Annotated in this window: 79 protein-coding genes (1 of these 79 cut by a window edge); 40 read left to right on the top strand and 39 right to left on the bottom strand. The window is 64.2% G+C overall.

The features are described from left to right. The first annotated feature begins 374 nt into the window (after positions 1-374). Entirely contained in the window at positions 375-821 is a 447-nt protein-coding gene (locus tag ABWP89_RS04155; protein WP_353227439.1) for a hypothetical protein, read from the top strand. 340 nt (positions 822-1,161) lie between these two features. On the opposite strand, the gene ABWP89_RS04150 is transcribed toward ABWP89_RS04155, so the two are convergent. Beyond that, the gene (locus tag ABWP89_RS04150; protein WP_353227438.1) at positions 1,162-1,638 is read right to left on the bottom strand and encodes a hypothetical protein; all 477 of its coding nucleotides are present in this window, start codon (positions 1,636-1,638) and stop codon (positions 1,162-1,164) included. Between the two features lie 405 nt (positions 1,639-2,043). Further along, entirely contained in the window at positions 2,044-2,808 is a 765-nt protein-coding gene (gene radC / locus ABWP89_RS04145; protein WP_353227443.1) for a RadC family protein, read from the bottom strand. 48 nt (positions 2,809-2,856) lie between these two features. On the opposite strand from radC, the gene ABWP89_RS04140 reads away from it, so the two are divergent. From ABWP89_RS04140 to ABWP89_RS04105, 8 genes are all read left to right on the top strand, one after another. Continuing rightward, a complete protein-coding gene (locus tag ABWP89_RS04140; protein ID WP_353227436.1) occupies positions 2,857-6,159 on the top strand; it encodes an intermembrane phospholipid transport protein YdbH family protein in 3,303 nt (1,100 codons plus the stop codon). After that, positions 6,156-6,413 carry a YnbE family lipoprotein gene (locus ABWP89_RS04135; protein WP_353227434.1) on the top strand — a complete coding sequence of 86 codons (258 nt, stop codon included), beginning with the start codon at positions 6,156-6,158 and terminating at the stop codon, positions 6,411-6,413. The genes ABWP89_RS04140 and ABWP89_RS04135 overlap by 4 nt, the downstream gene beginning before the upstream one ends. A 68-nt stretch (positions 6,414-6,481) precedes the next feature. Beyond that, positions 6,482-6,823: a YdbL family probable chaperone protein gene (locus ABWP89_RS04130; protein ID WP_502915226.1), complete on the top strand. Its 342-nt coding sequence runs from the start codon at positions 6,482-6,484 to the stop codon at positions 6,821-6,823. 268 nt (positions 6,824-7,091) lie between these two features. Then, positions 7,092-7,427 (top strand): AtpZ/AtpI family protein, encoded by a 336-nt coding sequence (locus ABWP89_RS04125; protein ID WP_353227431.1) that lies wholly within the window; start codon positions 7,092-7,094, stop codon positions 7,425-7,427. 82 nt (positions 7,428-7,509) lie between these two features. Beyond that, positions 7,510-8,295: a F0F1 ATP synthase subunit A gene (locus tag ABWP89_RS04120; protein ID WP_353227430.1), complete on the top strand. Its 786-nt coding sequence runs from the start codon at positions 7,510-7,512 to the stop codon at positions 8,293-8,295. Between the two features lie 38 nt (positions 8,296-8,333). Then, complete coding sequence (locus ABWP89_RS04115) at positions 8,334-8,564, top strand: F0F1 ATP synthase subunit C (protein ID WP_353227429.1); 231 nt, start codon at positions 8,334-8,336, stop codon at positions 8,562-8,564. A gap of 138 nt (positions 8,565-8,702) precedes the next feature. Further along, the gene (locus ABWP89_RS04110; RefSeq protein WP_353227427.1) at positions 8,703-9,197 is read left to right on the top strand and encodes a F0F1 ATP synthase subunit B; all 495 of its coding nucleotides are present in this window, start codon (positions 8,703-8,705) and stop codon (positions 9,195-9,197) included. Further along, positions 9,190-9,705, top strand: a complete 516-nt coding sequence (locus ABWP89_RS04105; protein ID WP_353227426.1) for a F0F1 ATP synthase subunit B family protein — start codon at positions 9,190-9,192, stop codon at positions 9,703-9,705. The genes ABWP89_RS04110 and ABWP89_RS04105 overlap by 8 nt, the downstream gene beginning before the upstream one ends. Positions 9,706-9,982: 277 nt before the next feature. On the opposite strand, the gene ABWP89_RS04100 is transcribed toward ABWP89_RS04105, so the two are convergent. The 3 genes from ABWP89_RS04100 to rpsA form a co-directional block, all read right to left on the bottom strand. After that, positions 9,983-11,008: a LacI family DNA-binding transcriptional regulator gene (locus tag ABWP89_RS04100; protein WP_353227425.1), complete on the bottom strand. Its 1,026-nt coding sequence runs from the start codon at positions 11,006-11,008 to the stop codon at positions 9,983-9,985. 83 nt (positions 11,009-11,091) lie between these two features. After that, positions 11,092-11,859: a hydroxyacylglutathione hydrolase gene (gene gloB, locus ABWP89_RS04095; protein WP_353227423.1), complete on the bottom strand. Its 768-nt coding sequence runs from the start codon at positions 11,857-11,859 to the stop codon at positions 11,092-11,094. A 132-nt stretch (positions 11,860-11,991) separates the two neighbouring features. Next, positions 11,992-13,812 carry a 30S ribosomal protein S1 gene (rpsA, locus tag ABWP89_RS04090; RefSeq protein WP_353227422.1) on the bottom strand — a complete coding sequence of 607 codons (1,821 nt, stop codon included), beginning with the start codon at positions 13,810-13,812 and terminating at the stop codon, positions 11,992-11,994. A gap of 304 nt (positions 13,813-14,116) precedes the next feature. Between rpsA and ABWP89_RS04085 the strand changes: the two genes are divergently transcribed. Continuing rightward, on the top strand, positions 14,117-14,635 hold the full coding sequence (locus ABWP89_RS04085) for a GNAT family N-acetyltransferase (protein WP_353227421.1): 519 nt from the start codon (positions 14,117-14,119) through the stop codon (positions 14,633-14,635). Positions 14,636-14,707: 72 nt separating this feature from the next. Then, on the top strand, positions 14,708-15,346 hold the full coding sequence (locus ABWP89_RS04080; protein WP_353227419.1) for a glutathione S-transferase family protein: 639 nt from the start codon (positions 14,708-14,710) through the stop codon (positions 15,344-15,346). On the opposite strand, the gene ABWP89_RS04075 is transcribed toward ABWP89_RS04080, so the two are convergent. Then, the gene (locus ABWP89_RS04075; protein WP_353227418.1) at positions 15,343-16,773 is read right to left on the bottom strand and encodes a glutamate ligase domain-containing protein; all 1,431 of its coding nucleotides are present in this window, start codon (positions 16,771-16,773) and stop codon (positions 15,343-15,345) included. The two genes, ABWP89_RS04080 and ABWP89_RS04075, sit on opposite strands and share 4 nt — an antisense overlap. A gap of 76 nt (positions 16,774-16,849) precedes the next feature. Between ABWP89_RS04075 and ABWP89_RS04070 the strand changes: the two genes are divergently transcribed. From ABWP89_RS04070 to ABWP89_RS04045, 6 genes are all read left to right on the top strand, one after another. After that, a complete protein-coding gene (locus ABWP89_RS04070; protein ID WP_353227442.1) occupies positions 16,850-17,677 on the top strand; it encodes an LD-carboxypeptidase in 828 nt (275 codons plus the stop codon). A 35-nt stretch (positions 17,678-17,712) separates the two neighbouring features. Beyond that, positions 17,713-18,660 carry an ACP S-malonyltransferase gene (gene fabD / locus ABWP89_RS04065; protein ID WP_353227416.1) on the top strand — a complete coding sequence of 316 codons (948 nt, stop codon included), beginning with the start codon at positions 17,713-17,715 and terminating at the stop codon, positions 18,658-18,660. A gap of 2 nt (positions 18,661-18,662) precedes the next feature. After that, entirely contained in the window at positions 18,663-19,442 is a 780-nt protein-coding gene (fabG, locus tag ABWP89_RS04060) for a 3-oxoacyl-ACP reductase FabG (RefSeq protein WP_353227415.1), read from the top strand. 32 nt (positions 19,443-19,474) lie between these two features. After that, on the top strand, positions 19,475-20,011 hold the full coding sequence (locus ABWP89_RS04055; protein ID WP_353227414.1) for a hypothetical protein: 537 nt from the start codon (positions 19,475-19,477) through the stop codon (positions 20,009-20,011). Positions 20,012-20,254: 243 nt separating this feature from the next. After that, complete coding sequence (gene dnaN, locus ABWP89_RS04050) at positions 20,255-21,373, top strand: DNA polymerase III subunit beta (RefSeq protein ID WP_353227413.1); 1,119 nt, start codon at positions 20,255-20,257, stop codon at positions 21,371-21,373. A gap of 102 nt (positions 21,374-21,475) precedes the next feature. Then, positions 21,476-22,906: a methyl-accepting chemotaxis protein gene (locus ABWP89_RS04045; protein WP_353227411.1), complete on the top strand. Its 1,431-nt coding sequence runs from the start codon at positions 21,476-21,478 to the stop codon at positions 22,904-22,906. Between the two features lie 8 nt (positions 22,907-22,914). Here ABWP89_RS04045 and ABWP89_RS04040 read toward each other — a convergent pair whose 3' ends face one another. Together ABWP89_RS04040 and ABWP89_RS04035 are read right to left on the bottom strand one after the other, a co-directional pair. Then, the gene (locus ABWP89_RS04040; RefSeq protein WP_353227410.1) at positions 22,915-24,663 is read right to left on the bottom strand and encodes an N-acyl-D-amino-acid deacylase family protein; all 1,749 of its coding nucleotides are present in this window, start codon (positions 24,661-24,663) and stop codon (positions 22,915-22,917) included. Positions 24,664-24,795: 132 nt separating this feature from the next. Continuing rightward, a complete protein-coding gene (locus ABWP89_RS04035) occupies positions 24,796-25,620 on the bottom strand; it encodes an alpha/beta fold hydrolase (protein ID WP_353227409.1) in 825 nt (274 codons plus the stop codon). Positions 25,621-25,811: 191 nt separating this feature from the next. Here ABWP89_RS04035 and ABWP89_RS04030 point away from each other — a divergent pair, with 191 nt between their 5' ends. After that, entirely contained in the window at positions 25,812-28,568 is a 2,757-nt protein-coding gene (locus ABWP89_RS04030) for an EAL domain-containing protein (RefSeq protein ID WP_502915225.1), read from the top strand. Positions 28,569-28,645: 77 nt separating this feature from the next. Then, positions 28,646-30,448: a translation elongation factor 4 gene (gene lepA / locus ABWP89_RS04025; protein WP_353227406.1), complete on the top strand. Its 1,803-nt coding sequence runs from the start codon at positions 28,646-28,648 to the stop codon at positions 30,446-30,448. A 19-nt stretch (positions 30,449-30,467) separates the two neighbouring features. On the opposite strand, the gene ABWP89_RS04020 is transcribed toward lepA, so the two are convergent. Both ABWP89_RS04020 and ABWP89_RS04015 read right to left on the bottom strand, forming a co-directional pair. Continuing rightward, the gene (locus ABWP89_RS04020; protein WP_353227404.1) at positions 30,468-30,752 is read right to left on the bottom strand and encodes a helix-turn-helix domain-containing protein; all 285 of its coding nucleotides are present in this window, start codon (positions 30,750-30,752) and stop codon (positions 30,468-30,470) included. Continuing rightward, a complete protein-coding gene (locus tag ABWP89_RS04015; RefSeq protein WP_353227403.1) occupies positions 30,718-30,993 on the bottom strand; it encodes a BrnT family toxin in 276 nt (91 codons plus the stop codon). Before ABWP89_RS04015 ends, ABWP89_RS04020 begins: the two co-directional genes overlap by 35 nt. Positions 30,994-31,150: 157 nt before the next feature. On the opposite strand from ABWP89_RS04015, the gene ABWP89_RS04010 reads away from it, so the two are divergent. Beyond that, positions 31,151-31,858, top strand: a complete 708-nt coding sequence (locus tag ABWP89_RS04010) for a TonB-dependent receptor (protein WP_353227401.1) — start codon at positions 31,151-31,153, stop codon at positions 31,856-31,858. A 21-nt stretch (positions 31,859-31,879) separates the two neighbouring features. Here ABWP89_RS04010 and ABWP89_RS04005 read toward each other — a convergent pair whose 3' ends face one another. Both ABWP89_RS04005 and ABWP89_RS04000 read right to left on the bottom strand, forming a co-directional pair. Further along, positions 31,880-32,593, bottom strand: a complete 714-nt coding sequence (locus ABWP89_RS04005) for an anti-sigma factor (protein WP_353227400.1) — start codon at positions 32,591-32,593, stop codon at positions 31,880-31,882. Beyond that, a complete protein-coding gene (locus ABWP89_RS04000) occupies positions 32,590-33,144 on the bottom strand; it encodes a sigma-70 family RNA polymerase sigma factor (RefSeq protein WP_353227399.1) in 555 nt (184 codons plus the stop codon). The genes ABWP89_RS04005 and ABWP89_RS04000 overlap by 4 nt, the downstream gene beginning before the upstream one ends. A 420-nt stretch (positions 33,145-33,564) precedes the next feature. Between ABWP89_RS04000 and ABWP89_RS03995 the strand changes: the two genes are divergently transcribed. The 3 genes from ABWP89_RS03995 to ABWP89_RS03985 all read left to right on the top strand — a co-directional run bounded on the left by ABWP89_RS03995 (position 33,565) and on the right by ABWP89_RS03985 (position 36,395). Beyond that, positions 33,565-34,827, top strand: coding sequence for an MFS transporter (locus tag ABWP89_RS03995; protein WP_353227441.1), 1,263 nt, complete (start codon positions 33,565-33,567; stop codon positions 34,825-34,827). Positions 34,828-34,920: 93 nt separating this feature from the next. Beyond that, on the top strand, positions 34,921-35,406 hold the full coding sequence (locus ABWP89_RS03990; RefSeq protein ID WP_353227397.1) for a flavin reductase family protein: 486 nt from the start codon (positions 34,921-34,923) through the stop codon (positions 35,404-35,406). Between the two features lie 293 nt (positions 35,407-35,699). Further along, positions 35,700-36,395, top strand: coding sequence for a Crp/Fnr family transcriptional regulator (locus tag ABWP89_RS03985; RefSeq protein ID WP_353227396.1), 696 nt, complete (start codon positions 35,700-35,702; stop codon positions 36,393-36,395). 16 nt (positions 36,396-36,411) lie between these two features. Here ABWP89_RS03985 and ABWP89_RS03980 read toward each other — a convergent pair whose 3' ends face one another. Continuing rightward, on the bottom strand, positions 36,412-37,302 hold the full coding sequence (locus ABWP89_RS03980; protein ID WP_353227394.1) for a fatty acid desaturase family protein: 891 nt from the start codon (positions 37,300-37,302) through the stop codon (positions 36,412-36,414). A 143-nt stretch (positions 37,303-37,445) separates the two neighbouring features. After that, positions 37,446-39,485, bottom strand: coding sequence for a M13 family metallopeptidase (locus ABWP89_RS03975; protein WP_353227393.1), 2,040 nt, complete (start codon positions 39,483-39,485; stop codon positions 37,446-37,448). 228 nt (positions 39,486-39,713) lie between these two features. Between ABWP89_RS03975 and ABWP89_RS03970 the strand changes: the two genes are divergently transcribed. Beyond that, complete coding sequence (locus ABWP89_RS03970) at positions 39,714-40,007, top strand: hypothetical protein (RefSeq protein ID WP_353227391.1); 294 nt, start codon at positions 39,714-39,716, stop codon at positions 40,005-40,007. 22 nt (positions 40,008-40,029) lie between these two features. On the opposite strand, the gene ABWP89_RS03965 is transcribed toward ABWP89_RS03970, so the two are convergent. From ABWP89_RS03965 to ABWP89_RS03950, 4 genes are all read right to left on the bottom strand, one after another. Beyond that, positions 40,030-40,752, bottom strand: coding sequence for a cytochrome c biogenesis CcdA family protein (locus tag ABWP89_RS03965; protein ID WP_353227390.1), 723 nt, complete (start codon positions 40,750-40,752; stop codon positions 40,030-40,032). A 12-nt stretch (positions 40,753-40,764) separates the two neighbouring features. Then, positions 40,765-41,169, bottom strand: coding sequence for a thioredoxin family protein (locus ABWP89_RS03960; protein WP_353227388.1), 405 nt, complete (start codon positions 41,167-41,169; stop codon positions 40,765-40,767). A 135-nt stretch (positions 41,170-41,304) separates the two neighbouring features. Next, positions 41,305-41,709, bottom strand: coding sequence for a hypothetical protein (locus ABWP89_RS03955; RefSeq protein ID WP_353227387.1), 405 nt, complete (start codon positions 41,707-41,709; stop codon positions 41,305-41,307). Positions 41,710-41,736: 27 nt separating this feature from the next. Beyond that, entirely contained in the window at positions 41,737-42,387 is a 651-nt protein-coding gene (locus tag ABWP89_RS03950) for a BON domain-containing protein (protein ID WP_353227385.1), read from the bottom strand. Positions 42,388-42,652: 265 nt separating this feature from the next. On the opposite strand from ABWP89_RS03950, the gene ABWP89_RS03945 reads away from it, so the two are divergent. The 10 genes from ABWP89_RS03945 to ABWP89_RS03900 all read left to right on the top strand — a co-directional run bounded on the left by ABWP89_RS03945 (position 42,653) and on the right by ABWP89_RS03900 (position 58,062). Next, entirely contained in the window at positions 42,653-42,871 is a 219-nt protein-coding gene (locus ABWP89_RS03945; protein ID WP_353227384.1) for a hypothetical protein, read from the top strand. Continuing rightward, the gene (locus tag ABWP89_RS03940; RefSeq protein WP_353227383.1) at positions 42,868-43,587 is read left to right on the top strand and encodes an SOUL family heme-binding protein; all 720 of its coding nucleotides are present in this window, start codon (positions 42,868-42,870) and stop codon (positions 43,585-43,587) included. The genes ABWP89_RS03945 and ABWP89_RS03940 overlap by 4 nt, the downstream gene beginning before the upstream one ends. 116 nt (positions 43,588-43,703) lie before the next feature. Next, complete coding sequence (locus ABWP89_RS03935) at positions 43,704-45,425, top strand: oleate hydratase (protein ID WP_353227382.1); 1,722 nt, start codon at positions 43,704-43,706, stop codon at positions 45,423-45,425. 123 nt (positions 45,426-45,548) lie between these two features. After that, entirely contained in the window at positions 45,549-46,706 is a 1,158-nt protein-coding gene (locus ABWP89_RS03930; RefSeq protein ID WP_353227380.1) for an alkene reductase, read from the top strand. An 11-nt stretch (positions 46,707-46,717) separates the two neighbouring features. Further along, on the top strand, positions 46,718-47,431 hold the full coding sequence (locus ABWP89_RS03925; RefSeq protein WP_353227379.1) for a DUF6629 family protein: 714 nt from the start codon (positions 46,718-46,720) through the stop codon (positions 47,429-47,431). A 209-nt stretch (positions 47,432-47,640) separates the two neighbouring features. Next, positions 47,641-49,335, top strand: a complete 1,695-nt coding sequence (locus tag ABWP89_RS03920) for a class I adenylate-forming enzyme family protein (protein WP_353227378.1) — start codon at positions 47,641-47,643, stop codon at positions 49,333-49,335. A gap of 2 nt (positions 49,336-49,337) precedes the next feature. Further along, positions 49,338-50,207, top strand: coding sequence for an amidohydrolase family protein (locus ABWP89_RS03915; protein WP_353227377.1), 870 nt, complete (start codon positions 49,338-49,340; stop codon positions 50,205-50,207). Positions 50,208-50,244: 37 nt separating this feature from the next. Continuing rightward, on the top strand, positions 50,245-51,312 hold the full coding sequence (locus ABWP89_RS03910) for an aromatic ring-hydroxylating oxygenase subunit alpha (RefSeq protein ID WP_353227376.1): 1,068 nt from the start codon (positions 50,245-50,247) through the stop codon (positions 51,310-51,312). A 101-nt stretch (positions 51,313-51,413) separates the two neighbouring features. After that, complete coding sequence (locus ABWP89_RS03905) at positions 51,414-52,841, top strand: amidase (protein WP_353227374.1); 1,428 nt, start codon at positions 51,414-51,416, stop codon at positions 52,839-52,841. Between the two features lie 487 nt (positions 52,842-53,328). After that, positions 53,329-58,062 (top strand): hypothetical protein, encoded by a 4,734-nt coding sequence (locus ABWP89_RS03900; protein ID WP_353227373.1) that lies wholly within the window; start codon positions 53,329-53,331, stop codon positions 58,060-58,062. A 29-nt stretch (positions 58,063-58,091) separates the two neighbouring features. On the opposite strand, the gene ABWP89_RS03895 is transcribed toward ABWP89_RS03900, so the two are convergent. Beyond that, the gene (locus tag ABWP89_RS03895; RefSeq protein WP_353227371.1) at positions 58,092-58,880 is read right to left on the bottom strand and encodes an SDR family NAD(P)-dependent oxidoreductase; all 789 of its coding nucleotides are present in this window, start codon (positions 58,878-58,880) and stop codon (positions 58,092-58,094) included. 273 nt (positions 58,881-59,153) lie between these two features. On the opposite strand from ABWP89_RS03895, the gene ABWP89_RS03890 reads away from it, so the two are divergent. Further along, positions 59,154-60,266, top strand: coding sequence for an acyl-CoA dehydrogenase family protein (locus tag ABWP89_RS03890; protein WP_353227370.1), 1,113 nt, complete (start codon positions 59,154-59,156; stop codon positions 60,264-60,266). Positions 60,267-60,304: 38 nt separating this feature from the next. On the opposite strand, the gene ABWP89_RS03885 is transcribed toward ABWP89_RS03890, so the two are convergent. From ABWP89_RS03885 to ABWP89_RS03855, 7 genes are all read right to left on the bottom strand, one after another. Continuing rightward, positions 60,305-61,207 carry a TauD/TfdA dioxygenase family protein gene (locus ABWP89_RS03885; protein ID WP_353227369.1) on the bottom strand — a complete coding sequence of 301 codons (903 nt, stop codon included), beginning with the start codon at positions 61,205-61,207 and terminating at the stop codon, positions 60,305-60,307. A 14-nt stretch (positions 61,208-61,221) separates the two neighbouring features. Continuing rightward, complete coding sequence (locus ABWP89_RS03880) at positions 61,222-62,037, bottom strand: SDR family NAD(P)-dependent oxidoreductase (RefSeq protein WP_353227368.1); 816 nt, start codon at positions 62,035-62,037, stop codon at positions 61,222-61,224. After that, a complete protein-coding gene (locus tag ABWP89_RS03875) occupies positions 62,034-63,119 on the bottom strand; it encodes an alkene reductase (protein WP_353227367.1) in 1,086 nt (361 codons plus the stop codon). The genes ABWP89_RS03880 and ABWP89_RS03875 overlap by 4 nt, the downstream gene beginning before the upstream one ends. 6 nt (positions 63,120-63,125) lie before the next feature. After that, entirely contained in the window at positions 63,126-63,758 is a 633-nt protein-coding gene (locus ABWP89_RS03870; RefSeq protein WP_353227365.1) for a nuclear transport factor 2 family protein, read from the bottom strand. A 123-nt stretch (positions 63,759-63,881) separates the two neighbouring features. Next, positions 63,882-64,370: an Lrp/AsnC family transcriptional regulator gene (locus ABWP89_RS03865; protein ID WP_353227363.1), complete on the bottom strand. Its 489-nt coding sequence runs from the start codon at positions 64,368-64,370 to the stop codon at positions 63,882-63,884. Between the two features lie 5 nt (positions 64,371-64,375). Continuing rightward, positions 64,376-64,849 (bottom strand): Lrp/AsnC family transcriptional regulator, encoded by a 474-nt coding sequence (locus ABWP89_RS03860; RefSeq protein WP_353227362.1) that lies wholly within the window; start codon positions 64,847-64,849, stop codon positions 64,376-64,378. A 96-nt stretch (positions 64,850-64,945) separates the two neighbouring features. Then, positions 64,946-67,078 carry an oxidoreductase gene (locus ABWP89_RS03855; RefSeq protein WP_353227361.1) on the bottom strand — a complete coding sequence of 711 codons (2,133 nt, stop codon included), beginning with the start codon at positions 67,076-67,078 and terminating at the stop codon, positions 64,946-64,948. 155 nt (positions 67,079-67,233) lie between these two features. Between ABWP89_RS03855 and ABWP89_RS03850 the strand changes: the two genes are divergently transcribed. Together ABWP89_RS03850 and ABWP89_RS03845 are read left to right on the top strand one after the other, a co-directional pair. Continuing rightward, entirely contained in the window at positions 67,234-68,016 is a 783-nt protein-coding gene (locus ABWP89_RS03850; RefSeq protein WP_353227360.1) for an SDR family NAD(P)-dependent oxidoreductase, read from the top strand. A gap of 86 nt (positions 68,017-68,102) precedes the next feature. Next, the gene (locus tag ABWP89_RS03845) at positions 68,103-69,575 is read left to right on the top strand and encodes a flavin-containing monooxygenase (RefSeq protein ID WP_353227359.1); all 1,473 of its coding nucleotides are present in this window, start codon (positions 68,103-68,105) and stop codon (positions 69,573-69,575) included. 11 nt (positions 69,576-69,586) lie between these two features. On the opposite strand, the gene ABWP89_RS03840 is transcribed toward ABWP89_RS03845, so the two are convergent. The 5 genes from ABWP89_RS03840 to ABWP89_RS03820 all read right to left on the bottom strand — a co-directional run bounded on the left by ABWP89_RS03840 (position 69,587) and on the right by ABWP89_RS03820 (position 75,728). Next, positions 69,587-70,675, bottom strand: a complete 1,089-nt coding sequence (locus ABWP89_RS03840; RefSeq protein WP_353227358.1) for a helix-turn-helix transcriptional regulator — start codon at positions 70,673-70,675, stop codon at positions 69,587-69,589. 101 nt (positions 70,676-70,776) lie between these two features. Next, positions 70,777-71,595 (bottom strand): Coq4 family protein, encoded by an 819-nt coding sequence (locus ABWP89_RS03835; RefSeq protein ID WP_353227357.1) that lies wholly within the window; start codon positions 71,593-71,595, stop codon positions 70,777-70,779. Then, positions 71,592-73,439 carry an acyclic terpene utilization AtuA family protein gene (locus ABWP89_RS03830; protein WP_353227356.1) on the bottom strand — a complete coding sequence of 616 codons (1,848 nt, stop codon included), beginning with the start codon at positions 73,437-73,439 and terminating at the stop codon, positions 71,592-71,594. Before ABWP89_RS03830 ends, ABWP89_RS03835 begins: the two co-directional genes overlap by 4 nt. 104 nt (positions 73,440-73,543) lie before the next feature. After that, a complete protein-coding gene (locus tag ABWP89_RS03825; RefSeq protein ID WP_353227355.1) occupies positions 73,544-74,080 on the bottom strand; it encodes a VOC family protein in 537 nt (178 codons plus the stop codon). 40 nt (positions 74,081-74,120) lie between these two features. Beyond that, positions 74,121-75,728 (bottom strand): MFS transporter, encoded by a 1,608-nt coding sequence (locus tag ABWP89_RS03820; RefSeq protein ID WP_353227354.1) that lies wholly within the window; start codon positions 75,726-75,728, stop codon positions 74,121-74,123. 309 nt (positions 75,729-76,037) lie between these two features. Between ABWP89_RS03820 and ABWP89_RS03815 the strand changes: the two genes are divergently transcribed. Then, complete coding sequence (locus ABWP89_RS03815) at positions 76,038-76,808, top strand: SDR family NAD(P)-dependent oxidoreductase (RefSeq protein WP_353227352.1); 771 nt, start codon at positions 76,038-76,040, stop codon at positions 76,806-76,808. Then, on the top strand, positions 76,801-77,337 hold the full coding sequence (locus ABWP89_RS03810) for a nuclear transport factor 2 family protein (RefSeq protein WP_353227351.1): 537 nt from the start codon (positions 76,801-76,803) through the stop codon (positions 77,335-77,337). Before ABWP89_RS03815 ends, ABWP89_RS03810 begins: the two co-directional genes overlap by 8 nt. Here ABWP89_RS03810 and ABWP89_RS03805 read toward each other — a convergent pair. From ABWP89_RS03805 to ABWP89_RS03780, 6 genes are read right to left on the bottom strand one after another with little or no spacing between them, the layout of a single operon-like run. After that, the gene (locus ABWP89_RS03805) at positions 77,327-78,091 is read right to left on the bottom strand and encodes an SDR family NAD(P)-dependent oxidoreductase (protein ID WP_353227350.1); all 765 of its coding nucleotides are present in this window, start codon (positions 78,089-78,091) and stop codon (positions 77,327-77,329) included. The two genes, ABWP89_RS03810 and ABWP89_RS03805, sit on opposite strands and share 11 nt — an antisense overlap. Further along, positions 78,091-79,209 carry a Gfo/Idh/MocA family protein gene (locus ABWP89_RS03800; RefSeq protein WP_353227349.1) on the bottom strand — a complete coding sequence of 373 codons (1,119 nt, stop codon included), beginning with the start codon at positions 79,207-79,209 and terminating at the stop codon, positions 78,091-78,093. Before ABWP89_RS03800 ends, ABWP89_RS03805 begins: the two co-directional genes overlap by 1 nt. Continuing rightward, positions 79,206-80,057: a sugar phosphate isomerase/epimerase family protein gene (locus tag ABWP89_RS03795; RefSeq protein ID WP_353227348.1), complete on the bottom strand. Its 852-nt coding sequence runs from the start codon at positions 80,055-80,057 to the stop codon at positions 79,206-79,208. Before ABWP89_RS03795 ends, ABWP89_RS03800 begins: the two co-directional genes overlap by 4 nt. Before the next feature lie 5 nt (positions 80,058-80,062). Then, positions 80,063-81,280, bottom strand: coding sequence for a DUF1214 domain-containing protein (locus ABWP89_RS03790; protein ID WP_353227347.1), 1,218 nt, complete (start codon positions 81,278-81,280; stop codon positions 80,063-80,065). A 2-nt stretch (positions 81,281-81,282) separates the two neighbouring features. After that, positions 81,283-82,551 carry a sulfotransferase family protein gene (locus ABWP89_RS03785; RefSeq protein WP_353227346.1) on the bottom strand — a complete coding sequence of 423 codons (1,269 nt, stop codon included), beginning with the start codon at positions 82,549-82,551 and terminating at the stop codon, positions 81,283-81,285. Continuing rightward, a complete protein-coding gene (locus ABWP89_RS03780) occupies positions 82,548-83,627 on the bottom strand; it encodes a zinc-dependent alcohol dehydrogenase (protein WP_353227344.1) in 1,080 nt (359 codons plus the stop codon). Before ABWP89_RS03780 ends, ABWP89_RS03785 begins: the two co-directional genes overlap by 4 nt. Positions 83,628-83,819: 192 nt before the next feature. Here ABWP89_RS03780 and ABWP89_RS03775 point away from each other — a divergent pair, with 192 nt between their 5' ends. Continuing rightward, on the top strand, positions 83,820-84,323 hold the full coding sequence (locus ABWP89_RS03775; RefSeq protein WP_353227343.1) for a nuclear transport factor 2 family protein: 504 nt from the start codon (positions 83,820-83,822) through the stop codon (positions 84,321-84,323). A gap of 169 nt (positions 84,324-84,492) precedes the next feature. On the opposite strand, the gene ABWP89_RS03770 is transcribed toward ABWP89_RS03775, so the two are convergent. Both ABWP89_RS03770 and ABWP89_RS03765 read right to left on the bottom strand, forming a co-directional pair. Continuing rightward, a complete protein-coding gene (locus ABWP89_RS03770) occupies positions 84,493-86,232 on the bottom strand; it encodes an N-acyl-D-amino-acid deacylase family protein (RefSeq protein ID WP_353227342.1) in 1,740 nt (579 codons plus the stop codon). Further along, positions 86,229-86,836, bottom strand: partial view of a hypothetical protein gene (locus ABWP89_RS03765; protein WP_353227341.1) — the 3' portion only. Its footprint extends 238 nt past the window's final position; 608 of the gene's 846 nt are visible here — the last part of the coding sequence; the start codon falls outside the window, past its right edge — the gene reads right to left on this strand; the stop codon is at positions 86,229-86,231. The genes ABWP89_RS03770 and ABWP89_RS03765 overlap by 4 nt, the downstream gene beginning before the upstream one ends.

Raw genomic sequence — 86,836 nt, 5'->3', positions numbered from 1 at the left:
CCATCGGCCTCCGATATTGGGCGCATGGGTACTGATCAATGCACTTTGGTATTACAATCGTCATTCCTGCGAACGCAGGAATCCAGGTACCACGGCTCCGCGACAAAATCGTCTTGTACAATCAACAGGTTTTGCCATCCACTCTGGATTCCTGCGTTCGCAGGAATGACGAGGAGTGAGCTGCCGAGAGTCCGCTTTCCTCCAGTTCCTGCCATAGCCGAGCCGACGCGCATAGACCAATAGCCGCCGTTGGTTCAGGTCGGGCGCGAGGGGCCGCTTTCGGGCATTCTAGGCGAAAAGGTGCCGTGCCGGATTCGCCCCATTTCCAGACATTCAACAACCCTTAATCGGTGCCGTTATACCGTCAGCTAGTTATGCATGAAATTCGCACCTTTTTGACGATTGCAGCACGACATCTGTGTCACCCAGTTCGCAGTAAACCTGCCATCGAAGCCATCGAAAATGATGGGCAAACACTTCCTGAGCCAAAGCGTTCGTCGAGTACGTTCACAACCTTCGGTTGCCTAGCCTGCGATGCCATTTACTTTCGCGGCGAGTTACCACTAGAATCCGACCTCTTCGAGACTTACGTGAGAGATTTCGCTTGGGCTTCGCTGGAACCGGTCGGTTATGGCGAGGTCACGCATGTGATTATCCCGCGTCATTTCACAGAAGAACTTTATATAGGAGAAGGTAACAACGTGCGCTATTTTAACGGTTGGATGCATGAACAGGACATCGACGGACTGTCTGCGCTGCTTAATGACGTTGGGGTCAAACATAACCTTACCGCTCAGGTGCTTGAATTGAAGCGCTTCTAAAAGTGTGAGCCCAGATTCCACTCCCGGCTCGTTTTCGTTTCCGAGATTATCGAGAATGGCAGCCTCCTTCCATTTGCCGACATAGCGACGACTGCAGCCATTCCCTGAAAGCTGGCCATCGACTTTGGCTTGATCTGCACCAGGACCCGACATGCAGCAATCGCCCCAAAAATCCGACACTCCCGTGGATGCGAGTGTTCTGTCGACGTTGCTAAGTGAAGGCTATGCGATTCGCCCAACTGGGAGCTCTACGCAGCCCCGGCCTTTCCAACATCGCGACTTTTTTAACCTGGACTCCGAAAGACAATTCGATCGGCATCGAAAATGACACCACCTTGGGTCATTGTCTGGAATGCTGTAAAACAGACCAAACGGTCATACCCCCGACAGGGCCGCTGATGCCGATCAGCAGTTCGGCGAACCGAAAATCGCTGTCAATCAAGAAGTCGGCTGACAAGACGTGTGCCATCCAGACGAGTGCTGCCCCAGCGATCGCCACGAACAAGCCACCACCAACGTATTCGGCGACATTTGAGGAGCCTCGTTGGACCAAGAAACGGAATACAGGCAGGCCAACTAGGCAACCCAGCACCACCGTTACCGGCAATGCGGCCATTGCAGCCACGGTTCCAATATCTAATAAATTTCCCAAGCTGATGTCACCGTCCGAGGTTTGCGCCCCGGCGGTCGGATAAGGTGACATCCACACCATTACCGATGGGTAAAAACATCCTCCGAGGAAGGCAACGGCGATTGCGGACACGCCGCCAGCGGCGAGTGCGCTACCGAGTTGCTTCTGCTCTATTTTTCCGCGCACAGGTCAATGAATCCCAATCGGACTGCTCGACGTTCGTTGCACTGGCCAAATCGCAGGTCAGTTGCCACTTTCTATATCTTAATCTGTTAACGTCCGCTTTCCTCCAATTGCGGCCTTACAATCGTCATTCCTGCGAACGCAGGAATCCAGGTACCACGGCTCCGCGACAAAATCGTCTTGTACAATCAACAGGTTTTGCCATCCACTCTGGATTCCTGCGTTCGCAGGAATGACGAGGAGTGCGTTGCCGAGAGTCCGCTTTCCTCCATTCCCTGCCGTTCAATGCTGACGCAAGACATACTCAAAGCGGACACTCCTTCCGCGCAATTTGTCCATGCTGCTTAGGGAAAACAACGCGCTACGAGGTTAGCTCGGCGCCGATAGGAATAAGCCCCGGCGCGCCGTTCAAATCAGCCCCTTGGCCTTTAGCGACACGTGCCCTTCGCGGCCGATGATGACATGGTCGTGGACGGTGATGCCCAGATGACGCCCGGCCTCGATAATCTTTTGCGTGACCTGGATGTCGGCGCGGCTGGGCTGGGGTGATCCCGATGGGTGGTTGTGCACCAGGATCAGCGCGGCGGCGCCGATCGCCATCGCCTTGGCAATGATTTCGCGGGTGTAGATCGCGGATTCATCCAGCGTGCCATCACTGACCACCTGATCCAGCAGCAGCCGGTTTTGCACATTCAGGTACAGCACGCGCACGCGTTCGTGCGTCAGATGCGCCATATCGATATGCAGGTAATCGATCAGCGCCTGCCAGCTGGACAGCACCGATTCTTCGCGCATCGTCGTCAGCGCCAGCCGCCGCGCGGCAATGCCGGCGATTTTCAGCGCGGCGGCGGCGGTTTCCTTGATCCCCGATATCTGCATCAGCGCGCGCGGTTCGGCATTGAACACCCCGGCCAGCGATCCGAATGTCTGGATCAGCACGCGCGCCAGCGGTTTCACATCCTTTTGCGGGATTGCGGTCATCAACAGATATTCGATCACCTCGTGATCGGCGAGCGAGTCATCCCCGCCATCGAGCAACCGCTGGCGCAGCCGCGCGCGGTGGCCAGACGGGTCGTGCCCGGTTTCGCGCACGCGCTGGTTGTCTTGCTTGCGCGGCTTTGCGTCACGGCCGCGCTTTTCCGGCGGGGCAAACAGGTTCGGTTCATCTTCCATCGCCATCAGTGCATTGCCGAAGCGGGGCAACTGCGCAAGAAGGGGTTGATGGAGGACCATTCGGATTTGGCGGAGCCGGTGCCGCGCACCGGTGCGCGCTGGCGCACGGCGCGGCGTGGCGCGCTGGCCGGGGCCGGCGTGCTGGCGCTCGTGCTGGGCGGGGCGTGGGGATTGCGCGAACGGATCGCGTCCGACCTGATCGACCGGCAGCTGGCCGCGCTGCATCTGCCGATGCGGTACCACATCGATTCGATCGGGGTGGGCCGCGAAGTCATCAGCGCGGTGATTGTGGGTGACCCCGCGCATCCCGACCTGACCGTCGAACGCGTGGAAATCGCGCTGCGCTATGGGCTGGCCGGGCCGGTCATCGACCGTATCGTGCTGGTGCGCCCGCGCCTGTTCGGCACGCTGACCAACGGCCAGCTGCATTTCGGCGCGCTCGACCCGGTAATCAACGCGCCAACGACCGCGCCGCTGCGCCTGCCGCCATGGTCGCTGGCGCTGATCGACGCGCGCGGGCGGATTGACAGCAGCTATGGTCCCTTGGCCTTTGCGCTGGATGGCAGCGGCCCGCTGGCGAACGGCTTTGCCGCAAAGCTGGGCGTGGTGGTGCCGCAGGCACGTTCCGCACCTGGGCCCGATGCCTGTACCATTGCGCGCACCACGCTTTATGCCGATGTGACCACCCGCGACGGGCGTCCGTCGCTGACCGGGCCACTGCGGCTGGGCGCATCGCATTGCGGCACGACACGGGCCGCGCCCGGGTTGATCAACCTGACCGTCGCGGGCGACGCTGCGCTGGCGCAATGGACGGTGGGTGGCCGCATCGCGACGGGCCGCATCGACAGCGCCGGCCAGACCAGTCTGGCCGGGCTGGGCGGAGAGGCCGGGCTGCGCTGGGATGCCAGACAGGGTGCGCTGTCGGGCCGGATCACGCTGGATGGCCGCGGGCTGGCCGCGCCGTCGTTGCGGTTGGGGTCGGTGCGGCTGGATGGTGTGCTGCATGCCCGTCCTGCCACGTCGGCATTCGATCTGCGCGGCGACATTGCCGGGCAGGGGCTTGCGCGCGGGCCGGCAGTGCTGGCCGCGCTGCAGCGGCTGCAGACCGGGGCGGCGGGCACCCCGCTGGCGCCGCTGGCCCAGCGCGCGCTGGCAGCACTGGCGCGCGAAGAACCCGGCAGCCGGATCGATGGCACGATCGGCATCCACGCCGATGCTGCGGGCTGGCGGCTGGTGATGCCCGCGCTGGCCCTGCGCGGCGGGCGCGGCGGCGCCACGTTGGCGCGGGCCGACCACTTTGCGATTGTCGGCGGCGATGGGCACATCCCGCGCGTCGCAGGCAATTTTGCCACCCTTGGCGCCGATCTGCCGCAGATCAGCGGCACGATGACCGCAGGCGTGCTGGGGCGGGCACGGTTTCAGCTGGCACTCGCGCCCTATATGGCGGGCGGCGCAAGGCTGGCAGTTCCGGCGATGGCAGTCAGCCAGGCGGGCGACGGCGCGCTCGATTTTACCGGCACGGTCATGCTCGGCGGGCCGTTTGGCAGCCAGGATCATGGGGGGGCGACCGGTGGCAGCGGCAGCATCGACAATCTGATGCTGCCGGTCGAAGGCACGCTGGCCGGCAACGGGCAACTTGCCATGCTGCGCCGCTGTGTGCGCCCGACCTTTGACCGGCTGCGCGCGGGCACGCTTGATCTGGGCAAGACCACGCTGGCGCTGTGCCCCATCGGTGGCGCGGTGGTGCGGTCGGCCGGCAATGGCGTGGCGATAGGCGCCAGCCTGCCGGGGCTTGTGCTGCGCGGGCGGTCTGGCGATGCGGCCTTTGCGCTGACCACCGGCGCCGGGCGGCTGGTCTGGCCCGGCGCAAGCACGCTCAATGCGGTCGATGTCACGCTGGGCACCGGCGCCGATGCCACCCGCGCGCATCTGGCCGCGATCACGGTGGCGGACACGGTATCGGCCAGGGGCGCGCTGGGCGGCACGTTTGCGGGCGGCGCGCTGACCATGGCCGCCCTGCCGACCAGCGTCGATGCCGCGGCAGGCACATGGAAACTGGACGGCGGACACCTGACACTGGCGGGCGGCACGTTCACGCTGGCCGACCGCACCACGCCCGCGCGGTTCGCCCCGGTGGCGGTGCGCGATGCCACGGTCACGCTGGGCGATGGGGCGGTATCCGCACAGGCCCGGCTGGTCACGCCACAAAACGGGATCGACCTGGCGCGGGTGTCGCTGCGCCACGATCTGGGCAGCGGCAAAGGCCAGGCCGATGTGACGATCGACACGCTGACCTTTCGCGAATCCGGCAAAAAGGCAGCGGCGGGCGCGGCACTGGCCGCGCTGCAACCCAGCGATCTGTCGATTCTGGCCAAGGGCGTGATCGCCAATGCCAATGGCACGATCAAAGGCACCGCTCGGTTCGGCTGGGACACCAATGCGCCCAACGGGGGCGTGACCGGCAGCGGCCGGTTTGGCAGCGACGATTTCGATTTTGCCGCCGCGGTGGGCCCGGTCGAAGGCCTGTCGGGCACGATCGAATTCACCGATCTGATCCATCTGGTCACCGCGCCGCACCAGTTATTGAAGATTGCCAGCATCAATCCGGGGATCGAGGTCACCAACGGCACGATCGATCTGGAACTGCTCGCCAATCAGGTGGTGCGGCTCAACCGCGCGGAATGGCCGTTTGAGGGCGGTACCATAAGCCTTGCGCCGACCGAACTGCACATGGCTGTTGATGAACCGCGCAAGTTCAGCCTGGTGATCAACGGGCTTCAGGCCGGGCGCTTTTTGCAGAACATCAACATGTCGAACCTGTCGGCAACCGGCACTCTGGATGGGCGCCTGCCGCTGGTGTTCGATGCCACCGGCGGGCACATTGTGGCGGGCGAACTGGTCAGCCGCGCGCCAGGTGGCAATGTCAGCTATGTCGGCGCGCTGACCTACAAAGACCTGTCGCCCATGGCCAACTATGCTTTCCGCATGCTCCGTTCGATCGATTATACCGGCATGACCATCGGGCTGGAGGGCAATCTGGCGGGCGAAGTCATTACGCGCGTCAGTTTCAGCGGGATTCGCCAGGGCGAAGGGACCACCCGCAACCTGATCACGCGCCAGATCGCCGGGCTGCCGATCCGCTTCAATGTCAACGTGCGCGCGCAATTTTACGCGATGCTGGATTCCATCCGCCCGCTTTACGATCCGAAAGGCGTGCGCGATCCGCGCCTGATCGGTCTGATCGATGCGCAGGGTCATGCCATTCACCATCACGGCGCGGGCACAGCGGGTTCTGCCCTGCCACCAATCACCAATGTCATTCAGCCTCAAGCAAGCGGAACCATGCCATGACGACAACGCGCGTGAATGTCCCTGTCGCGTATTTAGCCAATCTCCGGGGGTCGGTCATGTCCCGATGCCGGCCGGTGGTGGCAAAATCGGCGGTGGGGATTGCGTTGGTCATGGGCAGCAGCGGCTGCATCACGGTCAAAACGCCGGAGAAACCGATCGTGATCGAGTTGAATATCAATATCAAGACAGAGGTACTCTATCGGCTGGCAAGCGATGCCAACCAGACGATCGACAAAAATGCGGAGATATTCTGATGGTGCACCATGCCCGACCGACCCGTCTGCCGATCCGAACTGCGCTGTGGCTTGCGCCGGTGGCGCTGATGCTGGTCGCCCCGCTGCCGTCCTTTGCCCAGGCGCGCGACCCGGTCTATGCCGCCGCGCGTTCGGCCGGCCAGGTCGGCGAAAAGGTCGATGGCTATCTGGGTTTTGTCACCCCGCCGGCGCCCGATCTGCGCAAGACGATCGAAGATATCAATATCAAGCGCCGCGCGGTCTATGCCGACAAGGCCAAGGGTGCAGGCGCGACGATCGAGGAATATGCGCTGACATCGGGCTGCCTGCTGATTTCGCATACCACGCCGGGCGAACGCTACCAGGCGCCCGACGGGTCGTGGCAGACGCGTGGGGCCGGGATGCCGATCCGCGATCCGCGCTGTCCGTGATTGTCTGACCCGACACTGTCGTGTCGGGATGTCGGCATCGGCCCGCTGCCACGCGGCGCATACGAATCGCCAACGCATTTCCAGCGGTCAGGCGGCCAGCCGGCACGGTGCTGCAATTGCGCAAAAGCGCGCTTTGGTCGGGTTGACTTGGGCCGGACCCCCGCCTAATGGGCAGGCGCTCTCGGCGGACTTGGTGTCGGTCGTGCGCCGCACCAGCGGGGGGCTGGCCGGGTTTTCCCGGCGCTGACCCCCGGCCAGGATGCGATGCATGGACGATGACAGGCCCGACTTGGCACCGATCAAAGGCGATCAACCCAACCGGGATGAACGCGCCCAATCGCTCGAAGCCCGGCTGAAAGCAGCCCGCGCGCGCGAAGCAGGCGAGTCCGTTCCGGAAAGCACAAAGCCCAGCGATGCCAGTTATCGCGCGGGCAACCGGGTTCTGGGTGATCTGATCGGTGGCATCACGGGGGGGCTGTTTCTGGGCTGGGTCATCGACCAGTTTGCCGGGACGCAGCCATGGGGCCTGTTGGGGATGATGTTCTTCGGAATTTTCGTCGCTTTCAGGAATATTATCCGCAATTCGCGTCCTGGCCAGGGCTGATCGCAGTGGCGATCGTGCCCGACCATGGTCCGGGTTACGGACGGTTTATTCGATACGCATGCAAGCAGGCAGGGACTTAAGCGTGGCAGCCGAAGCAAAAGTCGATCCGATGAACCAGTTTGCCATCGAACCGCTGTTCGGTTCGGACAACTGGGCGATTGCCGGTCACAACATTGCTTTTACCAATTCGGCGCTGTGGATGGCCATCGCGACCGGGTTACTGATGCTGTTCGTCAGCGGTGGCCTGCGGCGCGAACTGGTGCCCGGCCGCTGGCAGATGGCGGTAGAAAGCTTCACCGGGTTCATCGATGCCATGCTGGCCACCAACGTTGGCCCCAATGGCAAAAAATATGTGCCCTATATCTTTTCGCTGTTCATGTTCATCCTGTTCGCCAACTACATCGGCCTGGTGCCGCTGGGGCTGATCGGGCTGCACCCCTATACCTTTACCAGCCACTTTACCGCCACCGGCGTGCTGTCGGTCATGGCATTTTCGATCGTGCTGCTGGTCGGCTTTGCCAAGCACAAGCTGCACTTCTTTTCGCTGTTCGTGCCGCACGGCACGCCGGTGTTCATGATCCCGCTGATCTTTCTGGTCGAACTGATCTCGTTCCTGGTGCGCCCGTTCTCGCTGGGTCTGCGACTGTTCGTGGCGATGATGGCCGGTCATGTGCTGCTGGAAGTGTTGTCCAGCTTTGTGATCACCGGTGGCAATTCCGGACCGATGGCCTTTGCGATTGCGGCGGTGCCCAGCTTTATCCTGATGGTCGTGATCTGCGCGCTGGAAATTCTGGTCGCCGGGATCCAGGCCTATGTGTTTGCGCTGTTGACCTGCGTCTATTTGAACGACGCAGAAAACCTTCACTAAAATCCTTTTACCTCAGATTTTTACAGGGAGTTTTTGAAATGGACATGGAAGCTGCAAAGGTCCTCGGTGCGGGCTTCGCCGCGATTGGTTGTGGTCTGGCCGCGATCGGCGTTGGCGTCGTGTTCGGCAACTTTCTTGAAGGCGCGCTGCGCAACCCCGGTGCGGCCGATGGCCAGCAGGGCCGTCTGTTCATCGGTTTTGCTGCGGCAGAACTTTTGGGCCTGCTGTCGTTCGTGGTCGCGATGATCCTGATTTTCGTGGTCAAGTGAACAAATACCCCGGTTGACGGGGGTCCGGTTTGCGGCGGCCTGCCCTGCAGGCCGCCGCGCCTGCCTTTTGATCCGGGCGCGCCACCGCAACGTGGCGCAACACCATTCTGACGTATTTGCGCAAAAAAAGAGCCAGTCATGCCTCAGATCAGCCAGCTCGCCGGCACCTATTTCAGCCAGATCTTTTGGATGCTGGTGTTTTTCGGCCTGACGTTCTTTGTGGTTGGCCGGGGCATGGTGCCCAAGGTCATGACCACCATGACCGACCGCAACCAGCGCATCGCCGCCGATCTGGCTGCTGCCGAAGCTGCGCGCAGCGCGGCCGAGGCAGAACAGGAATCGTGGGGCGAAAATGAAGCTGCACAGCGCGCCAAGGCGCACGAACTGATCACTGCCGCCAAACACCAGGCCGCTGTTGCCACGCAAACCAGCCTGGCCGCCGCGTCTGCCCGGATCGAGGCGCAAGTGTCGTCTGCCGAAGGCCGCATCAACGCCGCGCGTGATGCGTCGCTGGGTGAAATCGAACATGTGGCCGCCGAAGTTGCACAGGATATTGCCCTGCGCGTCGCCGGCCTTTCCATCAGCGCTGAAGAAGCGCGTGGCGCCGTGAAGGGGGCCTTTGTCCATGGCTGATCTGCACGAAGCTGCCGAACCCCTGCTGTTCGGCTTTGCCCCCCCGGTGGCGATTGTCAGCGCTGCGATGGCGGTATTCATCGCCATTCTGGTCTGGAAAAAGGTGCCGGCGCTGTTGTCCGGGATGCTGGACAAACAGATCCGCACGATCCGCGAACAACTGGATGAGGCGCGCGCCCTGCGCGCAGAGGCGGAACAGCTGCGCGCCGACTATGCCGCACGCATCGCCAGCGCCGAAAAAAATGCCGAAGCGATGATCGAACACGCCCGGCAAGAGGCTGAGCTGATCGTTGCCCGCGCGGTTGAGGCAACCGCCGACATGATCACCCGGCGCGAAAAGATGGCGGCCGACAAGATCACCGCCGCCGAACACGCCGCCGTCGCCGATCTGCGCCAGCGCGCGGTGACCGCCGCCACCAATGCGGCCACCAGCCTGATCGCAACACGCCACGGCGCCGAAGCCGATCGTGCGCTGGTCGATCAGGCGATCAGCGGCCTGGCCAACTGATCGGGGCGAGCATGGTTTGACGATAGCGTTGCGTCAACCGGGTATCCTGCGCTGGTAAGGTGCCAGGCAGATCATAAAAAATTATTCCGCTCATGCTGAGCTTGTCGAAGCGTACGCGCAACACCTGATCTGGGCGCTGGACAAAACGTTTGGGTCAAAGGCAGCGCGTGTGCTTCGGCAGGCTCAGCACGAGCGGAAAATTCTGTGTTTCAATGGCAATTGTTGATTGGCAACCGGGCTAGGTTACCATTCCCTAGCGCACCATAGGATCAACCCATCACGTCCGCGTTGATCCGCGCACAACCAGCCGCACCGGCACCCGGCGGGGTGAGGGTGGCTCGCCGCCGATGGTGGCGATCAGGCGGTCGACCAGCAGTGATCCGGCGACTTCGAAATCGGATTCGACCGTTGTGAGTGGCGGAATCGACCAGGCGCCCGCACGCACGCCGTCAAACCCGACCACGCCCACGTCATCGGGCACGCGGTATCCGCGCTGGACCAGCTCTTTCAATCCGCCCAGCGCGATTTCGTCGCTGACGCCGAACACGGCATCGAATGGCCGCCCGCTGTCGATCAGCGCGGCGGCGGCGCGCTGCCCCTGTTCTTCGCGCGGCAACCCGCGCTCGATGCGTTGCAGGTGCGGCTCCAGCCCGGCAGCGCGCATCGCATCGGCATAGCCGTCATAGCGTTCCTTGAACTGCCGCTGTGGCGTGGTTTCCGACCCCAGGCAGACGATCTGGTGGTATCCTTGCGCCAGCAGGTGCCGCGTGGCCAGCATTGCGCCGGCGTGGTTATCGCTGCGCACCCAGGGAAACGCGTCGCTCGGTGCGCCCCAGCACACCCAGTGGCTGTTTTCCGGCAGCTGGCCGAAATAGTCCCACGCCGCGGTGTTTTCGGATGTGCCGATCACGATCATGCCATCGGCCTTGCGGCGTTCCTGGTAGTGCCCCCAGAAATTGGTTTCGCTGTCCTGAAACGCCACCAGCACTTCATAGCCGCGCGCGGCCGCCGCCGCGCAAGTGCTGCCCAGCAGCGCGAAATAGAACGGGTTCAGGTCTTTGCGATCCTGCCCGGGGCGGCAGATCATCACCAATGCCAGCGTGCCGGTGCGCCCGCGTCGCAGCCGCGCGGCGTTTTCATCCACCTGGTAATTCAGCCGTGCCGCGGCTTCGACCACGCGTTTGCGCGTGGGTTCGCTGATGGAAGTATCGCCCGCCAGCGCACGGCTGACCGTCGACTGGCTGACCCCGGCGGCCTCTGCCACGTCGAACGACGTCACCCTGAAAGTGCGTTTTTCAGCCATTGTTTTCAGCCATGATGCACGTCAACGCCTGCCCCCCAGTGCGCCCGGCCGTGGCGGCCCGGGTCTGTTCTGTTATCGTTTGATCAGCGAAAGCTGTCCTTGGCGCTGCGTAGTGCGGCAAAGGTTGCCACCGCATCGCCGTCATGGCCCCAGCGCGCCTCCATCGCGGGATCATCGGCGCGCAGAAACGGATTGGTCGCCAGCTCGCGTTCGAGCAGCGCGGGCACGGTGGGCAGGCCGTTGGCACGCCTGTCGGCGATTTCTGCGGCATAGGCCACCAGCGCGGCATTGTCGGGATCGGCATGCAGCGCAAACCGCGCGTTGCCGGCGGTATATTCGTGCGCGCAATAGAGCAGCGTGGCCGGTGGCAGCGCTTTCAGCCGTTGCAGGCTGGCCCAGAATTGCGGTGCGGTGCCTTCGAACATGCGCCCGCAGCCCAGCGCAAACAGGCTGTCGCCGACAAAGGCGATACTTGCGTCGGCCAGGTAATAGGCATTGTGACCCATGGTATGCCCGCCAACGTCGATCACGGTCGCGGCAAATTCGCCCAGCGCAACAGTGTCCCCGGCCACCACCGTGCGGTCGATCGCGGCAATGCGCGCGGCATCGCCTTCGGGTGCGACCACGATCGCGCCGGTCTGGGTCTTGATCGCCTCGTTCCCGCCGGCGTGGTCGGGGTGCCAGTGGGTGTTCCAGATCTGGGTGATCTGCCAGCCCTGCTTTTCCGCCTCGGCCAGATAGGCATCGGCATCGGGGGTGTCGATCGCCACGGTTTCGCCACTGGCGGGATCATGCACCAGATAGCCGTAATTGTCGGACAGGCAGGCGAATTGGTGAACGACGAGAGTCATGGTTACCCGTGCTGTTGGCGGTGTGCGTGGCAACCCTAGCCGAGGACGCCCGACAAAGCAAAAGCCCGCCTGTCACAAGGACAGACGGGCTTTTGTTGTGCGTTGCGGGCGGGCGCTAAGGCCCGACCCGGTTTAGCGCTGTGCTTTGAGCGCCGCGCCCAGGATGTCGCCCAGCGATGCGCCGGCATCCGACGAACCATACTGTTCCACGGCTTCTTTTTCTTCGGCCAGCTGACGCGCCTTGACCGAGAAGGTCGGCTTCTTCGAACGGTCAAAACCGGTGACCATGGCGTCCAGCTTTTGCCCGACCTGGAACCGGTCGGGGCGCTGTTCGTCGCGGTCGCGGCCAAGGTCGCTGCGCTTGATGAAGCCGGTTGCACCGTCTTCGCCGGCCTGGACTTCCAGCCCGCCGTCACGCACTTCCAGCACGGTCACGGTGGTCACTTCGCCACGGCGCAGTGCATTGCCCGATCCGCCACCGGTGGTGGTGGTGGCGCCAGTGCCCGTGGCGGTGCTCCCGCCAGCCTGTGCGGCCGCCGGAGCGCCCTTTTCCAGCTGCTTCATGCCCAGGCTGATGCGTTCCTTGTCCACATCGACATCGAGCACCACGGCCTTGACCGCTTCACCCTTGCGATGCAGCGCCAGCGCGTCTTCGCCCGAAATGCCCCATGCGATATCCGACATGTGGACCATGCCGTCGACATCGCCATCCAGCCCGATGAACAGGCCGAATTCGGTGGCATTCTTGACTTCGCCTTCGACCACCGAACCGACCGGGTGACGTTCGGCAAAGCCGTCCCAGGGGTTCTGCTGCGCCTGCTTCAGCCCCAGGCTGATGCGACGCTTGTCGCTGTCGACTTCCAGCACCATGACGTCGACTTCCTGGCTGGTCGAAACGATCTTGCCGGGGTGGACGTTCTTTTTGGTCCAGCTCATTTCCGAAACGTGGACCAGGCCTTCGATGCCGGCTTCGAGTTCGACGAACGCACCATATTCAGTGATGTTCGTAACCGTGCCCGACAGCTTGGCGCCGACCGGGTACTTGGCGGCAACGCCTTCCCATGGGTCGCTGTCGAGCTGCTTCATGCCCAGACTGATACGCTGGGTGTCCTGATTGATGCGGATGATCTGCACGCGCACGGTGTCGCCGATGGCAATCACTTCTGACGGGTGGTTGACACGCTTGTAGCTCATGTCGGTGACATGGAGCAGGCCGTCGATGCCGCCCAGATCAACGAACGCACCATAATCGGTGATGTTCTTGACCACGCCGTCGATGATCTGAGCCTCTTTCAGGTTCTGGATCAGGCCGGTGCGCTGTTCGGCACGGGTTTCTTCCAGCACCGCACGGCGCGACACGACGATGTTGCCACGGCGGCGATCCATCTTGAGGATCTGGAATGGCTGCGGAATATCCATCAGCGGCTGCACATCGCGCACCGGGCGGATATCGACCTGGCTGCCGGGCAGGAAGGCCACGGCGCCATCGAGATCGACGGTAAAGCCACCCTTCACGCGGCCAAAGATCACGCCTTCAACGCGCTTGCCTTCGCCAAATTCATTTTCCAGCTTGTCCCACGCGGCTTCGCGGCGGGCACGATCGCGGCTGAGCATCGCTTCGCCGTCGGCGTTTTCCACGCGGTCGACATAGACTTCGACTTCGTCACCAACGCTCAGGCCATGCGGCATGCCGGGGGCGGCGAATTCACGCAAAGGCACGCGGCCTTCGCTTTTCAGGCCAACGTCGATGACGGCCTTGTCGTTTTCGATCGCGGTAACAGTGCCTTTGACGACGCGGCCTTCAAAGCCACCATTGGCTTCGCTGCCGAGCGTTTCGTCAAGCATCGCGGCGAAATCGTCGCGCGTGGGGTTGGTTGCCATAAAGCGGGTATGTTCCTGTGGTACGATATTTCCGGCCTGGCGGTTGTCTCCGCCGGTCTTTCGTCCGCGCATGATCGGGTATCGATGGCGAAAAATTCGCCCGCGGGGTAAAAGGGCCGATCCACCCGCCGGGCCGGACGCCATGGCGGGTATTCCATCGGGGCCATCTGCGCGCATTGTGCACGCACAGCCACCGCCGGAATGACCGCGCCCCTAGTGGAAAGCTGGGGATAAGGCAAGCTGCACCGATCACTGCACCCACGATTGCACGAATCGCAACCGCCCGTTTGCGCCGGATCAAGGCCCCATCGGCTGTCTGCGCCCATAGCACTCCCATGCCCCGGCGTTGCGGGGCCCTTTTGCGAAAGATCCCGACATGACCACCACCGCCCCAATTACCGAATATGTGACCCGCGACGGCGTCATACTGGTCGTGCGACCAGCACAGGCCGACGACGCGCCTGCGCTCGAAGCGTTTTTTGACGCGGTCAGCGATGATGACCGCCGCTTTCGCTTTTTGACCGCGGTGCGTCACGTCGGGGCCGAACAGATCGACAATCTGACCGCAGTCGATCACTGGCGCACCGAAAGCTTTGTGGCGTTCGACAAGGCCAGTGGCGCGATGGTGGCGTCGGCGATGCTGGCCTGTGATGCGCAGATGGATTGCGGTGAAATCGCGATTTCCATCCACCGCGATTACCGCGCGCGCGGGCTGGGCTGGGCGCTGCTGGATATTCTGGCCGATGCAGCACGCGCACGCGGGCTGTCGCGCGTGATTTCGATCGAGGAACGCGCCAACCACGCCGCGATCGAGCTGGAACGCGAAAAGGGCTTTGTCGCCCACCCGGTCGAGGGCGATGCGCACCTGGTGATGCTGGAAAAACGCTTTGCGTGATCGCGCCGGTTGACAGGCGGCGGCCCGGCTGTTCCCCTGACCGCATAAAGTCAGGGGAACAGGCCGGAACCGATGATCACATTATACCATTGCGCTGACGCGCGGTCGTTTCGCGCGTTGTGGGCGCTGCACGAAATCGGGCTGGATTACGATCTGAAACTGCTGGCGTTTCCACCACGGTTTCAGGATCGCGGCTATCTCGACATCAATCCGCTGGGCACGGTGCCGTTCCTGATCGATGGCGCAGCCACGATGAGCGAAAGCGCGGCGATCGTCGAATACCTGATCGCGCGCCACGCGCCCGATCTGCTCGGGGTGGCAGTGGCCGACGCCGACTTTGCCGCCTATCTCAACTGGCTGCATTTTGGTGAGGCCACGCTGACTTTCCCGCAAACGCTGGTGCTGCGCTATACCCGGCTGGAACCGACGCGCGGGCTGGAGGTGGTGGCGCAGGATTACGCCCGCTGGTTCCTCGTACGGCTGCGCCATGTCGAACGCGCGTTAACCGATGGCCGCGCGTACTTGTTGGGTGACCGCTTTACCGGTGCCGATATTTCCGTGGGTTATGCGCTGTTGCTGGCAAGCCAGCTGAAACTGGATGACGGGTTCGAACCGCTGACCCGCGCATATTGGCAACGCCTGACCGATCGTCCAGCTTACCGCGCCGCGCGCGCCGCGCAAAAGGGCACGCCGGGGCCGACGGCGTTTTAACCGAGGCGGTGCAGCAGATCGGCGGCAAAGGTGGACAGCGTGTCGTCACGCGCGCCCATCACCACGATGCGGCTGCCCGGCTGTGCCATCGCGACAATCGCATCGGCGGCATCATCGCGCACCGCGATGTGGCGGGCATGGCCGCCGGCCGCGTTGATCAGCGCCACCACGCGTTCCGAACCCACTGTACGATCGACGGTTCCGCCAAAATAGACCGGGTCGGTCAGGATCACCGCGTCATCCGCACCCAGCCGTGTGGCCAGCACGCTGGCCAGTTCGGCGCCCATCTGGCGCAGCGGGCCATAGCCGTGCGGCTGAAACAGCGCGATGATCGGGCCCGGATGCGCGCGCAGTGTGGCCAGCGTCGCGGCGATCTTTTCGGGGTTGTGGCCAAAATCGTCGATCACGGTGATCCCGCCGGCGCTTGTCCCGACAATGTCGAACCGGCGCGATAGGCCCTTGAACTGCGCCAGCGCCGCCACCGCATCACCCAGCGGCACCCCGGCCAGATCGGCCGCCGCCAGCGCCGCCAGCGCATTCATCAGGTTGTGCCGGCCGGGTATTTGCAGCGCCAGCATATGGGTCGCACCACTGCGGCGGTCGATCACGGTCGCGCCGATGGTGGCCGCGCCTTCGTGGATGGATGCGGGATCGGCGGCGATGACTGCCTGCGCGCCCAGCCCGAACGGCAGCAGCCGTTGCGCGCGCGGGGCCAGCGCCATGCTTTCCGGATCATCGGCATTGATCGCCACGGCGTCGCAGCGCGCCAGAAAATCACCAAACAGCACACGCAGTTCGTCCAGACTCTTGTGGTCCAGGCTGACATTGCCCAGCACGCCGATGCGCGGGGTATAGAGCGCGATCGAACCATCGCTTTCATCGACTTCGGCCACGAACGCGTCGCCCGCACCCACCCGGGCAGAGGCAAACGGCGCATCGGGCGCGACAAAATTCTTCATCACCGCGCCGTTCATGATCGTCGGATCGCGGTGGCACGCGGTCAGGATCCAGCCGATCATGCCGGTCACGGTCGATTTGCCGCTGGTGCCGGCCACCGCAATCGGCTGCGCGGCGCGGTTGAACAATGCGGCCAGCAAATCGGCGCGCGACAGCCGCGCGGTGCGGAGCGCGCGTGCGGCAACCACTTCGGGTACGGTGTCCTCGATGGCGGCGGAGGCGACCAGGATCTGGTCGGCAGACACGACGCCGCTGCCATCCTGTGGGTGCAGCGTGATCCCCAGGCTTTCCAGCCAGGCGAATTTTTCCGTGCTGCGCCCCTGGTCGCGGCTGCGGTCAGACCCGGCGATGGTCGCGCCGCGCGCGTGCAGGATCAACGCCAGCGGCAGCATGCCTGAACCGCCGATTCCGCAGAAAAACCACGGGTGCGCACATGGGTCGGCGGCGAAAGCATCGGCAGGAAGGCTCATGACTTTCGCGTTCCTACAGCAATTGCCAGGGCAGTCCAGACTTGCGGCAGCAAACCAATTGCGTATTGCCGTGACCATGCGTGTCCGCCTGTGCGCCCCATCGACACCGTTTACCCGCGATGATGCCTTGCGCGTTGTTGCGCTGGCGGCCGATTATCCCGGCGTCACGCTCGATTTTCACCCGCAATGCTTTGCCGAACAGGGCCATTTTGCCGGTTCCGATCCCGTGCGATTGGCCGCGTTTGCCGAATGCGCTAACGATCCGGCGTGCGACGCGGTATGGTTTGCGCGCGGGGGATACGGCGCTGTGCGGATAGCGCAGGATGCGATTGCTGCGCTTGGCCCGGCCGCACACAGCAAACTCTATCTGGGTTATTCCGATGCCGGCACGATGCTGGGCGGGCTGTACCGCGCGGGCATCGGCCGCCCGGTGCATGCGCCGATGCCCGCCGACATCCGCCGCGACGGGGGTGAGGTGGCGGTACACCGCGTGCTGGCGTGGCTGGCGGGCGACCGGTCGGGCGAAGAACCGGGCATCGATCATCGCCCGGTGGTGGCGTTCAACCTGATGACGCTGGCGATGCTGGTGGGTACGCCGCTGCTGCCCGATCTGGCCGGGCATGTCGTGCTGCTGGAGGAAGTGGCGGAATACGATTACGCAGTGGATCGGTTGCTGTTCCACGTAACCACCGCGCTGGCGCCGGTGGGGATCGCCGGCATCCGGCTGGGCCGGGTCAGCCAGGTGCCCGAAAATGACCGACCGTTTGGCATGACGGTGGAGGCGATGGTGCGCGATTGGTGCGCGCGCCTGGGCATTGCCTGGCTCGGGTCGGCGGATATCGGCCATGACAGCGCCAACAGGATCGTCCCGTTCGGGCTTGCCGAGCCGCGGTCGGGTGAATAAGCGGCGCCACAACCGTTACAAAAGAAAGACACACGATGCGCGCATTCGTTTTCCCGGGGCAGGGCAGCCAGAAGGTCGGCATGGGGGTTGACCTCGCCGCCAGCAGCCCCGCCGCGCGCGAAGTTTTTCAGGAAGTGGATGAGGCGCTGGGGCAACACCTGTTCAAAATCATGGCCGAAGGGCCCGATGACGCGCTGACGCTGACCGAAAACGCGCAACCTGCGATCATGGCCCATGCCATCGCCGTGCTGCGCGTGCTGGAACGCGAAGGTGGCATCGCGATTGCCGACAAGGCCGATTTTGTCGCCGGGCACAGCCTGGGTGAATATACCGCGCTGTGTGCGGCGGGCGCGTTTTCGCTGTCGGATACCGCGCGGCTGCTGAAACTGCGTGGGACAGCGATGCAGGCCGCGGTGCCGGTCGATGTGGGGGCGATGGCCGCGCTGCTGGGCGCCGACATCGCGCGCGCGACCGCGCTGGCAGAGGCCGCGGCGCAGGGCGAAGTGTGCACCGTGGCCAACGACAACGATCCCGGGCAGGTCGTGCTGTCGGGCCATCGCGGCGCGATCGAACGCGCGGTGGCGATGGTAAAGGAACACGGCATCAAACGCGGCATGCTGTTGCCGGTTTCGGCGCCGTTCCATTGCCCGCTGATGCAACCGGCGGCCGATGCGATGGCGCGCGCGTTTGAAACCACGCCGCCGCGTTCGCTGTCGGTTACGCTGGTTGCCAATGTCACCGCTGCGCCGGTCACAGATCCTGTGGCAATCGCGCAATTGCTGGTAGAACAGGTCACCGGCCGGGTGCGCTGGCGCGAAAGCGTGGCGGCGATGGCGGCGGCCGGGGTTGACCATTTTGTCGAACTGGGTGGCAAAGTGCTGGGGCCGATGATCAACCGCACACTGGCCGGTGCCGGTGCCGAAGCGTCGATTGCCAGCGTGATCACGATGGCCGATATCGAAGCCCTGCTGAAGGAAATCTGACAATGGAACACCATTCGACCGGACACCGCCTTTTTGACCTGACCGGGCAGACCGCGCTGGTCACCGGCGCTGCTGGCGGCATCGGTTCGGCGATCTGCCATGCGCTGGCGCGGCAGGGCGCGCGACTGGCATTGTCGGGCACCAATGCGGCCAAATTGCGCAGCTTTCGCGAAGAGCTGAACGATACGTACGGCCACGACCATGTCGAAATCACCTGCGATCTGTCCAAGGCGGAATCGGTCGAACATCTGGTGCCGGCCACCATCGACACGCTGGGAAAGATCGACATTCTGGTCAACAACGCCGGGATCACACGCGATGGCCTGATCATGCGGATGAAGGATGACGACTGGGACCAGGTCATCCGCATCAATCTGGAAGCGGCGTTCCGCCTGATGCGCGCGGCGGCCCGCCCGATGATGAAGGCGCGCCACGGCCGGATCATTTCGATCACCAGCGTGGTGGGCGCGACCGGCAATCCGGGGCAGGCGAACTATGCCGCGGCCAAGGCCGGCCTGGTCGGCATGTCGAAATCGCTGGGGCAGGAACTGGCCAGCCGGGGCATTACCGTCAACTGCGTCGCCCCGGGTTTCATCCGCACGGCGATGACCGAGGTACTGCCCGATGCGCAAAAGGAGGCGCTGAATGCCCGCATCCCGATGGGGCGGATGGGCGAAGGGCAGGATATCGGCGCGGCGGTCGCCTATCTTGCCAGCCACGAGGCTGGCTATGTGACCGGCCAGACGCTGCATGTGAACGGCGGCATGGCGATGCTTTCTTGATGCCACGCCAGAGGCATGGCGATGCTTTCTTGATGCCACGCCTGCTGCGGTTCCTGATGATCGCGGCCTGGTGCATGGCGATCCCCGGCGCGCCGGCGCAGGCGCGCCCGCCAGAGGCGTTGGCCTGCGCACTGCAGGCCGCGCCCGCCGGGCTGGATGGCGCGGTGGCCGATGTGATCATCGCCAGCGATCCTGATCGCGGCCAGGCGACGCTTGATCGCGTGCGGGCGCTGACCGACAGTTGTGCGGCCGATCAGTTTCTGACCCCCAAACAGCGCGATGCCTATTACGAATATGTGCTGGGGCGGATGGGGCGCGATGTGATCGATGAACGGCTGGCCTTGGCCGGGCTGCCGTCGGGCGTGATCGACCAGGCGCTGGATATTGGCCCGGGCAATGCCAACAACCCCGCCGACAAGGTAACCCAGGGCGATTTGCGCCGGGTGACCGCCGCCATGGCCACGGCCGGGCATGATCCGGCACGGATCACCGTTACCGGCTGGGGGCTGATCACCGCGTGGATTGTTGCCACCGCACGGATGTTTGATGGCCTTCGCGAACTGGATTGAGTGCGGGGGACCGCCACGCGCCGCTACAGCCAGCAAATCTGCCGATTTATGCACAGCTTCGCAGCTGTGCGCGCGCTGCTTGCTTGCGCCGCTATCGCGCGCGGTTATGGAAGATGGTCCCAATCCGTATTACGCCTTGCGTGATTCCACGCGCACAGGCACTTTCGCGTTTAGGGTGGGGCAGGCCGGATTTTTTCGGCCCGGCACCGGCCCGGATGGCATGACCGAGGGATCGAGACGAGAATGAAGGCCACCATCGAACGCGCGACGCTGCTGCGCTGTTTGTCCCACGTGCAATCGGTCGTCGAACGGCGGAACACGATCCCGATCCTGTCCAACGTGCTGATCGATGCGGCGGCGGATGGCACGGTCAAACTAATGGCCACCGATCTTGATCTGCAGATCATCGAATCGATGCCGGCCGTCACGGTGGAATCGGCAGGCGCGATTACCGTGTCGGCGCATCTGCTGTTCGATATCGCGCGCAAATTGCAGGACGGATCGCAGGTCAGCCTGGAAACCGCCGACAACCGCATGGTGGTAAAGGCCGGGCGCAGCCGGTTTCAGCTGCCGACGCTGCCACGCGATGATTTTCCGGTCATCGTGGAGGGCGATCTGCCCACCAGTTTCGAAATTCCCGCACGCACGCTGGCCGAATTGATCGACCGCACGCGCTTTGCCATTTCGACCGAAGAAACCCGCTATTACCTCAACGGCATCTTCTTTCACGTCAGCGATGATGTGCTGAAGGCGGCGGCGACCGACGGCCATCGTCTGGCGCGCTATACGCTGGCCCGGCCCGAAGGCGCAGAGGGTATGCCCGACGTGATTATTCCGCGCAAATGCGTGGCCGAATTGCGCAAATTGCTGGATGACGTGCTCGATACCAATGTGCTGATCGATCTGTCGGCCAGCAAGGTGCGCTTCACGCTGGGTGGCGGTTACGGTGTGGTGCTGACCAGCAAGCTGATCGACGGCACCTTTCCCGATTACAGCCGCGTGATCCCCACCGGCAATGACAAACTGCTGCGGCTGGACCCGCGCGCGTTTTTCGAAGGCGTGGACCGCGTGGCGACAATCGCCACCGAAAAGACCCGCGCGGTGAAAATGGCGCTCGACAACGATCGCGTCACGCTGTCGGTCACCAGCCCCGACAACGGCACCGCCGCCGAGGAAGTACCCGCCGATTATCGCGCTGCCGGGTTCGAAATCGGCTTCAACGCCAATTACCTGAAAGACATTCTCAGCCAGATCGATGGTGATGTGGTGGAACTGCATCTGGCCGACGCCAGCGCACCGACGCTGATCCGCAAGGATGACAAATCGGCCGCGCTCTATGTCCTGATGCCGATGCGGGTGTAATCATGAAAGCGCGCCTACGCTGTCATGCGTAGGCGCACCAAAGGGCAGATTTCAAACCTTGGGTATAGCCAAACCAGCAACCTTTGACAGGATTGCTGGCCCATGGCGCACCCGAACATTGATGTGAAACTCGGCTTTTTCCGGCTGACAGCCAAAGATTTCGCACGATTCGGGCGCATCGCCACGGCGATGCGCCGGCATGGTGTCCGCGCGCTGGACGGATTGTACCAGCGCATTGCCGCCCGGCCCGAAACCGCCGCGATGTTTTCGTCGCGTGCATCCATGGACCATGCGCGCGCCAAACAGGTCGAACACTGGGACCGGATGTTTTCCGGCGCGCCCGATCAGCGCTATCTCGATTCCGCCGACCGCATCGGGCGGGTGCATGCGCGGATCGGGCTGGACCCGCTGTGGTATATCGGCGCCTATGCCGGGGTGCTGGATGACGTGGTGCAGGCGATGGCGCGTGCAGCGTTTGGGCCGTTGGGCGCACGGCTGGGTGAAACGATCGGCAGCACGGTCAAAATGGCGCTGTTCGACATGGAGGTCGCACTGGCGACCTATTTCGAGGTGGAGGCCGAACGCCGCAATGCGGTGATCGGCACGCTCAGCGCGGCGCTGCATGCGATGACCCAGGGCGATTATACCGCCCGGATCGACAACCTGCCGCCCGGATATGAGGCGCTGCAGCGGGATTTCGAAGCGATGCGCGCACAGGTCAGCAGCGTGTTGTCCAATGTCGCCGGCAACGCCGCGCAAGTTGACAGCGGTGCACGCGAAATCCGCCAGGCATCGGATGACCTGGCCATGCGCACCGAACACCAGGCTGCCAGTCTGGAAGAGGCCTCTGCCGCGATGACCGGGTTGGCCAGCAGCGTGGGGCAGACCGCCAGCGATGCGGCCGAAATGCACGCATCGGTGCAACAGGCGCACGGCGATGCGCAGGCCGGCGGGCACGTGGTGGGTGAGGCGGTCACCGCCATGCATGACATCCACCAGTCGGCGCAGGAAATCGGCAAGATCATCGCGGTGATCGACGGCATTGCGTTTCAGACCAATCTGCTGGCGCTCAACGCCGGGGTTGAGGCGGCACGCGCGGGTGATGCCGGGCGCGGTTTTGCCGTGGTCGCCACCGAAGTGCGTGCGCTGGCGCAACGTTCCGCCGATGCCGCGCTGGATATCAAGAAACTGATCAGCGCCAGTTCCGTCCAGGTTGAACGCGGGGTCGATCTGGTCGGGCAGAGCGGTGACACGTTTGCGCGCATTGTCAGCAAAGTGGGCGATATCGCCGGGCTGGCCAGCACGATCGCCACCACCGCCAAAGTGCAGGCCGACCAGATCAGCGAAGTGCGCGAAACGGTCAAGGAACTGGACCTGATGACACAGCAGAACGCCGCCATGGTCGAACAGGCAACCGCCGCCGCACGCAACCTGGCCACTGCCGCCGACCATCTGAAAGGGCAGGTCAGCCTGTTCCATCTGGACAGCACGGCAACGCAACCGGGCCGCACTGGCCTGGCCCGCGCGGCCTGAAAATTGCGCTATTCGGCGGCCTCCAGCAGTGCGGCGCGCTGTGGCCCGCGCAACACCCCGCCCGGGGTGGCGCCGGTCCAGGTCCCGTCCTGGAACGTGATCGCACCGGTCTTGATGGTGTAGCGGTACCCTTGCGCCCGTTGCAGCAGGCGTTTGCCCCCGGCGGGCAGGTCGAACGCCAGCCACGGCTGTTCCAGCCGCAGCCCGTCCAGATCGATCACGTTGATATCGGCGATAAACCCGGGCGCGATCACCCCGCGATCGTCCAGCCCGTACAGCCGCGCGGTGTCATGGCACTGGCGTTTGACCGCCACCTCCAGCGATAGCCGCCCGCCGCGCTTGCGGTCGCGCACCCAGTGCTGCAGCATGAAGGTCGGCGATGCGGCATCGCAGATCGTGCCGCAATGCGCGCCGCCATCGCTGAGTGAATTCACGCAATCGTCGCGCGCCTGCAATGCTTCCAGGAAATCGAGGTTGCCATCGGCGTAATTGAGGATCGGGAAATAGATGAACCCGTCGCCATCGCCCGCCGTCAACAGGTCATAGGCATATTCGGCCGGGCTGACCCCGGCGGCGGCGGCGCGCGCAGCGATGCTGGCCGGTCCCTGCGGTTCGTAATCGAAATCGGCGTCCATCTGGTACAGCCCGGCCCAGCCTTCGCCGATCGCACGATACAGGTGGATGATATCGGTTTCGGGATAGACGTTGTCCTGCGCCAGCAGCCGGGCGCGGAACGCCGGATCGCGCAAGGCGGCCAGCTGGTCGTCCCAGCCCAGGCCCTCGATTTCTGCCCACGCCGGGCGAAACCGGAACGGGTGGATGGTGCCGCGCCACCCCATGATCACGCCATTGCCGCGCAGCGCAATCGCTGCGACGATCCGTGCGCCGGTGGCGTTTTCGTGGTCCATCGCCGCGATCTGCTGGTCCAGCGTGGTATCGCGGCCGATCGATTGCAGCGCTGCAAACACCACCGGCAGGCCGGTTTCGCGGCTGATCGCGCCCATCCAGCCAAATTCGTTCCATTCCGGGCGCATGTCGCTGGCCAATTCAAACACGCCATGGCCGACCCGGCCCATCGCCCGCCCGATCGCCACCAGTTCCTCGGCCGTGGCGGTGGTGCCGGGCACGACCTCGCCCTCGATCGATTTGTGGATCACCGTGCGGCTGGTGGAAAAACCCAGCGCGCCGGCGTGCAGGCCCTGTTCGACGATCGTCGCCATGCGCGTGATATCGTCGGCGGTGGGCACCGCGCCAGGGCGTTCGCGGTCGCCCAGCACATAGGCGCGCACCGCACCATGCGGCACATGCGTGCCCACATCGATGCTGCGCGGGCGCCGTTCCAGCGCATCAAGGTATTCGGGAAAGGTTTCCCAATCCCACGTGATCCCTTCGGCCAGCGCGGTCCCGGGGATATCCTCCACCCCTTCCATCAGTCCGATCAGCCAGTTGTGGCGGTCTGGCGCCGCGGGGGCAAAGCCGACCCCGCAATTGCCCATGATCGCGGTGGTTACCCCGTGCCACGACGATGGCGCCATTTCCGCGTCCCAGGTCGCCTGGCCATCGTAATGCGTGTGAATATCCACCCAGCCCGGCGCCACGATCAGGCCGCGCGCGTCAATTTCCTGTGTCGCGCTGCCGTGAACGGTGCCGACTGCGCTGATCAGCCCATCGCGAATCGCGACATCGCCGGTAAAGCGCTGGCGCCCGGTGCCATCGACAATCGTGCCACCCCGGATGATCAGGTCATACTGTGCCATCGCCATCAACTCCCGCGCGCGACCGACTCCTTGCACGGGCGGTGCACGGGCGATCGTTGTTAACTGCGCGATTAAGGCACGAAAGCGCGGGTGTGGTCAAGTCTGCGCGATCATCATGACGCGCGCGCGGGATCAGGCCAAAAAGTCGTCCAGCAGTGCGGCGAAGCGGTCGGGCCACGACAGCATGAACAGGTGACCGCCGCCTTCGAACAGCTCCAGCCGGCTGCCGGGGATGGCATTGTGCAGGAAATGCGCATTGGCCACCGGCACCAGCTGGTCCTCGGTATCGGCCATGATCATCACCGGCAGCGACAGCAGCGGCAGGATCGGCGCAGAATTCCAGCAGGCCATGGCACCCAGCTGGCACATGTACCCCAGCGGCGATGGCGGTGTCGCGGCATTCAACGATACGCGCCCCGATCCGCCGCCGTTATACAGCGTGGCCAGGTTGCGCCGCAGCGCGGATTCAACGCTATAGGCCAGTGGGTCAAGCATCGGCGCGACGCTGGACGGATTGCCGGCGACCATCACATTGCCCGCCGTCGATGCGGCCAGCACCATCCGTCGCGCGCGCGCACGGTGCTGAAAGGCAAACTGTTGCGCCACCGCGCCGCCCCAGCTGATGCCCAGCATATCGACCACATCGATCTGCATGCGATCGAACAGCGCCGCCAGGGTCAGCGCGATCTGCGGGATGGTATAGGGAAAGATCGGGTCGGGCGATTGGCCGATGCCCGGCATATCGACCGCGATCAGCCAGCGGCCGGGGCATTCACGCGCGACCGGTTCCAGCATTTCGATGTTCATGCCGATACCGTTCAACACCACCAGCGGGATGCCGCCCGCATTCGCATGCCATTGTCCAACGCGAAAGCGCCGCCCGGCTGCGCCGATCATGGTGAATTGCGCGCTGCAGGCGGCGGCGGGGTCCGGTTTGGGGTGGCGGGTGCTGGTCATGGTGCCGGCGTTTACCCCGGCTTTGGCGCGCGCGCCAGCGTACCGTTTCGGGACGGGCGGCAGGGTCCTGTGCCCAAATCGCCATGAAACGGCATGGGGCTGGCACAATACGTCCGGTACTGAGCCATTTCTGACGTATTCCGCACGCCGGCTTAACCCTTTTTCAAAGCGGTAAGGGCCATGTCGAAGGAATGGACGTGGGCAAGGCAGTCGAAAGTGAAAAGGCACGCGGCGCGCGTGCGCAACCGTTTGCGCGCAGCCGCCCGCGCCGCGAACGCGGGGATACCACCGCGCAGGAACGCGCCGGCGCAGAATTCCTGTTTGGCGCATCGCATCACCGCAGCCTGGTTGCGCCCGAATGGTGGCAGATTGCCCTGCCGATGGCGCTGGGGCTGATCGTGCTGGCGCTGGCCAATATGGCCTTTGCCGATGGCGTGTCGCCGCTGGTGGCGGCGGGCGCTGTCGTGGTCGCGCTGGCGGCGCTGCCGATCCGGATCATCGATCACGCCAGCCACACCACCGGCCGACGCGTGACGATCGTCGCGGTCATGATCATGCTGCCGATGTTCGCCTATGGCTGGGGCATCGCGCATTGGGCGCAGGGCGGCAGCGTGCCGTGGCTGCAGGCGATGGCGGTGCTGGTCTGCGTATCACTGCTGGCCACCACGATTCAGTCCAGCCGCCTGGCCGGGGTGCTTGCCGGGCACGTGGCGATGTGGTCGGCGGTTACGTTTGTGGTGTCACCGCTGGCCGGCGTGCTGGCGATGATCACCGGCGTGGCGATCGGCAGCATGGCCTTTGCCCGTCAGCGCGAGATCGATCTGGCCGAATTCCGGCGGCTGCGCGACGATGCCCGCGAACAGACCCGCGCGCAGGAAATCCTGGCCGATTATGAAGAAACCGGGCAGGGCTGGTTCTGGGAAACCGACCGGCGCGGCAATATCCTGTATGTTTCGACGCCAGTGGCCGATCTGCTGGGGCGCACGGTCGAAGATCTGGTCGGTCGCCCGCTGATCGACATCTTTCAGCTGGAGGATACCGGCGCAGCGCAGCCAGCCGCGCACATGGCCGCGCAGCCAGGCGCGCAGACAGGCAGCCGGGGTGAACGCACGCTGACCTTTCACTTGTCGGCGCGATCGAGTTTCAGCGATCTGGTGGTGCGCGCCGCCACGCGTGATGAAGAACGCTGGTGGGCGATCACCGGCCGGCCGATTTACGATACGTTCGACAATTTTCAGGGCTTTCGCGGGTCCGGCGCCGATCTGACCGAAAAGCGGCGGACGCAGGAACATGTCGCGCAGTTGGCACATTTCGATTCGCTGACCGGGCTGTCCAACCGGTTCTTCATGTCGCAATCGCTGGAAAAGATCCTGGTCGCGCCGCAGATGCGCCAGCGCGCCTGCGCGGTGTTCCTGATCGATCTCGACCGTTTCAAACAGGTCAACGATACGCTGGGGCATCCGGCGGGCGACCAGTTGCTGAAACAGGTGGCGCAACGGCTGGAACGCGGGGTCGGTACGGCAGGGCGCGTGGGCCGGCTGGGCGGCGATGAATTCCAGATCCTGCTGCCGGGGCGGATCGAACGGCCGATGCTGGCGCAGATTGCCGCGCATATCATCGAAAGCGTGTCGCAGCCGTATGTGCTGGATGGCAGCCGGGTGATGATCGGCGCGTCGATCGGCATTGCCATCGCGCCTGATGACGGCGTGACCAGCGAAGCGCTGATCCGCAACGCCGATCTGGCGCTTTATGCCGCCAAAGATGGCGGGCGCGGCCGGTTTCATTTCTACGCCGCCGATCTGCACAGCGATGCCGAAGAACGCCGCCAGATGGAAGAAGACCTGCGCGACGCGCTGGTCCACGGCCAGTTGCAGATGTATTATCAGCCGGTGGTGCAGACCACGACCGAGAAGATCACGGGTTTTGAAGCGCTGTTGCGCTGGAATCATCCCAAACATGGCTTCATTTCGCCGTCGCGGTTCATCCCGATTGCCGAAGATACCGGCCTGATCGCGCAGATCGGCGAATGGGCATTGCGCGAAGCATGCAGCGATCTGGCCCGCTGGCCTGGCAACGTGCGGGTGGCGGTCAATGTTTCGCCGCTGCAATTCGCCAATCCTGCGCTGCCGGGCATTGTCACCAGCGCGCTGGCAACCAACGGGGTGGATCCCGACCGGCTGGAGCTGGAAATCACCGAAAGCGTGTTCATCAACGATGATGCCGGGACCGAGGCGATGTTCCGCGCGCTGAAACGGATCGGCGTGCGGCTGGCGCTCGATGATTTCGGCACCGGCTATTCCTCGCTCGGCTATCTGAAAAAGGCGCCGTTCGACAAGATCAAGATCGACCAGTCGTTTGTGCGCGGCGCCACCCAGCCGGGCAGCCGCAACGGGGCGATCATCGCCGCGATCGTCAGCCTGGCCGAGGCGCTGAACATGGAAACCACCGCCGAAGGGGTGGAAACGCTGGACGAGCTCGATCTGGTGCGCCTGCTGGGGTGCAGCCATGTCCAGGGCTATATCTATGAACGCCCGTTGTCGGCGGCCGCGGCGGCGGACCGGCTGGGCAGCGGGCTGGTGGCGATTGCACGGGGGCCCCGTGCCGCCCGCGCGATGCGGCAATCGCTGCTGCGGCGCGTGGTGCTGGAACATGGCGGGCACCGTTACGAGGTGAACGTGCGCAATATCAGCCAGACCGGCGCGCTGATCGAAGGATTGCGAGAGGTTCCGGCGGGTACGGCGTTCCGGCTGCATCTGTCGGATGGCTATATCGTGACCGCCACCGTGCGCTGGGCGGAGGAAGAGCGCATCGGGGTGGAATTTTCCGAAGCGCTGGAACTGGATGAAAACGGCCGCATCGCCATCATCAGCGGCAGCCGCTCCCGCCGTGCGCCGCTGGCGACGCCCGCCGGGGTTACGGTCGATGCCGGGCAGCGCCGCGCCGGATAGCGGTCGGATTTCGATCACCGGCGATCGCCCGTCATGGCGGGATGACACGGGCCGGGCGGGCTGCTAACGCGCCTGCCATGACCGAACTCGCGCTGATCCGCAATTTTTCCATCATTGCCCATATCGACCATGGCAAATCGACGCTGGCTGACCGGCTGATCCAGTTTACCGGCGGGCTGACCGAGCGTGAAATGTCGGCCCAGGTGCTCGACAACATGGATATCGAGCGCGAACGCGGCATCACCATCAAGGCGCAGACGGTGCGGCTGGATTACCCGGCCAAGGATGGCAAAACCTATCAGCTGAACCTGATGGACACGCCCGGCCACGTCGATTTCGCCTATGAAGTCAGCCGCAGCCTGGCCGCGTGCGAAGGCGCGCTGCTGGTGGTGGACGCGGCCCAGGGGGTTGAGGCGCAGACGCTCGCCAACGTTTACCAATCGATCGAACACGATCATGAAATCGTGCCGGTGATCAACAAGATCGACCTGCCCGCCGCCGAACCCGAACGCGTGCGCGCACAGATCGAAGATGTGATCGGCATCGACGCCAGCAACGCGGTGCTGGCCAGCGCCAAATCGGGCATCGGCATTGCCGAAGTGCTGGAGGCGATCGTCACCCGCATCCCGCCACCCAAGGGCGACCGCACCGCCCCGCTAAAGGCGATGCTGGTCGATTCGTGGTACGATCCCTATCTGGGCGTGGTCATTCTGGTGCGGATCATCGAAGGGGTCATCCGCAAGGGGCAGCACATCCGTTTCATGGCGGGCGATACCGAACATCTGGTCGATCGCGTCGGCTGCATGCGGCCAAAGATCGAACAGCTGGAAGAACTGGGCCCAGGTGAAATCGGTTTCATCACCGCGCAGATCAAGGAAGTGGCGCAGGCCCGCGTGGGTGACACCATCACCACCGTCAAAGGCGGCGCCAAACAGGCGCTGCCGGGGTTCAAGGAAGTGCAGCCGGTGGTGTTTTGCGGGCTGTTCCCGACCGATGCCGCCGATTTTGAAAAACTGCGCGATTCGATCGGCAAACTGCGTTTGAACGACGCCAGCTTCAGCTTTGAAATGGAAACCAGCGCGGCGCTGGGCTTTGGTTATCGCTGCGGGTTTTTGGGCCTGCTGCATCTGGAAATCATCCAGGAACGGTTGAGCCGCGAATACGATCTTGATCTGATCACCACCGCGCCATCGGTGGTCTATCGCCTGTCGATGACCGATGGATCGACGCAGGAACTGCACAACCCGTCGGACATGCCCGATCCCGCGCGCATCGACAGCATGGAAGAACCGTGGATCAAGGCGACGATCTATACCCCCGACGAATATCTGGGGTCGATCCTGAAACTGTGCCAGGATCGCCGCGGCATCCAGACCGGGCTGACGTATGTGGGCGGCCGCGCGCAAGTGAACTACGAATTGCCGCTGAACGAAGTGGTGTTCGATTTCTATGACCGGCTGAAATCGATCAGCCGCGGCTATGCCAGTTTTGATTATGAACAGATCGGCCTGCGCGAAGGCGATCTGGTGAAGATGAACATCCTGGTCAACAACGAACCGGTCGACGCGCTGAGCATGATCGTCCACCGCAGCCAGGCCGACGCACGCGGGCGGGGCCTGGTCGAACGGCTGAAAGACCTGATCCCGCGCCACATGTTCAAAATCCCGATCCAGGCCGCGATCGGCGCCAAGGTCATCGCGCGCGAAACGCTGGCCGCGCTGCGCAAGGATGTGACCGCCAAATGCTATGGCGGCGACATCAGCCGCAAAAAGAAACTTCTGGAAAAACAGAAGGAAGGCAAAAAGCGCATGCGCGAATACGGCAGCGTGCAAATTCCCCAGGAAGCCTTCATCGCCGCGCTGCGGATGGGTGAGGAATAGGCAGCAGGTAAAGCCTCGGTCACGCCGCAATTGCCGCAGCAACACGCTCCGGTTCGGCCTCAATCACTTTGAGATAGGCCTGTACCGCCGAAGGCGGCATCGTCCTGCCAATTTCATATTGGCGGATGTTGGCCACCGGAATGCCATACCGGTCTGCAAATTCTGTCTGGCTTAAACCAAGTCCCAACCGCAGTTTGCGGATGCGGCGGCCCATAAGTGCGCGGTTGACGGCATCTTCGGACACCGCGAAATCATCCGGATCATCGGCATCAGCCGGAATGGCGATAATAGGCTTTTTCTTCACCGGGGTTGCTCCTACGCACCGAAATCATGCGGATGACGTTACCGCGAAAAACATGGACCGCCGTCCACAGCCTCCCTTCGATCAAGCCTACCGCTTTGAATCGCTCTTCGCCGTCAATGGGCCTCATCGAACCAAACACGATATGGTCATCGTCTGCGAAAACCCGCGTGCCGAAATCCAGGGCAACACCGTGCTTGGCAAGATTGGTAACATTCTTGGTTGGATCGAATTCAACGTCCATGACTGTCTATATGTAATATACACATAGACAGTCAAGCGCAACGCGCGTCACATTTGCTCCTCGCGCGCCCGCACCTGAACTCCGGCTTTGGCCAGTGATCCTTGCGGTGCATGCCGAATCAGCTATCCCGGGCACCTGTCGAGTTGGGGATATGCTCATGCGTCTCGCTGTTGTGATGTTGATTGCGCTGGTGATGGCGCCGCCGGCATTGGCGCAAGCTGTCGGTAGTCAGGAAATTGTGGTCACCGCCAGCCGGCGTGAGGCCAAGGATTATGACGATCATATCCCCGCCATCGGCCTGCGCCGGGTTGCCGATTTCGCGGTGCAGGAGGTTACCGTGGCGGGGGACACCCGCGATCCCGACAAACGCCACGACGAAATCTATCAGATGATCCGTGGCGCGATCGAACTGGCGGCAAAGCGCGGCGGGATCGAGCTTGCCACCGGCGAGATGGTGGTCGAACCGCTGACCCTGGCGAATTATCGCAACCTGACCCTGCAAACTGACGGCCGCCCCGACAGCAACCGCACGTCTTTTCTGGTCAAGACGAGACTGTCCGGTGGCACAGATGCCAAGGCGGCATTGGACCGCATCAGCGCCTATATCAAAGCGGTTCCGGCGGTGGGTCGCGCCGAATTGAAGCCCGCTGGCGAATTGACGCTGTCGGTCGTCGGTCCGGACCAGTATCGCGGCAAGATTGTCGATCTTGTGGCCGATGACGCCCGCGCCACCGCCGCCCGGCTGGGGCCGGACTATGCGGTTGAGGCCAAGGGGCTTGATCGCCCAGTGGAATGGTCGCGCGCCAGCCTGACCGACGTTTTCCTTTACGTGCCGTACGCTTATACGGTCGTGCCCAAACATTGACGGGTTGAAGACCGCGCAGGCTTAGCCCGCCAATGCGAGTTTCCCGGTCAGAATGACCGGACCGGTCGGCAGGCCGGTGGGCGATCCGCCCGCCGGTTCCACCGACACCGCCAGCGTTGCGCCTTCGGTCAACAGCGCGGCGCTCGTGGCAGGAGCCGCGGCCCAGCCGGGGTGATCGACGGGGATCAGGCCCAGCGCGCGCGGTTTGCCGTCGGCAGGGATCACCCACAGTTCGGCGCTTTTGCCGTGCGCCAGCGCCAGCGCGTTGCTGGCCAGTGTCAGCCGCGCTTGCGCCGGGTCATAGGCCACGCTGACCACGCCGGTGGCGCCGCGCAGCATGGCGACCATCGGTGCGGATGGTGCGGGTGCGACTTGCGCGATTTGTGATGCAGCCGGCGCGGGCACACGGTTGATCGCCAGTCCGCCAATGCCCGCGATCACCGCCGCCACGCTCACCGCCATCGCGGCAAAGCGCCAGCGTGTTACTTGTGCATGCAGCTGCATCCGCGTGTCATTGGCAGGCAGGCGGCGTTCGATCGCCGGCCAGATCCACGCCGGCGGTTGTTCGCTGCAATCGCCAAACAGCGCCAGCGCATAGCCAAGCCAGCGGTCATACAGCGCCTGAAACGCGGTGTCGCGATCCAGCAGCGTCTGCGCGGCGGCGGCATCGGCGCCGTCGATCAATCCGAACGCCAGTTCGGCGGCCAGCAGATCGGGATCATCGGCAGTGGTCATGCCAGGCACTCCTTCAATCGCAGCAAGGCCCGGCGGATGCGGCTTTTGATCGTGCCGAGCGGGCGCGCGGCGCGGGTGGCCAGGTCGGCATAGCTGGCCCCGTCGAAAAACGCGGTGCGGATCAGGCGTTGGTCGACCGGTTCCAGCGTGTTCAGGCATTGGTGCACGCGGCGGGCATCATCGCTGGCCAGCGCCAGGTCTTCGGCATTCGGGCTGTCATCCGCCCAATCGTCATCCAGTTCGATCGGTTGGTCGCGCAGCACCGGCCGCCGCCGCAGCCGGTCGCGCGCGCGGTTGCGTGCGACCGTTGCCAGCCAGGGCAGTGCCGCGCCGCGATCAGGGTCAAACAGCGCGGCCTTGTGCCACACGGTCAGAAACACGTCCTGCAGCGTTTCCTCTGCCTCTTGCCGGGTTTCGAGCATCTGCAGGCAGATGCCGAACAGGCGCGGGGCACATTGCCGATACAATTCGGCAAAGGCATCGCGATCGCCATGGCTGACGCGGATCAGTGTATGGCTCAGGCTGCTGTCGATGGTCGCCGCCTGAGTCATGCGCTGTGCCCGACGAAAGGCCCGTTGCCACCCCGGGGTGGGGCCAGGGATGGCAACGGGCAGGCGCACAACCGGGGGGGAGGGCGGCGGACGGGGGGTGTTCGCCAGATTGCCTCGGTTGCGATACGCGGCGCCACAGGGTGCCCGCGCAAACTGGTGATGTCGCTGTGTCCCACACGTGCTCCCCTGGTATGTGGTGAAGATACGTGCGTGGCAGCCCGGCGGATGCAGCGCCCACCGCACAAATTTCGGCCAAAGCGCTTGTCATGCCCAAAGGTGCAGTGGCACACCCGCAAGGTGTGCGATGGGTCCACAACGGGCAGTGTCGTCCGCCCAGCCCCCGCGCGACGGAGCCCTGTTTTGACCCAGCCGCTGTTGACCGATCCTTCGCCGCCACACACCCCGGTATCGAACGGGTCGATGGCCATCGCCGCGCTATCGACCGTGGTCGAATGGTATGATTTCACGCTGTATATCTATTTCGTCACGGTGCTGGCACGGGTGTTTTACGGCGGTGGGGCGGGGTCGCTGGGGCTGGCGCTGGCCGGGTTTGCCATCGCCTATCTGATGCGGCCGCTGGGCGCGGTGCTGCTGGGCATCTATGGCGACCGGTTCGGGCGGCGGCGCGCGATGATGGTGTCGATGGCGGTGATGACGGTGGCCATGGCGCTGACCGCGTGCCTGCCGACGCGGGCGGTGGCGGGGGCGTCGGCCGGGTGGCTGTTGCTGGCGCTGCGCTGTGTCATGGCGTTTGCGGTGGGCGGGGAATATACTGGCGTGGTCGCCTATCTGGTCGAAGGTGCGCCGCCTGGAAAACGCGGCCTGATCGCGTCGCTGGCCTCTGCGGCGAGCGAGGTCGGGGCGCTGCTGGCGGCGGCGGTCAGCGCGGTGGTGGTGATGGCCATTTCGCCGGCCGCGCTCGACACCTGGGGCTGGCGGGTGCCGTTTGCGGTGGGCGCGGCGCTGGCCGGCACGATCTGGATCGCGCGGTCGACCATGGCTGAATCGCCCGAATTTCTGCACCACGAAGCGGCCGGAACGCTCGATCCCAATCCGCTTGCGCGCGCTGTTGGCGCGGAACGCGCGGGCGTGCTGCGCGGCTTTTCAATCTCTTCGATGGGGTCGATGTGTTACTATGTGGGGATCACGTATGTCCCCGCCTATCTGGTCGGATCGGGCACGATGGGTGAAGGCGCGGCGCTGTGGCTGTCGACCGTGGCCGCGCTGATGGTGATCGTGGTGACCCCGCTGGCCGGCGCGCTGTCCGACCGTTATGGCCGGCGGCCGTTGTTGCTGACCATCGCGCTGGCCGGTGCGGTGTTGCCGGCGCTGATGTTTCCGCTGATGATCCACGGCGGCATGGTGCCCGCGCTGGGCGGCGCGCTGATGCTGGCGGCGATCGGCGGATCGTGGAGCGCAGTGGCCGCATCGACCACCGCCGAACAGTTTTCGGGCGCGGCGCGGCTGTCGGGTCTGGCGCTGGGGGTGTCATCGGCGACAGCGGTGTTTGGCGGGCTGTCACCGTGGGTGGCGCAGGCGCTGATCCAGGCTACCGGGCTGCGCTGGGTGCCCGGGCTGATGATCGCGCTGGTCGCCGCCGCGGTCGTGCCGATGCTGTGGTGGATGCCCGAAACCGCGCCGCTGGTGCTGGCGCGACGGAACCGCAACAACCCATCACGCTAAAATGCGCCCATAGCGACCAAAGCCGACCGGCGCGGCAAAGAAGTTGCGAATAGGTGGTTGACCCAAACCGGCCCACACGACACGAAGGCGCCCATGATTGATGCAGCATTGTTCCGCAGCGTGCTTGGCGCTTATCCAACCGGCGTGGTGGTGATCACCGCCGCCGATGACGCTGGCGTGCGCCACGGGCTGGTGATCGGTTCGTTCACGTCGATTTCGCTCGATCCGCCATTGGTCGGGTTTTTCCCTGACCGGCAATCGCGGTCATGGGCGGCGATTGCGCCGATCGGGCGGTTTTGCGTGAATGTGCTGGGGTCGGACCAGCTCGATCTGTGCCGGCGCTTTGCCGCGCGGGCCGATGACAAATTTGCCGACCTGGCGCATGGCCATACACCGTCGGGCCAACCCCTGCTGGAAAATGCGATCGCGTGGATCGATTGTTCGGTCGAACGCGTGACCGACGTGGGCGATCATTTTCTGGTGGTGGGCGCGGTCCACGGGCTGGGGCGGCGCGATGCGGGCACGCCACTGCTGTTTTTCAGCGGGCAGTATCACGACCTGGCGCAATTGCCGGGCTGAGAGTCTGTTTCGAAAGTCGCTGACAAGCGACTTTGTGCCACCCACGCCACGCACTTATTTTTCATCAATTTGATATGGGTCAATGCTGTTGTCGCGCGATGCGGCAACAGTGGCGGTGACGAAACGGATCGTGACCGGCAGCGCTGATCACCATCTGTTTCGCCGGTTTCTCCCCACCTTGGGCGGCTGGTATTCCGGCCGCCTTATTTTTTGTGCGCGCGCGCCAGCCTTTGTATGCCATGATCGTGCGGGTAGAATTGTTGTTCTGCACAAGATTTGATAACGGACCCCGCATGGCTTCTTGTGACACCTGCCTGGTACGCAATCGCGCAATCTGCGCGGCGCTCGACAACCGGGAAATCGCTGCGCTCAGCGCAATGGGTCGGCGTCGGTCGGTCACCGCCGGCGAATCGCTGATCTGGGAAGATGACGATTCGCTGCTGGTGGCCAACGTCATCGAAGGTGTGCTGAAAATGACCACCTCGACCGCGGATGGCCGCGAACAGATTGTCGGTGTGGCCTATCCTTCGGATTTTATCGGCCGCCCGTTCAGCCAGACCAGCCAGACCAGCGTGGTGGCGCTGACCGACGCGCGCGTCTGCGTGTTTTCGCGCAACGATTTTGACCGGTTCGCGCGCGAACATCCCGAACTGGAACACAAGCTGCTGGAACGCACCCTGGCAGAGCTGGATCGCACCCGCGCCTGGATGATGCTGCTGGGGCGCAAGACCGCGTCGGAAAAAATCGCCACGTTCCTGCTCGATATGTCGGACCGGTTTGGCAATGTCGGCTGCACCACGCTGCATGTTCCGGCCCAGCGCTTTACCCTGCCGTTTTCGCGCCAGCAGGTGGCCGATCTGCTGGGGCTGACCATCGAAACCGTCAGCCGCCAGTTCACCCGGCTGAAGATCGATCGCGTGATCGGGCTGCCATCCCGGCGCGAGGTCGAAGTGATTGACCGGCACGCACTGACCGAACTGGCCGGATAGTCGCGCGATCCCGCGTTCAGACGCGGGTGGCGCGGCGTACCACATCGGCATAGCCGCGCGACAGCGCGTCATGCCCGTCATAAAATCCGCGCGCGTGCAACAGCTGGTGCATCCGCGCCAGTCGATAGGGGGGTACGCCGCCCGCGACATGGTGTTCCAGGTGCCAGTTGACGTGGTTGGGGGCGATCAACAGGCGTTCCCACCACGATACGTGCGTGGTGGCGGTGTTCATGCGTGGATCGGGATGGCCACGGTTGCTTACCACGCCATGTTCGCCGATCTGGCGCAGCCGCATGATCACCGGATAGACAAACAGGTACGCCACCCACCACAGGCCATAGGCCCACCACGCGCCCGCCAGCACCAGCACCGCCAGTAGCCCTGCGTGAAACGCCAGCCATGGCCATTCCTGCGCCAGCCGGAACCGCGCCAGCATGCTGCGCAAATCGCGCAGGCCGGTCTGCCCTGAAACATCGCGCCACAGTTTGCGCCGCAGCGACGCTGCGGTGACCGGATAGGCGGCGACAAACCCCAGATCGGGATCAGCGGCCGTACCCGCATGGCGATGATGCGCCAGATGATAGGTGCGATAGGCTGCGACGGAAATGTTCATCGGCCAGCCCGCCAGCGCCTGGCCGATCTGCATATTGGCCCGCACACCGCGAAACAGCGCCTGGTGCGCACAATCGTGGACCAGAATACCCAGCCCCAATTGCCGCCCGGCAATCACCAGCACCGCGACGACCACGGTCAGCGGGTTGGGCCAATGGACCACCAGCGCAAAGGCCGCAGCGATCAGCCCCCAGTTCACCGCAAAAGCCCACCATGCCCGGATGTTTGAGCGGCGGTTGAGCGCGACCAGTTCGTCGCGCGCCAGATAGTCGGATAGATACCGGGATAGCGTCATTGTTCTCTCCGCTGGCGCGATAAAAACACCAAACCGGCGGTCGTGTCAAAAGGCATCGCGCCATTTCACGCCGGATGTCGACCTGCATGGCACATTCGGCGTGGTGTTTCCTGGGCGCAGATCGCTGCCGCCGGCGCTGCGCCTTACCAGATTTTTACACGATCTTCGGGCTTAAGGTAAGCCCTGGCACCCGGCTGCACACCGAACGCCTGGTACCATGCATCAATGTTGCGCACCTCGGCCACGCGGTATTCGCCGGGGGAGTGCGGATCGGTCAGCAGGCGCTGGCGCAGCGCTTCTTCGCGCATTTTGCTGCGCCAGACTTGCGCATAGCCCAGATAGAACCGCTGATCCCCGGTCAGCCCGTCGATCACCGGCGCCGGCCGCCCGCCCAGCGACGCATGATAGGCGTCATAGGCCAGCGCCAGCCCGGCCAGATCGGCGCTGTTTTCGCCCAGTGTCAGCTTGCCCTGGATATGCTGCCCCGGCAGCGGCTCATAGCCGTCGTATTGCGCGGCCAGCCTGGCCTCGGCCGCGCTGAATGCGGCAATATCGCCCGGCGTCCACCATTTGGTCAGCGTGCCCGATTTGTCGTATTTGGCGCCCTGGTCATCGAAATGGTGGCTCAATTCGTGGCCGATGACCACGCCAATGCCGCCATAGTTGACCGCCGGATCGGCCTTGGGATCAAAGAATGGCGGTTGCAGGATCGCGGCGGGAAACACGATTTCGACCATGCCGAAATTGGCATAGGCGTTGATGGTCATCGGGGTCATGCCCCATTCCCAGCGACGGATCGGCTGGCCCAGCTTGCCCAGGTTGTACGCGAATTCAAATTGCCGGCTGCGCAGCGCATTGCCGAACAGATCGTCGCGGCGCACATCCAGCCCGGTGTAATCGCGCCATTGTGACGGATAGCCGATCTTGGGGGTGAACGCCGCCAGCTTTTCGTGGGCCTTCACCTTGGTTTCGGGCGCCATCCAGTCCAGTTTGTCGATCCGCGTGCCCATCGCCGCGATCACGTTGTGCACCAGCGCGTCCGCCGCCGCCTTGGTCGCGGGCGGAAAATACTGCGCGACATAGATCTTGCCGATATCATCGCCCAGCGTGGCGCTGGTGAATGACACCGCGCGGCGCCAGCGTTCCTCCCGCTCGGGCGTGCCGCTCAACACCGTGCCGTTAAAGGCAAAGCTTTCTTTCGCGATCGCTTCGGGCAGATACGTGGCATAGCTGTCGAGACTGCGCAGCAACAGCATATCTTTCAGCACCGCCAGATCGGCACCGGCGATCAGGCTCGCCTCCGCCGTAAACGCCGTTGGTTGCGTGATAAGCACGGTCTGCGGGCTGATGCCGACCGCCCGGAACATCGCGGCGAAATCAAAACCTGGTGCCGCCGCCACCAGCTGCGGCACGGTCATGCTGTTATAGGTCTTGTCGCGGTCGCGGCTGTCGATGCGGGTCCAGTGCGCGCGGGCAATCGCGGTTTCCAGCGTCATTACCGCAGCGGCGCGCGCCTCGGCATTGCTTTCGCCCGCCAGCGTCAGCATCTGCGCCAGATGCGCGACATAGGCGGTGCGGGTCGCCGCCATCTTTGCGCTGTCCATCAGGTAATAATCGCGGTCGGGCAGCCCGATGCCGCCCTGCGACAGGTTCACCACATAGGTGTCCGGATGCTTGTCGTCCTGCCCGACATACATCCGGAACGGGCCGGGCACGCCATTGCGCACCGCCTCTGCCACCAGCGCCGGATAATCGGCTTTGGTTGCCAGCGCCTTGATCCGGTCCAGCCATGGCCGGATCGGCGTCAGCCCCCTGGCCTCGACCGTCGCCAGATCGAGATAGCTGGCATAGGCATTGCCGATCCGGCTGGCCGGGTTGGCCAGTTCCGCCTTCAGGATGCCCTGTGTGCGCTGCTTTGACAGGTCATCCAGCACGGTGAACATGCCGAAATCGGCCTTGTCCGCCGGGATCGCGGTGGATTTCAGCCAGCCGCCATTGGCATAGCCAAAGAAATTGTCCCCCGGCGTGACGGCCGGGTCCATGCCCGTGCTGTCGAAACCGAACGTGCCGTACACCGGCCTGTCAGCGCTTTGCGTGGTCGCTGCAGCGGCGTCCCTGGCCAGCGTCGGAAACGCCGGCGCCAGCATGGACCCGGCCAAGGCAAGAAGAGCAATCGTGCGCATCGGAAACCCCTGAATTCGCTAACTTTCGTCAGGGTGTGCGGATCATCTGTGCGCCTGTCAACCCGGCCAGAATGTCGTCTGCAGAACTCTGTCAACGTTTCGTGGAGCGGTCCGTTGCGCCGTTGTCATATCCGGAAATGTGGCGGACGGCAAAGCGGCCAGACCAAAGCTCTCGCAATCGTTCGGCCCACAGCATAGGGCTGCGCGCGGCATTGACGGGGTTTGGGCGTGGCACAATTGGGGCGTGCAAAATGGTGGCTGCTGGCGGTCGTGCTGTTGCTGGGGTGGTGCAAATTGACGGACCGAGCGGCCACCTATCGCTTTCGCATGACTGTGGAGGCTGAAACACCGCGGGGCAGCAAGCGCGCTTCGGGCGTTTACGCGGTCCATGACGAAAAGCACTGGGTGCTGACCTCTGAAGAAAAACCGGGCTCGGCCTGGATCGTTGGTGAAGCGATCGTGCTGCGGGCAGGCGATGGTCCGATCTTTGTGCTGATGGACGCTCCCGGCGCGGCCGCATGATCTCTGCGCAAATCACCCTATCCTAAAACGCGGTGGTGACATTGATCAGCCAGTCGGGTGAGGCTGACACAATCACGCGTTCTGCGCTCCGGTCCAGCCCGGTCACGATGAACAATCCGACCGCCGCCAGCACCATGCCCAGCGCACGCTTGCCGCCGCTGCCGGTGGTCAGCAGCCGCCCGCGCCAGCGCGCCAGCAGGCCCCGGCTGGCAAAGGCCAGTGCCAGCAGGACGGTCGCAATCCCCAGCGCGAACGCCAGCATGACCACGGCCACCTGGCCGATGTCCTGTCCTTGTGCGGCCAGCGCGGTCGCCGCGCCCAGCGTCGGGCCGACACACGGGCTCCACACCACGCCCAGCAGCGCGCCGATCGCGGCCTGGCCAGCCAGGCCAAAGCGGTCGAGCCCGACCTGCCGGGCATTGGCCCAATTGGCCAGCGGCGTGGCCAGACTGGTCAGCCGCGTCTGCATGGCCGGCACGACCAGCGTCAGGCCCGCCGCGACCAGCACCAGCGCACCGGCAATGCGCAAACCTTCGCCATTGAAACCCAGCGCCGGGCCAAGGATCGCGACCGCCATGCCGATCGTGGTGAACGACGCGACCAGCCCAAAGGCCAGCGCGAACGGCCCGAAGCGGTGCTTTTGCGCCGCACTGCCAAGGACAATCGGCACCAGCGGCAGGACGCAAGGCGACAGGATCGTCAGCGCACCCGCCGCAAAGCCAAGAAAAGGGTTGAGCAAGGCCATCGGGTCGATCCTTCAGCGCGTTGCGGTGGTGGCGGTGGCAACCAGCGCACGGATCTGATCACGATCGACAATGCCCGTGGCGCGGGCGGTTTCGCGTGTGCCCTTGTAAACCACCAGCGTGCTTTGTTTGCTGACGCCAAGCGCCTCACGCGCGGGGACCTGGCTGTCAAAATCCAGCTTCAGGATGACCAGTCTGGCAAAGGCCGGGTCGTGCGACAGTTCGGTGATGGTCGGGGCCTGCCGCCGGCACGTTGGCCACCAGTCGGCGTGAACATCGACCAGAACGGGCTTGCCCGCAATCTGCGCGGCCTTCAGCGCCGCCGCGCTGAACGGCTGGATCGGAGCGGCCAGGGCGGGGACCGAGATTGCGGCAGCAAAGCAGGCGGACAAAGCGGTAATCAGAAAGCGCGTGGTCATGGCAGGGTGTCTTTCAAACAGGGGTCTGAAAGCCATTCGGTCCACAGCGGCTGACGGTTACACGGTTTTTCGGCCATATTGCCGTCGCGCACCAGACGCGGCGCGGCCATGGTCTGTGGCCGCGCCGGTGCAGGCCTATTTCGCCCTGGTGGCGTTGGCCTCGTCACGCGCAAGCCCTGCCGACAGCATCGCCTTTTCCGCGCGGTCGACATCGGCCAGCGCCACTACCAGCGTTGCCTGGGCATAGTGTTCATACCGTGCCGCGCGGGCCTGCAGCATGGTGGTATCGAACCGGGTTTTCCATCCGGCGACGGCCTCTTTGGTATCGTCGATCCATCCCGAGACATCGGCGCGCGCGTGATCGAGCGAATGTTTGGCATGTTCGGCCGCAGCCTCCAGCGTATCGACATGCGCGCGGATCGCCTTTTCTGCATGGTCGATCTGCTGGTCGGTTTCGGCCTTCAGGGTTTTGAGGCGAAATTCCACCTCATCCAGTTTGGTCCGCATCTGTTTGGTGAACGTGGTCATGGCATTGGTCATGGCGATATCCTGTGACTGGGGTGGTGATCAGGCGACGGTCAGGTCGTTTTCAACCGACTTCGCGCCGTGGGCTCCCCACGCAGTCAGCGCGGCGGTGCGGCGATCGGGCCATGAACTGACCGTCCCGGTCAGCTTGATATGACCGTCATGCGCGGTGACATGCACCTTTTCCGACTGAAAGAAGATCGACCGGTGCAGGGCGTGCTGGATATCGTCCTGCAGGTGCGCGGTATCGACGCTGGCCGTGATCATGATCTCGTTGGTAATGCCGGTGACGCCCAGCAGATTGCGCACTTCGCGCTCCGCTGCGTCTTTTTGGTAATGCCATTCGACAGTGCCGGTCAGCGTGATCCAGCCCTTTTCGACCTTGACCAGAATCGCATCGTGCGGGGTATTGGCGTCCCACGCCAGCCGATCGATCGCCGCCGTGGCGATATCGGCATCGTTGCGCTTGATTTCAAACGGCAGCTTTACCTCGATTTCCTCGGCAATCGCCTTGACCCCGGTCACGCGCCCGGCGGCCATTTCGGCGGCATGCTTCTGGCCATAGCTGTAAACCTGCCCGGTCAGCGTGACCGTGCCGTTCTGCGCGGTTACGCCGATGTGCGATGCGGTGATGCTGGGTTCCCAGTTCAGTTCGGCCAGCACGGCTTTTTGCAGTTGGTCGTCACGGGACATGATCATCTCCTGGATCGGTGCGGTCCGGGCATATGGGCGAGGGCGACAGCCGCGCGGCAGCCTCGGAAATTACTCTGGGAGGCAAACCGCGCGGGTAGTTTCCGAGGCTGTTGTCCGGCGATGATCGCGGCGCATGAAGCTTCAACAGGTTGCAGCTGGCGGTGATGGCGCGATGGCGGGAATGGCGTGTCGCACGTGTCCAAACCGGCACGCAACGCCCTGCGCAACCTGCACAAACGCCCGCTCCAACACAGGACAATCCACAATGACCGACCTTGATCGTGGCAAGATGCCAGACAGCAAATGGTTCTGGGCGCTGCTGCTGCTGGCCATGCTGGTGGTGGTGGTGGTGTGGTTTGCCAACCCGCTGGGCAGCATGAAACAGCCGCCCGCGGGCATGCCGGCCAGCCAGTCAACGCCGGTCGACCCGGCAGAGGCGGCATCGCCCACCGTGCCGCTGACGCTGCCAAAGACACCCGGATGAAAAAACCCCTGTGGCCTTCGCCGGAAAACGGCGCGAAGAATGGCGGCATGCCGGGACCGCGTATCAGGATTCGTGCAGGCCTGGCCCGCACCAGCGCAGCGAAATGGCTGGTGATTCCGGCCGTGCTGATTGGCGTGGCCATCATAGGAAGCTGGGCCATGGCCGTCGAAGAACCGAAATTCACCGTGTCACTGCACGAAGGCGCGTTTGAAGTGCGCGATTATCCGGCGGTGGTGGTGGCCGAGGTCACGGTCACCGGTGATCAGGCCGGCGCGGTGCGCAAGGGGTTCGGGTTGCTCGCCGGTTATATTTTTGGCGGCAACACCCGCCATCAGAGCATCGCCATGACCGCCCCGGTCGCGCAGCAGCGGACCAGCGAAACGATTGCGATGACCGCGCCAGTCACCCAGACCCCGGCCGATGGTGCCTGGGTAGTGCGGTTCACGATGCCGTCGAGCTATACCCTGGCCACGCTGCCCAAACCGAACGACCCGCGCGTCATGCTCCGGCAAATGGCGCCGGCGCGGTTTGTCGTCGTCCGGTTTTCCGGCGTGGCCACCCAGTCCAGCCTGGCGGCAAAGACCGCAGAGCTGTTGGCATTCGCGCAAAGCCATCATTTGCACACGTCCGGGCCGGCGACGCTGGCCCAGTACAATCCGCCCTGGACCTTGTGGTTCCTGCGGCGGAACGAGGTGATGATCCCGCTGGCGGGATGATGCCTGCCGCCACGCGCGTATTTTCCGAACCTGTGCAGCAAGTCGGCCGACCCGGATAGCGGGCCACGCATCGCACAACCTGCAGCGACCGCGCCCTCATTCAGCGAGCATCGACCATGCGCAATTATGATCGTATCAACGCCCTGCCGCCCGAACGCATCACGGAAAAACGCGCCCACATCATCGGCGGCGGCATTGCCGGTCTTTCCGCCGCGGCCTTTCTGGCGACCGACGCGCATATGCCCGCCAGCCATATCACGATCTATGAAAGCCTGCCGCTGATGGGCGGGGCCATGGATGCGGCGGGCGACGTTGCCGGCGGCTATACCAGCCGGGGTGAGCGCGAGCTGGAATCATACATGGAATGCCTGTGGTATCTGTGCAGCAAGGTGCCTTCGCTGCAGACGCCCGGCCTGACCGTGCTGGACGAAACCCACCAGGCCAATGTGCGCGAACCGATCCGCAGCCATTTCCGGCTGATGGAAAAGCAGGGGCAATTGTACGATTATTCCGGCCCGTTGATGTCGGCCCACGACGCCAGACGCATGATGGAACTGCAACTGGCGCCGGAAGCCGATCTGGAAATGATGACGGTGACCGACTGGTTCAGCCCGGCATTCTTTCATTCGGTATTCTGGCTGACCTGGGCCAGCAAACTGGCGTTTCGTGAATATCATTCGCTGATCGAAGTGCGGCGCTATGTGCAGCGGTTCATGATGATGGACTATGTCCTGCCGCAAAGCGTGGGCATCCTGCATACCGAATTCAACGAATACGATTCAATCATCAAACCGCTGCACGTCTGGCTGGAATCGCTCGGGGTGCGGTTTCGGACCGGGACCACGGTGACGGATATCGCCATCCGCGACACTGGCGTCGAAACGCTGGCCACCCACCTGATGCTGCGCGATGCTGCGGGTGAACACTGCATCGATCTGGCGCGCGATGACCTGGTGTTCTTTACCAATGGTTCGCTGACGCAGAACGCGACAATGGGCGACACGCACACTGCGCCAAAGTTCGATCGCGGTACCACCGATCGCGGTTGTTTCACGGTCTGGGAAAAGCTGGCCGCGCGCGATGCGAAGTTTGGCCACCCGGCGGCGTTCCTGTCCTCGGTCGAGGCATCCAACTGGATCAGCTATTTCCCCACCATCACCGGCGATGCCACCTTTACCGCGTTCATGGAGGCCAAGACCGGTGACACGGCCGGCACCGGCGGAGCGATCACGATCGTCGATTCCGCCTGGGGGATCAGCTTTGTACCGTACAGCAAATATTTCCCCGATCAGCCGGCCGATGTGCATGTGCTGTGGGGCTATGGCCAGATCAGCGACGTGCCCGGTGATTTCGTCAGGAAACCGATGCGCGACTGCACCGGTGCCGAAATGTTTGCCGAGGTGCTGTATCACTGCGGGCTGAGCGACAAGATCGACAGCATCCTGGCGCACACATCGGTATCGACCTGCATGATGCCCTATATCACCAGCCAGTTCATGCCTCGCAAGATCAGCGATCGGCCCAAAGTCATCCCTGACGGGTGCGTCAATCTGGCCTTTATCGGGCAATTTGTCGAACTGCCGGGGGACGTGGTGTTCACGGTCGAAACCTCTGTCCGCACCGCGATGATGGCGGTGTGGGGCCTGACCGGGCTGGATAAACCGCTGATCCCGATGCACGAGCCGGCCTATGACGTGCGGGTGATTGTCGCGTCGATCAAGGAAACGCTGGGGATCGATGCGATCACGCCCGCCAATATCAAAGACATCGCGGCGGCCAGCCCGGCGTTGCCCGATCTGCTGGCGTTCGTGAATGCGCTGCCCGAACCGGTGGTCTGACCATCCCCTGACCCGGGTTCCCGGTTCGCGTAGTTTCCGACCCGCGACGCCGGCGGCCGGAACGCGCAATCGGCAACCTCGGGATTTCCCCCTGATTGGCCTGTCCCGGCCCGGAGAATGACAATGGCCAGAACCTATCCCGCGCGCGCGCCCGGCACTTTGTTTGAGCCTGTGAACGTGGGCGCGCTGCATTGTGCCAACCGCGTGGTCATGGCGCCGCTGACGCGCAACCGCGCAGGGCCGGGGCTGGTGCCGGGGCCGTTCGCGGCGCAATATTACGAACAGCGCGCCGGCGCCGGGTTGATCATTGCCGAGGCAACGCAAGTATCGGCACAGGCGCAGGGCTATGCCGATACGCCGGGCTGCTATACCGAGGCGCAGGTGATCGGCTGGCGCAAAGTCACCGATGCGGTCCATGCGCAGGGCGGCACGATCATTGTGCAGCTGTGGCACACCGGGCGCGTTTCGCACACCTCGCTTCAGCCTGGCGGGCAGGCCCCGGTCGGGCCATCAGCGATCCGCGCCAATACGCGGACGTTTGTCGGCGCAGCGGCGGGTGAGGGCGGGTTTGCCCCCTGTTCGTTGCCGCGCGCGCTCCAACTGACGGAAATGCCAGGCATCGTCAGCGATTTTGCCCATGCCACGCTGCGCGCGCGCGATGCCGGGTTTGACGGCGTCGAAATCCACGGCGCGCATGGCTATCTGCTCGATGCGTTTTTGCGCGACGGCAGTAACCACCGCCAGGATGCCTATGGCGGATCAATCGAAAACCGCGCGCGACTGCTGATCGAAGTGGTGGAGGCCTGCGCCACTGCGATCGGCGCGGACCGGCTGGGTGTGCGGCTGTCCCCGGTGTCCACTGCCGGGGATTCGCACGACAGCAATCCGCAACCGCTGTTTGAACACGTTGTGGACCGGCTCGATCCGATCGGCCTGGCCTATGTCCATGTGGTCGAGGGCGATACCGGCGGTGCGCGCGACAATCCGCCGTTCGACTATGCCGCGCTGCGCGATCGCTATCACGGCACCTGGATGGTCAACAACGGCTATGACCGCGCCATGGCGATGGCCGCGGTGGCCAGCGGGCGCGCCGATCTGGTATCGTTCGGGCGGGCGTTTCTGGCCAATCCGGATCTGGTTGCGAGGCTGGAAGCGGACGCCGCGCTGAACCCGATGATGGCCGCCGATACCATCTATGGCGGCGGCGCGCACGGTTATACCGATTATCCCGCGCTGGCGCCGCCGGTTGAGGTGGCGTGGGAAAGCACAGAGGTCGGGTAAACGAAAACCCCATGTGCTTTTCCGCGACTGCCAGCTTCATCGCCGCCGGCGTGATTGGAACGATCGGCGTGGCAACCCTGCGCCATGTGCGAGAACCGCGCACGCTGCTGTTTGCGGCGGTACCTCTGCTGTTTGCGGTGCACCAATTGAGCGAAGGTTTCGTCTGGCTGGGGCTGGAGGGCAGGATCGGTACGATCGCGCTGGACCATATGGCGTTCCTGTTCATGACCTATGCGCAAGGCGTGCTGCCGCTGCTGATGCCGGTGGCGGTCGTGCTGATGGAACCGGCGGGTTGGCGCCGGCGGGCGATCATGCTGCTGGTCGCCATTGGCGCGGTGGTGTGTGTGTGGGACCTGGTCGGGCTGGTGGGCTGGCCCAGCCGGGCGTTTGTGGAATGCCATTCGATTGCCTATCGCAATCCGGTGACCGGCAATTTTGCGATTTCGCTGCTGTATATCCTGGCCACTTGTGGTGCGCTGTTGCTGTCGACCCACCGCGTGGTCAGGTGGTACGGGCTGTTGAATGTGATCGGGCTGACCGTCGTCGAAATCGTGCGCGAATATACGTTTGCCTCGGTCTGGTGTTTCTATGCCGCGACGCTTAGCGTCATGCTCTATTGGCAGTTCCATCGTGGAGACATCGATCTGGGCGCACCCAATGGTCTGTCGGCCCGGCTAAGGCCCTATCTGTTCCCGTGGCTGCGGTGGCGCTCAACCGCACTGTGATCCACCTGCTGGATTCTGCACAATCGCACTATGCGCAGTTCAAACGGTATTGAAATTCGCAAAATGTGATTTATAACGCCCGCAAAAGCGCAGTTGCGTCGAATGGTCCGGTAAAAATCGCCGTCCTGTCGCCAGCCTGCGCAGCGAGGAGGGGTTATGGACGCCGCAGGCACGCGATCCCACGCGTTTTCGTTAGGCGAATGCGGATCATGGCCGCGCGGGTCCTGCACGTGACTGTGCCGGCGTCTGCGCACAGCGATCCCTTGCTGGCCGAACTGACCGCACCGGGCATGCCGTTCGAAATCGCGGCACAGGATGGCGGGCGGGTATTTCGCAATGCGCCGCCCGATCTCAACCAGTTGATCGAGGCCGCGCGTCGCCACGGCGCGCGGACCGCGGTGGTCGATTGGGATGACCAGGGGCATGAACGCCGGCTGAGCTTTGACGACCTGTTTATGCGCCGCGACCGCCTGGCCGCCAGGCTCGGCGATTGCCGGGGGCAGCGCATTGCGCTGTGCATGCACAACCGCGCCGAATGGATGATCGGGTTTCTGGCGGTGCTGCGCGCCGGCGGTGTCGCCGTGCTGTTCAACAGCCGCGGCGCGACCGCCGAGTTGATCGCCATGGTTGAAGAAGTGACGCCATCGCTGATCCTGGCCGATACGCGGGCGTTTGATGGCCTGCGCGCGGGCGGCCATGCCGGGCCGATGATCGACCTTACCCGTGCGGATACGATTTCGGGCGAGGGCGTTTGCCCGGAAATGGCCCCGGCGGCGCCGGGCGATCCCGCCGCGATCCTGTTTACCTCTGGCACCACCGGGCGACCACGGGGCGTGGTGCTGACGCATCGCAACCTCGTCACCGGGCTGATGACGGTGCAATTGTCGGGCGTGATGGTGCTGCACGGCATTGCCCGCGGCGCCGGCGTGGCGATCGAAACGATCCTGGCGCATATGCCGCAACAGGCGACATTGCTGGTCTATCCGCTGTTCCATATCTCCGGGCTTGGATCGGGCTTTCTGTCACCGCTGATTGCCGGCACGAAAGTGATCATCCTGCGGCGCTGGAACCCGGCGGAGGCGCTGCGGCTGATCGCCCACGAAGGCGTGACGATGCTGACCGGGGTGCCCACGATGCTGTGGGACCTGCTACGCGCGGTTGAACAGGGCGGCGATGCCGGCGCGCTGGCCGGTCTGCGCAATGTGGCCAGCGGGGGGCAGGCGCTGCCGGTCAACCTGCTCGATGCCATTCGCGGGGCCTGTCCGCAGGCGATGATGGGCACCGGTTATGGCATGACCGAATGTTCGGGCGCGCTGGCGCAGGCTGTCGGCGCCGATTTTCTGCGCAAACGCGCGTCGGCGGGACGGGTCCTGCCGCTGGCCGATGTGCGCATCGTCGCGCCCGATGGCACGGTAGTGGGGCCGGGGGACACCGGTGAAATCCAGGTGCGCGGCGCGTTTGTGATGCAGGGATACTGGAACCGGCCAGAGGCGAACGCGGCGGCGTTTACCGCCGATGGCTGGCTGCGCACCGGCGATGTCGGTTTTGTCGATGAGGAACATTACATCTTCATCGTCGACCGGGTGAAGGACATGGTCATTTCGGGCGGAGAAAACATTTTCTGCGCAGAGGTTGAACGCGTGCTGGGTGAACAGCCGGGCGTGCTGGAATGCGCGGCGTTCGGCCTGCCCGATCAACGACTGGGCGAACGGCTGGTGGCGGTGGTCAGGGGCGACGGGCTGGACGCGCACACACTGATCGAGGCGGTGGCCAGCGGCCTGGCGCGCTACAAGGCGCCGACCGAACTCACGATTGCCGATTTGACCCTGCCGCGCAACGCGGTGGGCAAAGTGGACAAAAAGGCGCTGCGCCAGGCATGGCTGCACCGCGAAGGAGCAAACTGACCATGGGCATGCCCACCGACGTGAAAATCATCGACTGCATGCTGGGCATTCCCGATGCAGAGGACCGCTCCGAATGGTTCGCGTCATTCCGCCCGCTGATCAAGGATCAGCAGACGCTGCAACAGTTTGCGATGCCCGCGCAATACATGTTCAAGGACATTCCGCAGACCGGCCAGCAGGATGATTATATCCGCTGGACGGTCGAACAGATGGACAAACACAATATTGAACGCGCGCTGGTCGGGTGGAACGACAACGCCACCTCGCGCCGCGCCAAGGAACTGTATGGCGACCGGTTTTTCTTTGACCTGCCGTGCGATCCCAATGCGGGGATGGAGGATGTGAAGCGGATCAGGCGCATCCATGCCGAGGTCGGGCTGTCGGCGATCAGCGTGTTTCCCGCCGGGACGCTGCCGCAAGTGCCGATCAACCACAAATACATGTTCCCGCTCTATGCCACGGCCTGCGAACTGGGCCTGCCGATCCTGCTGAATGTCGGGATACCCGGCCCGCGCATCCCGATGGAAACGCAGAAGGTCGAACATCTTGACGAAGTGTGCTGGTTCTTTCCAGAGCTTAAGGTGGTGATGCGCCACGGTGCCGAACCGTGGGAAGCCTTGGCGGTAAAGCTGATGCTGAAATGGCCAAACCTCTATTATTCGACCAGCGCGTTTGCGCCCAAGCACTATCCCAGGGCGATCATCGATTACGCCAACACCCGCGGCGCCGACAAGATCATCTATGCCGGCTATTTCCCGATGGGGCTAAGCCTCGACCGGATCATGGGCGACATGCCGGCGGTGCCGTTCAAGGACGATGTCTGGCCCAAATTCCTGCGCGAAAATGCGCGCCGCGTGTTTAATCTGGCCTGAACCAGAACTGGCATAATCGAAAAAGAGGCTTGCGATCATGACCGAAGTGGCAACCGACGCCCGCACACCGCCCGTGGCGGTATGGCAGATCCTGGAAAAGCTGAAAGGTGACGCGTTGAAGGAATGGCGCGTGGCCGAGGTGCAGGGCCGCGCATCGATCGCCGAACGCGGGCTCGACATCGGTTTTCCGTTCGGCTGGTATCCGCTGCTGCTGTCGTCGGAGCTGGCGCCGGGCGAGGTGCGGCCGCTGCGCTATTTCGGGCAGGAGCTGGTGATCTGGCGTGGGCAGGATGGCGCGGTGCGCATGCTCGATGCCTATTGCAAGCATCTGGGCGCGCATATGGGCCACGGCGGCAAAGTCCACGACAACCTGCTGGAATGCCCGTTCCACGCCTGGCGCTATGACGGCGACCACGGCGTGGTGGCCGACATCCCCTATGCCCGCGTGATCCCGCCGCAGGTAAAGCGCAAATGCACGCGCACCTGGCATGTGACAGAGGCCAACCGCTTTATCTGGGGCTGGTACCACCCCCAGGACGCGGCGCCGCTGTTTGATGTGGTGCACTTGCCCGAATGTTCCGACCCCGACTGGACCGATTTCGATGTGACCGAATGGAATGTCTGGGGATCGATCCAGAACATGGCCGAAAACGGCGTCGATGTGGCGCATTTCCGCTATATTCACGGCACCGCCAATGTGCCGCTGGGCGAACTGCGCTGGGGCGACTGGGGCCGGGGCGCCGATGTAAAGGCGAAAATGGGCACGCCGTGGGGCGAAGTCGATGGCTGCATCAGCTATGACACGATGGGCCCCGGGCAAAGCTGGACGCGTTTTACCGGCATTTCCGAAACACTGCTGGTGGCCTGCATCACCCCGGTGGAGCTGGACCATGTGCATGTGCGGTTCTGCTTTGCCCAGCCGCGCGCCCAGGCCGAGGGCGAACGCGCCGGGGTGGCGCGCGCCATCATCCGCGACATCTGCAAACAGTTCGATCAGGACAAGGTGATCTGGGACCGCCAGAAATTCGAAACCAACCCGGTGATCTGCGACGGCGACGGCCCGATCCCGCAGTTCCGCAAATACTATGCCCGCTATTACGCGTGATCACGCGGCGTAAGGTGCTGGCAGGCGCGGCGGCAAGCATGGTGGCAACAGGCGCTGGCCGGGTGCTGGCTGGAACAAGTACAACGGGCGGGGGCGGCGGAATGATCGGGCACGTGCTGGATAGCGAGGATGCCATGGGTCTGGCCGACCTCGTGCGGCGGCGCCAGCTGGGCGCGGGCGAACTGCTCGATGCGGTGATCGCCCGGGCAGAGGCGCGCAATCCGGCGTTCGGCTTCATGGCGCAAAGGCTGTATGACCGGGCGCACGCGGCCATCGCCGCCGGGCTGCCGATGGGGCCATTCCACGGTGTGCCCTGGCTGCTGAAGGATCTGAACACGCATATCGCCGGGACCCGCACCGGCAACGGCAGCCGGTTTTACAACGACTATCGCGCAACCGAAACATCGGAACTGGTCACGCGGATCGAACGCGCCGGCTTTGTCATTTTCGGCAAGACCACCTCGCCCGAATTCGGCCTGACCGGCACCACCGAAAGCGCGGCAACCGGCACAACGCGCAACCCGTGGAACCCCGCGCGGATCGCCGGTGGATCATCGGGCGGTGCGGCGGCGGCGGTGGCGGCGGGGGTCTTGCCCGCCGCACATGCCACCGATGGCGGCGGATCAATTCGCATTCCGGCATCGTGTTGCGGGTTGTTCGGATTGAAACCGAGCCGCGGCCGGGTGCCGATGGGGCCGGGACGGACCGAGGGCTGGGGCGGGCTGTCGGTGCACCACGCGGTCACCCGATCGGTGCGCGATTCCGCCGCGATCCTGGATGCAACGCACGGGATCGAGCCCGGATCACGCTATGGCGCGCCCACGCCCGACGCGCCATTCCTCAGCCAGGTTGCCCGCGATCCGGGGCCTTTGCGCATCGCGCTGATGACGCAGCCGTTGTCGGGCACAACGGTCGATCCCGATGTTGTGGCCGCGGTCGAAGCCGCCGCCAAATTGCTCGAAAGCCTAGGTCACCATGTGAATGTGGCCGCGCCGCAGTTGGACGCCGGCGCGATCGGCCGCGCCAGTTTCGTGGCGATGGCCAGCTCGGTCGCGGCCGACGTCACCGACCGGGCACAGGCGACCGGGATCAGCATTGGCCCCGACACGCTGGAGCCGATCACGCTTGCCATGATCGCCTTTGGCCAGACCTGCACCGCCATGGACTTCGCCCGCGCCAATGCGACGCTGCAGACCGCCGCGGTCACCGTCGCGCGCTTTATGGAACACTACGACGTGATCCTGTCGCCCACACTTGCCGCCCCCGCGCTGCCGCTGGGCACGATCACCCTCAGCCCCGGGGTGGATTTCGCGCAGTGGGGTCAGCGCGTCAGCATGTGGTCGCCGTTTGCGCAGCTCGCCAACATGACCGGCCAGCCGGCGATGTCGCTGCCGCTGGGCATGAGCCGCGATGGCCTGCCCATTGGTGTCATGGCCACTGGCCGCTATGGCGATGAGGCGCTGCTGTTCCGCCTGGCCGGCCAGATCGAACGCGCCGCGCCATGGGCCGGGCGGCGCGCAAGCATTTAGAGCGCCCTGCGATAAATCTGCACCACCGTGACGGAGCCAATTTTGGCCCAGCGCGAGGATCGAGGAGGGAGCAATGCGGGCCATTGTGACCGACGAGAGACGCTGCGATGGGCCAAAAGTGGCCCGCCCCTGCGGGTTGCGCTGGAAAGCCCCGTGGCAGCGTCGCAGCACTTGCACGGGGCAACCAGCCCGCGCTGCGTGCTGCTTCTCGCCACGGGGCTTTCCAGCGCAATCACGGTGGTGCAGATTTATCGCAGGGCGCTCTAGGCCGCTGCGTCCGCTCGTCGGCACCATCCATCCCGCACCGCGGTGTTAACAAATCCTTGATAGCCGTTAAGGAATTGTAACGAAACATTTGTAAGGTGTTCCCCTGCAAAAGAGCCTTCTGGGGCGATCTCCGGGGTGAGGCAATCGATTGGGCAGCGCGTTGGCGCGGCCCTGGTTTGATTGCCGCGCACCGTTGAGCCTTGCCAACGTGGGGCTTGTCATGAACGATCCGTACACTTCGATTTCTGCGCCTGGTCTGTTCACGACTGCCAGCTGGTCAGCCGCTTTGGCGCAACCGCATAATTCGATGGCGCAGTTGCAGGACCTGCTGACCCCGGGGGGGAAGGCGCTGGCCGCGGGGACCGAGCATACTTTGTTTGGCAGTACGATTTCATCGACGATCCTGTTTACGCCGCATATGTGGGTCGCGGATGCCAATGGCCTGTTTCACACGCCGACCGACCTCAGCCAGGAATGGGCCGCCGCCTATGCGGACGCGCAGGCCGGCAAGGCGCTGACCCCGCTGCAACATCTTGAGGCAACCGCCCAGGCGGTGTTCCTGAACACCAATATCAACAAGCTGGATGCGGCCACGCAGGAACGCGACCGCGAAGACACCACCCGCGAATATGACACGATCATCGTCGCCATGGAACGCCTGGGGATTGCCAATACGAAGCAATTGACGGTCAACGACTATCTGGCGATTTCCGAACAGATCCGGGCCGATCCCGTGCTGCAGGAACTGGCCATCCAGGGCCACGGGCTCAATTCGCCGCCTTCGGCCAAATACAACGGCTATACCCAGGATTTTCAGCACAATGTTGACCGCACCACGCTGTTTGTTGGTGGCGGGCTCGACAACAACCAAAACGCGCTGACCGATTTTTTTGACGATGTCGTTATTTCGCACGAATGTTATGTGACCGTGCCCCAATGGGGCGGGCTGGAACAGCTGAACCAGAATGCCAACAACGAAGACCAGGTGGCGCTTTCGGTAAGTGCATTCAACGATGCGATGTTCAACCGGGTCTATTCCGCCAAGGATTTCAGCCAGAAACCCGGCACGCTGACCGACACTGTGGTCCCGCCGCCGGAATACACGGCCAGTTATGGCCCGACACAGATGCTGGGGTTTTACAACACGCCGGTTGATCGCACGCAGACCGTAGCCAATGCCGATCTGGGCGCCGGGATCACCCACACCTGGCAGGCCAATGGCGCCGGGCGCTATATACTGACCGGGTCGACCAACCTCGCCGCCGAATGGCTTGGCTATTATCAGGTGCTGACCACCGGCACCGCCGCGCAGCAGGCCGCACTGACCAATATCCAGCGGCTGGAAGGCAATATCGAGGGTATTTTCCTCAACACCGGCCTGGCCAAACTGTCGGCCAGCCAGCTGGCCACCGACCGCATGGATATTCAGCGGCAACTGGATGCGCTGTCGGCGGCGATGGTGATTGCCGGGGTAGGCCCGCAGGCGCAATTTACCGACATCAGCTACCACGCCACCAGCCTGGTGCTGCAGGGCAATGCCAATCTGGATGAGCTCGCCCTGCAGGGACACGGGCTCGGCGGCACGGGCCTCGCGCGCTATGCCGGCTATCTCAACGATATGCAGTGGGCGAGCCAGAGCCTGACCGACAGCCACACGCTGTATATCGGCACGGGGTTTGATTCGGGCGCCAAGGCCGTGACCGGCTTGCTGAATGATCTGTTGCTGCAACCGTTTGCCCAGGCCGCGCAGAATGGTGTGCTGTATCAGCTCGACTATGATGGCGACACCGGGATTACCGTGGCCGCCGTGATGGGCGGGGTGAATGCGGCGATGACGTCGCTGCAATATGGCGCAAATGCCTTTGCCACGCCCGGTGCCGGCAACACGACGGTCGGGGGCAGCAGCCTGCCGGCCAGCGTCACGTTCAGCGGTGCGCTGCTGGGAACGGGGGTCACGCATACCTGGTCGCTCAATGCGGACGGGCAATATGTCACGACCGCCAATCTGGCCGCCGAATGGAAGCAATATTACACCGCGATGACCGCCGGCAATGGCGCCACGCTGACCGCGATCCAGCGCTGGGAAGGCAATGCCGAAGGTCTGCTGGAGGCGGTCGGGTTTGTCGGCACGGATGCCACCAATTTCCGCATGGATATTCAGCGCGTGATCGACGCCACGTCACAGGCGATGACCACGCTTGGGCTTGGCACCGCACCGCTGTCGAGCGCAAACTATGTCGCGTTGTCCAACATGATCCAGGGTACGCCGCTGCTGAACGAATTTGCCCAGCAGGGTGAAGGTCTCAACAACCCGCCGCAGAGCAAATACGCCGGTTTCGTCAACCAGTTCCAATACAACCACAATGCCGGCCAGTTTTTTGTTGGCGGCGGCATGGACAATGGCAAGAACGCAGTCACCAGTTTCGGGTCGGACTTCATCGTCGGCTACCTTGCCAATCCCACCTACTGGAACAACGGCACCCTGCTGCAGCTCAACCAGAACGGCAATGATGTCGGGAAAGTTGCTGACGTGGCGGCCAACTTCAACCAGACGCTGTTTGGCCAGGTCTATGTCGCGGCCGACTTTTCCAAGACCAGCACTGCAAAGGGCACGATCCTGACCATTCCCGGCGCGGTGCCGGGCGTCGGCGACAATGCGGTGGCCGGCAAGGGCCAGGTCGTCACCGCCAACGGTGCGGTCATCAGCGATACCGTGACCGGATTGGCGCACGACTGGAAGGCCAACAGCAAGGGCCTGTTCCAGACCACCACCGATCTGGCGCTGGAATGGTACAAGGCGTATCAGCAATTGCTGACCAATCCGGCGGGTATGACGTGGGCGCAACGCGCCGAGGCCAATGCCGAAGCGCTGTTTGAGGCCACCGGCATCACCAAGCTGAGCGAGGCGGAGCAGGGCAGGTTCCGTGCCGACATCCAGCGCGAGATCGACGCGATCTGGGGCGCCATGGGTACCGCCGGGCTCCAATCAAAGACGGCGCTATCCGCGCAGGATTTCGTCGTGTTGGGCGATACTTTGCGTGGCAGCCCGGCACTGCTTGAACTGGCGACGCAGGGCCGTGGCCTGTCCGGCGGCTGGAACACTGTCGAAAGCGGGTACGAAAACGATTTCAGCGGGCGCAGCAGCCAGTATCTGTTCGTCGGGGCGCTGCCCGATGCCGGCCGCCGCGCGATCGGCAATGTGCTCAACGACATTGTCGGCGGTGATCTGGTGTTCGGTCGGGCGACGATCGACGGCGTCACCTATCTGCGCAGCGCCGGGTGCGGGGTCGGTCAAACGCTCAACGCTGCGTTGACGACCTTCAACGCCGGATACCGCCTGGTGCTGACCGCGGCCAATGTCATGGTACCGGGCGGGGTCGCTACCCCGGTCGTGGCGGCGCCCCCCGCGCACGGCACCAACCAGTCTGGCATCTGGCTGGCCCCGACGCTGACCGCCAACGGCCATGTATGGACGATCAATGCCGACGCACTGTATGAAACCGGCAACCTCGAAATCGAATGGCGCTCGCTCTATCAGGAATTGCTGAGCACCGGCGGCGCAACGATGACGCCGTGGCAACGGCTCGAAGCCAATGCCGAGGCTGTGTTCGAAAACACCGACATTCGCTACCAGTCCGAGTCACAGATTCAGCGCGCTCGCGAAGACGTGCAGCGTGTGATCGACGCCGAAGCCGAAGCCGCCAAGATCGCCAAGGTGAACATATCCGGGCCGCTGAGCACTGCCAGCGCGGTCGCCATCAAAAACGTGCTGAATGGCACCACCTTACAGGGGCAGGTCTTGGGTGAACTGGCACTTCAGGGCGCAGGCCAGGGGAATAACGCCGCCAATCACGGTGCGGCGCGTTACAACGGCTATGCCAGTGACTTCCGCTATTCGGCCGGCAATTCGCAATTTTTCGTCGGCGGCGGGGCCGGCAATGGTACTTATGCACTCGCCTCGTTCGTCGGTGACGTGTTGATCAACGACCTGATGTTTGGCACCACGCTGCAGAACGGTGCGCTCTACGCGCTCGACCGCGAAGGCGGGACGGCCGGCACCCTGCAGGACCAGACCACAGCGCTCAACAACCTGATGTATCGTCAGATTCTGGTGGCCTCAGACTTCTCGTCGAATGCCAAGGCAACCGGTGCATTCGTGCTGATGGCCAACGCACCGGCCTCGATCATCGCAGCACCGCTGCCGACCTCTACCACCAAGGCCGGCATGGTAGTGACCGCCGAAGGCGCGTCTATCGCATCGACCCAGACGCTGAACGGTCACACCTGGGTGGCGGGCGGTGACGGGCTGTTCCACACCGGTGATCTGTCGGCGGAATGGTTGTCGCTGTACAATCAGGCCAAGGCGGGCGCCAAGCTGACCACAGCACAGATGCTCGAAGCCAATGCCGAGGCGGTGTTCCTCAACACGGCGATCGCCGGCTGGTCAAAAAAGCCGGGCGGCGCTGGCATGGCCCAGACCGCGCGCGAAGATGTGCAACGGATCATCGACTCCCTGGTCGAAGCCGAAAATCTGCTTGTGTCCCAAAAACTCCTTGGTGCCGGCGGCGTTATCACCCTCAGTGGCAACCGGGTCGATACCATCGACCGGACGATGTCCACCAATCCGGTGTGGAACGAATTCGTGCTGCAAGGCTATGGTGCGGTAGGGGCCGATCAGGGTTCGACGTATTCGGGGATGCAGGGCGACATCGCTGGTGCGGACTGGTCGACAAAATACACCGGCGGCGGGTTTGACAACGGTGCCGGCGCGACCCGCGAATTTTTGCGCGATGCCGTACTGGGCGATGTCGGCATGCCGGTGTTTGTCAGCTGGAACGGGTTGATTTCGGCCAAGACCAACAACACCTGGCAAAGCCTGGAGTTGAACCGCAGCTTCACGCAAATAAGCCTGTATGGCGGTACCAAGTTGTTGACCAAGGCCGATTTCACCTGACGGGGTGGGGCGCTTGCCGCAATTTGCGGTCAACCCGGAATATACAGTTGCGCCGCCTTGCCGCCATCGACCGGCAGTGCGACCCCGGTGATATAGCTCGCCGCGTCAGACAGCAGGAACACGATCGCTTCGGCCAGTTCATCGGGCTGGCCGCCGCGCCCCATCGGGATGGCATCGGTGGTGCGCGCCGCCGCGTCGGGGGCCTGGGTGTTGTAGGCTTCGGTCGCCGGGGTCTGCACCTGGCCCGGTACGATGGCATTGACGCGCACCCCCTGGCGCGCGCCCTCCATCGCGGCGACCGCAGTAAACTGGATTAACGCGGCCTTTGAAGCCGAATAGCTGGCCATCATCGGTGCTGCGCGGATGCCGCAGGTCGATGAAATGTTGACGATCGATCCCGATCCTTGCGCAGTCATCACCGCCATCGCCGCCTTGGTGCCAATGAACACCGCATCGGCGTTGACCGCGAAATCCTTGCGCCAATGGTCGATCGTCAGCCGCGCAATCGGCGCATAGTGCACCGACATCGCGTTGTTGACGAGCATGTCCAGCCGCCCGTGACGCGCCGCGACATCGGCAACCAGCGCGGCAAAGGCATCGGTGTCGGATACGTCCAGCTGGTGCGCCTCGACCATGGCATCTGCCGCGTCGCCGCACTCTGCGGCGATGGCAGCGCGTGCCGCCTCCAGCCGGTCGGTCCGGCGCGCGCAGATCGCCACGGTCGCGCCGCGCCGGGCCAGCATGCGCGCCGTGGCCAGGCCGATGCCGTCGCTGCCGCCCGTGATAAACGCCACTTTCCCCTGCAAATCGCGCACCATGGCCTGCATCCTTTGTCTATCATGACCCAACGAAGACGCAGATAGCCATATTATTGGCGGTTTGGGAAGAGATATGCGTAAATTTCTGACGTAAAAAATGCGTGTTCATGCAATTGTGCGTGCATGAGGTGCGCAGCGGTCCTGTCCTTTGGGGCAATGCGTGTCGCGAACCGCGGGAAACTTGCGCAAAGCGTAACAGTGGCGCTATGCTGTGATCCAATGCGAAATATGTCATGCGTTTTGGTACGCATGACTCGTTTAAGGAGAAGGTGCATGGCAATTTCCGCGTCCACGCTGGACCTGGTGGCCGCACGGGCTGATGATGGGCGGCGGAACCGGCGGATTGCCGATGACGTAGTGCAGGCGGTGATTGGCGATGGGTTCATCCGTCACTTCACGCCGGCGTCATATGGCGGCAGCCAGGCCAAACCGCAGGATTTCTTTCGTGATCAGGTCGATCTGGCCGAGGCGGATATGAGCACGGCCTGGGCGCTTGGCATCGTTGCCGTGCACAATTACCAGATCGCGCTGCTGGACCCGCGCGCACAGGATGAAGTGTGGGCCGATGGGCCCGATGCCATGGTCTCCAGCTCGTACAACCCGGTCGGTGCGCATACCGAACTGGTTGACGGCGGGGTGATGCTGTCGGGGCGCTGGGGCTGGTCCAGCGGCAGCCTGCATTGCAACTGGGTGCTGTTGGGTGGGGTGATCCCGACCGAAGGCTATCGCACGTTCCTAGTGCCCGCCGCCGATTACCGGATCGAGGATACCTGGCATACGATGGGGCTGCAGGCGACCGGATCGAACGACATTGTCATCGATACCCCGGTGTTCGTGCCCGATTATCGCACGCACAAACAGATGGATGGCTTTCATGGTATCCACCACCAGCCGCCCGGTTATTATGACCTGCCGTGGGCGCAAGTGTTCATCCGCGTGGTCAATACCAGCGCGATCGGCGCAGTGCGCCATGCCCTGTCGCTGTTTCGCGACCGCGTCGGCCTGGCCAGCACCGACCAGACCAAGAGCCCGACCGATCCCGACGTGCTGGATCGCATCGCGCGCGCGTCGTTGCTGGCGGAAACCAGCGCAAAGATCATGGTGCACAATTTTGAAGAGATGGAGGCCTGCGGGTTCAAACCATCGATCCTGGACCGCGTGCGGTCCCGCTATGAGGCCAGCCTGGTCGCTGATCGCTGCATCGAAGCGATGGACCTGCTGATGGATGTGGCAGGTGGCCGCTCGGTCTATGCCGGCAATGCGTTTCAGGACCTGTGGCACGATGTGCGCATGGCCCGCGCGCATGTCGCCAACAACCCCGCCGGCTTTGCACGCAACTATGCCGCGGTGCTGATGGGCGCGGAAAACAAGGATATGTTTCTGTAATATAATCATGTTTCCCCCTGTCCTTCAGGGGAGGGGCTTTATACTCCGCTTTCGGCGGCCAGAATCCGCCCCATCGCAACGCTGCCGCTGATCGTGGTGCGGTGGACAATGCGGATCTGATCGACCGGGTGGCCAAATGCCATGTGCATGGTGCGGCGGTTGTCCCACAGCACCATGTCGTCGTTTTCCCAGTCGTGGATATATTGGAACCGGGGGTCGAGCGCGTGCGCGATCAGGCGGTGGATCAGCGCGTCGCCCTGATCACGCGGGCGGCCGATCACGCGGTCGATATTGAGCGTGCTGAGGTTGAGCACCTTTCGCCCGGTTTCGGGGTGGGTCCACACCAGCGGATTGGCGACCGGCGCAAATGCGGGATAATTGTCGTTGCGCGGGGACAGCCGGCGTCCCGCGGGACGGTTGAAACGCATGTCCTCCAGCCCGGCACAGAACAGATAGACTGCTTCCAGATCGGCGATTTCCGCCTTTGTCGCGGTATCGAGCGCGTCATAGGCGGCGGCGGTGTCCAGCCAGCCGGTCTGCCCGCCGGTTTCCACCTTTTGCACCATGCGCAACAGCGCGCCGGCATTGGGGGTGGTGGCAAACGCCAGATCGGTATGCCACGGGATGCGGCCAATCGTCGGTACGCCGTCGAAATCATAGACCGGGCTGGTAGAGCCGCCCTGATTGCTCAGCAGGATCAGTTCGGGATGATCGGGGTGCCGGAATTTGGGGATCGGGTGCGGCTCCAGTTCCCCAAAACAGCGGCTGAGCGCCAGCTGCGCGTCGGGCGAGGTGCCGATGCCGCGGAACACCAGCACGCCATGATCGAGCCAAAGCTGGCGCAAGGCCAGCGCGGTTTCGGGCGCGATCGCGACCGACAGGTCAATCCCCGTCACTTCGCATCCGAACCCGCTGGTCAGTGGCTGTACGGCAAACGGCATCGGCCCGGTTCCCTTCAGATAAACCAGCTGCCGCCGTTGACCGTAACCGTGCTGCCGGTGGCAAAGCTGGCATCGGGGCCGGCCAGAAACGCCACCGCGCCGGCGATTTCATCGGGGTGGGCCAGCCGCTTCATCACGCTGTCGGCAGCGACCGCGTCTTTCACCTCTTGCGGCAGCGGCGCATAGATCGGGGTTTCGGTGGCGCCGGGGTTGACTGCGTTGACGCGGATGCCGCGCGGGGCCAGCTCGCGCGCCATCGCGCGGGTCATGCCGATGATCCCGGCCTTGGCCGTGCAATAGGGGATCGGGCCGTTGCCGGCGACCGCCGCGGTAGAGGCGATGTTGATGATCGACCCGCCGCTGCCCTGTTCGGCCATGATGCGGATGGCTGCGCGGCTGCAGCGGAATGTGCCGTCCAGCGTGACCGTCATGACTCGCAGCCAGCCTTCGTCCTGGCAGTGGATCGTCTGGTCGGCGTGGATTGTCTGGTCGGCTCGGGCCGCCGGGTCGTTCGCCTGCGCGGCCTGGCCGGCGTAAAATTCGGCCATGCCATCGCCCGGCGCCGATCCGATGCCGGCGTTGTTGACCAGGATATCGACACCGCCCAGCGCCGCACGCACCGCGGCAAACGCGGCATCGACCGACGCGGTATCGGCCACATCGCAGGCAAATCCGTGATGCGGATCACCCAGCACGGCACCCGCGCGGATGGCATCAAGATCGAGCACCGCGACCAGCGCACCTTCGCTGGCCAGGCGCCGCGCGATTGCCGCGCCGATGCCTTGTGCGCCGCCGGTCACCACCGCGCGTTTGCCGTTCAGACGGGTCATGATTGTGCTTCCTTTTTGGCCGCCGGATAGTCGGTATACCCGCGCGCATCGTCACCATGGCCGGTGTAGAATGTCGTCCGGTCGGCTTTGGCCAAGGCGGCGCCGGCGCGGAACCGTTCCACCAGATCGGGGTTGGCAATATAGGCATAACCGAAAGAGACGGCATCAGCCTTGCCCGACGCGATTACCCCTTGCGCCTTGTCGCACGTCAGTCCGCCGTTTTCGATCACCGGGCCGGACCAGTTGGCGCGCACCAGATCGAGCGCATCGAACCCCGCGTTGGGAATATGGATCAGGTGGCACCAGGCCAGGCCCAGGCCATCGACCGCGCGCAGCAGGGCGGCATAGGTTTCGGCCGGATCGGCATCCGCCATGCCATTGAAAGATACGCCGGGGCAGATGCGAAAGCCGACCCGGCCCGGCCCGATTGCGGCGGCCATCGCGGTCAGCGTTTCCACCGCGAACCGGATGCGCCCGGCCACCGATCCGCCCCATGCATCGGTGCGCAGGTTGGAATTGGACGACAGGAATTGCATCGGCAGATAGCCGCTGGCGCAATGCAGCTCGACCGCGTCGATCCCCGCTGCGCGCGCATTGCGCGCGGCGGTGACATAGTCGGCGATCACGTTCGGGATTTCTTCGGCCAGCAATGCGCGCGGCAGTTCGGTTGGCACCGGCACGCCGTCGGGGCCCGGGATCGGATCGGGGCAGGCGATGGCGCTCGGCGCGATGGTCTCGGCATCGGGCGCCTTGTTTGCGCGCACGCTGGCGCGGCCGACATGCATCAACTGCATGGCGATGCGCCCGCCGGCCTGATGCACCGCCTCTGCCACGCGCGCCCATCCGGCAATCTGTTTGGGGGAATGAATGCCCGGCGTGCGCCAATACCCTTTGCCCGCCGGCGTCGGCTGCGTGCCTTCGGTAATGATCAGCCCGGCGGACGCGCGCTGGCGATAGTATTCCACCATCAGGTCGGTGGGTTCATCGTCCGGCCCGGCCCGATCGCGGGTCATCGGCGCCATCACCATGCGGTTGGCGCAATCGATATCGCCCAGCCGCACGGGTGAAAACAGGTCGGCCATCACCACTCAGCTCCGCACGCGCGGTTTGGGCAGCGGGGCACCGCGGCGCATGGTTTCGATGAATTTTTCGAGCGGAGCGGGCGGTTCGACCGGGCCGTCATGCGGCTTGCCCTGCCGTTCCCAATAGCTTTTCCAACTGGGGAACAAGTCGTGAAAGCTGCCGTGATAGGGCGGAACGCCGGGCCAGCGCATCTTGCGATCCCCCACCGGCGGCTTGTTGAGGTCGCTGGCGTACCAGTACAGCGGCAGGCGGCGGCGGAAATACCAGCGTCCGTCCACGCGTTCATACTGGTCGAAATACATCATCTGCATCAGCACCCATTCAGGCCCGCATTCGTGTTCGTTTTTGGAATAGACCACGCCTTGCGCATGGTCGGGATCATCAAAATCGATCACGTGCCCGCCGATGTGGTGGCTGGTGCCATCAAACTGCATCGAATGGGTTTCATCAAACCAGTCGCGCAGCGCCGCGCGGCCCTGCTTGCCGCCACCGACGCGCACATCGGCGGGAAACAGGTTCACCCAGGCATCACCATCGCGCATGTCGAGCGCCAGCGAATATTTCGCGGGCAACTGGCGGATCGCATCAAGCGATTCCAGCCGGTCGATGCGGGCGAGCAGGGCGGACATGTCGGTCATCGCGCGGGCCTTTCGGAACAGCGGGCACACGCGGCCGGTGCGCCATTTGCGCTATCCCATAGCCCTCATTTTACGCAAATGCAAAGGCCATATGCGCAACGTGGCGCATATACGCTGTTACAGTCAGTCTTCGTCGACCACTTCCATTGGGCGTGTGATCTTGGCCATGCGTGCATTGTATTTGATCGTTTTCACCGCGATCGAGGTTTCGACATGGTGCACGCCCTTGATCGTCAGGATCTGGTCAGAGGCGATTTCCACCAGTGCATCCAGTTCATCGACCAGGCACATGGCGGTAATGTTGAACTGGCCCATGGTGATCAGCACGGCGTTGACCTGCGGAATGTCGGCAATCGCGCGCGCCACTTCGCGCACTTTGTCGACGTCCGCCTGCACGTTGATGAATGCCAGGCGCGCCCGCTTGGCCATTTCAAAACCGGTGATCGCGGTAAAGGCGATCAGCCCGTCCTGTTGCAGCCGCTTGATGCGACCGCGCACGGTGCCCTCGGTCACGCCCAGTTCGGCGGCAATCTTGCGGTTGGACACGCGCGCATCGCGCGACAACAGGTCGATCAGTTGCTGGTCCAGCGTGTCGAGCGTCGGGGCTGCCATCGCGCTTACTCCTTCGCCTCGATGGGGGCGACGTCGAACTGGTATTTGCTGATATCGACGACGATCGCCGGGGTCAGCGCGCGGATACCCTGAATTCCGGACAGGCGGTCGAGCATGAAGTGCGACAGATCCTCAAAATCGTGCAGCGCCACCAGCATGTCGATGTCATAGCGTCCGGTAACGATATGCACGGCAAACACTTCGGGCAGGGCGGCCAGTTCGTGCGCCACATCCGATGCCGGGCGACCATCGATTTCGACCGAGATCCGCAACAGCACGTTGAATCCGTGCGCGGTAAAGTCCGACACTGCAACCACGCGCAGCTGGTTGGCATCCTCCATCCGTTTGATGCGGGTGGATACGGTGGTGGCCGTCAGCCCCAGCAGTTCGGCAATCTGCTGGTTGTTGGCGCGGCCGTTTTTGCGCAATTGCTCGACAATGTTGAGGTCGGTGGCGTCGAAACTGAAGGTTTGCGTCATAAGCCCCGGCATTTTTCCCGCATTGTGCTGCTCCGGCGGTTTGCGCATCAGCCCGCGCGGCGTCAACTCCATTGTTGCGCGCTCATCGTTTCGCACTCATTGTTCTGCGATGGCGCGCACCGCCTCGGCCGCGCCGCGGATCGCCCCTTCGATATAGCCAACGCCGCGCGCATCACCGATGGCATGGACCGCAAACCCGGCGGCGGTCAGCGCCTCGGCCAGCGACAGATCGCCTTCCGCCCCGCGCGCGACGATCACGTGGTCGGCCGCCACGGTCCGGGCCGTGCCTGTGGCATCGGTAAAGGTCACACTGTCCTTGCCGATCGCCACATCGCCGGCCCCGCCGTGCAGACCCACGCCATGTTCCGCCAGTTCTGCCAGCAGCCGCATCCGCCGCACCAATGTCAGCCCTTTGCCCAGCCGCGGCGCTTCTTCGATCACGTGTACCGTCCGTCCGCGCTCGGTCAGGAATTCGGCCAGTTCCAGCCCGACCAGTTCGCCGCCGATAATCGCGATCGACTGGCCCAGTGGCATCCACGCATGCGTCGCCTTGCGCACCAGCGCCAGATTGGCGGTGGCGCCAGTGGCTGCGCCCAGTTTGGTCGCGATCCGGGTAAACAGTCCGGTCTTGCGTTTCAGCGCATCGGTATCTTCACCCAGCATCATCGCGCGCATGTCGTCGCCCGAAAAGACGTGATCCTGGTCGTTGCCGGGGATCGGCGGCATCCCGCGCACCGCGCCGGTGGCAACCACCACCTGTGTTATCCCCAGCGTGCGCAACAGTTCCGGCGTTGCCGGGGTCGACAGCCGCACATCGACGCCCGCGTCGCGCACTTCGCGCCGCAGCCAGTCGAGCAATCTCTCGTTGGGTTCATAGGCGAGGCCGGCAAAACGCAAGGTGCCGCCCAGCCGGTCCGATTTTTCCAGCAAAATGACCGGGTAGCCCAGCGCCGCCAACTGGCGCGCCGCCTCCATGCCGCCCGGGCCACCGCCAATCACCCCGATCGGCGCGGCACCGGCGGGGGCCGGCGCTGGCACGCCCTGGTATTCCTGCGCGAGTGACGCATTGACCGCGCAGCGTGACGGCTGACCCATGTAAATCGCACTGACGCAGGTATAGCAATAGATGCACGGGCGCACCTTTTCGGGCTCTCCGCGCATGAGCTTGGCGGGCAAATGCGGGTCGGCCAGCAGTTTTCGACCCATCGCGATGAAATCGGCCTCTCCCTTGCCGATGGTGTCATCGGCGGTCGGCACTTCGATGCGGCCCGACCCGATCACCGGGATCGCTACCGCGCGCTTGATCTGCGCGGTGGCGGGCAGGTTGGTATCCTCGATATGCGGGATGTTCGATTCCGAATGCAGCTTGCCCTGGCCGGTGTCGTGATAGGACGTCACGGTAATGGCATCGACGCCAGCCGCCTCCACCAGCCGCGCTGCGGCCATCGCATCGTCGATGGTGATGCCACCGGGCTTGCCCACTTCGCGCGAATCGAGCTTGATCCAGACCGGATAATCAGCGCCGACTTCGGCGCGGATTGCCGCGATCACCTCCAGCGTCAGGCGCAGGCGACCTTCCAGGCTGCCGCCATACCCGTCGGTGCGGTTGTTGGTATAAGGCGATGTGAACGACGACAGCAGATAGCCATGCCCGCCATGGATTTCGACTCCGTCGAACCCGGCTTGCTTGGCCCGGCGTGCACCGGCGGCAAACTGGCTGACCGCAAGATCGATGTCTGCCTGTTCCAGCACTTTGATCTCGGGCGCTTTCATGCCCGCCAGGCCCGCCAGTTCCTCCATCAGGAAATAGTCGATGAAATTGCCCTTGGCGGCTGGCGGCACCGCCGGTCCCCACAACGGATGGCCCCAGCGCGCGTGCGAATAGCCCGCGACAAAGCCGCCATGGTGCAATTGCGTGGCGATCTTTGCGCCATGCGCGTGGACCCGGTCGGTCAGCCGGCGCAGGTCGGGGATGAACCGGTCATCCGAAATCGCGGTCTGGCCCATGGCTACCGCGCCGACCGGCCAGGCGACCCCGGCCACGCCGGAAATGATCAGCGCGACGCCGCCCTTCGCCTGCTCTTCGTGATAGGCGATCAGCCGTTCGCCGACCGTGCCGTCATCCTCTGACAGGCTGACGCCCATCGCGGTAACGGCGATGCGGTTTTTCAGCTCCAGCGTGCCGATGCGACCGGGGGACAGAAGGTGGGGGTACAGGTTCGAGGTCATCGTCGCACGCGTCCTTCAGGCGGGTGATCGGGCAGCGTCACAGACTTGCTGCGCAAAAACCGCATTTATCCTCTGCTGACGGCATTTCGCCTTGTCATTGCGTAACGCATGATCGATTGTTCTACGACAATCAAGGAAAACCGATAGGGGCAGGAATGCACGACAGGCAGCGAGACAGACTGCGCAACAAGGCGATCATGGTGGTCGGCGCCGGCACCGGGATCGGCGCGGCCACCGTCGCGCGCCTGTGTGCCGAAGGGGCGCGGGTGTGCATTGCCGACATCAACCTGCCCGCGGCCAGTGCGGTGGCCGAACGCATGACCGCCAGCGGGTACCAGGCCTTTGCCGTGGCGATCGACGTGGTGGATGAGCTATCGGTCAACGCCGCCTTTGCCAGCGCGGTGGCGCGGCTGGGGCGGCTGGACGGGGTGCATGCCAACGCCGCCGATCTGCGCACGATCTTTGCCGACAGCACTGCGCTCGATGTCGATCTGGCGGTGTTTGACCGCACGATCGCGGTCAATCTGCGCGGGGCCCTGCTGTGCACGCGCGCGGCGCTGCCGCATCTGCTGGCATCGGGCGGCGGCGCTATCGTCTATACCAGTTCCGATGCTGGCGATGCCGGAGAGCCGGAGCGGCCCTGCTATGCCATGTCCAAAAGCGGGCTCAACGCGCTGATGCGCCACGTCGCCAGCCGCTGGGGCAAGGCGGGGATTACTGCCAATGCCGTGGCGCCCGGGTTCGTGATGACCCCGGAACTGCTCGCCGGCGGCCAGGTGCCGCCCGACTTTGTCGACCAGTGCATTGCCCAGACCCGCAGCACGCGGTTGGGCAAGGTGGATGACATTGCCGGGGTGGTGGCGATGCTGCTGTCCGACGATGGCCGCTGGATCAACGGGCAGGTACTGCATATCGACGGCGGCACACTGCTGCATTGATGGGGCATAACCCCATCGGGTGATGTCGGGCCGGGCACACCTTGGCAAAAGCGGCCGTATTACAAGGCTATGGGATAGGGATTTCAATGAGCGAGAAACCGGGTGCTGGACTGCGTTTCGCAATCGTCGGGGCGGGCATGGCGGGCATATTGGCCGCGATCAAGCTGAAGCAACGCGGTGAGGCGTTCACCGTTTTCGAAAAAACCGACCGCATCGGCGGCACCTGGCGCGAAAACCGCTATCCCGGGCTGACCTGCGACGTGCCCGCGCATGCCTATACCTATTCGTTTGAACCCTACCCCGAATGGCAGGCCTATTATGCCACCGGGCCCGAGATTCAGACCTATTTCGAAATGGTCGTCGACAAATATGGCGTGCGCCCTGCGATCCGGTTCGGCGCCGAAGTGTCCGGGATCGACTGGGATGATGGCCAGGCCGAATGGACGGTCACGCTGGCGACCGGTGAACGCGCGGTGTTTGATGTGGTGATCTGTGCATCGGGCGTGCTGCATCACCCGCGCATGCCGGAAATTCCCGGGCTCGACAGCTTTGCCGGGCCGGCCTTCCATACCGCGCGCTGGGATGATGCCGCGCCGATCGACGGTGCCAACGTGGGTCTGATCGGGTGCGGGTCCACCGGCGTGCAGATCGTTACCGCGATCGCCGCGCGGGTGAACAGCCTCGTGCATTTTCAGCGATCGCCGCAATGGATCATGCCGGTGCCCTATTTCACCTATAGCGAGGAGGAACGCGCCGCCTTTCGCGCCGATCCTGCGCTGATTGATGCGATCCGCTTCAGCGACGAATATATCGGCAATGTGCGCCGCTTTACCGATGCGATCACCGATATCGACGGGCCGCAGATGAAGATGATTGAGGATTACTGTTTGCAGAACCTGGAAAATTCGGTGCGCGATCCGGTGCTGAGGGAAAAGCTGCGGCCGAACTATCGCGCTGCGTGCAAACGGTTGATCTATTCGTGGTCCTATTACGATGCCGTCCAAAACCCCGCAGTGTCGGTTGAAACCGGCCGGATCGCGGCGGTCGAACCGGGCGGCGTGCGTATGGCCGACGGCACGTTCCATCCGCTTGACACGCTGGTGCTGGCCACCGGTTTTCAGGCCGATCGCTTTATCCGTCCCGCCGGGGTGACCGGGGCGGGCGGGTTGACGCTCGATGCGTTCTGGGCGCGCCGGCCCACCGCGCACTATGCGATCACGCTGCCCGGTTTTCCCAATTTTTTCATGCTCAACGGGCCGACCGGGCCGGTCGGCAATTTTTCGCTGATCGACATTGCAGAACGGCAGTGGGATTATATTGACCAGCTGGTCGATGTGCTGCGCCGGGGCGAAGGGCGCGCGGTTGCGCCGACCGTCGCGGCGCACGCCGATTACGAAGAACGCCGCATAGCCGCCGCAAAAACCACAATTTTTGGCTCAGGCTGCACCAGCTGGTACCTTGATGCAGAGGGCGTGCCAGCCAGCTGGCCGTGGTCCTATGATGCGTTTGACGACGCCATGCGCCAGCCAAAGTTCGAAGAATACGCTGTGCTGGCGTAAGCGGACCAGGATTACCCGCCCAGCGAGGTGATCAGCGCAACCAGTTGCGCCTGCCGGTGCACCCCGGTTTTGGCAAACACCGATCGCAATTGCACTTTGGCGGTGTTGTGCGCGATGCCGATTGCCTGCGCCGCCTCAACCAGCGTCGATCCGCTGGTCAACGCGGCGGCCAGCCGGGCTTCGGCGCTGGTCAGGCCAAACACATCGCGCAGGATCTGCGGGTCGGTCGGTTGTTCCGGCCCGGGGCGCGCGAAAAACAGCGCCAGCGCGCCGGTGCCGGCATGGATTGCGGTCAATTCCAGCGGCCGGGCGGTGATCACCACGTCGCCATGGTGCGGGCGTTCCACGCGGAACCGGGCGGGAGCGGCGGCTGGGTTGCCATGATCGAGCAGGGCGACCACGGTGCGCTGGTGTTCGCTGCGCGCAAACACCAGCTGATTGCCGCGCCGCCGCAGCCCTTCGGCCTGGGCCAGGATGTGGTCGGCCAGCGGATTGGCCGATACGATGTGGCGTTCCCGGTCGAGCACCATCATCGCCAGTCCCAGGCCTTGTGCCGCGCTGTGAAACACCCCGTGTTCGGCGCCGGCGAACTGCAACCGTTCGAACAGATCGACGGCAATGCGCAGATGGGCGACCAGATCCTGCAACCGCCCGCGTTCGACCGCGGTAAAATCGGGCAGGCTGCGGTGCCGGCTGATGCGAAAGCGCGCCTCGAACCGGCGGGCAAAGCGCAAATCGATGCCGAGGACCTGGTCAAACCCGGTATCATGCATGATCGCGCGGAACGGCGCGGCCTGGTCCGGCGGCAGGTCGGCGGTAAACTCGGCATAACTGGTCACTATGCCATCGGGCAGACCCTGAAACGGGTCCTCGGCAAACAGCGAACTGGCATAGCTGGCGTTGAACGCGGCGTCGGCGCCGGGGGTCAGGAATGTGGCGGGATGGCTGCGCCCGCCGGCCGAAATGATGATCGTGGCAAAACTGGCATCCATCCAGCGCGCCAGGCTTTCCAGAAAGTCCTGCCACGGGCGCTCGCTCGCCACACCGGCATAAAGCCGGGCAAGCAGGTCCGAACTTGCAGGATCGATGGCGCCGCCCATGCGCGATGCATAAACGGCGTCAGTGGTTTGGACCAGCGGCGTAACAGGCATCGGGCGACCGGGCGGCCGGTCAATGGGTCCGCGCCGCGATTTTCAACCGGTCAGGCATATTCGGGCCAGGTCAGCGATGCCGCGCGGGTGTCGAGATCGACCGCGCCGACAATGCCGAGCGCCGCACGCGCCTCTTCCAGCGGCAGGTGAAACGCGTCTTCGAACCGGCGCATCCAGTATGGCCCCGATTGTTCGCCCACCGTCATGCCGCAGCGCATCGCGGCCAATGCCGCCGGAAAGGCCGCATGGTAATGCAGCCCGGTGCGCGAAATCAGCCGCAGCGCGCCCAGCACTTGCCCGGCATTGATCAGCCCGACCAGTTCCGGATCAAGAAACCGGGGCAGATTGCTCAGCCGCGTGAAATAGGGAACCAGTTCGCCCAGGATGTCGAACCCGCCGCCGGTCAGGATATGTTCCAGGTCGTGGGTCTGCCCGCTGCGCAGCGAAAAATATTCAAACTGGTTGCGCGGGACAAAGCGCGGCACGATGTCGATCTCGAACCCGTTGTCGTGGATATAACGGCCAAAACGATGCCCGAGCGACCCTTCCGGGCAAGCAAGCAGGTCTGCCACGGTAAAGCTTGATGAAAAGCCCTCGGCAAACCACGCGTCGAGTTCGGGCCAGCGCTTGCGCTCTGCGGTAAACAGCGCTTCGATCCGGTCGATATCGAACAGGTCGGTCAGAATGCCATAGAGTTTGTAGGCATCGTGGGTGGTGGGCGAATCCTTGCCACTTTTGCGCAGGAACGCGGTGGCCAGCCAGTCGCGCAAACGCGGCTCGTTCAGATAGTCGGACGAACTGACCAGCGTGGTGCTGTCGGTGGTGATTTTTTGCCCACCGCGCGCAAGATAAGGAGTCTGGTCGGTCATCGCGTTGTGCCCTCAAGCTCTGCCGCCAGCGCGGCGGGAACAGGTATCGGAAATTCCAGCAAGTGTTGCCCCATGCCCTTGGCCGCGGGATCGAGCCGGGGCGACAGGTTGATGCCGCCGCCCTGCGCCTCATCCACGATCAGGTTGACCGCGTGACAGCCCGGCACGGCAAAGCTTTCCACCTGGGCGGTTGTTGGATCGGCAAAGCAATGGCGGTACCAGTCGGCGACGGCGTCCGGCGTCAACGCGGCGCTGATCCACGGCAGGAACCGGGGTTCGCGCGCGATCGCTGCCACATTGAACAGCCGCCCCTTGTCACCGCTGCGGGCAAACGCCAGCGCCACCAGCGGCACGGTGACCGCATCCGCACCGGGGTTGGGCAGGGGTGGCACAGGCGCGCGCACGATCGCTGCGGGATCGAACCCGGGCACGACCGGATCGACATACGGCACCGGCACGCCATCGATCGCAACCTGCGCGGCAATTCCGTCGCGCCCGATCAGCGCGAACACCATGTCGGTCAGCGGTTGTGCGCGCGGCGCGGCGATGATCGGCGCGATCGATGTGCCCGGCGCCATGTTCATGATCGCGGTGGTCTGTTCACGGCCAAACAGCGCTGCGGCGGCCATCTGCGGATGATCGACGATGATCTTCAGCAGGACTTCGCGCGGGGACAGTGGTCGTGCGCGCGCGCCATAGCCGGCCTCGGTGCCGATGACCTCGACATATGTGCGCGTCCAGTCACCCAGGCCGCGTTCGCGCAATTGACCGGACACGCGTTCGATCAACGCGGCGGCCTGGCGTTCAGCCTTGGCCACCGCATCGATCCCGATCACCGGGATCAGCGCGATTGATCGCCAGCCGGCATCGACCGTGGCGCACAGTTTCAGCAGTGGTGGCGCCGGATAACCCCTGGCCCCGGCCACCCGCACCCGGTCCGGCCCGACCTGTTCGACCGTGATGCCACTGAAATCGCATACTACGTCGGGCACGATATAGGCCTGCGGGTCGCCCACTTCGTACAACAGCTGTTCTGCCACCGTGCCGACCGACACCAGGCCGCCGGTCTGCGGCGGCTTGGTGATGATGACCGTGCCATCGGCATGGCATTCGCCGATGGGAAAGCCGATCCCGGCCCAATCGGGCACGTCGCGCCAGTCGGTAAAGGTGCCGCCGGTCACTTGCGCGCCGCATTCCAGCAAATGCCCGGCCACCGTGCCACCCGCCAGCAGATCATGGTCGGCGGCGGTCCAGCCGAATTCATGGATCAGCGGCCCCAGGATCAGCGCGCTGTCAACCACCCGCCCGGTGATCACGATATCGGCCCCGGCATCGAGCGCGGCGGCAATGGGGAACGCACCAAGATAGACATGCAGGCTGGAAATGCCCGTTTCCGGCAAAGCCCGCCCGTCATACATATCGGTCAGGCCGCGCTTTCGCAGATCGGCCGCGCGGTCGATCAGATCATCGCCGGTGACCGTCGCAACCTTCAGTGCGATGCCTTGCGCTTTGCCGCGTTCGCGGATCAGCGCGGCGAGGCCTTCGGGATTGAGCCCGCCGGCATTGGCCACCACCTTGATCCCGCGCGCCTTGATCGCGGCCAGATGCGGGCCGATGTGCAGATCGACAAAATCGGGCAGGAACCCCGATTGCGGGTTCATCCGCTTCAGGTGTGCAAACAGCGCCATCGCGCCTTCGCCCAGATAGTCAAAGATCAGGTAATCCAGCCGTTCCGCGCGCAGCAGCCCGGGTACGGCGATTTCGCTGTCGTTGAGCGCACCACTGGCTCCGCCGATATAGACCGGGCCCTCGGTCCGTGCCCTGGCTGTTGTCGTGCTGGCCATCCGTGCTCCACCTTTTTGATTTGAGCAAAGCGATAGCGATCCTGGCGACGCATATCGAGCCAAAAATGCAATTCAGGGAAATCAATGCGTAATTGCCGGCGGCGTCATGCCCAGTGCGACAGATCGATCTCGGTGACCGGATTGGTGCCGTCCCACGCCGCCGCCAGCGCCATCCCGGCGCGGTGATCGTGGCGCGCGGTCGCGCCGCTGATCAGTTCAAACAGGATACCGGGTTCGGCCGGGTCGGCAAAATAGATCACGCGTACCGCCGGATTGGTGGCGAAAAACACCGGTTCCAGGCCCTGATCGGCCAGCGCGGCAGCCTCTGCATCGATGTCGTCGACAATCCACGCCACATGGTGCAACCCGGTCAGCGCCCGTCCGTCTGCATCCTGATAGGGCGATGCCGTGTCGGACCGCACCGCGATCAATTCGATCTGTTCGGTACCGCGATAGCCCAGCGCAACATCCATGCACACCCGTGTGGGCGCACCACGGTATTCGCCGTTCAGCACGACCTGGCGATAGACCACCCAGGGCCCCACGCCGAACCGATCGGTCCACACCGCAACCGCGCGGTCAAGATCAGTGGTCACCATCCCGATCTGGTCGATGGCGGCACGCCGCGCCTTGATTGTCATGGTATCCGCTCCTTGTCTGTCTTCACCTACCGCTGTCTGGCTATCCGCGATCGGGCGTATCGTCTTTCCAGCGGACCGACCCGAACGGCCGTTCCAGCCAACGTCTGACGCGAATGTCCTGCGATGTGCACAACCGCTCTATCAGGTCGCGCTCAAACGCTTCTTCATCGGCAGTGCGACGGTCACGCTGGCGCAGATAGTCGCCCCAGGTGGAATAATGATAGCGTTCCAGCCAGACGTGCGGCGCGGCAACATCGCGCGAAATTGACCAGTCATAGGCGCCGTTGCGTTTGCGGATCAGCCGCGTCTGCTGCATCGCCGTATAGAACGCGCGGGCATTGGCGGGTGTGACCTCGTACTCGATCTCGATCACCACCGGGCCGCTGCGCGCTGTCAGCGCCAGCGACATCGATGGTTTTTCCAGTTCATTGCCCTGTTCGACGGTCGATTCGCTGGGCATGGGCAACCACCGGCCCAGCAGGACCGCCAGGATGACGGCAATGCCTGATACGGTCATCGTTTCGGCAATGCCGATCACGCCCGCAATCTGTCCCCATGACCAGCTGCCCAGCGCCAGCCCGCCCATGATCGCCGACTGGTATCCGGCCAGCGCCCGCCCGGCCACCCAGCGCGGCACCAGCAATTGCACGCCGATGGTCACGATTGTCACCAGCACCATCCATGCCGCGCCCATCACGAACATCGCCAGCCCGGTGATCCAGATGCTGTGGCTGGCAGCGATCACGACATAGGCCGCGCCCGTTACTGCCGTGCCGCCACGCACCAGCCATTCGTTGGGAAACTGTGCCCGCAACCGGCCCGCCGCCACCCCGCCCACCAGCGCGCCCACGCCGATGGTCCCCAGCATCAGGCCATAGACCCCCGCGCCGCCGCCCAGCGAATCGCGCGAAACCAGCGGCAACAGCCCGGACAGCGACCCCGCCATCAGCCCGGTCAGAAACAACCGGAACAGCAGCGCACGCACCGGCGGCGCGTGGATGATATAGCGCAGACCCGCGCCAATGGCGGAACCCAGTCGTTCGGGCGGCAGCCGGCTGGGTTCGCGCACCCGGCGCCAGGCCCAGAACGCGGCAATCAAGGGCAGATACAGGATCGCACAGGCGGCAAACGCAGCCAGTGGCCCCGCCACCGCCACAATCACCCCGCCGACGGCCGGCCCGATGCTGCGCGCGATGTTGTAACTGATGCTGTTCATCGCGATCGCAGGCGTGGCGAGGTCGGCGGGCACCTGTTCGGCCGCAGAGGCCTGCCACGACGGACCGTACAGCGCGACGCTGCAACCGATCAGAAAACACCCGGCCAGCAGCGTGGTCGGCGTCAGCAGCCCGGCCGCGGTAATCGCCGCCAGCACCACCGCGCCGATGGTCGCCACGGTCAGCGCGGCCAGCGCCACAATACGCCGGTCGTACATGTCGGCCGCCGCCCCGGCCGCCATCGACAGCAGCATCACCGGCAACAGCAGCATGGTCTGCACCGTCGCCACCAGTTGCGGCGACGTGGTCAGCCCGGTCATTTCCCACGACGCGCCGACCCCCAGAATCAACAACGCCGCATTGCCCGGCAGGCTGGCCAGCCAGATCGCCCGGAACGCCGGGATGGAGAGCGGTCCGCTCCGCTGGTCAGTCATGCCGCAGGTCTTTCAATTGGCGCCGCGCGTGCAATTACAGCGCGCGCGGTCGGGGATCAGTCGGGGCTATCAGCCGCCTGGCGTTGTGGCACGGCGCACGCCATCAAGGAAGATGCGCACAACCATCGCCAGCAAGGGCCGCTTCGCGCCACGGCACCGCAAGCGACCAATGGAACGATGTGCGCCACAAAATGCCGCGCCGGTTCCCTGTCGCCGTTGTTCGCGCAAGCGTGCGGGCGCAGACTGGGCATGATCACAGGATCAATCAAGAACCCGAATTAACAAGCTGATAAGCGTAAGGGAAAGCTGATGGGCGACGAATTTCCGGCCGGGGCGACGATCGTGTTTGGCGGCAGCGGCGGCATTGGCCGCGGGGTCGCGCTGGAATTTGCCCGCGCCGGCAGCGCGGTGGCGGTGGTCTATCGATCGAAACAGGATGTGGCCGAAACCGTTGCAGCAGCGATCCGCGCCGAAGGGGTAGCGGCCAGCACCCACCGCATCGACGTGCGCAACCGCGCCGAAGTCGCAGCCGGTTTTGCCGAAGCCGTGGCCGCGCATGACCGCATCCACACCGTGGTGTGGGGCGCAGGCCCGGTCGTGCCGCAAGTGCGCATCGCCGATTGGGGCGAAGACATGTTCCGCCAGTCGATGGAGATCGAGGCGTTTGGCTTCAACAATGCGGTGCACACCGCCCTGCCGCACATGCGCGCGGCCGGCGGCGGCAGTTTCGTCCACCTGGGCAGCGCCGGGCACGACTGGTGGCCACAGCTTGACGGGCTGTCGGTCGCGCCAAAGGCCTGCAACGAGGCGCTGATCAAGGGCATCGCCAAGGAAGAGGGCGTCAACGAAATCCGCGCCAATTCCATCCTGGTCGGCGTGATCGATGCCGGGCAGTTCAAAGTGGGGCAGGAAAACGGCACGTTCACCCCCGAATGGGAAGCGGCGGTGAAGGCCATGCTGCCGCTCAAACGCTGGGGCAGCCCGCAGGATATCGGTCAGGCTGCGGTGTTCTTCGCCGGGCGGCGTGGCAATTATGTGACCGGGCAGACGATCGCGGTCGCAGGCGGGTTCGGTGTCTGACCATCCGCTGGCGCCGCGCGCGATCGACCCGCAGGCGGGGGCCGACCGCGAGGCGTTGCGGCATCTGGTCGCCGCTTATGGCCATGGCGTGGACCGCCGCGACTGGGCGCTGGTGCGCAGCCTGTACCACGATGACGCCACCGACGATCACCGGCCCTATTATAACGGTTCGGCATCAGGGTACGTCGATTGGCTGCCCGGCATGATGGCGAACTGGCGCGCGACCAGCCACGCGATGCTGAGCGCGCTCTATGTGCTGAATGGCGATCGTGCGGAGGGTGAAGTGGTGGCGCGGGCCTGGCACCTGACGCTGGATGGCACGCGGCAATTCGTGGCCTGGGGCCGCTATGCCGATCGCTATGAACGCCGCGACGGGGTCTGGCGCTTTGCCCACCGTTCGTTCATCCTTGACCAGGCGGAGGATCTGCCGGCGCCGGCCGGCGATGATTTCGGCAGCACCGGCGTGGACACCGGCCGCGCCGGCGCCGACGATCCGGTTTACACCCGGCTGCCGCTGTTCACCCGCTGACGGTATAGCCGCCGTCCACCGCCAGCGTCTGCCCGGTAATCCAGCTGGCCGCCGGGCTGGCCAGAAACAGCACCGCGCCGGCCACATCTTCGGGTTCCCCCAGCCGGCCCAGCGGGGTGCGCGCCAGCGTCGGCGCGGTCCACGCCTCTTGCGCAAATGTGCCTGCGGTCATGCGGCTGCGCGTCAGGCCCGCCGCCACCGCGTTGGCGCGCACGCCCCGGGGGCCCCAGTGCACCGCCATCGTCCGCGTCAGCCCGACCAGCCCGGTCTTGGCCGCGCCATAGCCGGGCACGATCGGAATGCCGAAATAGCTGCTCATCGATGCGATGCCGATCACCGATCCGCCGCCCGGCAGCGTGCTTTGCGCCAGCAGATCGACACTGCGCCGCGCCATGCGGAACGCGGCGTTCAACAGCATCGCCACCGCGCGGTCAAACACATCGGGTTCCCATTCATCCAGCCCGATCGACGGCAGCGCAAACCCGGCGTTGTTGACCAGCACGTCCAGCCGGGGAAGCGACGCGGCCAGCGCGTCGATCTGTTCGGGCTGTTCGATATCAAGCCGGTGATAGGCAAAGCCCGACAAGTCCGCTTCATACTCGGCGGGAGAGCCGCGCGTGCCGGTGATCGTCACCAGCGCCCCCGCATCGCGAAACGCGGCTGCGCAGGCCGCGCCGATTCCGCTGGTGCCGCCGGTAACCAGCACATGCGCGCCAGAAAAATCATGGGCGCAAAAATCGTGTCCTGTGCTCATCATGCCTGCTCCACCGCGACCCATTGGCCCATCTTCGCCGACGCGCGCGCCGCGTCGAGCACTGCTTGCCCCGCGGCGGCATCGCGGAAATCCGCCGCACGGTCGGGCAGCGGGGTTGGTTCCCGCAGGATCAACGCGCGCGCCTGCGCAAACAGCTTGGCATAGGGCGCGACATCAAAACCCTGGGTGTGCCAGCGATCCATTTCGGTCTGGATCAGTTCTGTCACCGGAAAGGGTTCAGGCGCGGGATTGACCAGTTCCACCGGCATTGGCAGCGCGCGGGCGCCATCGGCGTCCTGCAGCCAGACCTGTTCGGGGTCGCCAAACGCCGCGCCCGACTGGATCCATGCCGCGCCCGTGGTGCCGGCGACTTTGGTGCCCATCGCAAACGGCCCGGGCAGGCACATCGCCGCTTCGATCACCGCCATGGCGCCATTGGCACAGCGCAATTGCAGGTTGTAATAATCGTCGGAGGTCATTGCCGGACGCCCGGTCGACAGTTTGCGCAGGATGGCGCTGACTGCCGTAATCTCACCCACGGTCGCCCGCACCTGGTCGATCATGTGGGTGCCAAACGCCCCCAGAAAGCCGCCGCCCTGCGCGGCATCGGTCCACCAGTCGGCCAGCGGCTCGCCCTGATCGCCGGGTTGCTGATAGATGCGGTGGAACAGCAGTGGATCACCGATCGCGCCCGATTTGACCACGCGCGACAACAGCGCCTGCGCGCTGTCATAGCGGAATTCCGCACCCAGCAGCGCAACCACGCCCGCATCGCGCGCGGCCGCCAGCATGGCGCGCGCCTCGGCCAGATCACGCGCAAACGGTTTTTCGCACACCACATGCCGCCCGGCCTCCAGCGCCTGAAACACGGGCAGCGCATGGGCGTGCGGCGGGGTCGCCACGGTTACCAGCCGGATCGCCGGATCATCGGCCAGCAGCGCAGGCAAATCGTTGACGGCGCGCGGAATGGCCAGTGGCGCGGCGCGCGCCGTGGTCTTGGCCAGATCTCGGCCAACGATGGCGCGCACCTCAAACCCTGCCAGCCGCAGCGCACGCACATGGGTAAACAGGCCAAAGCCGGTGCCGACGACAGCCGCACCGATGGGGGTTTGGGTCATGCGGTGATCCTTGCCTGCGCCAGCACGGCGCGCGTGTGGGTGGCCCAATCCTGCGCGGCCTGCGCCAGCGATTGGTCGTTCTGGCGAAGGTTGAACACTTCGACGCCGGTCGCCGCGGTGCAGCCGATCGCATTGAGCGTGCGGATCAGGCCGGTCAGATCGATCACCCCTTCGCCCGGCAACAGCCGCTGCGTCATCAGTTCGGCCCAGGGATCGGCCAAGGGGGTTGGCAGGGCATCGCACAGTTGCACCGCGTGGATGCGGTGCCCGGGAATGGTGTGCAGCAGATCAAGCGAAGACGCGCTGCGGTGAAAATGCCAGGCATCCAGCGTGATCCCGCCATTGGCCCGGCCTGCCGCTGACACGATGGCCCAGGCATCGGCCAAAGACCGGATGCCGCCGACCGGCAGAAATTCGATATGCGCCTTCAGGCCATGGTCTGCCGCCAGATCGCACACTTTGGCAAAAGCTTTGGCAGCGACATCGACCGGGGTGGGCAGGGGGGACAAGTCGATCATCGCCACCGAGGGCGCGCCTAGCCGTGCTGCGGTTTCGATCACGCGTTCGGCCGTCAGCGTGCGCAACAGGCGCGACAGATCATCATCCGCGCCCTGCCGCTGATGATCCATCCAGCAGGCCGCGCAATCGAGTTCGGCAATGGTCAGCCCGGCATCGCCGATCCGCCCGGCAATCTCGCCCGCGGTCATGCCTTGCGCCTCCAGCGCCCAGACATCGCCAGGGTTGACCGTCAGACCGGCAAACCCGGCCGCCTTTATGGGTGCCAGCCGGTCGAGCAGCGGCACATGCAGATAAGGCGCACTGCTGAAACAAAGATCGCCAGGTCCCATCCCGCTCAATCCACAAACTGGCCGGTCAGCACGGCCGTGCCGGGATCAAGCGCGCCAATGTCTGCCAACGGCACCCGCCACAGCATGATCGGCACGGTCTGCGTGGTCTGCACCAGCCGCAGCCCCCAGATGCCGCGTTCATGGCCATAGGAATTGATCCAGTTCCCGCCGATCCCGGGGTCGCGTTCGGCAATCACCACGCGCACCCGGCCATCGGGTTCGGCGTGATGGCGGCTGTTGTTGATCCAGCCATTGCCATCCTCAAACGTATCCAGGTTTTCCTGCCACATGTTGCACAGCTGGAAATTCCAGTATTCACAAGGCGGCGGCGTGAATTCCAGCACCAGCGCCTCGTCCAGACGCTTTTCCCAGCCGCCAAACGCGACATGGCGGTCGGGCACGCCGCCGTTCGACAGATATTGCGCGCGGCTGTAATCCAGCCGGTTCAGCTTTGCCGCAAAATTGCCCTGATTGCCCTGCCACCAATTGCGCACCAGTTCGGCGTAGCCCAGCACGGCCTGCCCGGTCCAAGCCAGGCCATCGGCAATCAGCGCCGGGGTGACCGGTTCGGGCGCAGCATGGTCCAGGCGTTCGATCGTCATAGCCGGCGCAATGTCGTGCGCGCGGTCGCGCCAGGTCAGGCGGATCAGGATGCAATTGGTGGCGGGCGTCAGTTTCAGCCAGGCATGCCCTGGACCGGGGTCGTTTTGCGACAGGATCACTTCGAATGAGCCATCGTCGGCCACGGCGATCTGCTGGCTGGCCAGAAATCCGGTGGTTTTCAGATTGCTGGGATCAAACCGGGCAAGGCCCTCAAAACCTTGGGAGGCCCAGTCTTCTGCGCCTGGCGCATCGGGCGCGGGGCAGGTTAGCACCGCCATCACGAAATAGGGGATCGTGCCGCGTGTGCCGGTAATGCGGTAATCGCGCGCCTGATCAAACTGGCACATCAGGTGGTCCTGGTCGACCGTCTGCACGTTGATCGACTGCCGCCAGACCATGTCGCGCAACCGCGGCCGGGTCGGTTCGGCATTTTCAATCAGGCGCTCCATGCTCGACCGCGCCAACCGGGTCATGAACCGGTACCATTCGGCGCGATCAAGGTCAGACAGCGGGCCATCGATGGCCGCGATGTGCCGCCCGGCCAGTTTCAGCGTGTCGCAGAAATCATCCCACGCCTGCCCGGAATTCAGCCGTGCGCGCGCCATGTCATGCCGGTCCATCGCTAATCCTCCTGTCGCACGGAAAAGCGGTCGTAATAGAATGCGAAGCGCCGCCGCAGCGCGGCCAGATCGACACCGAACGTGCCCTCCAGATCATAGATCACCCGGCCTTGCGCGTGACGCGGGTTTTCCGCCAGATAGCCGTCCAGCCGACCTTCCACCGCGGGGGTCAGCGGCAAGTCTGCACGATCATAAATCGCGCGCGCCATACCCGGCTGATCGGCCATGTATTGATGAAACAGCACGTCGATTGATTGGTCTGGCGTCCACACATCGCGCGTTGCCACACAGGCACGCAACAGGCGCTCGATCCGGTCGATCCAGTGCGCTGCCAGCCCCACAGGGTCGGTCGGCTGGCGGCGGATGCGGTCGGAATAGCCCAGCATGGTGGTCAGCGACCGCAGCACATCAACCGGATCGCGATGGGTCACCACCATCGTCGCATCGGGAAACACCGCATGGATCGCCGCCAGATTTTCCATGTGCTGCGGCGATTTCAACAGCCAGCGCCGGCGCCCCGATGGCCCCCGGGACCACGACAGCACCTGCAGCACCTTCTTTTCATAGGCATAGGACCCGGTGCGGTCGTGCGCGAAATAGTGGTCGATCCAGCGCGGCAGGCGGGCCTGAAATTCCCAGCTGTAGCAATTGAGATCCATGAACATCAGCTCGTTGTCTTCATGGATGCCGGTGGCAGACATCTCATGCATCGCCGCCATGTGCGGCAGCAATGCGCCAAATTCCGCCCAGACTTGCGCCGATCGCGCCAGCCGCGGATCGACTTCGCCCGGTGCCATCGCCACCGCGGGCACCGGCTCTTCGGATTCCCACAGCGTCAGTGAATTGAGCCGGTCATCGCGTGCCAGCCAGTTGACCAGGTGGGTGGTGCCCGACCGTGGCAGCCCGGCGATGAAAATCGGGCGTTCGATGGGGATATCCAGGATTTCGGGGTGGCGTTTCACGCAATCTTCGATCCGCAACCGGTTGGCCAGCGCGCGCACCGCGTTGCCGACAATGGTGATCCGCCCGCCACGCGTCAGCCCGTCGTCTTCGTACAGTGATTGCAGCGTGACGCGCAGGCGCGTGAACAGACCCTCGGTTCCGCCCGCGCCGTCGCTGCCGAAGTGGCTCAGCCCGGTTTGCGCGCAGGCGCGTTCGACCACCTGTTCAGGGGTCAGATAGTCGGGAAAATCGGCTGGCCCTTCGCGCGCGGCGATCAGGCCAGGGGTCAGCACCGGGTCGGCCATGTCGTTGATGACAATGTCGGTCATGCCGCTGTGTCCGGAAATGTCAGCATGACTTTGGCCGCTTGGTCTGCGTCGGCCGCGACGGTCAGCGCCTCGGCAAACTGGTCAAACCGAAAACTGTGGCTGATCAGAGGGCCAAGCGCTGCGGCATTGGCGGCGATCATCGCGATCGCCTCGGCAAATTCGGGCGCGCGATCATCGGCAATTGCCCCGGCCAGCGTGATCTCGTTGGCCATCAGATGGAACAGGTCGATCGGCAGCGGCGCCTTGTGCAGGGCGATCACCGCGATCCGCGCGCCCTTTTTGGCATGGCCGATCACTTGTGCAAGCGCGGGGCCAGACCCTGCGGCATCGACAAACACATCGGTGCCCACGAACGGCACGCCAAACCGGTCGCCTGCACCGTGAAACCGCGCCAGCGCGGCGGGCAGTGTTTCGCGTTCGATGTTCACCGCCAGATCAGCGCCCAGCGCGCGGGCGCGGTCGAGCCGGCTGTCCACCCGGTCAAAGATCGCGATGTGCCGCGCACCCAGGTGCTGCAACATGGCCACCGCGCACAGCCCGATCGGCCCGGCGCCCAGAATGGCCACCGTGTCGGCCGCCGTGGCGCGCACCATGCGCAGGCCATGCAGCGCGACCGACAACGGTTCCGCCAGCGCGGCTTGCGCAAAGGTCACGTGATCGGGCAGGGGAAACAGCGTGTCGCCGATCTTTGCCGCGCTCACGCGAATATAGGGCGCCATCGCCCCATCGGGCCCGCCGCCACCGATATAGGCCCGGTCGGGATTGACCGCGACGCGCATTCCCGGCGCCACGCCCGCAACGCCTTCGCCAACGGCCACCACGGTTCCGGCAAATTCGTGCCCGATCGGCAGCGGTGCGGTCAGCGGATGGACGCCATCAAGGCTGCCCTTGGCAATATAGCCCAGATCGCTGCCGCAAATGCCGCAGGCCGCGACCCGCACCAGCACTTCGCCCGCTGCGGGCACCGGCACTGCAATCGGTTCGAGCCGGACATCGCCGGGGGCATGGATGCGCGCGGCGATCATGGTTGCAGGCATGATTCCGGGCGCAGCATGCGGATATACCGCCAGAGTCACATTCGCTCTCCCATCGTCAGGCGCCTTGGTGGCACCGTGTTGCCAAGGAATATAGCGATGCGGTGGCGAAAATCACCGCAAATCGGCAGCGTTTAGCGCAATGTGGCTTTTATTTGCGTAACGAAACGCCGCTGGCTACACTGAATCGCAGCATCGGGGCAAACAACGCCCTTCACCCGCCGGGAGAGAATCATGCCTGCCACGATCGAGGACCTTGCCGCCCGTCTTGCTGCGCTGGAAGACAAGGAGGCGATCCGCACGCTGAAATCGCGCTATCTGCGCGCCTGCGACCTGAAACTGGTGGAACAGGTGCGCGACTGTTTCCTGCCCACCGGGGTGCGCATTGCCTTTCAGAACTTCCCCGAATTTACCGACCGCGATGCCTTTGTCGCGATTTATGAACAGATGGCCTGCCAGGGCGGCGTCTATGACCTGCACCATGCCACCAATTCGGAAATCGACCTGACCGGGCCGGACGAGGCGAAGGGGCTGTGGTCGCTCAATTTCCGCACCATCCTGACCGGCCCGCGCCAGATCGTGCGGCTGGTGGTGGAATACGAGGATATCTATCGCCGGCAGGACGGCCGCTGGTGGATCGCCGAAACGGTCAGCCGCGTGACATCGATGCTGACCGAACAAATCGGCGAAGACGGCAGCGTAACCGTGCTGGTGCTGGCGGAACCGCCTGCGGGTTAACGCAATATGGCTTGATTAGACCAACGTGAGCCCCGCCCCTCAGGGGAGGGGTTGGAGAGGTGTGTCCAAGGGCCGAATTGTTGTGCGCCATCGCAGCGCCGGACACCCCTACCCAACCCTTCCCCTGAGGGGAAGAGCTTATTTTACAATGCATTGTGTGGCCGGTGATTCAGGCCAGCACCGCATCAACCGGCGCACACTGCGACCCGCGCACCACTTTGCCCGGTCGCGCGCCGGTGGACACATCGTCGCGGCGGATCACCTGGCCATTGACCACGGTCGCGACATAGCCGCTCGCCGCCTGATCCAGCCGGCGTCCCCCGCCCGGCAGATCGAAGCGCACCACCGGGGCGTGCAGTGCCAGCGTATCGAGATTGATCACATTCACATCGGCCTTGTAACCCGGCGCCAGAATGCCCCGGTCATGCAGGCCCATGACAGTGGCCGGTTTGGCCGCCAGCGCATGCACCGCCTCGGCCAGTGACAGCCGTTCGCCCGCGCGGTCGCGCACCCAATAGGTCAGCATGAAGGTGGGATAGCTGGCGTCGCAGATCGCGGCATAATGCGCTCCGCCATCGCCCAGGCCCATTACCGTATCGGCACGGCGGATCAGCGGCAGCAGCGCATCCAGCCGGCCTTCGTGGAAATTGCCCAGCGTGTTCAGGATCAGGCCCTGTCCGTCGCGGTCCAGCATCGTGTCATAGGCAACCTCTGCGGGCGAACGGCCTTGCGCCTCCGCAAGTGCGGCGATGCTGGTATCGCGCGCGGGTTCATAGACCGGCGGATCGCCGAACGGGAACATCCAGTTCCAGTTTCGCGTGAGCATCGACAAGGGATGGCCATCGTTCGGCGCTTCCGCAATCACCGCCGTGCGGAATGCCGGATCGCGCAAATACGGCAATTGGTCGGCCAGCGGCAGACCGGCGATTGGCTGGTAGGTCGGGCACAGGCAGAACGCGTGCGTTGACAGCGCCCAGCCCGACACCATGCCGATCGGGCGCGGCAGGATCTGTGGCCAGATGTGAAGCCCGCGCGCATTGGCGGCATCGACCGCCGCCAGCGCGTCCTGCCAGATCGGCGGTCCGCTGTTGCTGGTGGCCAGGGTAAACGTCGCCGGCCGTCCGGCACTTTCCGCCACCGCGATCAGCTTGTGCAGTTCTTCGGCCCAGGTGGAAAACGGCGCATCGAGAACCGCCTGCAACACGCCGGTGCCCGCATCGCTCAGCGCGCCGGCAATCGCCTTCAGCTCGTCCAGATCGGCGCCGTAGGTCGGGATCAGCTCGCCGGCCTTGGTGCGGTGAATGTTGAGCCGGCTGGTGGCAAAGCCGATGGCACCTGCCGCGATCGCTTCGCCGGCAATGCGGCGCATTTCCGCCAGATCGGCAGGAGTCGCCGGTTCGCGGTCGATCGCGCGGCTCCCCATCACCCACACGCGCAAGGGGCTGTGCGGCAGTAGCGCAGCCACATCGATATCGCGCGGCCGGGCCTCCAGCGCGGCCAGGTATTCGGGGAACGTCTGCCAGTCCCACGGCAGGCCGGCGGCCATCACCACGCCGGGAATGTCCTCTACTCCTTCCATCAGGCGGATCAACGCGTCGTGATCATCGTGCCGGCAGGGGGCAAAGCCGACGCCGCAGTTGCCCATCACCACGGTGGTGACGCCATGGCTGGAACTGGGCGCCATTTCTTCGCCCCAGATCGCCTGGCCATCATAATGCGTGTGGATGTCGACAAAGCCGGGTGTGACCACGCGCCCGCTGGCGTTGATGGTTTCCGCAGCGGTTCCGCCAAAAAGCGGGCCGACATAGGCAATGCGGTCACCGACCAGCGCGACATCGCCGATCACGGGCGCGCCCCCCGCGCCATCGACGATCAATCCCCCGGTGATCAGCAGATCGGCGTGCATCATGCTTGCTCCATCGCGGCGGGCAGCGGCCCGCGTTCGGCCCAGAACGCGCCGGCGGCATCGGTGTCGGCATCCACCGCGCCACGCACGCCCAGCGCGGCGCGTGCCTCGGCCAGCGGCAGGTGGAAATAGTCCTCCAGCCGCGCCATGAACAGCGCATCGCTTTGCTGCCCCACGTGCATGCCGCGCTGGATGGCATCGACGCAGGTCGGCCAGACCTGTGGATAGTGCAGCATGGTGCGGACGGTATAGCGCAGCGACCCAAAAATCTGGATCATGCTGAGTTCGGCGGCCAGTTCGGGATTGCGGATAAATTTGAACACGTTGGTCAGCCGGTACCAATAGGGCACCAGTTCCCCCATGAAATTGAACCCGCCGCCGGTCAGGATATGTTCGAAATCATGCGTCTGCCCCGACCGCAGGTTGTAAAACTGCAACTGGGTCCTGGGCTCGCTCCACGGCACGATTTGCAATTCGTAATGGCCGCCGGTCATCTGCGCATAAAGGATGCCGCCTAGCGACCCGGGCGCATATTGCGCAAAATCGGCGATTTTGTAGTTCGACACAAATCCTTCGCGAAACCATGCGTCAAGCGCGGGGTTTTCGC

This window comes from Novosphingobium sp. (genome assembly GCF_040398825.1).
Lineage (GTDB): Bacteria > Pseudomonadota > Alphaproteobacteria > Sphingomonadales > Sphingomonadaceae > Novosphingobium.
This window is presented reverse-complemented; position numbering and strand designations above follow the sequence as displayed.

Bases quoted from the DNA above. Each gene is read 5' to 3' on its own strand.
- ABWP89_RS04155 (WP_353227439.1), top strand. From the start codon at position 375: ATGCATGAAATTCGCACCTTTTTGACGATTGCAGCACGACATCTGTGT.
- radC (WP_353227443.1), bottom strand. From the start codon at position 2,808: ATGGAAGATGAACCGAACCTGTTTGCCCCGCCGGAAAAGCGCGGCCGT.
- ABWP89_RS04140 (WP_353227436.1), top strand. From the start codon at position 2,857: ATGGAGGACCATTCGGATTTGGCGGAGCCGGTGCCGCGCACCGGTGCG.
- ABWP89_RS04135 (WP_353227434.1), top strand. From the start codon at position 6,156: ATGACGACAACGCGCGTGAATGTCCCTGTCGCGTATTTAGCCAATCTC.
- ABWP89_RS04130 (WP_502915226.1), top strand. From the start codon at position 6,482: ATGCTGGTCGCCCCGCTGCCGTCCTTTGCCCAGGCGCGCGACCCGGTC.
- ABWP89_RS04125 (WP_353227431.1), top strand. From the start codon at position 7,092: ATGGACGATGACAGGCCCGACTTGGCACCGATCAAAGGCGATCAACCC.
- ABWP89_RS04115 (WP_353227429.1), top strand. From the start codon at position 8,334: ATGGACATGGAAGCTGCAAAGGTCCTCGGTGCGGGCTTCGCCGCGATT.
- ABWP89_RS04110 (WP_353227427.1), top strand. From the start codon at position 8,703: ATGCCTCAGATCAGCCAGCTCGCCGGCACCTATTTCAGCCAGATCTTT.
- ABWP89_RS04105 (WP_353227426.1), top strand. From the start codon at position 9,190: ATGGCTGATCTGCACGAAGCTGCCGAACCCCTGCTGTTCGGCTTTGCC.
- ABWP89_RS04100 (WP_353227425.1), bottom strand. From the start codon at position 11,008: ATGGCTGAAAAACGCACTTTCAGGGTGACGTCGTTCGACGTGGCAGAG.
- gloB (WP_353227423.1), bottom strand. From the start codon at position 11,859: ATGACTCTCGTCGTTCACCAATTCGCCTGCCTGTCCGACAATTACGGC.
- rpsA (WP_353227422.1), bottom strand. From the start codon at position 13,812: ATGCGCGGACGAAAGACCGGCGGAGACAACCGCCAGGCCGGAAATATC.
- ABWP89_RS04085 (WP_353227421.1), top strand. From the start codon at position 14,117: ATGACCACCACCGCCCCAATTACCGAATATGTGACCCGCGACGGCGTC.
- ABWP89_RS04080 (WP_353227419.1), top strand. From the start codon at position 14,708: ATGATCACATTATACCATTGCGCTGACGCGCGGTCGTTTCGCGCGTTG.
- ABWP89_RS04075 (WP_353227418.1), bottom strand. From the start codon at position 16,773: ATGAGCCTTCCTGCCGATGCTTTCGCCGCCGACCCATGTGCGCACCCG.
- ABWP89_RS04070 (WP_353227442.1), top strand. From the start codon at position 16,850: ATGCGTGTCCGCCTGTGCGCCCCATCGACACCGTTTACCCGCGATGAT.
- fabD (WP_353227416.1), top strand. From the start codon at position 17,713: ATGCGCGCATTCGTTTTCCCGGGGCAGGGCAGCCAGAAGGTCGGCATG.
- fabG (WP_353227415.1), top strand. From the start codon at position 18,663: ATGGAACACCATTCGACCGGACACCGCCTTTTTGACCTGACCGGGCAG.
- ABWP89_RS04055 (WP_353227414.1), top strand. From the start codon at position 19,475: ATGCCACGCCTGCTGCGGTTCCTGATGATCGCGGCCTGGTGCATGGCG.
- dnaN (WP_353227413.1), top strand. From the start codon at position 20,255: ATGAAGGCCACCATCGAACGCGCGACGCTGCTGCGCTGTTTGTCCCAC.
- ABWP89_RS04045 (WP_353227411.1), top strand. From the start codon at position 21,476: ATGGCGCACCCGAACATTGATGTGAAACTCGGCTTTTTCCGGCTGACA.
- ABWP89_RS04040 (WP_353227410.1), bottom strand. From the start codon at position 24,663: ATGGCACAGTATGACCTGATCATCCGGGGTGGCACGATTGTCGATGGC.
- ABWP89_RS04035 (WP_353227409.1), bottom strand. From the start codon at position 25,620: ATGACCAGCACCCGCCACCCCAAACCGGACCCCGCCGCCGCCTGCAGC.
- ABWP89_RS04030 (WP_502915225.1), top strand. From the start codon at position 25,812: ATGGACGTGGGCAAGGCAGTCGAAAGTGAAAAGGCACGCGGCGCGCGT.
- lepA (WP_353227406.1), top strand. From the start codon at position 28,646: ATGACCGAACTCGCGCTGATCCGCAATTTTTCCATCATTGCCCATATC.
- ABWP89_RS04015 (WP_353227403.1), bottom strand. From the start codon at position 30,993: ATGGACGTTGAATTCGATCCAACCAAGAATGTTACCAATCTTGCCAAG.
- ABWP89_RS04010 (WP_353227401.1), top strand. From the start codon at position 31,151: ATGCGTCTCGCTGTTGTGATGTTGATTGCGCTGGTGATGGCGCCGCCG.
- ABWP89_RS04005 (WP_353227400.1), bottom strand. From the start codon at position 32,593: ATGACCACTGCCGATGATCCCGATCTGCTGGCCGCCGAACTGGCGTTC.
- ABWP89_RS04000 (WP_353227399.1), bottom strand. From the start codon at position 33,144: ATGACTCAGGCGGCGACCATCGACAGCAGCCTGAGCCATACACTGATC.
- ABWP89_RS03995 (WP_353227441.1), top strand. From the start codon at position 33,565: ATGGCCATCGCCGCGCTATCGACCGTGGTCGAATGGTATGATTTCACG.
- ABWP89_RS03990 (WP_353227397.1), top strand. From the start codon at position 34,921: ATGATTGATGCAGCATTGTTCCGCAGCGTGCTTGGCGCTTATCCAACC.
- ABWP89_RS03985 (WP_353227396.1), top strand. From the start codon at position 35,700: ATGGCTTCTTGTGACACCTGCCTGGTACGCAATCGCGCAATCTGCGCG.
- ABWP89_RS03980 (WP_353227394.1), bottom strand. From the start codon at position 37,302: ATGACGCTATCCCGGTATCTATCCGACTATCTGGCGCGCGACGAACTG.
- ABWP89_RS03975 (WP_353227393.1), bottom strand. From the start codon at position 39,485: ATGCGCACGATTGCTCTTCTTGCCTTGGCCGGGTCCATGCTGGCGCCG.
- ABWP89_RS03965 (WP_353227390.1), bottom strand. From the start codon at position 40,752: ATGGCCTTGCTCAACCCTTTTCTTGGCTTTGCGGCGGGTGCGCTGACG.
- ABWP89_RS03960 (WP_353227388.1), bottom strand. From the start codon at position 41,169: ATGACCACGCGCTTTCTGATTACCGCTTTGTCCGCCTGCTTTGCTGCC.
- ABWP89_RS03955 (WP_353227387.1), bottom strand. From the start codon at position 41,709: ATGACCAATGCCATGACCACGTTCACCAAACAGATGCGGACCAAACTG.
- ABWP89_RS03950 (WP_353227385.1), bottom strand. From the start codon at position 42,387: ATGTCCCGTGACGACCAACTGCAAAAAGCCGTGCTGGCCGAACTGAAC.
- ABWP89_RS03945 (WP_353227384.1), top strand. From the start codon at position 42,653: ATGACCGACCTTGATCGTGGCAAGATGCCAGACAGCAAATGGTTCTGG.
- ABWP89_RS03940 (WP_353227383.1), top strand. From the start codon at position 42,868: ATGAAAAAACCCCTGTGGCCTTCGCCGGAAAACGGCGCGAAGAATGGC.
- ABWP89_RS03935 (WP_353227382.1), top strand. From the start codon at position 43,704: ATGCGCAATTATGATCGTATCAACGCCCTGCCGCCCGAACGCATCACG.
- ABWP89_RS03930 (WP_353227380.1), top strand. From the start codon at position 45,549: ATGGCCAGAACCTATCCCGCGCGCGCGCCCGGCACTTTGTTTGAGCCT.
- ABWP89_RS03925 (WP_353227379.1), top strand. From the start codon at position 46,718: ATGTGCTTTTCCGCGACTGCCAGCTTCATCGCCGCCGGCGTGATTGGA.
- ABWP89_RS03920 (WP_353227378.1), top strand. From the start codon at position 47,641: ATGGCCGCGCGGGTCCTGCACGTGACTGTGCCGGCGTCTGCGCACAGC.
- ABWP89_RS03915 (WP_353227377.1), top strand. From the start codon at position 49,338: ATGGGCATGCCCACCGACGTGAAAATCATCGACTGCATGCTGGGCATT.
- ABWP89_RS03910 (WP_353227376.1), top strand. From the start codon at position 50,245: ATGACCGAAGTGGCAACCGACGCCCGCACACCGCCCGTGGCGGTATGG.
- ABWP89_RS03905 (WP_353227374.1), top strand. From the start codon at position 51,414: ATGATCGGGCACGTGCTGGATAGCGAGGATGCCATGGGTCTGGCCGAC.
- ABWP89_RS03900 (WP_353227373.1), top strand. From the start codon at position 53,329: ATGAACGATCCGTACACTTCGATTTCTGCGCCTGGTCTGTTCACGACT.
- ABWP89_RS03895 (WP_353227371.1), bottom strand. From the start codon at position 58,880: ATGGTGCGCGATTTGCAGGGGAAAGTGGCGTTTATCACGGGCGGCAGC.
- ABWP89_RS03890 (WP_353227370.1), top strand. From the start codon at position 59,154: ATGGCAATTTCCGCGTCCACGCTGGACCTGGTGGCCGCACGGGCTGAT.
- ABWP89_RS03885 (WP_353227369.1), bottom strand. From the start codon at position 61,207: ATGCCGTTTGCCGTACAGCCACTGACCAGCGGGTTCGGATGCGAAGTG.
- ABWP89_RS03880 (WP_353227368.1), bottom strand. From the start codon at position 62,037: ATGACCCGTCTGAACGGCAAACGCGCGGTGGTGACCGGCGGCGCACAA.
- ABWP89_RS03875 (WP_353227367.1), bottom strand. From the start codon at position 63,119: ATGGCCGACCTGTTTTCACCCGTGCGGCTGGGCGATATCGATTGCGCC.
- ABWP89_RS03870 (WP_353227365.1), bottom strand. From the start codon at position 63,758: ATGACCGACATGTCCGCCCTGCTCGCCCGCATCGACCGGCTGGAATCG.
- ABWP89_RS03865 (WP_353227363.1), bottom strand. From the start codon at position 64,370: ATGGCAGCCCCGACGCTCGACACGCTGGACCAGCAACTGATCGACCTG.
- ABWP89_RS03860 (WP_353227362.1), bottom strand. From the start codon at position 64,849: ATGACGCAAACCTTCAGTTTCGACGCCACCGACCTCAACATTGTCGAG.
- ABWP89_RS03855 (WP_353227361.1), bottom strand. From the start codon at position 67,078: ATGACCTCGAACCTGTACCCCCACCTTCTGTCCCCCGGTCGCATCGGC.
- ABWP89_RS03850 (WP_353227360.1), top strand. From the start codon at position 67,234: ATGCACGACAGGCAGCGAGACAGACTGCGCAACAAGGCGATCATGGTG.
- ABWP89_RS03845 (WP_353227359.1), top strand. From the start codon at position 68,103: ATGAGCGAGAAACCGGGTGCTGGACTGCGTTTCGCAATCGTCGGGGCG.
- ABWP89_RS03840 (WP_353227358.1), bottom strand. From the start codon at position 70,675: ATGGGCGGCGCCATCGATCCTGCAAGTTCGGACCTGCTTGCCCGGCTT.
- ABWP89_RS03835 (WP_353227357.1), bottom strand. From the start codon at position 71,595: ATGACCGACCAGACTCCTTATCTTGCGCGCGGTGGGCAAAAAATCACC.
- ABWP89_RS03830 (WP_353227356.1), bottom strand. From the start codon at position 73,439: ATGGCCAGCACGACAACAGCCAGGGCACGGACCGAGGGCCCGGTCTAT.
- ABWP89_RS03825 (WP_353227355.1), bottom strand. From the start codon at position 74,080: ATGACAATCAAGGCGCGGCGTGCCGCCATCGACCAGATCGGGATGGTG.
- ABWP89_RS03820 (WP_353227354.1), bottom strand. From the start codon at position 75,728: ATGACTGACCAGCGGAGCGGACCGCTCTCCATCCCGGCGTTCCGGGCG.
- ABWP89_RS03815 (WP_353227352.1), top strand. From the start codon at position 76,038: ATGGGCGACGAATTTCCGGCCGGGGCGACGATCGTGTTTGGCGGCAGC.
- ABWP89_RS03805 (WP_353227350.1), bottom strand. From the start codon at position 78,091: ATGAGCACAGGACACGATTTTTGCGCCCATGATTTTTCTGGCGCGCAT.
- ABWP89_RS03800 (WP_353227349.1), bottom strand. From the start codon at position 79,209: ATGACCCAAACCCCCATCGGTGCGGCTGTCGTCGGCACCGGCTTTGGC.
- ABWP89_RS03795 (WP_353227348.1), bottom strand. From the start codon at position 80,057: ATGGGACCTGGCGATCTTTGTTTCAGCAGTGCGCCTTATCTGCATGTG.
- ABWP89_RS03790 (WP_353227347.1), bottom strand. From the start codon at position 81,280: ATGGACCGGCATGACATGGCGCGCGCACGGCTGAATTCCGGGCAGGCG.
- ABWP89_RS03785 (WP_353227346.1), bottom strand. From the start codon at position 82,551: ATGACCGACATTGTCATCAACGACATGGCCGACCCGGTGCTGACCCCT.
- ABWP89_RS03775 (WP_353227343.1), top strand. From the start codon at position 83,820: ATGCCTGCCACGATCGAGGACCTTGCCGCCCGTCTTGCTGCGCTGGAA.
- ABWP89_RS03770 (WP_353227342.1), bottom strand. From the start codon at position 86,232: ATGATGCACGCCGATCTGCTGATCACCGGGGGATTGATCGTCGATGGC.